Annotated in this window: 113 protein-coding genes and 4 pseudogenes (2 of these 117 running past the window's edge); 84 read left to right on the top strand and 33 right to left on the bottom strand. The window is 57.7% G+C overall.

What is annotated here, in order from left to right; translation table 11 throughout:
• From antC to AC07SU_RS10740, 19 genes are all read left to right on the top strand, one after another.
• On the top strand, positions 1–682 hold the 3' portion of the coding sequence (gene antC, locus AC07SU_RS10830) for an anthranilate 1,2-dioxygenase electron transfer component AntC (protein ID WP_101270282.1). The gene continues 341 nt to the left of window position 1, outside the view; the window shows 682 of its 1023 coding nt (coding positions 342–1023); its start codon lies beyond the left edge, outside the window; its stop codon occupies positions 680–682.
• A gap of 121 nt (positions 683–803) precedes the next feature.
• On the top strand, positions 804–1748 hold the full coding sequence (locus tag AC07SU_RS10825; RefSeq protein ID WP_101270279.1) for a PDR/VanB family oxidoreductase: 945 nt from the start codon (positions 804–806) through the stop codon (positions 1746–1748).
• A gap of 18 nt (positions 1749–1766) precedes the next feature.
• Positions 1767–3098: an aromatic ring-hydroxylating dioxygenase subunit alpha gene (locus AC07SU_RS10820; protein ID WP_101270277.1), complete on the top strand. Its 1332-nt coding sequence runs from the start codon at positions 1767–1769 to the stop codon at positions 3096–3098.
• Positions 3088–3621: an aromatic-ring-hydroxylating dioxygenase subunit beta gene (locus AC07SU_RS10815; RefSeq protein ID WP_101270274.1), complete on the top strand. Its 534-nt coding sequence runs from the start codon at positions 3088–3090 to the stop codon at positions 3619–3621. Before AC07SU_RS10820 ends, AC07SU_RS10815 begins: the two co-directional genes overlap by 11 nt.
• Positions 3622–3632: 11 nt before the next feature.
• A complete protein-coding gene (locus AC07SU_RS10810) occupies positions 3633–4214 on the top strand; it encodes a cysteine hydrolase family protein (protein WP_253397388.1) in 582 nt (193 codons plus the stop codon).
• Positions 4211–5005, top strand: coding sequence for an SDR family oxidoreductase (locus AC07SU_RS10805; RefSeq protein ID WP_101270269.1), 795 nt, complete (start codon positions 4211–4213; stop codon positions 5003–5005). The genes AC07SU_RS10810 and AC07SU_RS10805 overlap by 4 nt, the downstream gene beginning before the upstream one ends.
• 22 nt (positions 5006–5027) lie before the next feature.
• Entirely contained in the window at positions 5028–6263 is a 1236-nt protein-coding gene (locus AC07SU_RS10800; protein ID WP_101270267.1) for a dienelactone hydrolase family protein, read from the top strand.
• Between the two features lie 102 nt (positions 6264–6365).
• Positions 6366–7832, top strand: a complete 1467-nt coding sequence (locus tag AC07SU_RS10795) for an aldehyde dehydrogenase family protein (RefSeq protein WP_101270265.1) — start codon at positions 6366–6368, stop codon at positions 7830–7832.
• A gap of 268 nt (positions 7833–8100) precedes the next feature.
• On the top strand, positions 8101–8850 hold the full coding sequence (locus tag AC07SU_RS10790; protein WP_101270262.1) for a hypothetical protein: 750 nt from the start codon (positions 8101–8103) through the stop codon (positions 8848–8850).
• Positions 8851–8965: 115 nt separating this feature from the next.
• Entirely contained in the window at positions 8966–9190 is a 225-nt protein-coding gene (locus AC07SU_RS10785; RefSeq protein WP_101270259.1) for an AlpA family transcriptional regulator, read from the top strand.
• 4 nt (positions 9191–9194) lie between these two features.
• The gene (locus AC07SU_RS10780) at positions 9195–10040 is read left to right on the top strand and encodes a ParA family protein (RefSeq protein WP_101270257.1); all 846 of its coding nucleotides are present in this window, start codon (positions 9195–9197) and stop codon (positions 10038–10040) included.
• A gap of 80 nt (positions 10041–10120) precedes the next feature.
• Positions 10121–10330 (top strand): hypothetical protein, encoded by a 210-nt coding sequence (locus AC07SU_RS10775; protein ID WP_101270254.1) that lies wholly within the window; start codon positions 10121–10123, stop codon positions 10328–10330.
• A 14-nt stretch (positions 10331–10344) separates the two neighbouring features.
• Positions 10345–11931: a ParB family protein gene (locus tag AC07SU_RS10770; protein WP_101270252.1), complete on the top strand. Its 1587-nt coding sequence runs from the start codon at positions 10345–10347 to the stop codon at positions 11929–11931.
• On the top strand, positions 11928–12476 hold the full coding sequence (locus AC07SU_RS10765; protein WP_101270250.1) for a DUF2857 domain-containing protein: 549 nt from the start codon (positions 11928–11930) through the stop codon (positions 12474–12476). Before AC07SU_RS10770 ends, AC07SU_RS10765 begins: the two co-directional genes overlap by 4 nt.
• Positions 12473–13663 (top strand): STY4528 family pathogenicity island replication protein, encoded by a 1191-nt coding sequence (locus tag AC07SU_RS10760; protein ID WP_101270247.1) that lies wholly within the window; start codon positions 12473–12475, stop codon positions 13661–13663. The genes AC07SU_RS10765 and AC07SU_RS10760 overlap by 4 nt, the downstream gene beginning before the upstream one ends.
• Positions 13664–13900: 237 nt before the next feature.
• Positions 13901–14656, top strand: coding sequence for a PFL_4669 family integrating conjugative element protein (locus AC07SU_RS10755; protein WP_494996990.1), 756 nt, complete (start codon positions 13901–13903; stop codon positions 14654–14656).
• Positions 14653–15171, top strand: a complete 519-nt coding sequence (locus AC07SU_RS10750; protein WP_101270240.1) for a DUF3158 family protein — start codon at positions 14653–14655, stop codon at positions 15169–15171. The genes AC07SU_RS10755 and AC07SU_RS10750 overlap by 4 nt, the downstream gene beginning before the upstream one ends.
• The gene (locus AC07SU_RS10745; protein ID WP_101270238.1) at positions 15168–15623 is read left to right on the top strand and encodes a single-stranded DNA-binding protein; all 456 of its coding nucleotides are present in this window, start codon (positions 15168–15170) and stop codon (positions 15621–15623) included. The genes AC07SU_RS10750 and AC07SU_RS10745 overlap by 4 nt, the downstream gene beginning before the upstream one ends.
• A gap of 240 nt (positions 15624–15863) precedes the next feature.
• Positions 15864–17831 (top strand): DNA topoisomerase III, encoded by a 1968-nt coding sequence (locus AC07SU_RS10740; protein WP_101270234.1) that lies wholly within the window; start codon positions 15864–15866, stop codon positions 17829–17831.
• Between the two features lie 44 nt (positions 17832–17875).
• Here AC07SU_RS10740 and AC07SU_RS10735 read toward each other — a convergent pair whose 3' ends face one another.
• The gene (locus AC07SU_RS10735) at positions 17876–18133 is read right to left on the bottom strand and encodes a hypothetical protein (protein WP_101270232.1); all 258 of its coding nucleotides are present in this window, start codon (positions 18131–18133) and stop codon (positions 17876–17878) included.
• 209 nt (positions 18134–18342) lie between these two features.
• Between AC07SU_RS10735 and AC07SU_RS10730 the strand changes: the two genes are divergently transcribed.
• The 12 genes and pseudogenes from AC07SU_RS10730 to AC07SU_RS10675 all read left to right on the top strand — a co-directional run bounded on the left by AC07SU_RS10730 (position 18343) and on the right by AC07SU_RS10675 (position 27905).
• Positions 18343–18684, top strand: a complete 342-nt coding sequence (locus AC07SU_RS10730) for a helix-turn-helix domain-containing protein (protein ID WP_101270231.1) — start codon at positions 18343–18345, stop codon at positions 18682–18684.
• A gap of 899 nt (positions 18685–19583) precedes the next feature.
• The gene (locus tag AC07SU_RS10725; protein ID WP_101270228.1) at positions 19584–20165 is read left to right on the top strand and encodes an STY4534 family ICE replication protein; all 582 of its coding nucleotides are present in this window, start codon (positions 19584–19586) and stop codon (positions 20163–20165) included.
• 71 nt (positions 20166–20236) lie between these two features.
• A complete protein-coding gene (locus AC07SU_RS10720) occupies positions 20237–20494 on the top strand; it encodes a hypothetical protein (RefSeq protein ID WP_101270226.1) in 258 nt (85 codons plus the stop codon).
• 100 nt (positions 20495–20594) lie between these two features.
• Positions 20595–21089 carry a RadC family protein gene (gene radC / locus AC07SU_RS10715; protein ID WP_101270224.1) on the top strand — a complete coding sequence of 165 codons (495 nt, stop codon included), beginning with the start codon at positions 20595–20597 and terminating at the stop codon, positions 21087–21089.
• A 45-nt stretch (positions 21090–21134) separates the two neighbouring features.
• Positions 21135–21880, top strand: a pseudogene (locus AC07SU_RS10710) (DUF5983 family protein).
• A 106-nt stretch (positions 21881–21986) separates the two neighbouring features.
• Entirely contained in the window at positions 21987–22529 is a 543-nt protein-coding gene (pilL2, locus tag AC07SU_RS10705) for a PFGI-1 class ICE element type IV pilus protein PilL2 (RefSeq protein WP_101270222.1), read from the top strand.
• Complete coding sequence (locus AC07SU_RS10700) at positions 22526–23197, top strand: chemotaxis protein (RefSeq protein WP_101270220.1); 672 nt, start codon at positions 22526–22528, stop codon at positions 23195–23197. The genes pilL2 and AC07SU_RS10700 overlap by 4 nt, the downstream gene beginning before the upstream one ends.
• A gap of 9 nt (positions 23198–23206) precedes the next feature.
• Complete coding sequence (locus AC07SU_RS10695; protein ID WP_101270218.1) at positions 23207–23926, top strand: TIGR03759 family integrating conjugative element protein; 720 nt, start codon at positions 23207–23209, stop codon at positions 23924–23926.
• A complete protein-coding gene (locus AC07SU_RS10690; RefSeq protein WP_101270216.1) occupies positions 23908–24456 on the top strand; it encodes a lysozyme family protein in 549 nt (182 codons plus the stop codon). The genes AC07SU_RS10695 and AC07SU_RS10690 overlap by 19 nt, the downstream gene beginning before the upstream one ends.
• Positions 24453–24968: an integrating conjugative element protein gene (locus AC07SU_RS10685; protein WP_101270213.1), complete on the top strand. Its 516-nt coding sequence runs from the start codon at positions 24453–24455 to the stop codon at positions 24966–24968. Before AC07SU_RS10690 ends, AC07SU_RS10685 begins: the two co-directional genes overlap by 4 nt.
• A gap of 9 nt (positions 24969–24977) precedes the next feature.
• Positions 24978–27083, top strand: a complete 2106-nt coding sequence (traD, locus tag AC07SU_RS10680) for a type IV conjugative transfer system coupling protein TraD (protein ID WP_101270211.1) — start codon at positions 24978–24980, stop codon at positions 27081–27083.
• Positions 27084–27173: 90 nt separating this feature from the next.
• A complete protein-coding gene (locus AC07SU_RS10675; protein WP_101270209.1) occupies positions 27174–27905 on the top strand; it encodes a TIGR03747 family integrating conjugative element membrane protein in 732 nt (243 codons plus the stop codon).
• Positions 27906–27925: 20 nt separating this feature from the next.
• Here AC07SU_RS10675 and AC07SU_RS10670 read toward each other — a convergent pair whose 3' ends face one another.
• Complete coding sequence (locus AC07SU_RS10670) at positions 27926–28507, bottom strand: hypothetical protein (protein WP_101273797.1); 582 nt, start codon at positions 28505–28507, stop codon at positions 27926–27928.
• Positions 28508–28806: 299 nt separating this feature from the next.
• Here AC07SU_RS10670 and AC07SU_RS10665 point away from each other — a divergent pair, with 299 nt between their 5' ends.
• Genes AC07SU_RS10665 through AC07SU_RS10625 form a run of 9 tightly spaced genes read left to right on the top strand, consistent with a single transcriptional unit; the run spans position 28807 to position 36274 of the window.
• Positions 28807–29142 carry an integrative conjugative element protein, RAQPRD family gene (locus AC07SU_RS10665; protein WP_101273796.1) on the top strand — a complete coding sequence of 112 codons (336 nt, stop codon included), beginning with the start codon at positions 28807–28809 and terminating at the stop codon, positions 29140–29142.
• Positions 29139–29378 carry a TIGR03758 family integrating conjugative element protein gene (locus AC07SU_RS10660; RefSeq protein ID WP_101270207.1) on the top strand — a complete coding sequence of 80 codons (240 nt, stop codon included), beginning with the start codon at positions 29139–29141 and terminating at the stop codon, positions 29376–29378. Before AC07SU_RS10665 ends, AC07SU_RS10660 begins: the two co-directional genes overlap by 4 nt.
• A 17-nt stretch (positions 29379–29395) precedes the next feature.
• Entirely contained in the window at positions 29396–29767 is a 372-nt protein-coding gene (locus tag AC07SU_RS10655; protein ID WP_101270206.1) for a TIGR03745 family integrating conjugative element membrane protein, read from the top strand.
• 7 nt (positions 29768–29774) lie between these two features.
• Positions 29775–30188, top strand: coding sequence for a TIGR03750 family conjugal transfer protein (locus AC07SU_RS10650; RefSeq protein ID WP_101270204.1), 414 nt, complete (start codon positions 29775–29777; stop codon positions 30186–30188).
• Positions 30185–30826, top strand: coding sequence for a PFL_4703 family integrating conjugative element protein (locus AC07SU_RS10645; RefSeq protein WP_101270202.1), 642 nt, complete (start codon positions 30185–30187; stop codon positions 30824–30826). Before AC07SU_RS10650 ends, AC07SU_RS10645 begins: the two co-directional genes overlap by 4 nt.
• Entirely contained in the window at positions 30823–31635 is an 813-nt protein-coding gene (locus AC07SU_RS10640; protein WP_101270200.1) for a TIGR03749 family integrating conjugative element protein, read from the top strand. The genes AC07SU_RS10645 and AC07SU_RS10640 overlap by 4 nt, the downstream gene beginning before the upstream one ends.
• Positions 31625–33142: a TIGR03752 family integrating conjugative element protein gene (locus AC07SU_RS10635; protein WP_101270198.1), complete on the top strand. Its 1518-nt coding sequence runs from the start codon at positions 31625–31627 to the stop codon at positions 33140–33142. Before AC07SU_RS10640 ends, AC07SU_RS10635 begins: the two co-directional genes overlap by 11 nt.
• Positions 33105–33521, top strand: a complete 417-nt coding sequence (locus tag AC07SU_RS10630; RefSeq protein WP_101270194.1) for a TIGR03751 family conjugal transfer lipoprotein — start codon at positions 33105–33107, stop codon at positions 33519–33521. Before AC07SU_RS10635 ends, AC07SU_RS10630 begins: the two co-directional genes overlap by 38 nt.
• A complete protein-coding gene (locus AC07SU_RS10625; RefSeq protein WP_101270191.1) occupies positions 33521–36274 on the top strand; it encodes a conjugative transfer ATPase in 2754 nt (917 codons plus the stop codon). Before AC07SU_RS10630 ends, AC07SU_RS10625 begins: the two co-directional genes overlap by 1 nt.
• A gap of 40 nt (positions 36275–36314) precedes the next feature.
• Here AC07SU_RS10625 and AC07SU_RS10620 read toward each other — a convergent pair whose 3' ends face one another.
• Positions 36315–36572, bottom strand: a complete 258-nt coding sequence (locus AC07SU_RS10620) for a LasR-specific antiactivator QslA (protein WP_101270189.1) — start codon at positions 36570–36572, stop codon at positions 36315–36317.
• A gap of 169 nt (positions 36573–36741) precedes the next feature.
• Between AC07SU_RS10620 and AC07SU_RS10615 the strand changes: the two genes are divergently transcribed.
• A complete protein-coding gene (locus AC07SU_RS10615) occupies positions 36742–36996 on the top strand; it encodes a helix-turn-helix domain-containing protein (RefSeq protein ID WP_003174132.1) in 255 nt (84 codons plus the stop codon).
• A gap of 35 nt (positions 36997–37031) precedes the next feature.
• Here the strand turns inward: AC07SU_RS10615 and AC07SU_RS10610 are convergent, their stop codons facing one another.
• Positions 37032–37325 carry a hypothetical protein gene (locus tag AC07SU_RS10610; RefSeq protein WP_256581951.1) on the bottom strand — a complete coding sequence of 98 codons (294 nt, stop codon included), beginning with the start codon at positions 37323–37325 and terminating at the stop codon, positions 37032–37034.
• On the opposite strand from AC07SU_RS10610, the gene AC07SU_RS10605 reads away from it, so the two are divergent.
• The 4 genes from AC07SU_RS10605 to AC07SU_RS10590 are packed head-to-tail and all read left to right on the top strand — an operon-like array spanning position 37216 to position 41301.
• Entirely contained in the window at positions 37216–38058 is an 843-nt protein-coding gene (locus AC07SU_RS10605; RefSeq protein ID WP_494997002.1) for a TIGR03756 family integrating conjugative element protein, read from the top strand. The two genes, AC07SU_RS10610 and AC07SU_RS10605, sit on opposite strands and share 110 nt — an antisense overlap.
• On the top strand, positions 38055–39437 hold the full coding sequence (locus AC07SU_RS10600; protein ID WP_101270185.1) for an integrating conjugative element protein: 1383 nt from the start codon (positions 38055–38057) through the stop codon (positions 39435–39437). The genes AC07SU_RS10605 and AC07SU_RS10600 overlap by 4 nt, the downstream gene beginning before the upstream one ends.
• A gap of 3 nt (positions 39438–39440) precedes the next feature.
• Positions 39441–39749, top strand: coding sequence for a hypothetical protein (locus AC07SU_RS10595; RefSeq protein ID WP_101270183.1), 309 nt, complete (start codon positions 39441–39443; stop codon positions 39747–39749).
• 10 nt (positions 39750–39759) lie between these two features.
• On the top strand, positions 39760–41301 hold the full coding sequence (locus AC07SU_RS10590; protein WP_101270180.1) for a conjugal transfer protein TraG N-terminal domain-containing protein: 1542 nt from the start codon (positions 39760–39762) through the stop codon (positions 41299–41301).
• Here AC07SU_RS10590 and AC07SU_RS10585 read toward each other — a convergent pair.
• On the bottom strand, positions 41290–41688 hold the full coding sequence (locus AC07SU_RS10585) for a DUF3742 family protein (protein ID WP_101270178.1): 399 nt from the start codon (positions 41686–41688) through the stop codon (positions 41290–41292). The genes AC07SU_RS10590 and AC07SU_RS10585 overlap by 12 nt on opposite strands.
• A gap of 456 nt (positions 41689–42144) precedes the next feature.
• Here AC07SU_RS10585 and AC07SU_RS10580 point away from each other — a divergent pair.
• Positions 42145–42471: pseudogene (locus AC07SU_RS10580) on the top strand (hypothetical protein).
• A gap of 127 nt (positions 42472–42598) precedes the next feature.
• A complete protein-coding gene (locus AC07SU_RS10575) occupies positions 42599–43561 on the top strand; it encodes an ArdC family protein (RefSeq protein ID WP_101270175.1) in 963 nt (320 codons plus the stop codon).
• Positions 43562–43693: 132 nt separating this feature from the next.
• Here the strand turns inward: AC07SU_RS10575 and AC07SU_RS10570 are convergent, their stop codons facing one another.
• Positions 43694–43891 carry a DUF7740 domain-containing protein gene (locus AC07SU_RS10570; protein WP_101273795.1) on the bottom strand — a complete coding sequence of 66 codons (198 nt, stop codon included), beginning with the start codon at positions 43889–43891 and terminating at the stop codon, positions 43694–43696.
• A 222-nt stretch (positions 43892–44113) separates the two neighbouring features.
• Here AC07SU_RS10570 and mobH point away from each other — a divergent pair, with 222 nt between their 5' ends.
• Positions 44114–45838 carry a MobH family relaxase gene (gene mobH / locus AC07SU_RS10565; RefSeq protein ID WP_494996989.1) on the top strand — a complete coding sequence of 575 codons (1725 nt, stop codon included), beginning with the start codon at positions 44114–44116 and terminating at the stop codon, positions 45836–45838.
• Positions 45839–45978: 140 nt separating this feature from the next.
• Here the strand turns inward: mobH and AC07SU_RS10560 are convergent, their stop codons facing one another.
• Positions 45979–47049 (bottom strand): DUF3732 domain-containing protein, encoded by a 1071-nt coding sequence (locus AC07SU_RS10560; RefSeq protein WP_256581929.1) that lies wholly within the window; start codon positions 47047–47049, stop codon positions 45979–45981.
• On the opposite strand from AC07SU_RS10560, the gene AC07SU_RS10555 reads away from it, so the two are divergent.
• The 6 genes from AC07SU_RS10555 (at position 46936) to AC07SU_RS10530 (ending at position 54294) form a co-directional block, all read left to right on the top strand.
• Positions 46936–47646: a major royal jelly family protein gene (locus tag AC07SU_RS10555; protein WP_256581928.1), complete on the top strand. Its 711-nt coding sequence runs from the start codon at positions 46936–46938 to the stop codon at positions 47644–47646. The genes AC07SU_RS10560 and AC07SU_RS10555 overlap by 114 nt on opposite strands.
• 114 nt (positions 47647–47760) lie before the next feature.
• The gene (locus AC07SU_RS10550; protein WP_101270167.1) at positions 47761–48768 is read left to right on the top strand and encodes a LacI family DNA-binding transcriptional regulator; all 1008 of its coding nucleotides are present in this window, start codon (positions 47761–47763) and stop codon (positions 48766–48768) included.
• Positions 48769–49017: 249 nt separating this feature from the next.
• Positions 49018–49743, top strand: a complete 726-nt coding sequence (locus tag AC07SU_RS10545) for a gluconate 2-dehydrogenase subunit 3 family protein (RefSeq protein ID WP_101270165.1) — start codon at positions 49018–49020, stop codon at positions 49741–49743.
• Between the two features lie 56 nt (positions 49744–49799).
• Positions 49800–51572, top strand: coding sequence for a GMC family oxidoreductase (locus AC07SU_RS10540; protein WP_101270163.1), 1773 nt, complete (start codon positions 49800–49802; stop codon positions 51570–51572).
• 10 nt (positions 51573–51582) lie between these two features.
• Complete coding sequence (locus AC07SU_RS10535; RefSeq protein WP_101270161.1) at positions 51583–52875, top strand: c-type cytochrome; 1293 nt, start codon at positions 51583–51585, stop codon at positions 52873–52875.
• 72 nt (positions 52876–52947) lie between these two features.
• Positions 52948–54294, top strand: a complete 1347-nt coding sequence (locus AC07SU_RS10530) for a carbohydrate porin (RefSeq protein WP_494996988.1) — start codon at positions 52948–52950, stop codon at positions 54292–54294.
• A gap of 35 nt (positions 54295–54329) precedes the next feature.
• On the opposite strand, the gene AC07SU_RS10525 is transcribed toward AC07SU_RS10530, so the two are convergent.
• Positions 54330–55112 (bottom strand): NAD(P)H-dependent oxidoreductase, encoded by a 783-nt coding sequence (locus AC07SU_RS10525; protein WP_101270157.1) that lies wholly within the window; start codon positions 55110–55112, stop codon positions 54330–54332.
• Between the two features lie 99 nt (positions 55113–55211).
• Here AC07SU_RS10525 and AC07SU_RS10520 point away from each other — a divergent pair, with 99 nt between their 5' ends.
• Complete coding sequence (locus tag AC07SU_RS10520; RefSeq protein ID WP_256581927.1) at positions 55212–56102, top strand: LysR substrate-binding domain-containing protein; 891 nt, start codon at positions 55212–55214, stop codon at positions 56100–56102.
• Here the strand turns inward: AC07SU_RS10520 and AC07SU_RS10515 are convergent.
• On the bottom strand, positions 56080–56589 hold the full coding sequence (locus AC07SU_RS10515; RefSeq protein WP_101270152.1) for an SRPBCC family protein: 510 nt from the start codon (positions 56587–56589) through the stop codon (positions 56080–56082). The two genes, AC07SU_RS10520 and AC07SU_RS10515, sit on opposite strands and share 23 nt — an antisense overlap.
• A gap of 85 nt (positions 56590–56674) precedes the next feature.
• Here AC07SU_RS10515 and AC07SU_RS10510 point away from each other — a divergent pair, with 85 nt between their 5' ends.
• Both AC07SU_RS10510 and AC07SU_RS10505 read left to right on the top strand, forming a co-directional pair.
• Positions 56675–56851, top strand: a complete 177-nt coding sequence (locus AC07SU_RS10510) for a helix-turn-helix domain-containing protein (RefSeq protein ID WP_218274444.1) — start codon at positions 56675–56677, stop codon at positions 56849–56851.
• Positions 56852–56867: 16 nt separating this feature from the next.
• Entirely contained in the window at positions 56868–57485 is a 618-nt protein-coding gene (locus tag AC07SU_RS10505) for a LysR substrate-binding domain-containing protein (protein ID WP_218274443.1), read from the top strand.
• 6 nt (positions 57486–57491) lie between these two features.
• Here the strand turns inward: AC07SU_RS10505 and AC07SU_RS10500 are convergent.
• Together AC07SU_RS10500 and AC07SU_RS10495 are read right to left on the bottom strand one after the other, a co-directional pair.
• Positions 57492–57833, bottom strand: a pseudogene (locus AC07SU_RS10500) (L-2-hydroxyglutarate oxidase); the annotation flags it as partial.
• Between the two features lie 270 nt (positions 57834–58103).
• Positions 58104–58556, bottom strand: coding sequence for an Lrp/AsnC family transcriptional regulator (locus AC07SU_RS10495; protein WP_101273794.1), 453 nt, complete (start codon positions 58554–58556; stop codon positions 58104–58106).
• 148 nt (positions 58557–58704) lie between these two features.
• On the opposite strand from AC07SU_RS10495, the gene AC07SU_RS10490 reads away from it, so the two are divergent.
• A complete protein-coding gene (locus AC07SU_RS10490; protein WP_101270147.1) occupies positions 58705–59322 on the top strand; it encodes a LysE family translocator in 618 nt (205 codons plus the stop codon).
• Between the two features lie 23 nt (positions 59323–59345).
• Positions 59346–60179, top strand: a complete 834-nt coding sequence (panB, locus tag AC07SU_RS10485) for a 3-methyl-2-oxobutanoate hydroxymethyltransferase (protein WP_101270145.1) — start codon at positions 59346–59348, stop codon at positions 60177–60179.
• 59 nt (positions 60180–60238) lie between these two features.
• On the opposite strand, the gene AC07SU_RS10480 is transcribed toward panB, so the two are convergent.
• Positions 60239–61051 carry an HTD2 family dehydratase gene (locus AC07SU_RS10480; RefSeq protein WP_101270143.1) on the bottom strand — a complete coding sequence of 271 codons (813 nt, stop codon included), beginning with the start codon at positions 61049–61051 and terminating at the stop codon, positions 60239–60241.
• A 149-nt stretch (positions 61052–61200) separates the two neighbouring features.
• Here AC07SU_RS10480 and AC07SU_RS10475 point away from each other — a divergent pair, with 149 nt between their 5' ends.
• The 7 genes from AC07SU_RS10475 to AC07SU_RS10445 all read left to right on the top strand — a co-directional run bounded on the left by AC07SU_RS10475 (position 61201) and on the right by AC07SU_RS10445 (position 69632).
• A complete protein-coding gene (locus tag AC07SU_RS10475; protein WP_106803936.1) occupies positions 61201–62904 on the top strand; it encodes an AMP-binding protein in 1704 nt (567 codons plus the stop codon).
• 183 nt (positions 62905–63087) lie between these two features.
• Entirely contained in the window at positions 63088–63717 is a 630-nt protein-coding gene (locus tag AC07SU_RS10470) for a TetR/AcrR family transcriptional regulator (RefSeq protein ID WP_101270138.1), read from the top strand.
• A gap of 267 nt (positions 63718–63984) precedes the next feature.
• Entirely contained in the window at positions 63985–65472 is a 1488-nt protein-coding gene (locus AC07SU_RS10465) for an aldehyde dehydrogenase (protein ID WP_101270136.1), read from the top strand.
• Positions 65473–65481: 9 nt separating this feature from the next.
• Positions 65482–66279, top strand: a complete 798-nt coding sequence (locus tag AC07SU_RS10460) for an enoyl-CoA hydratase/isomerase family protein (protein ID WP_101270134.1) — start codon at positions 65482–65484, stop codon at positions 66277–66279.
• Between the two features lie 24 nt (positions 66280–66303).
• On the top strand, positions 66304–67077 hold the full coding sequence (locus AC07SU_RS10455) for an SDR family NAD(P)-dependent oxidoreductase (protein WP_200846324.1): 774 nt from the start codon (positions 66304–66306) through the stop codon (positions 67075–67077).
• Positions 67078–67195: 118 nt separating this feature from the next.
• Positions 67196–68779 (top strand): MFS transporter, encoded by a 1584-nt coding sequence (locus AC07SU_RS10450; RefSeq protein WP_218274442.1) that lies wholly within the window; start codon positions 67196–67198, stop codon positions 68777–68779.
• Positions 68780–68834: 55 nt separating this feature from the next.
• Entirely contained in the window at positions 68835–69632 is a 798-nt protein-coding gene (locus AC07SU_RS10445; protein ID WP_494996987.1) for an HpcH/HpaI aldolase/citrate lyase family protein, read from the top strand.
• Positions 69633–69644: 12 nt separating this feature from the next.
• On the opposite strand, the gene AC07SU_RS10440 is transcribed toward AC07SU_RS10445, so the two are convergent.
• The 7 genes from AC07SU_RS10440 to AC07SU_RS10410 form a co-directional block, all read right to left on the bottom strand.
• Positions 69645–70475, bottom strand: a complete 831-nt coding sequence (locus tag AC07SU_RS10440) for an amidohydrolase family protein (protein ID WP_101270129.1) — start codon at positions 70473–70475, stop codon at positions 69645–69647.
• A gap of 13 nt (positions 70476–70488) precedes the next feature.
• On the bottom strand, positions 70489–71259 hold the full coding sequence (locus AC07SU_RS10435) for an enoyl-CoA hydratase/isomerase family protein (RefSeq protein ID WP_101270126.1): 771 nt from the start codon (positions 71257–71259) through the stop codon (positions 70489–70491).
• Between the two features lie 59 nt (positions 71260–71318).
• Positions 71319–73004: an AMP-binding protein gene (locus tag AC07SU_RS10430; RefSeq protein ID WP_101270124.1), complete on the bottom strand. Its 1686-nt coding sequence runs from the start codon at positions 73002–73004 to the stop codon at positions 71319–71321.
• A gap of 155 nt (positions 73005–73159) precedes the next feature.
• Positions 73160–74401 (bottom strand): OprD family porin, encoded by a 1242-nt coding sequence (locus AC07SU_RS10425; RefSeq protein ID WP_256581938.1) that lies wholly within the window; start codon positions 74399–74401, stop codon positions 73160–73162.
• A gap of 177 nt (positions 74402–74578) precedes the next feature.
• Complete coding sequence (locus AC07SU_RS10420) at positions 74579–75346, bottom strand: SDR family NAD(P)-dependent oxidoreductase (RefSeq protein ID WP_101270120.1); 768 nt, start codon at positions 75344–75346, stop codon at positions 74579–74581.
• A gap of 18 nt (positions 75347–75364) precedes the next feature.
• Positions 75365–76180, bottom strand: coding sequence for an enoyl-CoA hydratase/isomerase family protein (locus tag AC07SU_RS10415; protein WP_101270117.1), 816 nt, complete (start codon positions 76178–76180; stop codon positions 75365–75367).
• 17 nt (positions 76181–76197) lie between these two features.
• Complete coding sequence (locus AC07SU_RS10410) at positions 76198–76914, bottom strand: NAD(P)H-dependent oxidoreductase (RefSeq protein ID WP_101270115.1); 717 nt, start codon at positions 76912–76914, stop codon at positions 76198–76200.
• A gap of 96 nt (positions 76915–77010) precedes the next feature.
• Between AC07SU_RS10410 and AC07SU_RS10405 the strand changes: the two genes are divergently transcribed.
• From AC07SU_RS10405 to AC07SU_RS10395, 3 genes are all read left to right on the top strand, one after another.
• A complete protein-coding gene (locus tag AC07SU_RS10405) occupies positions 77011–78036 on the top strand; it encodes a GlxA family transcriptional regulator (RefSeq protein WP_101270113.1) in 1026 nt (341 codons plus the stop codon).
• 87 nt (positions 78037–78123) lie between these two features.
• Positions 78124–78930, top strand: coding sequence for a helix-turn-helix transcriptional regulator (locus AC07SU_RS10400; protein ID WP_101270111.1), 807 nt, complete (start codon positions 78124–78126; stop codon positions 78928–78930).
• Between the two features lie 9 nt (positions 78931–78939).
• Positions 78940–79401, top strand: coding sequence for an Lrp/AsnC family transcriptional regulator (locus AC07SU_RS10395; protein WP_101270109.1), 462 nt, complete (start codon positions 78940–78942; stop codon positions 79399–79401).
• 50 nt (positions 79402–79451) lie between these two features.
• Here AC07SU_RS10395 and AC07SU_RS10390 read toward each other — a convergent pair whose 3' ends face one another.
• From AC07SU_RS10390 to AC07SU_RS10355, 8 genes and pseudogenes are all read right to left on the bottom strand, one after another.
• Positions 79452–80159 (bottom strand): RraA family protein, encoded by a 708-nt coding sequence (locus tag AC07SU_RS10390; protein ID WP_101270105.1) that lies wholly within the window; start codon positions 80157–80159, stop codon positions 79452–79454.
• 2 nt (positions 80160–80161) lie between these two features.
• Positions 80162–81013 (bottom strand): acetoacetate decarboxylase family protein, encoded by an 852-nt coding sequence (locus AC07SU_RS10385; RefSeq protein ID WP_101270102.1) that lies wholly within the window; start codon positions 81011–81013, stop codon positions 80162–80164.
• Between the two features lie 136 nt (positions 81014–81149).
• A complete protein-coding gene (locus AC07SU_RS10380; RefSeq protein WP_101270100.1) occupies positions 81150–82025 on the bottom strand; it encodes a 2OG-Fe(II) oxygenase in 876 nt (291 codons plus the stop codon).
• Positions 82007–83304: pseudogene (locus tag AC07SU_RS10375) on the bottom strand (MFS transporter). Before AC07SU_RS10375 ends, AC07SU_RS10380 begins: the two are co-directional and overlap by 19 nt.
• Before the next feature lie 155 nt (positions 83305–83459).
• Positions 83460–84653: a pyridoxal phosphate-dependent aminotransferase gene (locus tag AC07SU_RS10370; RefSeq protein WP_218274441.1), complete on the bottom strand. Its 1194-nt coding sequence runs from the start codon at positions 84651–84653 to the stop codon at positions 83460–83462.
• Positions 84654–84693: 40 nt separating this feature from the next.
• Entirely contained in the window at positions 84694–88176 is a 3483-nt protein-coding gene (locus tag AC07SU_RS10365) for an indolepyruvate ferredoxin oxidoreductase family protein (RefSeq protein ID WP_101270094.1), read from the bottom strand.
• A 131-nt stretch (positions 88177–88307) separates the two neighbouring features.
• Entirely contained in the window at positions 88308–88499 is a 192-nt protein-coding gene (locus AC07SU_RS10360) for a hypothetical protein (RefSeq protein WP_101270092.1), read from the bottom strand.
• A gap of 37 nt (positions 88500–88536) precedes the next feature.
• Positions 88537–89595: an AraC family transcriptional regulator gene (locus AC07SU_RS10355; RefSeq protein ID WP_256581926.1), complete on the bottom strand. Its 1059-nt coding sequence runs from the start codon at positions 89593–89595 to the stop codon at positions 88537–88539.
• A gap of 204 nt (positions 89596–89799) precedes the next feature.
• Here AC07SU_RS10355 and AC07SU_RS10350 point away from each other — a divergent pair, with 204 nt between their 5' ends.
• The 14 genes from AC07SU_RS10350 to AC07SU_RS10285 all read left to right on the top strand — a co-directional run bounded on the left by AC07SU_RS10350 (position 89800) and on the right by AC07SU_RS10285 (position 106597).
• Positions 89800–90573 carry an enoyl-CoA hydratase gene (locus AC07SU_RS10350; RefSeq protein ID WP_101270088.1) on the top strand — a complete coding sequence of 258 codons (774 nt, stop codon included), beginning with the start codon at positions 89800–89802 and terminating at the stop codon, positions 90571–90573.
• Between the two features lie 17 nt (positions 90574–90590).
• Positions 90591–91706: an enoyl-CoA hydratase/isomerase family protein gene (locus tag AC07SU_RS10345; RefSeq protein WP_101270086.1), complete on the top strand. Its 1116-nt coding sequence runs from the start codon at positions 90591–90593 to the stop codon at positions 91704–91706.
• Positions 91688–92839: an acyl-CoA dehydrogenase family protein gene (locus AC07SU_RS10340; protein WP_101270083.1), complete on the top strand. Its 1152-nt coding sequence runs from the start codon at positions 91688–91690 to the stop codon at positions 92837–92839. The genes AC07SU_RS10345 and AC07SU_RS10340 overlap by 19 nt, the downstream gene beginning before the upstream one ends.
• A 40-nt stretch (positions 92840–92879) precedes the next feature.
• Positions 92880–94064, top strand: coding sequence for an acetyl-CoA C-acyltransferase family protein (locus AC07SU_RS10335; RefSeq protein ID WP_101270081.1), 1185 nt, complete (start codon positions 92880–92882; stop codon positions 94062–94064).
• Positions 94065–94191: 127 nt separating this feature from the next.
• Positions 94192–95001: an AraC family transcriptional regulator gene (locus AC07SU_RS10330; protein WP_101270078.1), complete on the top strand. Its 810-nt coding sequence runs from the start codon at positions 94192–94194 to the stop codon at positions 94999–95001.
• Positions 95002–95265: 264 nt separating this feature from the next.
• A complete protein-coding gene (locus AC07SU_RS10325; protein WP_101270074.1) occupies positions 95266–95577 on the top strand; it encodes a DUF485 domain-containing protein in 312 nt (103 codons plus the stop codon).
• Positions 95574–97238, top strand: a complete 1665-nt coding sequence (gene actP / locus AC07SU_RS10320) for a cation/acetate symporter ActP (RefSeq protein ID WP_101270072.1) — start codon at positions 95574–95576, stop codon at positions 97236–97238. The genes AC07SU_RS10325 and actP overlap by 4 nt, the downstream gene beginning before the upstream one ends.
• A 68-nt stretch (positions 97239–97306) precedes the next feature.
• The gene (locus AC07SU_RS10315; protein ID WP_101270070.1) at positions 97307–97915 is read left to right on the top strand and encodes a TetR/AcrR family transcriptional regulator; all 609 of its coding nucleotides are present in this window, start codon (positions 97307–97309) and stop codon (positions 97913–97915) included.
• A 151-nt stretch (positions 97916–98066) separates the two neighbouring features.
• Complete coding sequence (locus tag AC07SU_RS10310) at positions 98067–99905, top strand: autotransporter domain-containing protein (RefSeq protein ID WP_101270068.1); 1839 nt, start codon at positions 98067–98069, stop codon at positions 99903–99905.
• A gap of 79 nt (positions 99906–99984) precedes the next feature.
• The gene (locus tag AC07SU_RS10305) at positions 99985–101001 is read left to right on the top strand and encodes an AraC family transcriptional regulator (protein WP_101270066.1); all 1017 of its coding nucleotides are present in this window, start codon (positions 99985–99987) and stop codon (positions 100999–101001) included.
• 153 nt (positions 101002–101154) lie between these two features.
• The gene (locus AC07SU_RS10300) at positions 101155–102501 is read left to right on the top strand and encodes an MFS transporter (RefSeq protein WP_106803958.1); all 1347 of its coding nucleotides are present in this window, start codon (positions 101155–101157) and stop codon (positions 102499–102501) included.
• 37 nt (positions 102502–102538) lie between these two features.
• Positions 102539–103279 (top strand): nitroreductase, encoded by a 741-nt coding sequence (locus tag AC07SU_RS10295; RefSeq protein WP_101270062.1) that lies wholly within the window; start codon positions 102539–102541, stop codon positions 103277–103279.
• Positions 103276–104913 carry an AMP-binding protein gene (locus AC07SU_RS10290; RefSeq protein ID WP_101270060.1) on the top strand — a complete coding sequence of 546 codons (1638 nt, stop codon included), beginning with the start codon at positions 103276–103278 and terminating at the stop codon, positions 104911–104913. The genes AC07SU_RS10295 and AC07SU_RS10290 overlap by 4 nt, the downstream gene beginning before the upstream one ends.
• 523 nt (positions 104914–105436) lie before the next feature.
• Entirely contained in the window at positions 105437–106597 is a 1161-nt protein-coding gene (locus AC07SU_RS10285) for a hypothetical protein (protein WP_157832159.1), read from the top strand.
• A gap of 1594 nt (positions 106598–108191) precedes the next feature.
• Here the strand turns inward: AC07SU_RS10285 and AC07SU_RS10280 are convergent.
• Genes AC07SU_RS10280 through galB form a run of 3 tightly spaced genes read right to left on the bottom strand, consistent with a single transcriptional unit; the run spans position 108192 to position 110730 of the window.
• The gene (locus tag AC07SU_RS10280; RefSeq protein ID WP_101270055.1) at positions 108192–109280 is read right to left on the bottom strand and encodes a 4-oxalomesaconate tautomerase; all 1089 of its coding nucleotides are present in this window, start codon (positions 109278–109280) and stop codon (positions 108192–108194) included.
• A 2-nt stretch (positions 109281–109282) separates the two neighbouring features.
• Positions 109283–109999, bottom strand: a complete 717-nt coding sequence (locus tag AC07SU_RS10275; RefSeq protein WP_041064221.1) for a 4-carboxy-4-hydroxy-2-oxoadipate aldolase/oxaloacetate decarboxylase — start codon at positions 109997–109999, stop codon at positions 109283–109285.
• Positions 109996–110730: a 4-oxalmesaconate hydratase gene (gene galB / locus AC07SU_RS10270; protein ID WP_041064224.1), complete on the bottom strand. Its 735-nt coding sequence runs from the start codon at positions 110728–110730 to the stop codon at positions 109996–109998. Before galB ends, AC07SU_RS10275 begins: the two co-directional genes overlap by 4 nt.
• 155 nt (positions 110731–110885) lie before the next feature.
• Between galB and AC07SU_RS10265 the strand changes: the two genes are divergently transcribed.
• Positions 110886–112121 carry a LysR family transcriptional regulator gene (locus tag AC07SU_RS10265; protein ID WP_041064227.1) on the top strand — a complete coding sequence of 412 codons (1236 nt, stop codon included), beginning with the start codon at positions 110886–110888 and terminating at the stop codon, positions 112119–112121.
• On the opposite strand, the gene AC07SU_RS10260 is transcribed toward AC07SU_RS10265, so the two are convergent.
• The 3 genes from AC07SU_RS10260 to AC07SU_RS10250 all read right to left on the bottom strand — a co-directional run.
• On the bottom strand, positions 112096–113343 hold the full coding sequence (locus AC07SU_RS10260; protein ID WP_101270053.1) for an OprD family porin: 1248 nt from the start codon (positions 113341–113343) through the stop codon (positions 112096–112098). The genes AC07SU_RS10265 and AC07SU_RS10260 overlap by 26 nt on opposite strands.
• A 123-nt stretch (positions 113344–113466) precedes the next feature.
• Positions 113467–114729 carry a gallate dioxygenase gene (locus AC07SU_RS10255; RefSeq protein ID WP_101270051.1) on the bottom strand — a complete coding sequence of 421 codons (1263 nt, stop codon included), beginning with the start codon at positions 114727–114729 and terminating at the stop codon, positions 113467–113469.
• Positions 114730–114752: 23 nt separating this feature from the next.
• A protein-coding gene (locus AC07SU_RS10250; protein ID WP_101270049.1) for an MFS transporter crosses the window boundary here: on the bottom strand, positions 114753–115020 show its final stretch. Its footprint extends 1070 nt past the window's final position; the window shows 268 of its 1338 coding nt (coding positions 1071–1338); its start codon lies beyond the right edge, outside the window — the gene reads right to left on this strand; its stop codon occupies positions 114753–114755.

Here is a 115020-nt window from a genome sequence, read left to right as displayed (position 1 = left end):
CATTCAAGTGTCTGATAGCACCGCAATATTGAAGGTAGAGTTGGCCTCCGGTGCTGCTCCACTCAATTATCTACCCGGCCAATATGCGCGCCTGCAAGTGCCGGGCACCGGTCACAGTCGCTCCTATTCGTTTGCCTGTGCACCCGGAAGTAGAACACTTGAATTTCTGGTTCGGCTTCTACCCAGCGGGGTCATGACCGACTACGTGCGCGATCGTTGCAAAGTAGGCGACATCATCAAGATGGAGGCGCCATTGGGAGCCTTCTACCTAAGACATATCGACCGTCCGGTGTTGATGGTCGCAGGCGGAACCGGACTGTCCGCCTTCCTCGGCATGCTCGACCAGTTGGCAGAGCAAGGTGGGGCCGGGTTCCCTGTCCATCTTTTCTATGGCGTCAGGACAGAACAGGACCTGTGCGAGATTCCGCGTATCGAGGCGTATAAATCAACGATTCAAGCCTTCGATTTCACACCGGTCCTCAGCAATGCCGCTGACGATTGGCAGGGTAAAAAGGGGTTTATTCCTGAACACCTCGCCCCCTTTGAGGATTCAGACAGCCCCTTTGACCTGTATATGTGCGGCCCTCCCCCAATGGTAGAGTCTGTAAAAACCTGGCACATGGAAAAAAAACTTACTTTCGTCAGAATGTATTTTGAAAAGTTTACGGAAAGCAATACCTAGGTTCATTCAAACACTGCCGATAACGCGGGGAAGACTTCCCTGATTTGCATTGTTTTAATGATTAGCGGCACCGCAAGCCCAGCTGATTTTATTGACTGCTAGTTATGTACGCAGGTTATTTATGTCCACTTTATCAGTAAAAATAGAAAGCATTGAGGCGCTTACTCCCCGCATTCGACGCTTGGTATTAGTTGCTCATGACGGTAGGCGGCTGCCTGAATTTACCCCAGGCGCCCACCTTGAGCTGCACATCCCAGGTGATAGAAAGCAAAAGCGTGCCTATTCAATCGTGAATGTGTCGGCAGGCGACCACTATGAAATAGCCGTGCAACTCGATGACAAAAGCACGGGAGGTTCGAAGTGGGTACATACACTTACTGAAGGTCAAGTCATTGAGGTAGAAACACCTCGCAATCATTTTCCACTGGTCGACGAGGCGAAACACATACTGTTGATAGCCGGTGGAATCGGTATTACACCGATGCTGAGCATGGGCCGCGCACTGCAAGCGTCCAAAAAGGCTTTCACCCTGCATTACGCTGGCCGCGATGCCACCCACATGGCGTACCTGGATGAAGTCCAGTGTTTGGGCAACAGCCAATGCTGGATAAGCGGCGGAGACGCCAGCAAACGTTTTGCCGCATCCACTGTATTGGCGACACCATCCGAAGGCACTCATCTGTATATATGTGGCCCCGTAGAGATGATCACCTCGGTCATACAAATCGCTCGGGAACTTGGCTGGCAGGAAGATCACATCCATTACGAACTGTTCGCCGGTGCCCTTGAAGAAGATGGCGACCAAGCGTTTGAAGTAGAACTTCGCGCCAGTGGAGTAACGCTTGCAGTGAACACAGGCCAGACCCTCTTGGACGTGATGATCGAGGCAGGCCTGGACCCGATGTTCGACTGCCGACGTGGTGATTGCGGAGTATGCGTAACTCAAGTCATTGAGGGTGAACCCGATCACCGTGATATCTGCCTGTCTGATCGCGAGCGCTCCGGCGGCGCCTTCTGCACCTGTGTTTCTCGTGCCAAGACTGCCAAGTTGGTACTTGACCTCTAATAAGTAAAGGAGCGAACAATGATTCCCAGCAATGAACAAATTGCCGATTTGATCCGGCCCGACAGCGTTCATAAAAGCGTGTACACCGACCCTGTTCTCTTTCAACTCGAAATGGAGCGAATTTATGGGCATGCCTGGATTTATGTGGGCCATGAGAGTCAAGTAAAGAACCCTGGCGATTACCACACAACCCGGATCGGCGACCAGGATGTGGTGATGGTTCGTGCGCCTGACGGCAAAGTAAACGTCCACTACAACCGCTGCCCTCACAAAGGCGCAAAGTTGGTGGCGGACGGTGACGGCAATGTCGGCAAATTCTTCCGCTGCCCCTACCACGCCTGGACATTCAAGTTGGACGGCACTCACCTGTCGGCGCCGCTGAAGAGCGGCTTCGAGGGCACATGCTATGACCCGAAACATCCGGATTTCTCCATGGCCAGTGTGGCCAGGGTCGATAGCTACCGCGGCTTCGTATTCGCCAGCCAGGCGTCCTACGGCGAAGACCTGAAGACGTTCCTTGGCGGCGTCGTCAGCTCCATCGACAACATGTGCGACAGATCTCCGGTGGGTGAGCTTGAAGTAGCGGGCGGTATTTTCCGCGTCCAACAACGTTCCAATTGGAAAGTTTTCTACGAAAACCTCCACGACACCATGCACGCACGTGTCACCCACGAGTCATCAGTCGATGCAGCTCGGGAACAGGCTGAAGCCATCGGCGAGATGCCGTTCGAACTGCTGATCATGGATGGCAATGGCGAGCCCTATGACTTCTGGGAAAAGCTGGAACTGCGCGCCTACCATAATGGCCATGGCTACATGGAGGCGATCTTCGATCCGGATGCCGCCGAGAAGGACGAAGTTTCCCGCGCGCACTTTGAATGTTTGAGCGAAGCCTACGGAGCGGACCGCGCCCGTGAAATCATGGGCATGAACCGCCATAACACCGTGATTTACGGCAGCGGATCGCCTCATACCGTCTTCATGCAATTTCGGGTTATCCGCCCGGTTGCTGTCGATAAAACCATGGTGGAGATCCAGACGTTCCGCTGTAAAGGTGCCCCAGATGTAGTGTTCGATCGGGCACTAACTTACGCCAACGTCATCAACTCCCCCTCTTCCAATGTCATGCCGGACGACGTTGAAGTGTATGCACGCTGCCAGGAGGGCAACATGACCCGAGGCGGCAACTGGATCAGCATGCACCGTTATGTCGGCACCGACACCCTTCTTGAAGACGGTGCAGTCTCTACCAATGGCACCAGCGAACTGCCCATGCGTAATCAGTTTGCAGCCTGGAAAAAGTTCATGACCGGAACAATTATCGCCAAGGAGAGCAATAATGTTGCTTGACCGCGCTTTCAACGTAAATACATCCGACCTCAAGCCTGCACTTGCCGAAGAAGCCACCCTTCGCTCGGTCGAGCAGTTTCTGTTTAAGGAAGCTCGTCTGCTGGATACATGGAAGTTCTGGGAGTGGGACAAACTCTTTACCGACGATGGCATGTATTGGGTGCCGCAAAAGCATAACCAGGTAAATCCTTTCGATCATATTTCCCTGTTCTGGGAAAACCGCATGCTGCGCGAGACGCGTATTCGTCGCGTGGAGAATGCGCGTAACTGGTCACAGCAACCACAAACTCAAACAGCGCACCTGGTTGGGAATGTGTGCATCGAAGGTCTGGACGAGGATGATTACCTTGTGGTCAGCGCGGTGTTCCAAGCCACGGAATGGCGCTTGGATCAACGTCAGCTCGCCGGGCGTTACACCTACAAACTTGCCGGCAATAAAGTGGAAGGTTGGAAGATCAAGCTCAAGCGTGTTGACCTGGTCAATTGCAATGATGTGTTTGCCAACCTGGAGGTATTTGTCTGATGGAGCGGCCCGTGGTTATCGCGCTCCACTATCAGAATGATGTCCTGCATCCGGAAGGACGTATCAAGGTAGGCATGGACGAAGATGGGGCCGTTCGCGCGAATCTGATTGCCTCTGCGACGGCATTACTTCGTGGCGCGCGATTAAACGGCTGGCCCATCCTCCATGCGCGTGTCGCGTATCGAGGTGATTACTCCGACTTGATTGCCAACGCGCCCATCTTGAAGAACGTAAAGAAGATAGGTGCCGTGATTGACGGCACGTGGGGCGCCGAATTCCTCGACGCGTTGAGCCCCCATGAAAACGGCAGGGAATTCATCATTACCCACAAGCGGATCAATGCGTTTTACGGGACGCATGGGGAAGCACTTCTAAACATGCTTAACGCGAGGACGCTGATCATTGCCGGCGTGGCAACTCATTCGGTAGTGGAAAGTACCGTAAGGCACGCCGTGGACTGCGGTTATCACGTAGTCGTCCCTGCAGATGCCTGCTCTGCCGCAGAACCGGCGGCGCATCAAGCGTCGATTAATAGCATGAGCTTAATCGCTGAAATTTCCAGCGTTGACCAATTGTTCAAGGTGCAATCATGAGCCTGACAGGAAAAGTCGCAATCATCACGGGAAGCACCCAGGGACTTGGTCTGGATATTGCTAAAGTCATGATAGCCCAAGGGGCGGAAGTCATGCTGGTTGGTCGCAACGCCAGTGCCGGAAGAACATTATGCGACGAGCTGGGTCCATGGGCTTCCTATACAGAGTGCGACGTGGAAAACGATCAAGATATTGATAAGTGCATTGACAATACAATCAATCAATTCGGGAAAATTGATATTCTGGTCAATAACGCATGTATCTACACTGATTTGGGCATCCAGTCTTCAAGGGAAGATTGGCACAAAAGCCTGAACGTCAACGTCATCTCTGCCGCCATCTTCGTGCAAAAAGTATCTCCGCTTCTAAAGCCTGGCAGCACGATAGTGAACATCACCAGCACGGGTGGGAAATTCGGTGCAGCAGGCCGCGCACTCTACCCTGCGTCTAAAGCCGCGATGCTTCAATTGACCAAGAATTTCGCCGTGAGCTTGGCACCCAGGGGCACGCGCGTGCTGAGCGTCTCACCGGCGTGGACCTGGTCCCCAACCGTAGCCAACCTGACCAATAACGATATTGCGCTCGCTGACCGCGTCGGCGCTGACTTCCACCCTCTAGGGCGTATCGGACGCGGTGAGGAAGTCGGGAATGTGGTCGCTTTTCTCTGCACACCCGGCGCCTCTTGGATGACCGGTGTGGATATACCTGTAGATGGAGGTTTTTCCATCCTGGGTCCAGACAGAGGTATATCACCTCGTGTGTGGTTCCAGCGTCATTCCGATTCTCAATAGTTTGATCGAGAGGAACATAAAAATGGGCGAATTCATCGGTATCCAGACCCTGGACAAAGCACAAACGTTTCGCGGCTATCTTGCTGTTCCCGCGAGCGGAAAAGGCCCGGGACTGGTTCTTGGTCAGGAAATTTTTGGCGTCAACGCAAATATGCGGGCCGTTGCAGACCTCTATGCTGAAGAGGGATATGTGGTACTGGTGCCCGACCTGTTCTGGAGAATGGAGCGGGACGTCGACCTCGGTTACACGGAACAGGATTTTGCAAAAGCGATCGATTTCTTCCAGCGCCTGGATTTGGATCTGGCTGTTGATGATATTTCTGCATGCTTTGCCAAGCTCAAGACCCTGGACCAGGTCGAAGGTGATGACTTGGGTTTCGTCGGTTTCTGCATGGGCGGCAAACTGGCGTATCTCACGGCCACACGCACCAAGGCTGCTTGCTCCGTCGGTTTCTATGGCATGGGTATCGAAAACTATCTCGACGAAGTGGATAACATCCAGGGGCGGCTGGTTCTTCATTTTGCCGAAAACGATGCTTACTGCGACGCCCGAGCCCGCGCCAAAATCAGCTCAGCATTAAAAGGCAGTAAAGGCTCGGAGATCTATGTCTATCCGAATGTCGACCATGCTTTTGCACGTGTAGGTAGTGACCACTTCGACAAACCCGCTGCCCTTATGGCCCACGAAAGAACCATCGCCGCGTTGAAGCGGGAGATTGGTCCAAACTTCAACCTTTCTGATTTGTGGGACGAGCATGTAAAGCATGAGTTCGATACTCGGGACGTTCCTGCAACGATGGCAACCATGGTCTCGGAACCCTACGTCAACCACATTCCGACGATGACTGGTGGGGTTGGCAGCAAGCAACTGAGTCGTTTTTATCAGCACCACTTTGTCCACGGAAACCCGCCGGACATGAAACTGATCCCCCTTTCCCGGACGGTCGGTGCGCTCCAGATCGTCGATGAATTCATCATGTGTTTTACCCACACGACGGAGATCGATTGGATGCTCCCGAACGTGGCGCCTACCGGAAAGTATGTCGAAATCCCCATGCTGGGGGTCGTCCGATTCAGGGGCGACAAGCTCTATCACGAGCATATTTACTGGGATCAAGCGAGTCTGCTGGTCCAGGTCGGTCTTCTTGACCCGAAAGGCTTGCCTGTCGCAGGCGTGATCACTGCGCAGAAGCTTCTGGATGAGGCACTGCCTTCGAATACGCTGATGAATAATTGGAAGAATAGCGAAGCCTTGTAATGCGCCGCTGGAGAGTCCTAAGGACAGGGACGCGCAGCCCATATCCAGTTCGTTACTTCAACAATAATTTACTGCGCAAACATGACCCATAGGTGTGCTGCAATGACCGACTTAGCCCTAAAAGACCTAAAAATCTACCACCCTTATATCAATGGTAAATCCTGGCAGAGCGAAGACCAGCCGGAACAGGTCGTGATTAACCCCTACACCCAAAAAGCTATTGCACGTGTGAAGCTTGCAACGGCAGCAGACATCGATAGCGCTATCGCGTCAGCCTTCGAGGCGCAAAAGGCCTGGGGGAAAACCCTCGCCAAGGAGCGCGAAGCCATTCTCTGCCGTGCTGCGGACATCATCGAACGTCGTCGAGGCGACATTGCGAAGATCCTCATCGAGGAAGGTGGCAATGTGTTCGGCAAAGCCATGTTCGAATGCGACTACATGGTCAGCACATTTCGTATAGCGGCAGGACAGGCGCGGGATATCCGTGGCGAAACCATGCCTGCCGATGGTGCGGGTCGTATCTCGATGTCCATAAGGCAGCCGCTGGGTGTCATTGCGGGCGTTGGTCCTTTTAACGCACCGCTGCTCTTGAACGGGAAAAAGCTTGCACCAGCCCTGGCCGCCGGGAACGCGTTCCTAATGAAGCCTGCCCCGCAAACCCCGCTGATTGGTTTGCTCTTCGCTGAGATTCTGGAAGAAGCCGGCGTCCCTCCAGGCGTGTTCAGCGTGCTGCCCACTACCAATGAAGCGTTAGGGGATAAGTTCTTCTCAGACAAACGCGTGAAAATGGTGACCTTCACGGGGTCGGCGAAAGTCGGTCGGTACCTGTCCGAGCTGGCAGGGAGGTTCCAGAAGCGAATTGTCCTGGAACTTGGCGGCAAGAGTCCCATCGTCATCCTCAATGATGCGAAGCTGGACTATGCCGTCAGCGCCGCTGCATTCGGAATTTTCTTCAACCAGGGCCAGGTGTGCATGGCCAACTCCCGGATCATTGTCGAAGACGGCATTTATGAGGCGTTTTGCACTGCGTTCGTTGAGAAAGTCCGCTCCATTCGGTGCGGTGATCCTACCGACCCCACCACGATAGTGGGTCCACTGATAAGCGCCAACCAGTGCGAATTTATCCGTGGTCAGATCGACGACGCCATTGCCAAAGGTGCAACTCTGCTGACGGGTGGTGAATATCTGGGAAACCTGTTCCAACCCGCCGTATTGACCGACGTCACGCCGTCGATGGCTGTCTATGATGAAGAGAGCTTCGGACCGTTGGTTTCCATCTACAAGGCCAAAGACTTCGAGCACGCCATTGAGCTGGCAAACGATACTTCCTACGGCCTTTCTTCAGGCATCGTGACAAACGATCTTCAGAAGGCATTCGATTTCGCACTTCGTATCGACGCGGGTTCGGTACATATCAATGATAATTCTTTTGACGACGACCCCAATGCGCCTTTCGGAGGTTTCAAGGATAGCGGTCACGGTAAGGAAAATGGTCGTTATTCAATTCACGACATGACCGAGCTTAAGTGGGTGACTTTACAACTGGGGGAGCGTGCCTTCCCTATCTGATGAGCAATGTATGGCCCCATCCTGTCGGATTGGGGCCATTGCACTAAACCACACAGTCGCTGGAGATGGGTTTCAGAAGACGGAAATAATGAGCACTGAGCGAGAACTACTATTTCCGAGAAATTTTACGCGTAAAAAATCGTTTAACTGGAAATGGAGTGACCTCACCGAGTTGGTCAACCGAGGAAAAGGCTAGCGTGAATAGCTAGTTTTGATTTTTTGATAGTCGGTGTGAGGCCTACCCATTAGGAATGGAAGTCCGCCGCAGATGAGCGTTTATGTTTTCAATCCACATAGCAAAAGCTTCTATCGCCCTGTAGACGCAGCATTGCGCTGGTGCAATCTCACTCGCTACGAATCCCAAATAGTTCAGGCGGATTGGTCTCAGCCCGAGAAGCTTGCAGTCCTATTTCCCCAATGGCCCAATCTTCACATGGCTTTCGAAAGGATTTTAGACGCCATACGCAATGGTGAGCTGCCGTATGGCTGTCTCGGCATTTCTGTTCCTTTGGGAAGCTATGTAGAGCCCTATCAACTGACCATACGCCATTCGGACTTACGCCGTTGGATGGAGATTCATTACCCCGACCACAAGCCCAGTTTCTTATTCGAGTCTGGTGAAGATGCGCCTTCAAAGGTCAGTCTAGGAACTTTTCTCTCCTTGAAAGCAGATCGAGATGAGTTATCGAGAGCGTTCAAAGCGCAACAGCATCGCATTCAAGAAATCTTGGGAGAGCTCCAGTCGATTGGACTTGAAAGAGATGATCTCAAAGCCTTGGCCAAAACGAATGGTCAACTCAGCGAGCGCAGCGAACTGACCTATCACAACATCATTGGGGCATTGGTCAGCCTTCTCTTGGACCGTTCGCCTGCCGGAAAACCTCTTTCGGTATTCACGAATCAAGCAGCCATCGTTGACGCCATTGTCGCCCGCCACAAAGATGTCCCCGGCCTCAGCAAGCGCACGCTGGATGAAAAGTTTGCCGTGGCCAATCGTAGCCTCAAGAAAAACAACTGATCCAGTCAATTGCGTTGCAATGGGCTTGATTGCAATGCAATGACTCATCCCGCCTTGTGCGATTCAATCCATGTCACTTCCCACCACGCGCCAATTGGCGCCAGGAGTGACTAACATGTCCAACCAACCTGTCACCTCAGTTGAAGCACCTCAACCCCAACGCCACATCATGCGACGTGACGAGGTTGAACAAAAAACCGGCTTCAAACGTGCGCACATTTACAACCTAATGAAGGAAGGCAAGTTTCCGCGGGCGAAGCGTATTGGACTGCGCGCAGTTGGCTGGGACTCACTGGAAATCGAGCACTGGATTGCAGAACGCCTTTCGCGACAGGAGTGAGGTGATGCACGTGGTCTCTGTGGTTTCCACCAAGGGTGGGGTAGGCAAAACTACAGTAGCGGCCAATCTTGGTGGTCTGTTGGCCGACGCTGGCCTGCGTGTTCTGCTCTTGGATCTGGATAGCCAACCCACCCTCTCCAGTTATTATTCATTGAGCCAGAAAGCTCAGGCAGGTGCGTACGAGCTCATTGCACTCAATCTAACAATACCTGAACGAATAATTTCTAGGACTGCAGTCGTCGGTCTCGACCTGATTTTCTCCAACGACGATCAAGGTCGACTGAGCACCTTGTTGCTGCATGCCCCTGACGGACGACTGCGCCTGCACAATTTGCTCAACGAGTTGTGTCTCAATTATGACCTGCTTTTGATCGATACTCAGGGAGTACGCAGTGTACTGGTGGAAATGGCAATCCTGGCCTCCGATCTCGCCCTCTCTCCCATCACGCCGGAAATGCTCGCTGCCCGCGAAATGCGCCGGGGCACCTTGACGCTACTGAGTGAGCTCGAACCGTTTCGCCATCTAGGTATAGACCCGCCGCCGTTACGGCTCTTACTAAACCAAGTGAACGTCAATCGACTGGACACCCAGATGATCATCCGGAGCCTGCGGGCGACTTTCGCAGAGGCTACCAATATCTCGGTGCTAGACACTGTAATCCCGGACAGGGTGGCGTATCTCAATGCCGCCTCCCTCGGCTTACCGGTCCACCGAATAGACGCTCGCCCGTCGAGTAAACGCCGACGCTCGCAATCTGCGCTAGAAGTCATGCAGGCGCTGGCCATCGAATTATTCCCTGAATGGCGTGAAGCGATCTCTTCGGTAATGAGGTGTGCGGAGCCTCGATAAAAAATCACCCAATCAGCATTTCACCGATTTTTTTGTTTGATCGACCTTGAAGCAAATAGAGCTTGGTAAGGAGTTTTCTAATGTTGGATCAGTTTCCTATCGTTGTTCAGCCTTCCATTCGACCACGCGACGCGGCTTGCGAGGAATACTGCACCGTGGTTTTTCGTTTGCAAGGTGGGCGCTCGGCAATGGTGTGGTTCCTCGCAGAACTCTCCGAACATTTCGAAGGTTCAGGGACTGCCGAAATCGTGAAATTCGAGGTCGGTGACCATTTACATAGCCGACGTTAACCGAGGCGGTTGAGATGAAGAAGCTCAGTCAGGAGGAAATCACCGACAAGCTGCACCAGGACCACTTCACTCGAGGTCCAGAACTGGAACGCCTGTCCGATCCCGTCATAGACACTCCCATGCTGGTCACTCTGGAACAGTTACGTCCCTACGAACACAACCCACGCTTCATTCGTAACCCGCTTTATGACGATATCAAGGCATCGATCCGTGAACGCGGGCTGGATCAACCGCCACCGATTACCCGTCGCCCGGGTGAAACCTCTTTCATCATCCGCAACGGCGGTAATACGCGCTTAGCAATTCTCGGCGAGCTGTGGCAGGAAACTCGCGACGAGCGTTTCTTTCGGATTCACTGCCTGTTCCGACCTTGGAGCAATGAAACCAACACCCTACTCGGCCATCTGGCGGAAAGCGACCTGCACGGCCAACTCACGTTCATCGAAAGGGCCCTGGCAGTAGCCAAACTCAAAACCATGCTTGAGTCGGATGGCCCAGAGCTCTCACAACGGGAGCTGGCTCGACGTCTTGCCGCTGGAGGCTATCCGGTTTCGCAGTCGCATATCAGCCGGATGCTGGATACCCTCGAACACTTATTACCTGCCATTCCACAAACTCTGTATGCCGGCTTGGGTAAGCCTCAGATAGAACGTCTGATCGGTCTACGTAGTCAGGCTGAGCGAACCTGGAACCGCTATCCAACCGCCACAGTCGCGTTTGCAGAGTTCTGGCTGGAGACAATGGGCTACTTCGATAGCGATCCTGAATCTTTTGATCTTGAGCAGATCCAGGACGAATTGCTCGAACGCATGAGCCACTTTCTCGGACAGTCCTACCGTATGCTGGCCCTGGAGCTGAGCGATACCCAACGGGGCGTCTCTACGCCTTGGGCTGTCCCCACCACGCCCTCAGAAAGCAGCCATCGGCCAAGCGTGCATGAAACTGCGGCAGAGTTGCCCTACTCCGATACAAAACCCGAATCAACTGATGCCAAGAGCAAGATAGAGCCAATTTCAAAGGAACGGCTCAACGAACCCGAAACAAATACTTTACCTGCGGTCAGTCACCTATCACGCGTTCAACAGATTCGTGAGCAAATCGATCGCGAGATCATTACCGAAGCGGAGTCTTCATTCGAAACTTGCACAATCGACGACCTCTGGACCATCGCACCAACGCTGGATACGCCCGAACAACTGCGTTTAAGCATTGCAGGACTGGCTCGGGAAATGGCGGCCTATGCCGGAGATGCCGAGTGCATCATAGATCAAAAGCATGGCTTGGGCTTCGCGTTGGACATTGAGCGACTCGATCTTTCAGCACCTCGCTCGACCGGCGTTCACCTAATGCTCCTGGCCCTGCTACGCGCTCAAGACGAGGTGAACTGGGAAGATCGCAAGCAAATACCTTCCGCACTATTCGGGCAACTGTTGTTAGGGGTCTATCAACTCTATCTGCCAGATCGACCAGTCACGGACGTGGGGCTGGAGCGACTGCCTGACAGTCTGTTGATTAAGCTGTTTCGCCTGATACGCCTGGCCCGACGTCTAATCGACTTAACGCTTCCCCCTGAAGCGGAGTCACCGGAGAAGTTGCTATGAGCTTGTCTTTCAATGTGCTCAACCAAGCCATGCTGACTCAGGTGCTGCATGAGCTGCGCCTGGGTAATCTGCAACGCTGCAAAGCACTCGGACTGGGTGAGGACGACATCTATCTGTTGCAATCCTTACCGCCCACCACGCTGTCGCGCCTGGCCCATGCCACAGTGTCATGGGTCGAGGTCAAGATCGACTCGTCGTTGCTGCATCGGTTGATCGAGCAAGCCGAACGCGACGAGCAGAACGAGCGCTTGATCAATCGCGCGCTCAAGCTAGGCGCCAGCAGCACTATCATGTACCAATGCTTCGGCTTGGCGCATTCGGAAACCGCCCTGCGCCGAAGACTACTCAAGATAGAAACCCGTAAGGGCCGCCCTCAGCATTTGAGCGAAGCGCAGGAACATGCGCTTTGGCAGCGTTGGTGCCAGCTACGCGCTCAAGACGGTACCGGGGATCAGCTCGACGCCATGATGATGCTGGCGGAAGAGCAACAAATCAGCTTGACTATCGTTTGGCAGCAGATCAACCAATACAGCAACGGAACATGAACACCGCACTTTCCAGTCGCTGGCAGCGTGTCCTGCAGCAATGCACCCAGCAGCTGAGTGACCGCAGGCCCGCACGCGCTACCACTGAACAACCATCCAACCAGGCTCTGCAGACTGGCTTTCTGTTCAGTGGCCAATCACATGAAGTCGTGCCGCGTCGCCTGCTGTTGGATCATCGGCTGACACCATTGGAACGTAATGCCTGGCAGGTATTTCGACTCATGCTCCAAGGCCAGGGCGTGATCACACCGCGCTATGAGGATTTGCAGCCTTACCTCTCTAGCGTGCCCTACAGCGCGTCAACCTCACGTGAAACCATCGCTCGCGTCTTGACGATGCTCAGGCTGACGCGCTGGCTCAGCTTGGTGAGTCGCGGGCGCGATCAGCTCAGCGGACGCCTGCAAGGTTCTCTGTACGTCCTGCACGATGAGCCGTTAACCCCCGCCGAAGCCATGGAACTGGATCAGGAGTACCTCGAGCTGGTCGGACATGCCCTCGGTCATGCGACCAAGGCTGTACGCATTGTCGCTCAGCATGTTCTGGAAGAAGTTCGCCAGGACACTCGTATCGATTTAGGTCAGCTACCCACACGGCTCGATAGTTGGGGCGAACACTGGATGCAGCAAGGATTGGATCAGGCAATCGACGCCAGCATGCGCGATTCCGAACTGGGGGAAGATCACCTTGTTCGGAATCGTGTGGTACCTCGTTCGGATTCCGAACCGAGCCTGAACACCAATGTTTCCGGCGCTGTTCGGAATCCGAACGCCGCCTGTACCGTATTAAAAGAAAGTACTTGTACTGTACCGCGCGCGACCCCGGCGGTGGATAACCTGCACTGGCCCGATTCGCTGCACATGAGTCCAAGCGAGCGTCAGGCCGTTGCCGTGGCGCTGAACAAGCTCAAACCCGCGGATCGTCAGGCGGTGCTCAATGAAGCGGGGGCACGCTGTACGGCTGGAGGTATCCGCAAGCCAGCGGCGTATCTGATGGGTCTGATCCAGCGCGCACTGAACGGCGATTTTCGGCCTTGGGCAGGTCAGATAGCGCCCTCACCCGTTACCGAACCGCCCCCCAATGCACCATTACGCCCACCCCGAAAGCAGGGTCAACCCGCCTCCGCCCTCGCCCAAGCGTGTCTGAATGAGCTGCGGCAACTGCGCGGAAAACGCCCTGGACCTCAGTAGATTTGATGCCAGTGGCATCAAATCTACTGAGGTCTAATGGGAGTTCGCAAAGGATCGAATCTGCGCAGTCCGGCCGTTACAGCCATCGCCATCCCTGGAAATGATGCCACCGACGTCACTCACGAACGTCTCCGAAAATAACCCGATCAAACCGAACAGACCGCATTCAGCTTTTTGGCTGCCCTTGACCCTCATCTGTTGCAACGTTTCCGTCCAAGCCAACGCGAGGACAACATTGTGGCCGACCACTATCAACTCAATCTGGGTTCATTGCGCAGCAGCATCACCCTGACCCTGCACACTCACCACGCCGCCCGTATCTGGCAAGGTCGAAACGCACGTGAAGGCGTCCACTCGATCATGGGCATGGCCGGCTACATCAGTATCACCAACCTGATCAAACAAACCGCGGCCCAGGACGATCCCTATGCCGACTGGGCCATGGTGCAACTCGAAGAAAAACTGATGCAGGCCAAGGCTGGGATGCTGGAACTGACCCAACAGCTGGATCGGATCAGGCAGGACCTACCGACACAGATCGACATGGGCGACAACCTCAACATCCACCCCGTCACCTTGCCGTTGTACATCGGCAGCCAGCTGGGTTTTCTGGCGGTCTACTTGCTGACCGACTACGACACCCTGGTACGTCGTACCCTATTGGCCCATCACACAGCCCTGATTGGCCGCGTCGACATGGAAGCCTGGATCGACGACGGTGCCCATCTGCTGCGTAGTCTGTTCGGTCAGGCACAGCGCTATCGGCATGCCGGCGTCACGCGTGATGACATGGCGGCGAACAACGCCCGTGCCCTGGCGGCCATCGAGAAGTTGGGTTTGCCCCCGATGGACATTCTTGAGGGGCATCGCCGCTCCCAGTTCGCGCCACCGATCATTCGTCGTGGTGCTGTGCCAGTGAATGACAATGACGCGCTGGCAGAGGAAGCAGAAACCCCATCTGCGACAGTGGATGAGTCGGAGGACGAAGGATGAATCCCATGATCCCGGCTCAACCAATGCCCTTCGAAGCATTGACACCGGATGCCTATCGACAGCTCGAACACGCCGCCTCCCTAAAAGGCCTTTTAAAGCCCTTTAAGGGTAAGGGGGAGTTGGAGCACCTGGCGCAGGTGGCGAGGGAAATAGAGGCGCAGTTATGTCACCTGATGGAGGCAGTGGTGCAGCAGACCGGACAGCCCCCTTACTCACTGCTGGAAATTCGATTAGTGCTGCAGAGCACCAGTGCGGGCAGCTCCTTTTTGCGTTGGCGCACCCGTGACTTCGCCCGCATGGGGGTTGCGGTCTGGGAACACCAGGTCTGCAACAAAGCCCTGCCGCAGGTCGTACGCGAGGGATTGCACCGTTTCGAATGCGATCGCATTGCACTGAACCTACAGATGAGTGTGGTCCATTCGCTCTACCGCCAGGCCTCGACCTGTGCGATCAAAATAGACAGCGCCGAACGGCTGCTGCGCCAGTTCACAACCGCAGTGGAGGTATCACGATGAGTACTTTTTTCGTCGGCGAAGGCAATATCGGCAGTGCGCCAGAGTTCCAAGAATTTCCATCAGGCAATGACGAGCCACGGCGCTTGCTGCGGCTGAATGTCTACTTCGACAACCCCGTGCCACGCGAGGGCGGCTATGAAGATCGAGGCGGTTATTGGGCGCCGGTTGAGCTCTGGCACCGCGAGGCTGAACACTGGAGCACGCTGTACCAGAAAGGCATGCGCGTGCTGGTTGAAGGCCGCTCCGTGCGCGATGAGTGGGAGGACAGCGAAGACAACGCACGGGTCACCTTCAAGATCGAGGCCCGCCGCGTCGGTATCCTGCCTCATCGCGTGCTCAGCATGGTCATGCGGGACCGCTCCAGTGAACCGTCGTCATCTGCCTCACCCGCCGGGCAAAATACAGAGCAGGCCAGTTCACCTGCGTCGAAACCCAAAAAGCGCAGAGGATAGCCACCTACGGGCTGACAGACTTCAGACATAAAAATTGCGCCTTTGCGCGAAGTTGCTGGCCTATTATTACTCGCTGCTCGTGAAGACCCACACTGTCGTCCATGCTAAAATGGAGGAGCAGTCTCGGATCTTCAAGGCTGCCCTCGCCGACTAATATGAGGAACCTGCCATTCAGGTTTCTCATATCTCGCCACCGCTGTTTTCAACAACGCTGCTCCGAACTCAATCCGGAGCAGTTCTATGCGTCTCTTCCTCTGCGAGAAACCTTCCCAAGGTCGTGACATCGCCAAGGTTCTCGGAGCCAGCCGGCGCAGCAATGGCTGCCTGATCGGACCCGAGACTATCGTCACCTGGTGTTTCGGCCACCTGCTGGAGACAGCACCGCCTGAAGCTTATGGTGAACAATTCAAGAGTTGGTCGCTGGATCATCTACCGATCACTCCCGCGCAGTGGCAGGTCGAGGTCAAACCCAAGACTGCGGCACAGTTCAAAATCATCAAGCGCCTGCTCAGTGAAGCGACTACCGTCGTCATCGCCACCGACGCCGATCGCGAAGGTGAAATGATTGCCCGCGAATTGCTGGAGCTCTGCAAGTATCGGGGCCCTGTTCAGCGCCTCTGGCTGTCCGCACTCAACGAGACGTCAATTCGCAGGGCACTGTCCGCGCTGAAGTCTGGTCAGGAGACCTTCCCGCTCTACCACTCCGCCCTCGCCCGTAGCCGCGCCGACTGGCTGATCGGCATGAACCTGAGTCGTTTGTTTACCCTTCTTGGTCGGCAGGCGGGCTACGACGGTGTACTGTCGGTTGGGCGCGTCCAGACACCCACTTTACGTCTGGTGGTCGATCGGGATCGTGCGATTGCCAGCTTCGTCTCGGTGCCCTACTGGGAAGTGGAGGTGCACCTGTCCTCCATGGGGCAACCATTTATCGCGTCGTGGTTACCACCCAGCTTAGGACAAGATGAAGCCGGTCGTTGCCTGCATCAGACGCTTGCCCGTCAGGCAGTCCAAACAATTATTGACGGTTGCGCCGCCACAGTTCTCTCATTGCAGACTGAGCATTTCCGCGAAGCGCCGCCCCTTCCCTTCGACCTGAGCACCCTCCAGGAGATCTGCTCGCGCAAGCTGGGACTCGGCGTTCAGGAAACCCTAAACATCGCCCAAGCCCTGTATGAAACCCACAAAGCCACCACCTACCCGCGCAGCGATTGCCGCTATTTGCCAGCAAGTATGTTCGACGAGGTACCCGCGGTATTCGATGCTCTGCTCAAAACGGATCCCGTACTGCGGCACGCACTCGCAAGCCTCGATCGATCATTGCGGTCACGGGCGTGGAACGATGCCAAGGTCACTGCGCACCACGGCATCATCCCCACCACTGAGTCGGCCAACCTTGCGCGGATGTCTGAACTAGAGCGCCAAGTCTACGAACTGATCCGTAGCCACTACCTCGCGCAATTTCTCCCGCACCATGAGTTTGATCGGACCCAGGTCGAACTGGAGTGTGGCGCAGAGCGATTGACCGCTGTTGGCAAACAGATCCTGGTTCCGGGCTGGAAAGGCTTGCTCTACGAAAACACCGAGGAGGATGAGCCCAATTACAAGTCCCAAGTCTTACCCGTCTTGCAACAGGGTACGCAGTGCGCAGTGGACGACGTCGAACTCAAGTCCATGCGCACCGCCGCCCCCAAACCTCTCACTGAGGGCGATCTGATCAAGGCGATGAAAAATGTGGCCAAGCTGGTCAACGATCCACGCCTGAAACAGAAACTTCGGGACACCACCGGTATCGGTACCGAAGCCACGCGTGCCAGCATCATCAAGGGATTGATTGATCGCGGTTATTTGCTGAAGAAAAAACGCGCCTTAATGGCCTCGGCGGCTGCCCATACCCTGATCGAAGTGGTACCAATAGCGGTTGCAGATCCGGGTATGACCGCGATCTGGGAGCAGGCGCTGGACGAAATCGAAGCGGGACGTCTGACCCTGGATGCATTCGTCGCCAAGCAGGCAAACTGGATTACGCAATTGGTCGAACACTATGGATCGCTCACCTTGTCGATACCGATCAAAGCCGGGCCGACCTGCCCCATGTGCAATGCATCAATGATCAAGCGAAAGGGGAAATCAGGGCCGTTCTGGTCATGCTCCCGCTACCCAGACTGCAAGGGCACTGCCCCGATCAAAAAAGATACGCCTCGCCCATAACGCGCCATTGGAGGTCAACATAAGCATTGGGGTCAATGTAGTGGTCAGTGCATCATCAACGGTGACTGATCCCTCTCTAAGTCGATTAAGGGTTGTCCGATTTCACGGGCCAGGGCGATGCCTGTCGAAATCCATATCTGCCCCAGTTCGTTGAACGCTTTCAGGTGATCAGGATTTTCGTTGAGCCAATGAACAAGGCTGTCGAAGTGTTCGGGGTTCTCCGGGCAATCATGGATCTTGATGAACAGCTCCAGTGTTCGATCCCAGATCTGATCCATGACGTTCTCGCTCTTCTCTTCCATGCTCAACCGTTCCTCAGTTTGGCCCTTTCAGACCGCTCATTCTCACTGACCACCTCGGACTCTGATTCCTGGAGGAATAGAAGCCACGTCGCCTTACACAGCGATTTCAGCCAATATAACAACCCTATAAGTCGATACTCAACCGATAAGGATGTTCATGTCAACGGGTCTTTGCTCAACCATTCGGGTTGAACTGGAGAACTCATCACTTGGCACATAAACATCCAACCCAAGCCCAAATCGGGCGCATGATCGCGAAGCACCGCAGCGAGCGTAATCTGACTCAGGAAGAGGTGGCTGAACGCTTGGGGATCGGCAGCGAAGCTGTATCGCGTTTAGAGCGAGGTGTGGTGGAGCTTTCCGTGGTCAAGCTGATGCAACTGGCGGATATCTTCGACTGTCGGATGGATGAACTGCTGACGGCGTCGAGCAATCGCCCCAATGACCAGGGCCAGATGATCGCGAGTCTGCTGAACGGTCTGAAAGAAAGCGACCGTGCCTTTATCTTGTCAACCGTCGAACAATTAGTCGCTCATCTTGCCAACAAGTGAGTTCATTCACTCGCATCCGATACCGGGGTCTTTGAGGCGGCGCACTCTGCCTTGACGTCGTCCCACCCTCTCTGCTGTAGTGCCTAAGGATCATCGCCAACCGCGACCCAAGACCGATTCGCTCCGGGCAGCTCGGTCAGACTCTTAGAGTTCGGAGCCTTCTCCTCTGCGGGATTTCGTTCCCGTTTTGTGCTCGACCTGATCGTCGTGGCGGATGACCACTGTTGCCTCTACAAGGCAACAGCGGTCATCCGCCTCGGCGATCGTATTCAGTCCCGGAGCCCACCGGGGAAACACTGGGCACCCTTTGTGCGCGGATGCGTGCCAACAGGTTCCGACCCAGGCCACGACAAGGGTCGGTTGGCGAATCATGGCGCAGTTAAACCAGGTTTTGCGAGAAGCTTGTCGACTGCGTAGGACCGCCAAAGGTGGCTTTTCTCTTCCTCGCCTGGCACCCCGCCAGGCCAGCTCTTCACTTTCTTCAGTCCAGTGACTACCACTATATTCCAGGCATAAAAAATCGGGTTGCAGCGTCTTGACGCTCCCCTGTGACAAGCTTATACAAAGGGCGTGGTTCGCTGTCGTTGACAGCCCAGCCCAGGTAGCTTGAACCTACAAGGCTACGCCACGTTCGTGGTGGTTTACCCAAGTGCGATCAGCGTTCGGAAGCTCGCGCGGTTACCGCTTCAGCGGTGATGAATGCCCACTACCCCCTGCCAGCGGATCACCACCGCGGACGTTTCTCTGCTGCACCGCTATTCCCCCAGACGCATCGTTCTGATCGTCATCGGCTTGCCGGTGGCGAGTCGTTCATTGCTCACCTTACCCACCCTGACGGGGGCTCACTTCCCCGTCAGGGATTGTGCGCCGCCGTTTTCCCTAGAAACAGGAGAACCACCATGGCCCATGCCAACCAATCCCAAGAAGCGACCACTTACTTCAACCTCCACACCGTCGGTATCGGCTACCTCAACCGTGTCCGTGAAGTACAAGTCCGTCGCGGTCAGCCATTCATGGCCTGCGATATCGCAGCCCTGCACGGTGCCACCGATGCGGTGGAGTACACCCGCTTCGACTGCAAAGTCGCTGGGGGCGAAGCTGAACGCTTGATTCGTCTCTATATGGACGCCGTCAAAGCCGAGAAAAAGGTCTTGCTGTCGTTCCGTATCGGCGACCTGTGGATCGATCCGTTTCTCTACGAGAAAGGCGATAAACAAGGCCAACCGGGCGCCAGCCTGAAAGGTCGTTTGCTGTTTATTGACTGGATCAAGGTCAACGGCACGTTCGCATACAAAGCGCCCGCCAGGCAGGAAGCAACAGCACCTGCTGAGCAAGCGCCAAACAGTGAGCAATCCCCACCATCGGCTGATGCCGAAGCTGAGGAGACCGAAAACCCAACAGAGGCTCGGGTCAAACCTGAATCTCCACCCACTCCCCTCACGGCCCGCCGTGATGCCACCCGTACTGTTCAGTCCGCCTGAACAGTCCACGATGTTTCTCATCAAGGCGCTCCGTCGAGCGCCTTTTCTTCTATACACACGGGGGAACCCCCATGGAATCCTTCTGGCTTTGCGACGACTGCCTGTTCGCTGCGGCTTACGAGGACTACAGCACGCTATCGCTCTACTATACGACGAATGAAATCGAGAAACGCATCGCCGCGATGCAACATGGGTTAGTTCGGCTGATGCCCTTCAGCGCCGACTTCGATCCCGACGCCGGCTGGGGAATAAAAGCCTTTTCCTCGTTGCCCTGCGACAGCTGTGGTGCACACCTACACGGTCAACGCCACCGGTTTACTCGGCTGTAAATAGCACACCACCTGTTAACGCCCGCGACTCCACATCCACCTCGGGGATACCACTCCCCTCGGGCGTGTACCCCTGATTGTTCCCTTCGGAGGTACCGCCATGAACACCCAACTCACATTGATTGAGACCTCGGATTTCGAGGCTGTTCGCATTATCCAAGAAAACCAGCTGATCGACGAAGCGCTGCATATTCTGGATCGTCGGCTGTTCGCCCGCGGCCCTATCCTGACGTCGCCTGACACTGTGGCCTCATACCTAAAACTGCACCTTGCGCAACAAGAGCATGAAGTCTTCGGTGTGATCTTTCTCGATGCCAGGCACCGGGTGCTGGCATTCGAAGTCCTCTTTCACGGCAGCATTGATGGCGCCAGCGTTTACCCCAGACAGGTCGTTAAACGCTCATTGGCGCATAACGCTGCGGCCGCCATTTTTGTTCACAACCACCCCTCAGGGTGTACGGAACCCAGCCAGGCAGATCGCGTCTTGACTGCACGGCTGAAGGAGGCCTTGGCCTTGATCGAAGTGCGTGTACTGGATCACTTCATCGTGGGTGAAGGTCGTCCTCTCTCCCTTGCCGAACATGGCTGGCTTTAACCCTCACAGGCGTCTTCGGGCGCCTTTTCATTCTGGAGAGCCCTCATGAACCTCACACACCAGGCCCCAGCCCTACTGGTGGCCTCAAATCCATTTGCTCGCGGTTACGACAACCTGCATATCGAACGGCTGCTACTGATCACCTACGAAAACGACTGCCCCCCTGCTTTCGACCCGTGCACGACTCACAGGCCCATCTGCCCGACGATGAACTGCAACTGTTCCCCTGCCTGTTAAATGACGATTTCGCCTTGATCAGCGAAGGTCAATCCATTCCTGAAGAGTTGGATGAACGCTGCCAGTCCACCGGACTGGTGCGCCAAGTGATCTACGCCGTGATGGGCGAGATGTTCAACGAGCAGCATCACGTCGGCGATCTGTACTCCCTGGAAGAAGCCCAAGCCATGGTCCATCGCTTGCGCTTCGAAACGGGACACTACAGTCGAGCCTGGGAGATCAGTACCGCACACCTTCCTGAAGAAGCGATGTTCTATCTGGAAGGGTGGGTAAGTCACTCCGCTCCGAGGCAAATCGGTCTTTTGTTCGAACTTTTCGCGTTGCCGGATTGCTGCGGCATCGGTTGCAAGTTGATCGGCACACCATGGACGGACGAGAACTTGCTGAACATTGAGGACAAACGTTATTCAAGCTTGAGACAAAAGCAATTTGACGCCGGCACACCGGAAGCCCTAGTCACGGTGTTATACCTGGCGGCATTGGCGGATGTGCGATTGTTGATCTTCGACCCCAACGCCACCGTCTTGGATGGACTCGCCATTTTTGATGAGTAACAACGCGTTCTGCTTTAACACGACCCGCTTTGAATCAACTTTCTCACTGAATCGCTCCTTCACCTCATGTCAGGTTCTGCACTGAGTCTGACATGAGGTTTTTTCCATGGAGCGTTTTTTCACCCCTGTCTGCCTACTGGGTTTGTTGAGCGCCTGCACCGCGCAAATTCCCACCCCATTGCCGCCCCATCCAGAAATCGGCAGCGGCTCCAATCAGGCCCCGCACTCGAGGGGTACAGCCGAAGAAAGCCATCCGGCGGAACTTCGCTATGGCCGCTACACGCTGGTCAGCACCGAGCCCACCACGGAACAACGCAATCTTCTTGCCCAAATCATTGACGTGAGCATCCCGTCCAGCCTGAGTCCTTCGGTGCAGGATGCGTTGCAGTACGTATTGCGACGCTCGGGCTATTCGCTCTGCCCCGCTACTGCGTCGGTGAGGGTGCTCTTTACTCGGCCCCTGCCCGCGGCTCATTTCCGGCTCGGCCCGCTCTCTTTGCGCAACGCGCTACAAGTGCTAGCTGGGCCCGCCTGGCAACTCACGACCGATGAAGTCAGCCGTTCGGTCTGCTTCGAACAGCAGAAAACGGAGGCTGGCGTCGTGCGGGCCACACCAAGCTCATCCCATCAGGCGGAGGCACATCCATGAAAGCCTCGACGTTTCAAACCCTCATTATTGGATTGCTTTGCCTGGCGGCCTCCGGGCTGAGTGGTGGATTGTATAACCAGTATCAGCGCGTGGCGGAACTACAGAGCACGAACACGCAATACCGACAAACCCTGGATACCCTGCAACGTGATTCAAGCGCCCTCAAGGACACCCAGGAGAAGCTGCAGTACGCGCTGAAAGACCTGAAACAGATGGTCGATACCGGCGAGCAACAGGCCAATACCCTCGATCCGATGTTGGATCAGTGGGCGCAAGAGATACAGGAACTGCGCGATGGCCTCGCAGCCCGCGCCACCTTGGCAGACCTGACAGCGCTGCGCGCACGCCTTGAGCACGTCGAGCAGCAGCTCCTGGACCTCAAGGCTCAGCCTTCCCCCCCACCGTCGACGCCTTCCGCAACCAAACCGAAAAAGACCGCTCGCCCCAAACCTGCCCGACTGTCGCCACCGTTCTCGGTGTTGAGTGTCGAGTCCCGTGGTGGTGAGCATTTTCTGGCGGTCGCACCTCATGACAGTCGCTCTCTCACGGATGTCCGGCTGCTGCATAGCGGTGAGCAACTGGGGGCTTGGCACCTAAAAGTACTGGAACCGAACTCAGCCGTCTTCGCGGTGGCCACTCAGCCAGACCAGACCGTGCAAGTCCCTTGAGAAGCGATCATGAACAAAGCGTCACTACTCCCCGTCGCCTGCCTGGTTTCGCTACTGACCACAGGTGCTGCGATGGGTAACCCCGTCACGACACAGTCACGGTTCCAGGACACACAATCCGCTCCGCTGGGACGCTCTGACTCTGTACAGGCGGCGAGCTGGGGTCTGACGGAGCAGGAGTGGACGCGCTTCGAACAGATCCAAGCCGGCCCGCGCGGTTTCTGGAGCCCGAACCTCGATCCGTTGACCGCACTCGGGGTCGAGGCCCAGACCGAGCAAGAGCGCCAGCGCTATGCCGAATTACAGGTAGCGCTGGAAGCCAAACGCGCCGAGCGCGAGTTGGCCTACCAAAATGCTTACACCGCGGCCTGGGCCAAGCTGTTTCCCGGGCTGCTGCCGATCCAGCGCATGGCATCCCCGTCCCCTGCCAGCTCAGCGGTCATGCCGCGTCAAGCCTTGTTTGTGGAGGACCACTGCCCAGCGTGCACCGCCGAAGCGCAGCGTCTGCAAAGCAGTGACATGGCGTTCGATATCTACCTGGTGGGCAGCCAAGGCGAGGATGAACGCGTCCGTAACTGGGCTCGGCAAGCAGACGTCGATCCGGCCAAGGTCCAACGCCAGCAGATCACCCTGAACCATGACCGTGGTCGCTGGTTCAGCCTGGGAGCCCCGGGGCCATTGCCTGCCACATTTCAAGAGGTGAATGGACAATGGCAACGCCTCGACTGAGTGGTATTGCGATCCTGCTGATGGTGCTCGCCGTCCAGGCTGACGAACTTCCGCCTCCGGCCTACCAATTGGCGGCGCATGACGCCGACATTCCTTCTACGGTGCTATTCGCGATCGCCCTGCAGGAGAGTGGTATCCACGTCCGTGGTCGACTGTTGCCCTGGCCCTGGACACTGAACATCGCTGGAACACCCTACCGCTTCGCCACTCGCCACGCCGCCTGTCACGCTTTGCTTCAGGCCCTCGCCCGACATGACGCCAAGCGGGTCGATGCCGGACTCGGCCAAATAAACCTGGGTTACCACGGACAACGTTATTCCACCCCCTGCGAAGCCCTTGATCCCTACCGAAATCTGGCCGTGACCGCCGCGCTGTTGCAGGAGCATCACGCCGCCACCGGTGATTGGGTGTCAGCTGCCGGACGCTATCACCGCCCGGCAGGAGGAGCGCCGGCCGCACGTTACCGCGCAGGTTTTTCCCGGCAACTCGAACGACTGCTGATTGCCTTCAAACAGGACACACCACCATGAAGCGAATGCCCCTTACCTGCTACTTCATCCTGCTATTGGCACCTTTCGCCCAGCCGGAGCTGACCGTAGCCGGGGATCAGCCTAGCGACTTCAGTCGACCCCATTTTCAGGTTGCCAGGCCGCTAATAAACAACAAGATCCAGCCTGATCGGGCCATGCATGCGGACCTGTCCACGTTTGCCGATGAAGCTTGGATACTACCCGTCCGCAGTTCTCGCTTGAGCCCCGGCCAAATCACGTCTCGCGCCCTGAACATGCCAGGCTTACGGCCATTTTTCCTGGTGGGTGAGGATCCCCAGTCGCTGGCTTGGTTGCGTCAACGCGCGACTGAACTGCAGGAAATGGGTGCGGCCGGCCTCGCCGTCGAAGTGGCCGACACCGAAGCGTTGGACCGAATTCGAGCAGCGGCTCCCGGCATCACCATCCTGCCGGTCAACGGTAACGACATCGCCACTCGCCTGCAGATCGAGCATTACCCCGTCTTGATCACTGCCACCTCACTGGAACAGTGAGTCCAGGTCATGGCCGAGCATGCGATGGAGTCCAAGCTCCGGCCAGCAGTGGAGCTGTACACCGTAGCGATCTGCATCACCGCCGCGGTGTTGTGCGTGTACTCGCCCTGGGCTGTGGCCCTCTCACCCGAGATTGGGCGGGCTGCGGCGCTGGCCTATACCCTGTTCGGCCTTATCCGCCTGCGACAAGCCTGGGATGTGCTGCGCTATCGGCGCAATATCCGCCGACTGCCCCGCTACGAACTGACCAGTCGGCAGATTCCGGTCAGCCGTAAGCGTTTGTTTATGGGGCGCGGCTTTCGCTGGACCCGCCTGCACACCCAGCGCTTGGTCGAGGCCCAGGATCCGGCAGTCGCCCAATATGTCGACCAACCGACCAGCTATCGCCTAGCCCGAGAACTCGAACGACGCCTGGAATATGCACCGTTTCCGCTCTCGATATTGGCCCTAGTCACGGCTTGGGACAGTGCCTTCAATCCGTTGCGCCCTTTGCCCCCAGTCGGTGGCTCGTCACTTCTGCACGGGGTTGAGCCCGACGAAACGGAAGTCAGTCTGCCGCTGGGCGAACGGGTCGGACACACACTGGTGCTGGGCACTACCCGCGTCGGCAAGACGCGGCTCGCCGAGGTGTACATCACCCAGGACATTCACCGCGTCGAGCATGAGGTGGTGATCGTCTTCGATCCGAAGGGTGATGCCGACCTGCTCAAACGCATGTACGTCGAAGCTATACGCGCCGGGAGGGAGAAGGAGTTTTATGTCTTCCATCTGGGCTGGCCAGAAATCTCGGCCCGCTACAATGCCGTCGGACGTTTCGGTCGTATCTCGGAAGTGGCGTCACGCATCGCCGGACAGCTTAGCGGCGAAGGTAACTCTGCGGCCTTCCGTGAGTTCGCGTGGCGCTTCGTCAACATCGTTGCCCGCGCATTGATCGAGTTGGGCCGGCGTCCGGACTACCTGCAAATCCAACGGCATGTGGTCAACATCGACGCACTGTTCATCGAGTACGCCCAGCAGTTTTTCGCCAAGACCGACCCGAAGGCGTGGGAGGTGATCGTTCAGCTTGAAGGCAAGCTCACCGAGAAGAACATCCCCCGGCATATGATCGGGCGCGAAAAGCGTGTTGTGGCCATCGAGCAGTACCTGGCGGTGAAGCGGGTATTTGATCCGGTACTGGACGGACTGCGTTCGGCGGTGCGTTACGACCGTACCTATTTCGACAAGATTGTCGCCTCGCTGCTACCTCTGCTGGAAAAACTCACCACCGGCAAGACCGCCCAGTTACTGGCTCCAAACTACACCGATTTAGATGACCCGCGGCCAATCTTCGACTGGATGCAGATCATCCGAAAACGCGGCATCGTCTACGTCGGTCTGGATGCACTGACCGACGCCGAGGTGGCCGCCGCGGTGGGCAACTCCATGTTCGCCGACTTGGTCTCGGTCGCCGGACACATCTACAAACACGGCATCGACCATGGCCTGCCCCAATCGGGTAACAACAGTGACAAGTTGCCGATCAACCTCCACGCCGATGAGTTCAACGAGTTGATGGGTGATGAATTCATCCCGCTGATCAACAAGGGTGGCGGCGCCGGTATCCAGGTAACCGCCTACACCCAGACCCTCAGCGATATCGAAGCACGTATCGGCAACCGCGCCAAAGCTGGCCAGGTGATTGGCAACTTCAACACCCTGCAGATGCTGCGGGTGCGCGAAACCGCCACCGCTGAACTGCTCACCCAGCAGTTACCCAAGGTTAACGTGCTGACCAAGACCCTGGTGTCGGGTGCGACTGACACCTCCGATCCGGAGGCCAACACGGACTTCACCTCGTCCTCACAGGACCGTGTCAGCAGCACCAGTGTGCCGTTGATCGAGCCTGCTCACATCGTCAGTTTGCCCAAGGGACAAATGTTTTCCTTCCAGGCCGGTGGGCAGCTCTGGAAGGTTCGCATGCCTTTGCCAAGACCCTCCAACGACGATGCCATGCCCAAGGACCTGCAGGAGCTCACTCAGCGGATGCGGGCCGCCTACAATGAGCAGGCGGGACAATGGTGGAGCGCCAGCGGTGGCGGCCCAACCACCAACTTCGATCTGGATCAGGTGGGGTAGCCCGGACCCGCCACAGGTTTCGATTCAGCAGAAAACGATCCAAAAGGCGTCGCGACGACACCAACACTGCAAAGCGCAATGGAGTGAACGATGGCGAGTTCCGTCCGACACACGCAGCCACAACCGATCCAGCGTCCGGGATTGATCATCTCGGCGATTGGCTTAGTTTTACGCATCTTCGGTTTGCTGATCGCCTCATTGCTGTTTTCGATACTCATCGAGTTCGCCGGCTTGCTGCTGTTCTGGGGCGATCAGGGTTGGCGGCACAGCCAAGCCATGTTCGCGAACGAACTAGGCTGGCTGAGTGAGCACTTCAAATCTTCTCTCATCCTCCAACAACCTGGACAGACGATTGTTCAATGGCTGGATTCTCTCAATCAATGGCTATTGATTAAGACTGGCTTTGCGGATTTTGCCCGGCAGGCGCGGATGTCGAGCCAGGGCAACGGCTTCTGGGGCTGGATCAACCAGCCCTACGTGAGCATTGAGGATTTCGTAGTGGCCGCAGTGTATGTGACCTTTACCTTCGTGGTGCGCCTGACGATTCTAGTCCTGGCTACACCACTATTTTTGTTGGCCACGCTTACCGGTTTTGTTGATGGTTTGATGCGCCGCGACCTGCGCAAGTTTGGAGCCGGGCGAGAAAGCAGTTTTGTCTATCACCGCGCTAAACGAGCAGTGCTACCGCTGCTGATCGTGCCCTGGATCATTTACCTGTCATTGCCCTTTTCGCTCAATCCCATGGCCATTTTTTTGCCTTGCGCAGTGATGCTCGGAGCAACGACAGCTATCACCGCGGCGACGTTTAAAAAATACATTTAATAAAATGTAACGCTGACGTGTTAAACCATTCCGGTGAATTTGGCCAAAATCGCGACGACATAACCGCCAATAATAGACAAACCAACAATACCCAATGGCCGCTGCCACCAATCACCGCTAGGGGACGGCGGCATAGACTGCTGATAAAAATTGATCTGCCCGATCTGATTTGCGTTGACTTCGGTGGCTGCTCTATTTTGCATCGAGTTGCGCCACTGAGCTTCCTCAAGACGTTCGAGTTGAACCTGAACACGTCTCTTGAGTTGGCTAGCGGAAAGGAAAATTTGCTTTCCAATAATCATCACACCCAGCAAACCGAAAAACAGCAAATTTCCATAGCTGAGCGGGTTTTCCTGGCTGAGGGTAGGCGCGTGCTCCCATACAAAACCGATGTAGGGTGATGTGGTCTGGTAAACATCGGCTACTAAATTTTGCACAACCCCTCCCAAATGCCCAAAAATTTTTGTGCTCGCGAGAATCTCTGCTTGATGGTGCAGAAAAATCAACGATGAAACCAAATAAAATAGAGCCCCGAAGACCATCAAGGAGAAGCCCACGGCCTGTCGAATACGGTACCGCCGAATTGCTTGTTGGATGTTCACTCTCTGCAATCACTCTTCGTTAACTGATTTCGTCCGCGCTTATCTGCGCCCCGCTAACAATGTTGTTAGCGGAATCAAACGTTAACGGCTACTAATCGTTTTTCATGAGTAACCAATGCTGTACTCGCGGTCCAATCGTGTCATTTTTCCGCGTTTCGTAGCTCTCGACACGGTGTTCGAACTCGCTACACGATCAAAGACTGTATCGAAATAAAATGACGCAGCGTGTTTCGTGTTTCTTACTGCTGAGTCCTGGACGTTAGTTGAATGCTGGCCCCATCTCCAAATGGGCTATCCACATGCCGACTACATTTTTCCGAGTCTGCTCACTGTTCATATTGATGACGTTCCATAGCGGCGGCTATGCCGCATCTGCTCATGAGCGCGAACAGCTCAGCCTAGTTCAGCAGCAGCTCGACACTATTGAGCGCCTTGCGGCGCGAGCTAAGGTAGCCAGGACCTCTGAACCAAACGAACGCTATCGCTTCGACTATCCCCGCCTGTCTCAGGACATCCAACGCATTCGCCAAGGAGTGCAGAACTATCTGTCGCCCTCCCGTGCTCAACCTCACGATCCTGGTGAGCTGGTGGGCGATTACCGCCTCGGCACCCCGTCCGTGGAACCGTCGCCATGAGCATGACTGATGCCCAGATCGCCGCGTTCCAAAACGCTTCTGGCTTCTCACAGCAGAGCAGCTCGACGCTCTGGCTGTCTCTGGTTCTCGTTCTGGCTTTGCTTTGGTGTGCCTGGGTGATGTGGACGGCATACCGGGGATGGGCAACAGGCAGTGTGCGCTTCGGCGCGTTTGGCGGCAGCGCCGCGCGCGTCCTGCTCACCTTGCTGGTTCTGATGTTCTTCACCCTGCCCTAACACCGGAGATCACCATCATGCTCAAGTACCTTGTCCCCCTAAAAAACAACCTGCGTGATCGCGCCAGTCAGCGCCTGATCGGTCTGTTGTTGGTGCTCGGTCCAAGCCTTGCTTTTGCCGAACTCCCCACCATGGAGGCACCTTCACGCGGTGAGGGTTCCGGGTTGATCGAAACGATTAAAAACTACGCTTACGACGGCGGCATCCTGCTCGGTCTGCTGATCGCCCTACTCGCTTTTTTAGGGGTGGCCTGGCATTCGCTGACCGTCTATGCCGACGTACAGAACCAGCGCAAGACCTGGAAGGATCTCGGCGCCGTGGTCGGTATCGGTGCCCTGTTGGTGGTGATCATCATCTGGTTCCTGACCAAGGCTGCCGCGATTCTGTGAGGTCGATATGAACGACACTATCGAACGCCTTGTCGACGGCACCTTGGTCTTTCTGCCGGAGCGACTCAATCGTGATCCCGCCGTACTGCGCGGGTTGACCAATGATGAGATGTGGATGGCCCTCGGTGCCGGCGCAATCATTGGCCTACTGCTGGGCGTTCCTCTAGCGATCGCCACCGCCTCCATTGCCGTGGCACCGACCAGCATGATCGCAAGTATGGCGCTGGTGTTATTTGCCGGTGGTACGCTTTTACGTCGGGCCAAACGGGCTCGCCCCGAGACCTGGTTTTACCGCAAACTCGAATGGATACTCGCCAGCCGTTGGCGCCTGGGGCGCGGAAGTTTGATCCTACACTCCGGCGCCTGGACGATTCGCCGTTCGCGTCGACTGCGCCCTGCCCTGTCCCGGTGGCAACCATGAGTCGTTTTCGGAACAAGGTGGATGCCCAACAGGCACATATCTTCAGCCTGCGTCTAGCGGTAACGATCCTCGCCCTGGTCTGTGCCGGTCTCTGGTATGGCTGGCGCTCGGCACCGACCGATCTGACCGTGCATGTCCCCCCCGATCTGCGCTCGGGCAGCACTCGTAAGTGGTGGGATATTCCCTCAGAGAATGTGTATGCCTTTGCCCTGTACATCTTTGGTCAGCTCAACCGCTGGCCCTCGGATGGCGAGCAGGACTACCGCCGCGCCATCTATGGCTTGCAGCCCTACCTGACACCCGCCTGCAAGGCCTTCCTCGATGGCGACTACGAGTACCGCAAGGCCGCCGGCGAACTGCGCCATCGGGTGCGTGGCGTCTACGAAATTCTGGGCCGAGGTTACAGCGAAGATCCGGAACTCAGGGTCAAACAACTCGATCGCGACAGCTGGCTGGTCAGGCTCGACCTCAATGCCGATGAGTATTACGCCGCCGAACCGGTGAAGCGGGTGGTGGTGCGTTATCCATTGCGCGTGGTGCGGTTTGATCTTGATCCCGAACGCAATAAGTGGGGGCTGGCCCTGGATTGTTATCAGGGCACGCCGCAAAAACTCGCCTTGCCTGGAGGCCCGTCATGAAGCGGATTTTTGTTATCGGGACAGCCGTTGCGTTGACACTCTTCGGGATTCTGGCTCAGGCCGTCGAGTTGATACACTGGGAACGCCTACCCCTCACGGTCCCACTGGTGATCGGTCAGGAACGAGTGATCTTTGTCGATGAGGATGTTCGAGTCGGTGTGCCCTCAACCCTGACGGGCAAGCTGCGCGTGCAATCAACCGGCGGCACGCTGTATCTGCGCGCATCGGAAGCCATTGCACCGACCCGACTGCAACTGCAATCGGGCGCGACCGGCGAGATCATCCTCCTGGATATCGCAGCCACGCCTGGTGATCAACCGCTGGAGCCCGTGCGTATCCTCAAGAATGCTCAGGTGCAAGCTACCGAGGCTGAATCTAGCACCGTCCCTGCTCCAGAACGTATACCGATCCCGGTCGCTTTGACGCGCTACGCCGCGCAAAGCCTGTACGCGTCTCTGCGCACCGTGGAGTCCCTGCCCGGTGTACGCCGCATCCCGCTCAAGCTGCGCACCGAACTGCCAACCCTGCTGCCGACCGAAAACGTGTCAAGCAGACCGATCGCCGCCTGGCGACTCGGTAATTACTGGGTGACGGCGGTGAAGTTGCGCAATCGTGGTTCAGAGACTCTGCAACTCGACCCGCGTCGGCTTCAGGCCAAGCTGTTTGCCGCGGCCTTCCAGCATGCTTTCCTCGGGCGTGTCGGCAGCGCTGAAGACACCACGATTGCCTACCTCATCACCCGCGGTGCTGGCCTCGAACAAGCCATGATGCTCCCGCCCGTTGCGCGAGGTCCTGGCGATGAAGGCTAATGCATTGCTCAAATGGCTGGTACCGACTGCGCTGCTGGCCGTGGTGGTGATCATCCTGAAAACCTGGGTAGCGGGTGGCAGCACGCCCTCTCCAGAGCACCCAGTTGATCAGGGCAATATTCAGTTATCCACCCAGCAAGCCCAGGCGCTCGGCATTGCCGGCGATACCCCACGCGACACGGTCGCCACCCTGGTCGGGCAGGTGAAGGCCATGCGCAGCGACATGCTCAGTTTGAAGAAACACAACGAGTCGCTGCAGACGGAGAACAACCGCCTGCGCGAGCGCGAAAACAGCGTCGATTCGCGTATCCAGACGGCGCTTGGAAGCGTGACCCAGCAGGTCGACGAAGGCCGCCGCCAAGCCAACGAGGCCCGACTCAAAGCGGAACAAGACAGTCGTCAGGCCCATGGGCTGCTGACAAAGTTGCAGGATCAGTTGTCCGGACTGACCGGCAAGGGTCAGGATCTGCCGGTCGGACTGGGGCTTCAGCCAGGCGATGGCGCTCAGTTCGAGGGAGGCCATCCTGCCGGTGACACGATGCAGTGGATTGAACCCTCGGATACTCTGCCCACCGACACCCGAGAAAAAACCAAGACCTCCTCCGCACTCAGTCTGCCTACCGCCTTCAACTCATTGGAGGGTTTGAAAGATAACGCTATTGATCGCAGCCAGAAACAGCTACGAGCAGTCAGCAAGGGTGAGCGTGACCTGACGCGATCCGCTGATCGTACCGAAGGCGCGAAGCCGGTCTACACCATTCCCGAAAACGCCACACTGATGGGCTCGGTCGCGATGACCGCGCTGATCGGCCGAGTACCGGTGGACGGCACGGTGAATGATCCCTACCCCTTCAAGGTGCTGGTCGGCCCCGAGAACCTGACTGCCAACGGTATCGAGCTACCGGACGTCGCGGGGGCCGTGATGAGCGGCACAGCCTCCGGTGACTGGACCCTGTCTTGTGTACGCGGACAGGTCGAGTCGATCACCTTTGTGTTTACCGATGGCACCATCCGCACGGTGCCTCAGCCGAAGGCGGTCGCCAGCCGCAATGCCTCCACCACCCAGAGCTCAAACACCGGCAAGATCCGTGGTGGACTCGGTTACCTGTCCGATCCGTATGGCATTCCTTGCATTGCCGGCGAGCGCCGCTCGAACGCCCAGCAGTACCTCAGCAGCCAGAGCCTGATCACTGCGGCCGGCGCGGGTGTCGGTGCCTTGCTCGGGAACCAGCAAAACAACAGCAGCTTGATCAGTTCGGGCGGCAGTGCGTTCGGGGTCACCAGCAGCAGTGGCAATAGCGCACTGAATTCAATTCTCAGTGGTGGGGTCAGCGACATCCGCGAGTGGGTCAACAAACTGTATGGCGAAGCCTTCGCCGCTGTTTACGTGCCGCCCGCAGCACAGGTCGCTCTGCACCTCGACCATGAGATCACCATCGACTACGAGCCCAAGGGCCGGAGCGTTCGCCATGAAAAAGACCATGCTTCTTTGCCTGACCTGGATTAGCGCGCTCTGCTGGGTCCTGACGGGGTGTTCCACCGACAAAGACACGCTTTTGCCCCATGGCGAGCAAACCATGCTGGACATCTGGAACGGTGCCGGTTCGCAAGGCACTCAGCAGCAACTGCTGGATGCTCGGCAGCAGTTACGCCGTCCGCTGGCCCAGGCGAATTTCTCCGCCGCTCTCCAGGAACCATACACTCGCACAGCGGCGAACGAGATCCGTAACCTGTTCCCTCGCTTGCCCAATCCCGATCTAGTGCTGTACGTGTATCCGCATCTGAGCGGCACCGAGCAGGCACCGGTCCCGGGTTACTCGACCGTCTTTCCGTTCTACCAACGGGTGCAGTACGCATTGCCGGGCGAACGTCAGGAAGACTTGTAGTGCGTACCGGCGATTTGGGCAACCACACTGCCGCGTGGAAAGCCTGGCGCAATCCATTGCGCCCGCGCGCCACCTTGGCCGATGAAGCCGCACTGTATGCGCGCAACCCCAGCTTCACCGATCACCTGCCGTGGGTCGAGTACCTCGACACCAAGCAGTGTTTTCTGCTCGATGACAATCGCTCGGTGGGTGCGGTGTTCGAGTTGCTGTCCATCAGCACTGAAGGGCGCGAACCCGATTGGTTGATGGCGGCCCGCGATGCCCTTGAGGATGCCCTGCAGGATAGCTTTGACGAGCTGGATCAAGCGCCTTGGGTGGCGCAGTTTTTCTGCCAGGACGACAACGACTTCACCCCCTACCTGACCCGGCTCACCGATTATATTCAGGACAGCGCGCGAGGCACGGTCTTCACCGAGACGTATTTGGAACTCAGCCGCCGTCATCTGAAGGCCATCGCCAAGCCGGGAGGTCTGTTCGAGGACAAGGCCGTCACGCGCCTGCCCTGGCGTGGCAACAACCGACGGGTGCGTCTGGTGGTCTATCGCTGGCTTGAGTCTGACGGCGAGGAGACAGGACTCACCCCGGCGCAATCCCTGCATCAGGCTTGCGAACGGGTCGCGGCTTCGTTGCAGGCGTGCGGGGTGCAATCGACGCGAGTCGATGGCCGCGGTCTGTATGCCTGGCTGCTGCCCTGGTTCAATCCAGCCCCCAGGCTCACCGATGAAGCGCCCGAGGAGTTCTACCAACTCGCAGCCTATCCGGAGTCAGGTGATGGCGAGTCGCTGGAACTGCCCTTCGATCATGACTTTGCCGAACGGCTGTTCTTCAACGAACCGCGTTCGGATGTAGAGCACGGACTCTGGTTTTTCGACCATCAGCCCCATCGGGTCATGGTGGTGGACAAGCTGCGCCGGCCGCCGTTGATTGGTCAACTCACCGGAGAAACCCGTAAGGGCGACGCAGTGAACGCGTTATTCGACCAGTTACCCGAAGGTACGGTGATGAGCCTGACCCTGGTGGTCAAACCACAGGATGTACTCGAGGACCAGTTAAACCGCCTGGCGCGCAAAGCCATCGGTGAAAATCTGGCCTCGACCCAGACCCGTCAAGATGTTGAAGAGGCCCGCGCGATCATCGGTCGTCAGCACAAGCTGTACCGGGGAGCGCTGGCGTTCTACGTGCGCGGTCGTGATGAACAGCAGTTGCACCAGCGTTCGGTCAGCCTTGCTAATGCACTGTTAGGTGCGGGTCTGCAGCCCGTACGGGAAGGCGATGAAGTCGCCGCCTGCAATAGCTACCTGCGGTGGTTGCCGATGGTTTACAACCCGGCCCGCGACACGCACAACTGGTACACCCGCCTGATGTTTGCCCAGCACCTGGCGAATCTGGTTCCGGTCTGGGGTCGCAGCACGGGCACCGGCCACCCGGGCATCACCCTGTTTAACCGTGGCGGCTCGGCGTTGAGTTTTGATCCGTTGTCACGCCTGGACCGGGCCATGAATGGTCATCTGTTGTTGTTTGGCCCCACCGGCGCCGGCAAATCGGCGACCCTGGTCACCTTACTGATGCAGGTCATGGCCGTGTACCGCCCTCGCCTATTTATCGTCGAGGCCGGCAACTCATTCGGGTTGCAGGGCGACTACTTCGCGACACAAGGCCTGTCGGTCAACAAGGTCCAATTGAAACCTGGCGCCTCGGTCAGTCTCGCCCCGTTCGCCGATGCCTGGCGCCTGGTCGAGCAACCGGATCAAGTGGCGAGTCTGTCGATCGATGAGTGGGACGAGGATGCGGTAGCCAGTCGCGAGGACCAGCGCGATGTTCTCGGTGAACTGGAAATCACCGCCCGGCTGATGATCACTGGCGGCGAGGCCAAGGAAGAAGCCCGCCTGAGCCGGGCCGATCGCAGTCTGATCCGCGAGTGCATCCTCGATGCGGCACAGACCTGTGTCGCGGCGGGTCGCCAGGTCCTGACCCGCGACGTGCGCGACGCCTTGCTGCGCGTCGCCGCTGACACGCACTTGCCGGAGAAACGCCGCGAGCGTGCCCAGGAAATGGGTGAGTCCATCGACCTGTTTTGCCAGGGTTTCGAGGGCGAACTGTTCGATCGCGAGGGTACGCCTTGGCCCGAGAGCGATGTGACCATTGTCGATCTCGCCACTTACGCTCGCGAAGGCTACGAGGCCCAGATGTCCATCAGCTACATCAGCCTGATGAACACCGTGAACAACCTCGCCGAGCGCGACCAATATCTGGGGAGGCCGATCATCATGGTCACCGACGAGGGCCATATCATCACCAAAAACCCACTGCTGGCGCCATTCGTGGTCAAGGGGACGAAGATGTGGCGCAAGCTTGGTGCTTGGTTCTGGCTCGCCACGCAAAACCTTGCCGATTTTCCCACGGCTGCGCAGACCATGCTCAACATGATCGAATGGTGGATTTGTTTGAACATGCCGCCCGCGGAAATCGAAGAGATCGCACGGTTCAAGAAACTCACGCCGGCGCAGAAAGCCTTGTTGCTCTCCGCCAGTAAGGAGCCGGGGAAGTACACTGAGGGGGTCGTGCTGTCGAAGAAGCTCGAGACACTGTTTCGAGCCGTGCCACCCAGCCTTTACCTCGCCCTGGCCATGACCGAGCCCGAGGAAAAAGCCGAGCGTTGGACGCTGATGCAGGAGAACGGCTGCTCAGAACTCGAAGCGGCGTATAGGGTAGCTGAACGGATCGATAGAGCGCGAGAAATAGAACCCGCATAGGGGAATCTATTGAGGCTCTCGCTCTAAAGCGAGTGACCGGTTATTGCGGTACGCCCCGGAGCCGCTGCTGAATCCTCAACAGGAATCCGGCTTCGAAGGCATCCTGGCAGTCACCGACAGGAAAGGTCTTGCGGGTTTGCGCCAGCGCCCACCACAGGGGAACCTCGCCGGGCGTATCAAGCCAAGCCTGAGCACATTGCACGCCACGTTCGATCATCGAGGCAAACTCGTTGCCCCAAGGTGTCAGAAGACTTGGGCAACCATCCACCGCAGGAATTGAAATGTAGTTTTCGTCCATACACACCCTAGATTTCTGAATTATTGTTAGACAAGGAGTACAGCTTCGAAAAGCTTAACGAAGCCAAATGAACGCTCGATAACAGGCATGAGCATCAAATGGCCTAGATCAATGCCAATGTAGACTATATCCCGTGGATTGAGAGTCCCTCAAGGCGCAATTTGCGCGCATGACTCAAGACTACGAACAGCTTCGTCTGCAGCTGGCGGAAAACATCCGCTTGATGCGACGCGTGAAAAACCTTACCCAAGAGCAGCTGGCGCTCATGGCCGAGGTGGATCGCACCTACGTCAGTCAAATCGAACGATGCACGGGCAACCCGTCGCTATTGGTCCTGTGCAAGCTCGCCAATATTTTCGAAATTACCGCAGATCAGTTACTTGTGGAACCCGATATCCTGCGCAGCGCCCTTCACGTCAAATAATAGTCTCACATTTCACAAACCCGATAGATCCGCCTTCATAATCTCCACTGACAGTCTTCAATCCCTAACCGAACCTGACCAGGCCATACACCAAGAGCCTGGATCATGCCTGCTGCCTGCTCGTCAATCCCACCCACAAAGCTAAGGCCCTTGGCGCTGAGCCTCCTGCTGGCGTGCGGCCCTAGCATGGCGCTGGACACCGGCAGCATCACGTCTTCTGTGTTGTCGCCGAATTGCCTTGCATACAGGGTCGTCGGTATTTGTTTCTGGCTCCTGTGCACACCCTTAGGCTGCAAGGTCAAAACCTCGACCAAGGTACGCCATTTCATTCCTGAACTCGTGGTCTCGAGCTACGCCACCACCGGCAATAATCCCTGGACCGAGATGACCACCCTTTCCTCTCCCATCAGCGGTGCGGAAGGTGGCGGCAACCTGATCACCCCGAACACCCACCGCGACAACCTACCCCGCTTCAAGAACGTCGATGGCATCGGCCATCCCGGTGGCTGGGTCGCAACGCAACTGGCTTCGCAATCCGGCTATGCCTGCGCCAGCGGTGCAACGGCATTCATGCCCTACTACTTGAGCACCCTGGACTCACTGGCCTGGCGCCATGGCATCCCGGAAAGTCTTTACCCCGAGTCGCTCATGCCGGGGATCCGTGAAATCGGACGTCAGGCTTCGGGAAACATGTGGGGCAACGTCTATCCCCGGCAGGGCTTTCTGGTACAGCCCGACGACTTCAAGGCCGCCGCAGTCATGGCGCAACGGGCCGGCGATGTGACTACCAGCAACTGGCAACCGCATGTGTATGTACCGCTCACGCCCGCCAAACGCGACGGCTACTGGCCGCCTGGCCCGATCGTTGAAAACGACGCTTCAACCCACAAATGGCAATTGCTCTACCCTCAGGTTCAGCCCACGTGCGCCATCTTCCCCAGTGATCCGGTACAGAGCTCGGATGGCGGCTACGCCTGGTCGTTGTGGCGTCCCTACAGCTGCTGCAAGCGCGAGGGGCAGACCTTTCTGTTCAGCATCGACTTCGAAGGCGGTGCTTCATGAGTCGGCTTCTCGGACGACCATGGTTGGGCGTGACGAGTCTGTTGCTCTGCGGGCTGCTCACCATGGCCACGCATGCCGACGCCGCCGAAGGTGACTACCGCCTGGGCACTCAAGGCGAAGTACTCGACGACCGAGTGATGTACACCATTGGTGGCGGCTCGGCGGTCGGCTCACCGAGTTCGCTCTACCGACCCAGTGGTCTTGGTGTCGGCGGGTCATGGCGAGCGAACATGATGTGCGGAAACATGAGCCTCACCAACACCCTGCAAAACCAACTGAATGGCGTGACCGAAGGTTTCCAGCAGATCATGGGCAGCATCGTGCAGAACGCGACCCAAGCGGTAATGTCGCTGCCGGCGTTAATCATCCAGCGTGCCAATCCTGGCCTCTATGAGTTGCTGAGTAACGGGGTGATGCAAGGTCGTATCGACTTCGACCGCTCCAAGCTGACCTGCCAAGCCATGGCCGAAAAGATGGCGGACAAGGTCGGTCAGGCCGGCTGGGGCTCGCTGGCCAAGAACCAAGAAATGCAGGGCAATCTGGAGCAAACCGGCGGCGATGCGGTGGCCGCGGTGAAAAACACCGAGGCCCATAACGGCAACAATGGGGTGTCCTGGGTCGGCGGCTCAAAGGCCGGAGGTAATGGGCAGACGCCCATTCGGGTGACCTCCGACGTAGTGCGCGCGGGCTACAACTTGCTGCATAACCGGACGGTGGATGACAGTGCGTCAATCAGTAGCAGCGACTGTTTGGGTGGGGCCATTTGCCAGACCTGGGCTTCGCCCCAGGAGGAGTCCGAATGGGCCGTTCGCGTGCTGGGTGAGAGCGAAGTCGCGACTTGCGACACCTGCGAAACCCTGCGTGCGACCGCTGGCAGCGGATTGACGCCGCTGATCCAGGAGGCCTACAGCGAACGTCTAAAGGCCCTGCAAGGGCTGCTGTCCGGCTCACTGTCGCCTACCCCCGACAACCTGGCTAAAGCCTCCAGCCCAATGCTGCCGGTGACCCGTGCTGTGATCGAAGCCTTGCGCGACGATCCCGACCAGGATCTGTTGGCACGGCGCCTGGCCAGTGAGACGGCCTTGTCCAGCGTACTCGACAAGGCACTGCTGCTACTGCGCACCCTGCTGGCGGGTAGTCACGAGCCGAACATCGCCGCCGTCGAGCCGGCCCAAACCGCCTTGACGAAAAATATCGACGCCCTGGAGCGCGAAATCCGCCTGCTGCAGACGGAACTGCAGGTCCGGCAGATGCTCGCCACCAATACCGCCAGCCTGGTACTCGACCGGCATGCCGGTGGCGCCGATGCTTCGCGCACCGTCGAGCAAGGCGACCCTGAGCCCGGTCGACTTAATGATGCTGACGCCAGGCACAAGTGAGCCATGAAACGCTCACCGCTATTCACTCTGCTTTCAGGTCTGGGGATTGCCGCGGTGATGATCCTCACCGCCGCACTGGTCGCCTGGATCGGCCGCACTGCGCTGGGTAGTTTCGAGGTCTGGCAGCAGGCATTCGAATCCGCACGACCCAATCTGCGGTGGTGGCGCGCCCTGCTCTACGCCGCCCTCTTTGCGCTCTGGTGGGATCTGCTTCGGCGCTACCGCCATCGACCACAGGATCGACTGCGCGTGAAACGCATCGGAGCATTAGGGCTCGTGCTCTTTACCTGCGTCGAACTCACCCGACTGTGAGGTCACCACCATGCTCATGAGCACCAACAGCTACCTGGAGTTTTACCTCTCTCTGCTGGCCTGGATCATCAACAACGGCCTTTGGAGTGTCCTGTCCGACACTGGGCTATTCGCGGCGCCGTTCGGTGCGATTATCCTCCAGGAATGGCTGTCAGCCTGTCAGCAAGGCGCGGATGAAGGCAACAAGGGACTGCTCTCGGTACCGCGGATCGAGAACCGGTTGTGGCTGGCCTACATCGTCGTCTTGTTCGGCTGCGCGCCGATCTTTCCGTTGAGCCTCTCGTCAATGGCGTTCGATGATGCGGCGAGCCAGCGCTGCGGCGTGAGTGTGGCCAAGCCAGCGGAAACCGCCTGGGGGACGACCTTCAATACCATTGGCGAACGCTCCGCCAACGTACCTATCTGGTGGTTTCTGGTGCATGCCTTGAGCAAAGGCGTGACCGCAGCGGCCACCGCCTCCATTCCCTGCGCACCGGACATCCGGCAGATGCGCATGGAGATCGACAGCTCGCGCATCGACAGTCAGGTACTGCTGCAGGAAGTTGCCGACTTCACTCGCGATTGCTATGGCTACTCCCGTTCTCGGTTGTTTACCAATCGCCCGCAGTTAGACAAGGCACAAAGTCACGACGCGTCCTGGATCGGCTCAAGCTATCTTCTCGACACACCCGGCTACTACGATATGGATCGCTCACGCACACCGAGAGTCAACTGGCCGTATGACGACAACCGCGACGTTTCCTTGCCGCGGCTGGAGAATGGCGCGGGCTACCCCACCTGCAAGCAGTGGTGGAGCGACAGTGGTGTCGGGCTACGCGAGCGCTTGATCGAGCAGGTCGATCCTTCGCTGCTGACTCAGCTGAAAGGTTGGTTGACTGGGCGTTCGAGCAACGAGATCGAAGACGCCACCCTGCGCGAGCTGGTCAGCCCGCGCCAGCAATCGATGTCCATGTCGCCCGGACAGGTGTATCAGGACTACGGCTCCAGCGCTCGTGGCGGTTCGATCAATCAGGGGCTCAATAACCTAGCCACCAATACCGGGTTGGCCCTAGGTTCCTTCAGCAACTTCCCGGCAATGAATGCATTACGCGCCGCCTTGCCGATGGTGCAGGCGTTCCTGATCATGGGCGTCATCATCAGCTTGCCGTTGATCTTGCTGGTCAGTACCTACCAGCTAAAGACCGTCATGACGGTGACGTTCGCGCTGTTCACACTGCACATGCTGAGTTTCTGGTGGGAGTTGGCCCGCTGGGTCGACTCCAGCATGCTCGAGACCTTGTACAACCAGGTTTCGGCTTCCAATCAGGCGCTGTTGTCGCTGCCCACTTCCGGGTTTATGGATGGGACTGTCACCGCGCAGGTGATCGAGTACGTGATGGGGTCGATGTTCATCGTGCTACCGATGCTGTTTCTAGGGGCCATGAGTTGGGCAGGATATTCAGTCGGCACCGGGATTCAAGGTATGTTGGCGAACGGTAGCAAAGCCGCAAGTGATTCAGCGAGCAAAGGCACAGATCAAATATTGGGTGCTGCTAAGCGCTCAATTAGATGATTTGCTGTCGCCTATATAATGCCCATTGTCGTCGAAGTCACCAATGTAGAGATCAGCACCTAGGTAGTCTGGCCCTGGACTTTCCTCTTGATGATCGGAACCAACAAAAGCCCTGAACCAAAGCAAAGTGATGACAGCCAGCATCATCACAAAAAAAGTAACCAGCCAAACACTGACAAAGAGCAATCCTCCGATCAATGCCAGTTTGGCAGCCAGAAAACTCCCGCGAACAAGTAATTTACCTGCGGGCATACCTACCGTCTCCGCACGCTCAACCACGCGGAATTCAAAGGTTTTCAACCTACGGTAACCACGCTTCACCGACATACCACAGACGTACGCCCAGCGGTGGGCACGTGAACTCTGAACAGGTTGCTGAATCGGCATGGTCTCGCCCTCTTCCGAGCGTTTTCATGGTTGAGACAGGAGTAATAGCGTACTACTTAAATTGGCCCGTGCCTGACCGTTTATCAGTTTGCCCCAGCCGAAAAATCTTCGCTGGAAGACAGAAGACAATCTCCGTGAAACAGCGTCTCTACAGTCATTGACACATACAAATCGTCCGGTTAAATACAAGGTACGGATCGCTGTTATCGACAGCACTTTCCCAGGTAGCCAGAACCTTCAAGGCTACGTCACTTCAATGATGGTTCTCCCCAAGTGCGATTAGCGTTCGGTGGCTCGCACAGTGACCGTTGGTACGGTGATGAACGCCTACTGCTCTCCTGAACGCCTTTCGAGCGCTGCTCGTGAGATAAGCCCTCTTGTTTTTCTTTAACCCACGGCGGGGGAATCTTTCCCCGCACGGGACAGGTTTCTTCGCGTTTTCAACGGAGACATACCATGCCCGACTCACTGACACCGAAAACACTGAACGCCCTTCGGCTGCCCATTGTGTTCACCCCTCGCGCGTGGCAACGCGCAGTACTGCTCGATCACTCAGATTACGCTGAGAAGCTGCAGGTCGATCGGCTGAGCCACGTATGACGCGCTCACCTGTCCTCTCCACACGAGCCCTATGTGCTGTTCGAGGTAGTCCACATTCAATCAACAGATCACTTAGACCACGACCCGTCGCTGCAATTGAGTCTCACCCTACTCCAAGAATTGGGTCAACCTGGCGCCTTGCTGATAGCGCTTGCAGAAGAGGCCAACGCTAAACGCAGATAACCCTATCTCGGCTCTCAAATCCACATTCGGACAACATGCAGGACCTGAATCAATCCAACCTATCACCCACCGGGGAACCCTCCCCGACGGGCAAGGCGTTCCTCCGTTTTCTCTCGAGGAAAATGCCATGCGCGATATCTACCAAGACGTGACTGACAAGATCGTTGCCGCTTTGGACCAAGGCGTTGCCCCCTGGATCAAACCCTGGTCCTCAAGTGGCTCAACTGACGTCGGTCATCATCAACCCTACCCCATCAACGCCATCACGCGTCGTCCGTATTCGGGCATCAACTTACCGTTGCTCTGGGCCGAGGCCAGGTTGCAGGGGTTCACTCAAGATCGTTGGCTGACCTTCAACCAAGCTAAAAAGGCCAGTGGGCACATCCGTAAGGGTGAGCACAGCACTCTGGCGGTGCTCTATAAGCCGATGGAGCGCGAGGAACAGACAGAGTCAGGCCAACCCGTACTCAATGAAAACGGTCAGCCCAAGGTCGCTCACTTCGGCATTGTCAGGACGCATTTTCTGTTCAACATCGAGCAAACGGAGGGGCTCGAAGCGCTCAATGAAACCCTGTTCGAGACGGAACCGAGTGATCCCTTCCAGGCCAACAGCTCTGCGGAAAATCTACTGTTACGTTCGGGTGCACAAATCGTTCATCGGCCTACCGACGAAGCCTTTTACCTTCCGGTTGGGGATCTCATCCAACTGCCGACAAAAGCGCAATTTCACGATGAAGGTGGGTACTACGCCACCGCACTGCACGAGCTGACGCACTGGACCGGGCATCACACTCGGTTGCAGCGCGAAGGCGTGACGTCATCCTGTCCGTTCGGCTCGCCAGGCTACGCGTTTGAGGAGTTGATCGCCGAAATGGGCGCGGCGTTTTTATGTGCCTACACCGGTATACAGGGAGAGCTGAGGCACGAGGGCTACATCGAGTACTGGCTCAGCCTGCTCAAGGCTGACAAGCGCGCAATCTTTCGTGCCAGTGGCCACGCCCGAAGCGCCTCGGAATATGTACTCAACTTGGAGCAGCAACTGAAACAGACGGTAATGGATGACTCGCAATGCATGAGCGATGGAGCTTAATCGTTACCTCTCCGCTGTAAACGCTTCACAGGGCCCAACGCGAGTTGAGCCCTTTTTTCTGCGCCCAGAAAAAGCCCCATCCCGCGGGGCTCTGAGGCAAAGAATCAGAGATGGGTAAACACCCGCAACCTGTCATGACGCATCCAGGTTCTGCGCCAGAAAATCCACTAGTTCAAGCGGACTCCGGCTGTCGATCACCTTGTAGATCAGATCGCGTTTACTGCGCGGCAACTTCTTGACCACGCTCTTCGCCGAAGCCCTGACAGCTTCGTCTGTCCCATGGATACGTGCCGCAAGCAGCAGCACGAGCGTGGCGTCAGTGAGGTTCATTGCAAGACCCAAAAAATATGCACCGCAGTGTACCGACTCTTTTCTTTTCCGTACTAGCCCCCAACAAAACGATGTCTAGAAGAATCAATATTTCCATTGCCGCACAAAGGGACACGAGCCAAAAGGACGGGAAAGGGTTGGAAGGGAATGGGGACTCAAGGGTAAGAGCTCTATCCGAAAAGGCTAAAAAGCCACTGACCCAGCCACTTCCCGGAGGTCGCGATGCTCAGTCTGTTTCGCCATAAAAGGCAGAAGCTCCCTCCGCCACCGACTGTGAACGTCGCCGAAGGTTACCTGCCCATCGAGTCAGCCCGCAGCTTGTTAGCCGCGGAGCACCGCCGCCAGTTGCTCGATCGCATCTGGCAGTACACCGCCCTCTCCCACGCGCAGTTCATCCAGCTCTATTTAAATCCGATCCATCGCTACGCCGAACAGGTCCAGCAACTCCCGGCCAGCGAGTCGCACCACCATGCGTATCTCGGCGGCATGCTCGACCATGGGCTGGAACTGGTCGCCTGTGGTTTGAAACTGCGTCAGTCGTATCTGCTTCCCACCGGCGCCGCGCCCGAAGATCAAGCCGCCCAGATTGATGCCTGGTCCGCCGGAATCGCTTATGGTGCCCTGCTGCATGACATCGGCAAAATCGCCGTGGACCTGCTGGTTGAACGCCAAGATGGCCGTCGTTGGCATCCTTGGCAGGGCCCGCTGGATCAGCCCTACCGTTTTCGTTACATCAAGGGGCGCGACTATCACTTGCACGGCGCCGCTGCAGGTTTGCTCTACACCCAGATTCTCGACCGGCCCATCCTCGATTGGCTCAGTGGATTTCCGTCGCTGTGGGCCAGCCTGCTGTATGTCCTGGCGGGCCAGTACGAACGTGCCGGCGTGCTCGGTGAGTTGGTGATGCAGGCCGACCGGGTCTCCACCGCACAGAACATTGGCGGTAACCCTAGCAAGGCGCTCCTAGCGCCGATTCATTCCCTGCAACATCACTTGATCAGCGGACTGCGTCATCTGGTTCAACACGAGCTGAAACTCAACCAGCCAGGTGCCGCGGGATGGTTGACCCAGGACGCGCTCTGGCTGGTCAGCAAGACCGTCACCGACAAATTGCGAGCCTATTTGCTGTCGCAATCGATTGAGGGCATTCCCTCGTCCAACATCGCGGTGTTCGACGAGCTGCAGTCGCATGGGCTGGCCGAGTCGACCCCGGAAGGCAAAGCCATTTGGACCGCTCTGGTTGCGCAGGGAAACTGGCAGCAGACCTTTACCTTTCTGCGCCTTCAACCGGCGTTGATCTGGGGGAACGAAGACAGGCCTGAGGCTTTCAGCGGAACGGTGAGTGTTGCAATCGATGCACCCCCGACTGATGCTCCTGTATCACTGCGAGCGTCCAAGTCAGTCAGTACGAGATCAACTCAAAGCCCATTGCAGCCCGAGCCACCGGAGATGGAGGATACCGACTACCTCGGAACGTTGCTGGATATGTTCGAATTGGCAGAACCCGAGGTCAGTGATGCGCCGTCAGAAAGCATTCTCGAAATCCCAACGCCCCTTTCGAGTAACCCTGGTCAGGTTTTTGTGAATTGGGTCAAGGAAGGCATCCAGAGCCACAAGTTGATCATCAACGACAGCAAGGCCAAGGTGCACACGGTGCGCGGTTCGGTGTTTCTAGTAACACCTGGTCTCTTCCAACGCTACGTTCAGGAGTTTCCTGGTATCTCACAGGGTGCCAATCAAGAAACTGAAGAGTGGCGCTGGGTGCAGAAGGAGTTCGAGAAACTGAAGATGCACAGGAAGCGAGGCAACGGCTTGAATATCTGGGCGTGCAAAGTGCAAGGTCCCAGGAAGAAAACGACCTTGAAGGGCTATCTGATTTCGGAGCCGACGTCACTTTTAGAATCGCTGCCGCCAGATAACCCTTTTCTCGTGCTTGATGATGGCTAACGACGCTAATCACATCCTTCAGACGTTTGTTGTACTCGCGCCGCAATCCTTGCTTCCTATTTGCCTCCCTGTTCGAGGCCTGTGTCACCGAATCTTGACGTTATCTGGGCTCACTCCAGACTGGAGCGAGCCCAGTGTGATCATGCAGGCACTTCCGCGGGACGGTCAGCGATGAACCCACGCTTGCGCCAAGTGACCCTAACGAATGATTGGAAATCAGCTTCACCACTCAGCTCAAGTTCATCGGCGTGATCGGTGACGATTATCTGGGGCATGATCCCAGTCGCTTCTTTCGTTTCCTGGCAAAACTCTACGAGCTTGTCGAACATATTGGTGACAGACCCGATGTCCTCATCAACCTTTTCCACCCGATCGGTGAGCTTCGCCAAGGCCAGGGCGTTAAAGCCCTGCTGCCCGTGGTCGATCTTAGCCGGAAAATAGACCTGCGTTGGTTGATCCAGAAATAGTATTGGGGGGATCTTGCACCCATCCTTGTGCTTAAGTGCAAATACCGAATGCAAAGCCAGGAATAGCGTCAGGTGCGAATACAGCCAATTCGCACCACTGCCCATAGAGCGAAGGTACAGGTTGCCCATCTCGACGCTTTCATGCCACAAGTCGAAATTTTCGAGATCAAATTTCAGGTTTATTGGCATATAAGCAGGCTCGAAATCAAAGCCAGCACCAATTCGCGCCATTTCATTATTAATTAAGTCGCTCAGGTCGCGCATTTTCCCGGGCACGTCATATCCATCCAAGATGGGTTTAAGCTCAGCCATCTTGGCTTCAATTGTTTTCCGCGTGCCTTCAAACTCTGACTTCGGTTTATTGGAGTAGTTTTCAATCTCCAATTCCAAGCGATGTTTCACTCGCAGCGCAATCTCATCGACCGTTTTACTCTTCTTAAGATCTTCAACCTGCTTCTCCAAGCGAGTAATTCTCGACTGGATACTAGACATAGTTTCTTTTTGGTCTGTGAGCTTCTTAGCTATCTTACCCTCCTCATCGCGCAAGCTCTCACGCGCATAGGAAGAAATTTCCTGCCCGGCGCGGCCAAAGTCGCGCAATTCGACAGCAAGACCGGCAAGGCACTGCGGGTGCTGCGCTTCGATAAGGACATCCTGCCGCCCGGCACGGTCATGAATGACCTGCGGGTGTTTGATCATCGCGTCTATATCACCGACGCCGACATTGGCGGCCTGATCATCCATAACCTGGACACCGGCAAAACCGTGCGCCGCTTGAGCAACCGCCCGATGCTGCGTCAGCCCGTGGACAGCCCCTTGCTGGCAACCCATGGCCGCCTGTATGAGGACGAGCACGGCAAACGCCCGCAGGTGCACGCCAACATGCTGGAAATCACCCCGGATGGTCAGTGGCTGCTGTTCTCCACCCCCAGCAGCCCGATGTGGAAGATTCCACGCAAGCTGCTGGATGACCCGTCCGTCAGCGATGCCGAACTGGAACGGCATATTGTGAAGGCTTTCGACAAAGGCACTATCAACGGTACTTGCATCGACTCGCTCGGCAATCTGTACCTGGGCCTGGTCGAGTCGCGCAGCATCGGCATCGTTGCACCCGATGGTCGTACCGCAACGTTGATCCAGGATGACCGGCTGATCGGCCCGGATGCGCTGTTTATCGACGCCAACCGCCGCCTGCTGATCCCGGCCACGCAGGGCGAACTGCTGGCTAACTTCAACCGTGGCGTGAATGCGACTTCAGGCACCTTCAGTGTCTATTCAATGGCACTGCCGACGTTGGTGGAGGGCATCCCGCTAGGGCACTCAATGTCGTTCCAAAAGTAAATCCAAACTAACGCAGGCGCCTCTGACATAACCCGTCAAGGGCGTTCGGCTGAACGCATTTCATGGATCATGCGATACTCTGCGCCTCTTTCTTCAGAGCGCCTGACCTCGCCCATGAAAAAACCCTTCACGACCCTGGAAGATGTGGCCCTGGCGGCCAATATGTCCCGTGCGCAAACCTCCCGCGCCCTGCGTGGCGACCCCGGTGTGCGCGCCGAGACGCGTGAGCGCATTGCCGCGATTGCCGCCGAGCTCAACTATCGGCCAAACCTGGCCGCACGCAGCCTGGTATCCGCGCACTCCTCCATCGTCGGGTTGATCATTGGCGACCCGAGCAACCCTTTCCATATCCAGTTGGCCCAAGCCGTGGATCGCGCCCTGCTGGACCGTGGCTTCGAGCCCGTGACCACCCTGCGCTCGGCCGAGGACGGCTCGGCAGTGAACGAGACCGAGCGGCTGCTGCGCTTTCGGGCGGCAGGCGTGATCCTGATCGCGCCGCTGATCACGTCCAAAGCCATCAGCACCATCGCCGATAGCCTGCCGTGTGTGTACCTGGGCAGTCAGCGCGTGAACCATCCGCGAGTCACAGTGATTACCGTCGACGACAATGGAGGCGTCAGAACGGCCATGGAGCACCTGCTCTCCTTAGGCCACCGGCGTATCGCTCACCTGGGCGGTGGCAATGAAGCGTCTGCGCGGGAACGCACCAAGGCCTATTGCGAGGTGATGGAGGAAGCCGGGCTCGAACCGTTTTTCCTGCGCGGCACCCATGATGCGGCCTCGGGCCGACGCGGCGTCGACGCACTGTTCAGCGACGCCAACCCGCCGACGGCGATCTTCGCCTCCAATGACTTTCTCGCCCTGGGCGTACTTGATCGCCTCAAGGGCATGGGTTTGTCTGTGCCGGAGGATGTCTCCGTGGTAGGTTTTGACGATATTCCCAGCGCCGCGAACTCGGTGTTTTCCCTGTCGACCCTGCGCCAGGATATCCACGCCCAGGCGCAAACAGCCGTTGATTCCCTTGAGGCAATGATTGCCAACGGCGCCAAGCGCATACGTCGCCACGTGATGCCGGTGGAGCTGGTTCTGCGCCATTCCTGCGGCCCCGCAAAAGCGTCCTGACCTGCACACCCGGGGCGTTTCGCGCTCGGGGCGGATTGACGCGACATTGTGTCGCGGCCTAGAATCGCCGCCTGCCAGCACACGGAGCAGTCTTCTGCCCAGCGGTTGCTGGTTTTTTTTCGTCACAAAATGAGAACGCTCTCTTTTTCAGGTAGCGTTTATTTTTTCATAGAAAATGAGAGCGCTCTCTAAGCGTGCCATGTTGCACGCAAACCCAGCGCCGATCGCCGTACCTGAGAAGGAGTAAAGATGGATCGTCGAAGTGTGTTGAAAGCCGGCATGGTGCTGATCAGCACCAGTGTGGCTGCCTCGATTTTTCGACCTGCCGGTGCAGCGCTGCGGGTCCTCAACGGTGGCACCAAGTGGCTGGCAAAAGAAACCTTGCCGCCCTCCCCGGTTGACCCGACAAAACGCATGTTCCTGACCGACAAAGAATTCGCCCAGGTCACGGCCATTTTCGACCGCCTGATCCCGGCGGATGACATCAGCGTCAGTGCTTCGCAAGCTGGCTGTGTGGTGTTTATCGATCACCAACTGGTCACGCCCTGGGCCGCCGGTGCGTTGCGTTACCTGAGTGGCCCGGAAGAAAAAGGCAGCGACACCCAGGGCAACCAGTCGCTGAGAACCCCGGCGTATCTCTACCGCAAGGGCCTGGCCGAGCTGGACGCGTACTGCCACGCCCACCTGGGCAACAGCTTCGAGGCCCTGAGCGCCGAACAGCAGGATGAGCTGCTTGAACATATGGAAAGCGGCGACGTGCAGCTGGCGTCCATACCCTCGAACGCGTTGTTCACGCAATTGCTGAGCAACGTGCAGGAAGGTTTCTTCGCCGACCCGATCTACGGCGGCAACAAGGACATGGCCGGTTGGAAAATGGTCGGTTTCCCTGGCGCCCGTTACGACTACCGCGACTACGTCAACCTTAAAGGCCAGAAGCTGGACATTATCCCGGTCAGCCTCATCGGCCGCATCTGAATCGAACTTCATCCCAATGACGCCGTATAGGCGCATGCCTGATCTGGAAAGCATTCATGAATTACACACGACCTAAAGCCGATGCAGTGATCGTCGGCCTGGGCTGGGCCGGCGCGTTGATGGCCGAAGAACTGACTCGCGCCGGCCTGAATGTGGTGGTGATCGAGCGTGGCCCGTGGGAGCAAACCCACCGCAATATGCCGCCTAGCATTGCCGCCGACGAATTGCGCTATGGCGCACGACGCGAGGCCTTGCGCCCGCCCAGCGTCGAAACCCTGACCTTTCGCAACAACCGCCATGAAAAAGCCCTGCCCGGCCGCGACATGAATAACTGGGTGGTCGGCTACAGCGTGGGCGGTGCCGGCAAGCACTGGTCGGCCAACGCCTGGCGCTTCACCCCGGCGGACTTCACCATGGCCACGCGGGTCAAGGAACGCTACCCGCACATGAAGCTGCCTGAAGGTCTGATCGTGCAGGATTGGGGTGTGACCTACGAAGAGCTGGAACCGCACTACGATCGCTGGGAAAAAATCTCCGGCATCTCCGGCAAAGCCGGCGTATTGAATGGCCAGGTGCAACCCGGCGGCAACCCGTTTGAAGGTTCGCGCAGCTCGCAATACCCGACCCCGCCACTGGTGCGTTCGCGCTGGAATGACATCTTCCACCAGACTACCGAAAAAATGGGCCTGCACCCGTTTCCGATCCCCGCCGGCACCATCGGCGCAGCGTACACCAACCCGCTGGGGATCAATCTCGCGCCCTGCACCTACTGCGGTTTCTGCGGGTTCTACGGCTGCGGTAATTGGTCCAAGTCATCGCCCAATGCCTGCGTGATCCCGGCGCTGATGACTCGGCCGAACTTCACCCTGCTCACCGAATGCACCGCGCTCAAGGCTGAGAAAGCTGCCGACGGCAAGACCGTTACCGGCGTGACCTTTCTTGATTCGGACAAGAACATCGGCTTCCAACCGGCCGATATCGTGGTGTTTGCCGCCTTCCAGTTCGACAACGTGCGCCTGATGCTGCTGTCCGAAGTCGGCACCCCGTATGATCCGCAAACACGCAAGGGCACCATCGGCCGAGCGTATAACTTCCAGACCATGTCCTATGGCTTCCTGTATTTCGAAAACGAATACATGAACCCCTTCATCTCCACCGGCGCCCTATCGACCCAGATCGATGACTACAACGGCGACAACTTCGACCACACCAACCTGGGTTTTCTGGGCGGCGCGGGCATCCAGGCACTGAGCGACCAGGCCACGCCCATGGGCATGACCGACCGCGTGCCGGCCGGCACAAAAATGTGGGGCTCGCAGTGGAAAAAAGCCTTCCAGCACAGCTACCAGAACTACGCCAAGATCCAGGGCCAGGGCACCTCTTACGCCCACGTCGAAAGCTACCTTTCGCTGGACCCGAACTACTCGGACGCTAACGGTCAGCCCTTGCTGCGCATGACCTTCGAGTACAACGAAAACGACCGCAAAATGGCGCGCTTCGTACGCGACCGGATTGCCGATATTTGCCGTGTAAGCGGGGCCAAGACCTGGGATGCGCAGGCGTTCCCGGATCAACCGTTCTCACCGTCACGCGCGTACGACAGCGGCCATACCATCGGCGGCGCGGCCATGGGCCTCGACCCGGCCACCTCGGCCCTCAACCGTTACCAGCAGAGCTGGGACGCCCACAACCTGTTCGTGATCGGAGCATCGTCGTTCCCGAACAATGCCGGCTACAACCCCACCGGCACCCTGAGCGCGCTGACCTTGTGGACCGCTCAAGCCATCATTAACGACTACCTGCGCCAACCTGGCCCGCTGACCCGCTGAGGAACACACCGTGAAAAAGCTCACCAAGCTCGCTGCGGTCGTTGCAGGCTGCGGCATCCTCGGCGCGGCCGGGTTTATCGGGTTTGCCATCTACGGCGAACACCGCACCTTTGCCCCCGTGCAGGCCGACAACAGCGGCCCTCTGCAAGGGCAGATAAAACGCGGTGAATATGTCGCCGCCATGGGCGACTGCATGGCCTGCCACACCGTACCGGGCGAGCCGCCGTACGCGGGTGGGTACGCGCTGGAAACGCCCTTCGGCATAATCAAGGCATCCAACATCACCAGCGACACCGAAACCGGCATCGGCCACTGGGACCTGGAGCGCTTCGACAAAGCGGTGCGCCACGGCATCGGTAGTCACGGTTATCTGTACCCGGCCATGCCGTACACCGCTTACGCCAAGATGACCGACCAGGACATCGCCGATCTGTGGGCGTACATGGGTACCGTCGCGCCGGTGAAGCAGAAGGTGGTGGAGAACGAACTGCCCTTTCCTTATAACCAGCGCGTGTTGCTGGCGGGATGGAACCTGCTGTTCTTTCGTGATCAGCCCTTTACGCCGGTGCCCGGGGTGACCGCCATCATCAACCGCGGCGACTACCTGGTCAACGGTCCCGGGCACTGCGCTGCCTGCCACACCGCCAAAAATGTCCTCGGTGGCGATGTCAGCGACGCGCTGCACGGCGGGACTTTGCAGGGCTGGCATGCGCCTGACCTGACCGGTAACCACAAGGTCGGCCTAGACCAGTGGACCACTGACGACATCGTCAGCTACCTGAAAACCGGCGCCAGCCGCCAGGGCGTGGCCTCCGGCCCAATGCAGGAAGCCGTGGAATATTCCACCCAACACCTGACCGATCCGGACCTCAAGGCCATTGCCGCCTACCTGCAGCAGTTGCCAGCCAGCCCAGCGCGCAACACAGCGGCTATCGCCGCAAGCGACCCGCAAATGGTTACCGGCAAGCGCGTGATGGAAAGCCAGTGCAACGCCTGCCACAACACCGATGGTTCAGGCGTGCGCCACATGATCCCCGCGCTGAGCGCCAGCGCCCAGGTAAACGCAGAAGACCCGGCCAACCTGCTGCACGTAGTTCTCAAGGGGGCCGAAGGCCCGGTCACCACAGGCAATCCGACTGGAGCCGGCATGCCGCGTTTCGACTGGCGCTTGCCGGACGACAACATCGCGGCGGTACTCACCTACATCCGCAACAGCTGGGGCAACAGCGCACCGCGCGTAACCCCGGACGATGTGAAACACGCGCGCACTCAACTCGATGCGCAGCCATGGTTGAACCATTAATAACAATAATTGCCGGCAGTAAGCGCTGCGCCCTGCCCGGCACCACCCTTGACCCAGGAAGACCCACCTATCATGGAATTCAAGCCTCTCCGCGCACTGCCACACGGATCTGCCACCGCCCTGCTGCTCTGCCTCTGTGCCACCAGTGGCACAGCCAGCGCCGACGCCTTTGGCGCCGAATCCCCCTGGATGACCGGCGACTGGGGCGGCCTGCGTACCGACCTGCTCAAGCTGGGCGTCGATATCAAGATGGGCTACCTCGGTGAAACCGCCACCAGCCTGCTCGGCGGCTACAGCCGCCACGAACACCCGACACGCTATTCGGACCAGTTCAACCTTGGCGCCGATATCGACCTGCAAAAGTTCATGGGTTGGGAAGACGCGCTCTTCAGCGTGGCGGTCTCCAACCGCAACGGGAAGGAACTCGGTGAAAAGACCGACGACCCGAGGGCGCGCGGCATGGGGTCAACCCAGGAAATCAATGGTCGCGGCAGCGTCACACGCTTGGGTGAACTGTGGCTGAGCAAAGGTTGGCTCAACGATCGTATCAACCTCAAGGCCGGCCGCTTTGCGGTGAGCGACGAGTTTGCCGCCGAAGATTGCGTGTTCCAGAACCTGGCCTTCTGCGGTTCGCAGCCGGGCAACTACGTCGACAGCATCTACAACGGTCCCATCAGCCAATGGGCGGCACGCCTGCGCTATCGCTTGAGCGATGAGGTATATGCACAGGTCGGCGCGTTCAACGTCAACCCGTCCAACCTGGAAAACGGCAACGGATTCAAGCTCAACACCGCCGGTACCAGGGGCACGCTGGTGCCGGTGGAGTTGGTGTGGACACCCCGCGTCAACGACCTGCCGGGCGAATACCGCATCGGTTACTTTCGCAGCACGGCAGATGGCACAGACCTCTACAAAGATGACGCCAGCCAGCCCGCCGCGCTGACCGGCAACGACTACCGCAGCGTTTCAAGCCGCCACGGTTACTGGTGGGTGGGCAAGCAGCAGGTCACCTCGGTGGACGGCGACCCGTCGCGCGGCCTGACCCTGACTGCCAGCGTATCGTTCTACGACCGCGCGACCACTCCCGTCGACAGCTACCAGAAAATCAGCGCACTCTACAAAGGCCCGTTTGATGCACGCCCCAAGGATGCCCTGGGTTTCGGCGTGGCCCGCGTGCATGCCAGCTCACACCTGCTGCGCAATGCGCAAACGGCCAATCAAGCCAGTGGCTTGGGCTATGACGCGACTGGCTACGTGCCAGAGCAACACAGCATGTACGTCGCAGAACTCAACTACCGCGTGCAAGCCACCCGCTGGCTGAGTGCGATGCCAAACCTGCAGTACATCAAGCACCCTGACGGCGTGCGCGAAGTGCCGAATTCGCTGGTGTTTGGCATGGAAGTGCAAACCCTGTTCTGACCTCGTGCAGGGCGCGATCAACCGCGCCCTTACGATCAGGTGAAGTCATCCGCGGCCTTGTCGTGACCTTGCCCAGCGCGTGGATTCCATTGGAACCCCGACCGGGCCACCACTCCCGCCTTCAGGCGTTGATCGTCGCCATAGTCTTCACGCGGGTGAAAAAACAGCGGTTCAACCTCATCAATAACCTCGAGCACCTGCTTGTACCTCTGCAGGTAAATAATGCGTTGTTCCTCAGACACATTGCCCGGCATCCAGGCAACGTAGGGTGGCAACACGTCAAACCCCAGGTAGCGAAATATCCCGTTGTGGATCGGCCAGAGAATATGGGTCATGCAGCCATCGATCCCATCGGGCTGATATAGGCTTTCGGCGGTGCCGGTGGTGACGCAGACCATGGCTTTGCGGCCGTTGAACTTGCCGTTGTCGTATTTCTCACCGGACGCGTACGCAAAGCCACGGGTCATGGTGCGGTCGACCCAGCCTTTGAGCACGGCTGGCATTGAGAACCACCAGATCGGGAACTGGAAAATCAATAGATCACACCAAAGCACCTTTGCCTGCTCCTGTTCCACATCAAAGGTCGGGCGGCCTTGGATGAACATGTGCTCCTGTTCAGCAGGGAGATTCAGAAACTCTGTGTTCACCCGCGGCGTGGTGATATCGGCGCCGTCGAGGGGCGCCTTCCATTCCAGTGCGTAAAGATCACTCACTTGAACCTTGTGTCCCTGGGCCGTCAGGGTTTCACTCGCCAGGTCTTTCAGTGCACCATTGAAGGAACGAGGTTCCGGGTGGGCATACACAATCAGGACATTCATCTGCATTTCCTCAAGACCAATGATGCCTGTGATTCTTACGCCTGACCCCGAGCACGACAAATCATCATTTTTAGCCGTATGAAAGAGAAAAACTGCGCCATGAAACCTGAAGTCCCCCTCAAGGCCATCGCCTGCTTCGACGCAGTCATGCGCACCGGCAGTGCAGCCCTGGCTGCCGAGCAGATGTTTGTCACCCCGGGTGCCGTGGCGCAGCAGATCCGTAAGCTTGAGGGTTGGCTGGGCGTGTCGTTGTTCACTCGCACCGTGCGCAAGCTGAATCCTACTCAGGAAGCGTTGGCCTACTGGAAACAGGTGCAGCCCGCACTTCAGACGCTGGAGAACACCAGCCTTGCGCTGCGTCACCGGCAGGGCCAGGAAGTGCGCCTTAGCCTGCCACCCGCCTTTGCCAATTCGTGGTTCGCTCGGCGCATGCCGACACTCACTCGCCAGCACACTCAACTCAAGCTGCACCTGAGTGCGAGCACCGATCTGGTTGACGTCAACCACGATGGAGTTGACCTTGCCGTACGCCATTGCGATGGGAAGGTTCAAGGGTTGGTGGCCGAGTTGTTGCTGGCGGATGAGGTCCGGGTGTATTGCAGCCCGCTGTATCGCGAGCGCCTGCAGTTACGCTCGCTCGCCGACCTCACGCGCACGACGCTGCTGTACACCACGTCGCATGCGCACTGGCCCGCGTGGCTCGCACAGCTCGGTATGGCCGATGCACAAATGGCATCCGGCCTGCGTTTCGACCAGCCCGAACTCGCCATCGATGCGGCGCGGCGGGGTCAGGGAGTGGTGCTGACCAGTCCCTGGCTGGTCGAAGAGGCCGTGGAGCAGGGGCAACTGGAGCAGGTGTTCGAAGCAACCCTGTCCGTCGGCAAGGGTTACTATCTGGTTCACCGCGCTAGCGCGCCCTTGCGTGCACCCGTCGAGCAACTCCGGCAGTGGTTATTGCAATCGGCACTTAGTTGCTCGCCTCACGTGTAGCCCGGACCAACCCATTCAACCAGTCCTGATGGCCATTGATCATCGGGTTGGGCCTAGCCATGGCCAGTTCTACTGCCGGCTTACCCTTTTGGGTTTCCTGGGTGAGGACGCGTACGCGCCCCTGCGACAGGTCCTCGATGAGCCACGCATGATGAACATCCAGGCGGGTATCGCCCTCGCCCGCCCAACCATGCCAGGCAATCCGACCTGGCTGGCCGTCCGCCGGGGGGACGAATTCATTACACTGCGCTTCGACCGGGAACCCGAAGGTTTCAAAGTAGAAGCGCATACCGTCTTCTAGCTCAGGACCCACGCCGTCATGCAAGCGCACATTCGCCGAGTTGGCGTAGTAGCTCGGCCATTGCGACGCATGGCTCAACAACGGCCAGATATCCGCGGCGGCGAGGCCGGCGACGATGATTTCATTGGAGACAAAATTCTCGGTGAAGCCTGGCAGGTAGTCTTGCGGCCAGATGATCTCGTTCATGCTCAGTACTCAGTGGTAATGGACTGGCGCCATCGTCGGTATTATCGTGAAATAAAACCAATCGTCATCTTTTATGCAGAGCATCATGAATTCTGATATCAGACACCTCGACCTCAACCTGCTCAAAGCCCTCGATGCCTTGTTGGATGAGCGCAGCGTCACCCGCGCCGCCGAGCGCTTGTCGCTGACCCAGCCCGCCGTCAGCGGAATGCTCACTCGTTTGCGCGAAAGTTTCGGCGACCCTGCAACCCCAGGCATTTGACCCGCTCACGGCGACGATGACGGTTGCGCTGGCGTCCACCGACTACGCGTTGCGGGCGGTGGTGGTGCCTTTCCTGAGCGCACTGCGCGTACAGGCGCCGAATATCCGCATCGCGGTGCAACCCGTCGACCCGCAACAGCTGCCTGGCCAGTTGGACAGTGGGGCCATCGACTTGGCGCTGGTGACACCCGACAGCACCCCGCCCGGCCTGCATTCGGCGGCGCTGTTCGATGAGCGTTATGTGTGTGTGATGCGCGCCGATCACCCTGAATTACGGCATGAGGTACTGACCCTGGAGCGCTTTTGTGCGCTGGATCATGCGCTGGTCTCCCCCGCCGGTGGCGCCTTCGAAGGGGTAACCGATCACGCGCTCGCCCGTATCGGCCGATCACGGCGCGTGACGGTTTCGGTGACCAGCTTTCTGGTGCTACCGGAGATCCTGCGCACCAGCGACCTGATCGCCGTGGTACCCCGGCGCCTGGCGTTGCACGCCGATGGGCTGGTGTTGCGCGAACCGCCGCTGGACATTCCAGGTTTCAGCAAGACTGTGGCCTGGCATGAGCGCACCCATCACGACCCCGTTCACACTTGGTTACGCAGCCTGTTGGTGGACACCTGCCTGGCACTCGACTGAACGCCTTCAAGCGCTAAGCTGCGCCTTGACCTTACTGACGATAAACGCCCCGATAGGAATTGCCGACGTAGCCGCCGGCGACGGCGCGTTACACACGTTCACGCTCAGTTTGGTGTTCACAAACAGGAAGTCGTCAATCAACTTGCCGTTGTTCGACACAGCCTGGGCGCGGACACCAGCAGGATAGGGTTTCAAATCATCCTGGTTGATAGAAGGGAAGTATTTTTGCACCTGCTTGAGATAGCCGCGCTTGAAGATCGAGTTTCTCATCTCAATCAACCCAGGCTTAAAGTTGGCCTTGAGCACTTTCAACACACCGGGCGAGGTGAATATCTCGAACAAGACGCTACAGCCTTCGCAGGCATCCAAAACCGCGATATACGATACGAAATCCCGTATTTAGCGATCGGCACCCTGTACTATCATGGCGTGCCGTTTCGCTAATAACCCATCGAGCGTTCAAGAAGGGTTATATCCAATAAAAACAATAGGAGCCCACCATGACTACCCGCGCTGTTGCTCAAGCGTATCGGGCATACAGCCTCCGAGCTCTCGACAGCGGAACAGGCAGATGCGGATGAGCTGGCCGGTGAAGCTGTTACTGCATCGACGCAACAGTCACACGGGCAGCGGCCGATCCTGAATGACGCGCTTCATGACGAGCGTCGAGGTCAGCCGTTGCACATTGGGCAAGGCTGAGAGGCTCTCGTCGTACAGCCGCTGAAAAGCCGGCAGATCCTGGGTAATGACGTGAAGCAGATAGTCCGGCTCGCCGAACAACCGCTGAGCATCGATTACCTGAGGGATCTGCATCAGCGCTGCTTCAAACGCATGCACAGCAGATTTGTCGCCCTCGCGCAGGGTGACAAACACCATCGCAGAGAAATTGAGCCCCAGCGCTCCAGGGTCCAATTGAGCGCGATAGCCCATCAACACCCCGGATTCTTCCAACGCTCGCACGCGACGATGGCACGGCGACAGGCTAAGCCCTATCCGTTCAGCCAATTCCGTGACCGAGAGACGACCGTTTTTTTGCAACTCAGAAATAATCTTGCGATCAATCTCATCCATCTGGAAGATTCTCCCAATCCAGAGCGCTAACTTGACTATCTTTAGAAGCACATTCTAATCACATTTCATTATTCTTCCTCGCGTTCATTTATGCGTGAGGCAACGAGATGCAAAGAAGTAGATGTCATCAACGGAGAGGGCCAGCGGCATGACCTTGAGTATCTTCGTTGCATTCTGGGCCGTGTCGATTCTGTTTGTAATAACCCCTGGCGCGGATTGGGCCTATGCCATTTCGGCAGGGTTGAAAGGCCGCGTGGTACTGCCTGCCGTTGGTGGACTTCTGTCAGGGCATATCATCGCCACGCTGATCGTCGCCGGCGGCGTTGGTACGCTGGTGGCCAACCATCCTTTGGCGTTATCTGTGCTGACCGTTGCCGGTGCCGGCTACCTGCTGTGGCTGGGGATCAACATGCTTGCCCACCCTGCCACGCCCCACGCGGATCAGATCCAGGTATCGGATTCGTGGCAACGCTGGGCAATCAAGGGCCTATGTGTCAGTGGCTTGAACCCCAAAGTGTTCCTGCTATTCCTCGCACTGCTGCCGCAATTTACCGATAGCACGGCAACCTGGCCGGTGCCGATGCAGATGGTGGCGCTGGGGCTTGTGCATACGCTGAGCTGCGCAGTGATCTATCTGTTGGTCGGCTATGGCTCCCAAACCGTGCTGCGTGCCCGGCCCGTAGCGGCCCGGCGTGTCAGCCGTTTCTCCGGCGCGGCCATGATCCTAATCGCGATCGTGTTGTTCATCGAGCAAGTACTGGGTTAATCCCTTTTCAGCGAGGCAACAAAATGACTGATCAGCCTGCACCCTACGGCAACGCCCAATCGGCGCCGCGCATTCGTATCCCGCACTTGAAGCAGATGAAGGTCGAGGGTCGCAAATGGGCGATGCTCACCGCCTACGATATGTACAGCGCAGCGATTTTCGAGGAGGCCGGTATCCCGGTGCTGCTGGTGGGCGATTCAGCGGCCAATAATGTCTATGGCTACGAATCCACGCTCTCGGTGACCGTGGACGAACTGATTCCGCTGGTGCGCGCGGTCAGCCGCTCAACCCAGCGGGCGCTGGTGATTGCCGATCTGCCCTTCGGCGCCTACCAGGCGTCGGCCGAGCAATGTTTTCACACCGCCGTGCGCTTTATGAAAGAGGCCGGCGCGCATGCGGTCAAATTGGAGGGGGGAATCGAGATGCTGCCCCAGGTGGAGAAACTCGCACAGTCCGGTATTCCCGTCATGGCGCACATTGGTTTCACGCCCCAGATGGAGCATCAACTGGGTGGTTACCGGGTTCAGGGGCGCGGCGACGATGCGCAACGCCTGATCGACAGCGCCAAGGCATTCGAGGCGGCCGGGGCGTTTGCGTTATTGATCGAGATGGTGCCGGGAGAAGTGGGCCGTGCGATCACCGAAGCGGTGTCGATCCCCACTGTGGGCATTGGAGCGGGTAACCAATGCGACGCCCAGGTACTGGTGTGGCAGGACATGGCGGGGCTGCGCAACGGCCGCCTGCCGCGCTTTGTCAAACAATATGCGGACCTACGATCGGTACTCCGTACCGCCGCCAGTGACTTTGCGCGGGAGGTGCAGACCGGTGAGTTTCCGGGGCCTGAACATACGTTCTGAGCCCTGAAATACTTGTCGCAACGCCCGCTCAGGGCGTTGCGCCCATCCGCTATCCCTCGTCAAAACCTAACTTCACCCACTTGACCGACCCCTTGGGTATTGCCAGACCAGAGTGCGGCAACACCTGGCGATGTCAGCCGCCCGTGAACAATCAGGTCCTCCCCGGCAATTAATGGGCGGACGCCCTTGAAACTGAAGCTGCGTGGAACGATCCCCGAATGCGCTTCAAGCAGGCTTTGCAAGGCAAGCGTTGCCACAAGCGGACCATGCATGACCAGCCCAGGATAGCCTTCAACCTCAGTCACGTAGTGCAGGTCGTAATGGATGCGGTGGGCATTGAAAGTAATTGCGGAATAACGAAACAGCAGGGCTGGGTGCACACGCGTAGATCGTTGCCAATCACCTTCCGGCAGGGGCTCCCCTCCAACTACGGTGCCGTTTGCCGCCTTGTAGACAATGTCTTGCTCCTCGTAGACCTTAAGGTCGCCATCCTGACTATATTCGTGTCCAACGGTGACAAATAGCAGGCTGCCGCTACGCCCAGCCTTCTCCTCAATGGAGAGGATCGAGGACCTGCGCAGTGCCGCCACACCTATTTTCAAAGGACGATGAAACGTCAGCCGACTGCCTGCCCACATCCGCTTGCGGCCGTGTGTCTCGGGAAGAAAGTCCCCCGTCAGCGGGTGGCCATCGACGCCCAGCTCCTGGCTGTCGACGGACTCGTGAAAAAAGGCCCAGTGCCAGAGCAACGGCAGGTCCGCGCTATCGGACGGGGCCGCCCGACCAAGGGTCCAACCGACGCGTTTTACATGGGAGTGATTCAGCGAGTCATGACTCACCTGAACTTTTCCAATCCAAGCTGCGTAATCCATCTGCACTCCTAAACTTAAACAGACATGGTCCGGGCGACACGCTCCCAATTCAGGCAGGCAAACGACCGGTAGAAAGCATTTGCAGGCTAACGATAACAGTGTTATCTGTAAAGAACACAATTATAATCACGCACCGTTTGGAGGCCGTCATGTGTTCAGCCGCATCTGCAATCGATGTTCCTGTCGCTCACAGCTATGTCAGTGGCACCCCTACCTATCCCCTCTTGGGAATGACCATTGGCGAAAGCTTTGACCAAGCTGTCAGAAAAAATCCGGATGGCTTGGCGTTGGTCATGCGCTCCCAGGGCATCCGCTGGACCTACGCTCAGCTTGCCGAGCAGGTCGATCGGTTTGCCTGTGGCCTGGTCTCGCTGGGGCTCAATGCGGGAGACCGGGTCGGGATCTGGTCGCCAAACAACGTCGAGTGGGTCATCACTCAATTTGCCACGGCCAAATTAGGGTTGATATTGGTTTGTATCAATCCAGCCTATCGGCCTGAAGAGCTTAAATATGCATTAAAGAAAGTGGGCTGTAGTGCGTTAGTCACCGCAACTCAATTCAAGAGTAGCCATTATATTGAAATGCTGTATCAGATGGCGCCGGCCATAAGTACGCAAACACCAGGAGATTTGAAGCTAAAAGACCTGCCGGACCTGCACACCATCATTCAAATTAACCAGCTGGCCTCGCCAGGTTTTATAAGTTTTGACAGTGTCAGTGAGCGAGGTCAGTTTTTCTCAATTCCGACTGTAAAACTCAAGTTTGATGACGCGATCAATATCCAGTTCACCAGCGGCACTACCGGCTCACCAAAAGGGGCCACGTTGTCCCACCATAACATTCTTAATAACGGTTACTTCTGCGGCCAGGGAATGGGGCTCACGGCCCAAGACAAACTGTGCATTCCCGTACCGTTTTATCACTGCTTCGGCTTGGTACTGTCCAACCTGGCCTGCATCAGTCACGGTGCGGCGATGATTATACCGAGCGAATCATTTGATGCTCTTTCAGTCCTTGAGGCTATTCAAGCAGAACATTGCACAGCGTTACATGGTGTACCCACCATGTTCATCTCAATTCTGGAACATCCCGACTTCCATACATTCGACCTCAGTTCTCTGCGAACCGGGATGATGGCAGGCGCACCCTGCCCTATGGACGTAATGCGCAGAATCATTTCAGATCTAGGCATGACCGAAATCACCTTCGCCTATGGAATGACCGAAACCAGCCCGATAAGCTTCCAGACCAGCCGCGACGATGTTCTTGAGCGCCGCGTCTCCACGGTCGGCTCGGCATTACCACATATTGAGGCAAAGGTCGTCGATGACGTTGGTAACATCGTTCCCCGAGGCGTTCCCGGGCAGATCTGCATCCGAGGCTACTCAGTCATGTTGGGCTACTGGGGCGATGCCGAGAAGACGTCTGAAGTACTCGACGCCAATGGCTGGATGCACACCGGCGATATTGCTACGTTGGACAGTAACGGTTACTGCAACATCACGGGCCGAATCAAGGACATGGTGATACGCGGCGGAGAAAACATTTACCCCAAGGAAATTGAAGAGTTTCTATCCGGTCACCCAGCAATCGGTGAGGTTCAGGTATTTGGTGTGCCTGACTCTAAATTTGGTGAGGAGATATGTGCCTGGGTTCGCCTTAAAGAGGACTACACGCTGGATGAGGAGGCGGTCAAAATTTTTTGCCGTGGATCAATCGCACACTATAAGATCCCGCGGTACATTCGTTTTGTGTCTGCGTTCCCCATGACAGTAAGCGGCAAAGTTCAAAAGTTCAGCATGCGCGAGGTGATGATTAATGAACTGGGACTTAGCGAAATAAAAACCGCTTGATAGCGCGCGACGGTAGTTAGTGGCTGCCGTTGTACAATCAGGGACTCTACAGGTCTTCACCTCGACAGGCACTACGTGCGAAGGTATGATTGAAAATTCCTATCTTCGCAGCCCGAGTCATTCATTTCAACGATACGAGCTTGTTTGAAGATGAACATAATTAGATAGCCCAGCGAGCCAACTATGAACGAAGAGGTAAAGCCACCCGTCGTTAAGCGTAAAGCAGCACTGAGTGCCTTTCGCCGTGAACTGATCAGGGACGCAGCCAAACAAATATTTGTCGAGGTCGGTTTGCATGGTGCGTCGCTGCGTGAAATTGCCAAAATCGCAGGGTGCACCACCGGGGCGATTTACGCGCAGTACACAAACAAGGAGGAGGTGTACGCAGATATCCTCCGTGAGTCTCTGGTCAACATGGCAGAAGCCGTCAAGGACGGTGCCGATCAAGGGCCTAAAGGCAAACAGAGCCTCGCCGCATTACGTGCCTGGTTTGAATACTTCGATGCCAGGCCTGCAGAGTTCGATTTGGGCTTTTACCTCTACGGCGGCGCGCATCCCGTCGGGGTTGGCAGTGAGTTGAACCGTGAGCTGAACGTAAAGCTCAAGGTTGTGTATGAAACGGTCGCCAACGCCATGGAAAACGACGCGATTGCGACAGCCGACAACAAGCATCATCTTGCGGTCGCAGGCGCATCGTGGATGTTTGGCATCCTGTTAATGAAAGGCACCGGGCGCCTGAAAATCCTGGAGATCGATGTGGACAAACTACTGGATGACAGCCTTAGAACACTCCAGCACGCCCACAGCGCATAACCCAGTTTAAACCGCCTCCTTCGGATACCGTGCCACTAAGGCTCGGTAGACCATCCTGCAAACTCGCCCCGTAATCGCTCGCCCTCCCCCAGCGTTTCAACTCTTCGTACCGCGATCGCCCACCCAATCCAGGCGTTTCTTAGCCTGCTTACGCTTGCTCTTTTCCCAGCGGAAAATTCATATCGGGCATCTTTAAAAATCACGCTTGCTATCTTTCCGTAACAGCGTTATTTTTTCGTCGACCTTCACAGAATGACGAGACATACGATGAATAAGAATGTTGACGTGAATTGGCATGAACGGGCTGCAGCGCTGGTGCTACCAACGGATGCCGTTATCGGAACGCAGCACGTGCGTGCGGAAAAAACCTCGCTCTGTATCAACCCGGCCAATGGCCAAGCACTGGTGGAAGTCTCCGCCTGCGGCGAACGGGAAGTGGATGCAGCCGTCAAGGCGGCGCGTCATGCCTATGAAGCAGGCACCTGGCGTCGGATGGCGCCGACCCAACGCAAGCGTCGTCTACTGGCGCTGGCTGAATTGATGCGCAAACATTCCGATGAACTGGCACTGCTAGAGTCCTTGGCGGTTGGCAAGCCCATTCGTGACACCACAACCGTTGATATTCCGGCATCAATCGCCTGCTTCGTCTGGAACGCGGAAGCAGTCGACAAGCTTTACGACCAGGTTGCGCCTACCGCTCAGGACGTCGTTGCAACCATTACTCGCGAACCTCTGGGCGTCGTGGGTGTGGTCACCCCATGGAACTACCCCCTGCTGCTTGCGGTATGGCGCATCGCCCCGGCCCTGGCCACCGGCAACTCAGTGGTGTTGAAGCCTTCTGAAGAAGCTCCGTTTACCGCTCTACGCCTCGCAGCGCTTGCCTTGGAAGCAGGTATTCCGGAAGGCGTATTCAACGTCATTCCTGGCGGCGCCGAAGCAGGCCAGGCCCTTGGTCTGCACCCAGATGTAGACTTCATCTCCTTCACGGGTTCTGCCGACGTCGGCAAAAAATTTCTGCAGTACGCAGGCCAGTCCAACATGAAGCGACTGAGCTTGGAGTGTGGCGGCAAAAGCCCTCAAGTCGTGCTGTCCGACTTCACCAATCTGGATGAGGTGGCCAAAGCCGTTACATTCGGTATCTACACCAACCAAGGCCAGGTCTGTTACGCAGGCTCACGGCTAATCGTTGATCGAAAAATCAAGGATGAGCTGGTGGACAAGATCATTGCGTCCGCCAGCCGCCTGGTCCCTGGTGACCCTTTGGATCCGCAGACCCGTCTGGGCGCCATCGTCAGCCAAAAACAACTTTCACGCGTGTGTGGCTATATCGAAGGCGCTCAACGCGACGGCGCCACCCTGCGTTGTGGCGGCGAACGCAGCCTTGTTGATAGCGGTGGCTACTACCTGAGGCCAACGTTGTTCGACGATGTACTGCCGTCCATGACGATTGCCCAGGAAGAGGTCTTTGGCCCTGTCCTGTCGGTCATTTCGTTCGACGAAGAAAGCGAAATTCTGCCGCTGGCCAACGACACCCCTTACGGCCTGGCCGCCTCTGTCTGGACTAACGACATCAACAAGGCACACCGAGTGTCCCGAGGAGTCAAGGCAGGCACTGTCTGGATCAATTGCTTCAACGAAATCGACTTCGGTGTTCCGTTTGGTGGGTTCAAACAATCTGGATTTGGTCGCGACAAAGGTATCCAGGGTCTGGAGAAATTTACCGACCTCAAAACCACTTGGGCGCGTATTCGCTAGGAGCGGACCATGATTCAGCCAAATGAACTGCCGGCAGCTGTCCGGTACGAAAAACAAGCCGGCGGCGTCGTGCTAATCACGATTAATAACGCCAACCGCGAAAATTGCATCGATGAAGCGGTCCACGAAGGGTTGTGTGAAGCCTGGGTGAAATTTCGTAAGGACCCGGAGCTGAACGTAGCGGTGCTGACAGGGGCTGGCGAGAAGTCTTTTTGTTCGGGTTGGGACATCAAAGGTTACGCGAAACGTACCTCCACCCTGAGTTTGAACGACCTGCGTGAACGCGCCGCCTATGAGCCAGGGCTCGGCGGTCTGACCCGTGGCGTCGAGGTGTACAAGCCCATCATCGCCGCGATCAACGGGTATTGCCTCGCAGGCGGAATGGAACTGGCCATGGCCTGCGACATTCGATTTTCAGTGCCCGAAGCCCAGTTTGGTGTGCTGAACAGGCGCTGGGATATCGGTTGCGAGTCGGGCCTGACTCAACGTCTGCCGCATATCGTCGGCCTGGGCAATGCGCTGGACTTGATTCTCAGCGGTCGGCAATTCACCGCTGAAGAAGCCCTGCGCATCAACTTCCTAAATCAGGTTGTCCCCCGTGAAGCCTTGTTGGACAAGGCCCTGGAATACGCCAGGCAAATTGCCGCACTCCCGCAAGCCTCGCTGCGCACTGATAAAGAGTCGGTACTGCGCGGCCTGGGTCGACCGCTGCAGGACGGGCTATGGATGGAAAACACCCTCTGGAACAGCACGGTTCACTCAGAAGAACTTGAAAACGGCATCTCCCGTTTCGGCGCGCGTCAATAACTCATCCAATAAGAGGTAATTATCATGACTAAAAACACCAACAACATGACCGGTAAAACCATCATCATCACTGGCGCTGCCCGTGGGCTAGGTCAAACCTATGCGCTGGAACTGGGCCGCTTGGGCGCCAACATTGTCCTGGCAGACTTCAATGACTGTGTAGAGTCCGAAAATCTTCTGGCCAAGGAAAATATTCCCTTTCTGACGGTAAAAGTAGACGTCGCAGACGCGACCAGCACTCAGAAGATGGCAGAGGCTGCCGTTGAACGCTTCGGCAAGATCGACGTCTTGGTCAACAATGCAGCCTTGTGGGCCGACCTCAAAAATACGCCGTTCACGGACATCGATCCGGACATCTGGGACCGCTGCATGAATGTCAACGTAAAGGGTGTCTGGAATTGCTCCAAAGCCGTATTCCCTTCGATGAAAGCGGCCGGCGGCGGCAGTATCATCAACATCGCGTCACTGGCCGCGGTCTACGGCATGCCCTATGCCCTGCACTACACCGCTTCCAAAGCAGCCGTCATTGGTATTACCCGTGGTTTGGCCCGTGAAGTCGGCCGCCACTGGATCCGTGTAAACAGCATCGCGCCGAGCCTGGTACTGACCGAGGCCACCAGCCAGTTCTTCGACGACAAGCTGGACAAAGCTACAGACGCTATCAAGTCGGGTCAGAGCCTCAAGGGCAACCTGACACCGGATGACGTCGTCGGTGCGGTCATCTTCCTCGCCAGCGAAGGCAGCGGTTTCGTTACTGGTCAGACGTTGATGGTGGATGGTGGCACTACCCTCCTCTAACACTTCTGCTCGTCACTAGCCTAAACAATAAAAAACTTCTCAGGCTCGCTACAGCCGTCTCGGTCAACGCACACGTTAGCCAGGAGGGCTGTGGGAGCTCATCCGTAAAACACGGTGAATGACAATGGCTACTGCAATCGATACAGACTCTCACACAACGCACACCACCACCCCCAAAGAAGAACGGCGAGTGATACTAGGCTCGTCACTGGGGACTGTATTCGAATGGTATGACTTCTACTTGTACGGAAGCCTCGCCGTGTTCTTCGGCTCGTTATTCTTTCCGAAAGGCAACGAAACAGCAGCCCTGTTGGCCAGCCTGGCTACTTTTGGCGCCGGGTTTGCCATCAGGCCTGTAGGCGCAATCATATTCGGGCGCCTTGGCGACCTGTTCGGCCGCAAAAAAACCTTCCTCGCCACCATTGTAATCATGGGCTTGTCTACCGCCTTGGTGGGTGTCCTGCCGACCTACGAACAAGTCGGTATTCTCGCGCCGATCCTGTTAGTGCTCCTTCGACTGATCCAGGGCCTGGCCATGGGCGGCGAATATGGCGGTGCCGCCATTTACGTCGCCGAACACGCACCTGCGAAGAAGCGTGGCTTTCGCACCAGTTGGATCCAGACCACAGGAACCATCGGGTTCTTGCTGTCACTTGGCGTCATTCTTACCTGTCGGTCACTGCTGGGTGAGGAGGAATTCCGTGCGTGGGGGTGGCGTATTCCATTCCTGCTGTCGCTGGTGCTGCTGATGGTCTCGGTCTATATCCGCATGACACTCAGCGAATCCCCGGTTTTTCTCAAGATGAAGGCCGAGCACAAGTTATCGGCCAACCCGGTGAAGGAAAGCTTTGGCGACTCGAAAAACCTGCGCCTGGTGTTCATTGCATTGTTGGGCGCCATTGCCGGACAAGCGGTCGTTTGGTACACCGGGCAGTTTTACGCCCTGTTCTTTCTGCAAAGTATCCTGAAGATCGAGTTTGGCCTGTCCACCATGCTGGTCGCGTTGGCATTGGTCATCGGAACCCCGCTCTTCGTGTTCTTCGGATACCTATCGGATAAGGTCGGTAGAAAGCCGATTATTCTTGCCGGCTGCCTCTTGGGGGCACTGACCTTCATGCCTATCTACAAGGGGCTGATGCACTACGGCAACCCCGCCTTGGAAGCGGCTATTGCTACCACCCCTGTAATCCTTACCGCCCCAGAAAACTGCAATAACTGCGATGCCATCCGCAATGAACTGTCGGCGCGTGGTGTGCCCTATCGTACGGTGATAGAGGCAAACAACAGTGTCGCTATTTCCATCGGCGACCTTAATTTGACCGCGCCCGACAAGCCGACACTGACAGCGGCGTTAGCCAGTGCCGGTTACCCGGGCGCTGCGGACCCGGCCCAGGTCAACAAGCCGATGATGTTGCTGCTGCTGGTGCTGTTGATGACGTACGTCACCATGGTGTATGGCCCCATGGCCGCCTTCCTGGTCGAGTTGTTCCCTGCACGCATTCGCTACACCTCCATGTCATTGCCCTATCACTTGGGGAATGGCTGCTTCGGTGGCTTCCTGCCGCTGATCTCATCTTGGCTGGTGCTGTGGACAGGCAATGTTTATGCGGGGCTTTACTACCCCATCGGCGTAGCGGCGCTCACCTGCATCGTTGGTTTTATCTACATACGTGAAACCAAGAATCTCGATCTGAATCGTTAATCACTACCTGCAGGTGTTGCACTTTTCAGTGCAATGCCTGCCGCGGGAGCCCCCTATGATTAGGACTGTGTTATTTGTGCCTGGGGACAGGCCGGAACGCTTCGAAAAAGCTATAGCGACAGGCGCAGGCCGCGTCGTCATCGACCTGGAAGATGCCGTTGAGCCACAGCATAAGGACCAGGCGCGCGAAAATGCTGATCGGTATTTGGCGCAGACGCGTCATCAAAATGTGATGGTCAGGATCAACTCAAATGGCGATGAGGCTTATAAACAGGACCTGGCGTTGTGCCGGGCTCACCCCCACCTGGCTGGTGTCATGGTGCCAAAGGCCGAAAGCCTTAAACAGCTGGAAGAAGTCGCTGATACCTGCCGCAAAATCTGGCCACTGATAGAAACACCTCAAGGCCTTTCGACACTCCCCGAGTCAGCGACCTGCAAAGGCATCGAGCGCTTGGTGTTTGGCGTATTGGATCTGGCTATCCAGCTCGGTATCAATGCCTACTCGCCCAGCAGTCACAGGATCTTCGACCAGGTTCGTTATGCGCTGCTATTGCACAGCGCACTCAATGGCCTGGAACCGCCCGTCGACACGGTTTACCCCGTGCTAAGTGATATGGAGGGCCTTAGCGCCTTTGCGACCGCCTCAAAGGATCTGGGCTTCGCCGGCATGCTCTGCCTGCACCCTAAACAGGTCGAGCAGGTTGACAGTATCTTCATACCCTCAGCACACGAGCAAGCCTGGGCAGAGCGCGTGCTCGAGGCGGCAAAGCAGCACGGCGGGGCGTTTTCCTTTGAAGGGAGAATGATCGATGCACCCGTACTGACCTCGGCAAGGCGCATGCTGGGTAAATGACTGTTTGACTCTTTAGCCGGGCAACTTGAACGCCCGGCGCGCATTGTTTGCCAGGAAACAGCGCTGTACATCTTCCTCCAGGTTCAACGCTTGCAGCCCTTGTAAACAATCAGCGGCAGTCAGCATCGGGTAATTGGTGCCAAACAAGACCTTTCTCTTCCCCGCTCCACGCATATACGCCACCAGCTCCGCAGGAAACCGCGAAGCCTTGTAGGCTGATGTATCCACGTAGACATTCGGATGCTTCATCATCAAGGAAATCATTTCGGCCACCCACGGAAAGCCGATATGCCCGCCGACGATGCGCAGCTCAGGAAACTCATGCGCCACGTTATCCAGATAAGGCATCGGGCGCCCTGGCTCCGACGGGCGCATAGGGCCCGCGTGGCCTACTTGCAGACAGAAGGTGATATCCAGCTCGATGCACTCGGCATACAGCGGGTAGTAACGGCGGTCATCAGGCGGCAGGCCCCAAAGCCATGGCAATACGCGCAACGCCTTGAAACCATACTGGCGGGCGCAACGGCGCAGTTCCCTGACCGCCTCCATCGGCCGGCTCAGGTCTACCGATGCCACGCCAATGACTCGCTCAGGCTGCGCCGTGACGGCCGCCGCCACTTCTTCGTTAGTGATCATCGGCCCCGCAGGTCCCCACCAGGCACTGGCGAAGACCTTCGATACGCCCTCTTTCTGGAGCGTTTCAAGCACTTGCGCCGAGGTAATGTCAGGACTGTTCTCGGCTAGCACCTTCCACGCCGTGGGCCAGCGCCGCAGAGAATCAAACATCGGGTCCTGCAAAAAGCGCTTGTTGGGAAACTGCATCCAGGCGTCGATAATTTCCACGATGTTCTTTCTCTTATTCGCCCATGATTTCCCGGCGACGCTTGTCCTGGGCCCGGCGATTACCTGCATCGCTCATGCCGGTGGGCAGTTCCTGGTCGAGCAGCGTAGTACGCAGGTCAATCTGCTGCATGACCGAATCCTGCAAGGCTTTCTTGGACATCGCATACGCCACGTTGCAATCGGGCGTGATGCATCGCGCATAGGCAATCGCGGTGGCCAGCAGTTGCGATTCCTCCACTACCTCATGGAAGAACCCGAGCTTCTCGGCCTGCTCCAGCGAATAGAGCTCACCCTTGAGGGTGGTCAGCGCGCCGACCTGATTGCCCAGCGCATACTTGATGATTTCCACATACGCGGCAGGCATCGGAATGCCGATAGGCACTTCGTTCAAGCCGAACTTGGCGTCTTTGCGAGCGGCGATACGAAAGTCGCAATCCAAGGCCGTGATCAGGCCACCGGCAATAGCATGCCCGTTGATCGCTGCCACGGTGGGGCGCGGGTACTGGAAAATACGCAGGTTGGTCGCGCGGTATTCGGCGTACCACTGGCGGATCCGCTCTTTGTTCTGGCTGCCAAATACATCAAAGCTGTACTTGAAGTCGATACCGGCTGAAAAGGCATTGCCCTGCCCGGTCAGAATCACCGGCAACTCGCTGAACTCGGTTTCGAGCCGATCAAACGCGTCATGCAGGTCCTTGAAGAAGGTGTCGTTCTGCACATTGACCTTGTTGGTATTCATGCGCACAACCGCACACCCTTCAATCACTTCAATCTGCCATGCCATGGTTCATTCCTTATCGGTGGCGCCTATGAAGCGGCGCATGAGTAAATGTGGGCGGCGCTCTAGCACACCGCCAGGGTAAGCTCTTCTTCCATGATTTCGCGCATCCTGAACTTCTGTACCTTGCCGGAGAGCGTCATTGGGAAGCCGTCGACGAAGCGTATATAGCGCGGGATCTTGTAACGGGCGATCTGGCTGCTGCAGAACTCGCGTATCTCGTCTTCGCTGATCGCCAGGCCCGGGCGCACGATCACCCAAACGCAGAGCTCCTCGCCGTATTTCTCATCTGCCACGCCGATCACCTGCGCATCCTGAATCGCCGGGTGTTGATACAGGAACTCCTCGATCTCGCGCGGGGAAATATTTTCGCCGCCGCGTATCACCATATCCTTGATACGCCCGGTGATGCTGACGTAGCCCTCGGCATCCATCGTGGCCAAGTCTCCGCTGTGTATCCAGCCGTCGCTGTCGATGGTCTGCACAGTCTTTTCCGGGTCGTTCCAGTAGCCTTGCATCAGCGAATAACCACGGATACACAACTCCCCCACGACGCCGATCGGCAAGGTGTCTCCCGACTCCGGGTGGACCACCTTGGCTTCCAGGTGGGGGTGGACTTTGCCGATGGTCGACACGCGTTTTTCCAGCGGCGTTTCACAGGTGCTTTGGTAGCTGGCCGGGCTGGTTTCGGTCATGCCGTAGGCAATAGTGACATCGCGCATATGCATGTCGCGCTGAACCCGGCGCATCACCTCAATCGGGCAAGCCGTGCCGGCCATGATGCCGGTGCGCAAGGTGGACAGGTCGAATTCGTGAAAGCGGGGATGGTCGAGTTCGGTGATGAACATCGTCGGCACACCGTGCAGGGCGGTGCAGCGCTCACTCTGTACGGCCTCAAGGGTACGCACCGGGTCAAACGCATCGTTGGGATAGACGATGGTGCTGGCATGGGTCAATGCCGCCAGGTTGCCAACCACCATGCCAAAGCAATGAAACAAAGGCACCGGAATGCACAGGCGATCGGTGGCAGTCAGGCTCATGCCTTCGCCGAGAAAAAAGCCATTGTTGAGAATGCCGCGATGGGTCAGCGCTGCGCCCTTTGGAGAGCCCGTGGTGCCGCTGGTGAATTGGATGTTGATCGCATCAGTGTTCTTCAGCGTCGCGGCGACACGCGGGACATGTTCATCCAAGGCATTTCCCAGACTCATCAGATCGCGAAAACGCATAAACCCGGGCACGTGTTCTTCGCCCAGGTGAATGACCGCATGCAGTGCGGGCAACCTCGCAGCACTGAGCTGTCCAGGTGTAGATGTGTGGATTTCCGGCGCAATGGTTCTGATCACTTGCAGGTAATCAGTAGTCTTGAACGCGGCCATAGTGATCAATGCCTTGCAGCCCGCCTTATTCAGCGCGTACTCAAGCTCGATGGTTTTATAGGCCGGGTTGAAGTTGACCAGGATGATACCGACCTTGGCTGTCGCCAGTTGGGTTATCAGCCATTCGGCGCTGTTGTTGGCCCAGATAGCCACACGATCACCCGGCACAAGTGACAACGCAAGCAGCGCACTCGCCAGTTGGTTTACTTCGGCTTGAAGTTGCGAATAGCTGAGCCGGATACTCTGATGACACGAAACAAGCGCCTCATTATCGGGAAATCGTGCGACCACCTCGTCAAAGAAATCCCCCAGGGTTTTCTCAATCAACGGAGTGTGAATCGCGCCACGCGAATAACTTCTTTTTATTGTGTTCATCGTGTCTTTCTCAACATTGATGTGCCGCTGTGCCCTTTTGCACAGTACGAGAGTCGGCAGCGCTGGCACATTGGCAATACTGACGTTTTTTATGCCAATTTCGCCAAGCCAGCCATTCCCTGCTGGCCATGCGCCAGGCTGCGATGATTCAGGACTTACCAGAGTGGCAAGCTGTAGCCGACGATCAGGCGGTTTTCATCCAGATCATTCAGGAAGTTGCTGCGGGTGGTGGCGTTACGCAGCTTCAACGCCAGGTTTTTCAGCGGCCCGCTTTGAATGACGTACCCCAGGTCGGTGTTGCGCTCCCAGGTTTTGCCTTCGCTCAGCCCGGCCCCTCGGTCCACGTTGTCACCCGACAGATAGCGGGTCATCAGGGTTAGCCCTGGAAAGCCCAACGCGGCGAAGTCATAGTCGTAACGCACCTGCCACGAGTGCTCATCGCGGTTGCCGAAGTCATTGATCTGCACCTGATTGAGCAAGGCATCGTCCGCGCCATTGACGTAGGCGAAACCGGTGCGACCGCTGAGGTGCTGGTAGCCGGCGCTGAAGCTATGCCCAAGCATTTTGTAGGTAAACAAGGCGCCCAAAGCATCGTTGTCCACGTTACTTCCGCCGTCGGCACCAGAGTGTGCAAATCGGATATCGGACTTAAGACTTTGCCCGCCCGCCAACGGTAATTGATGCACAAGATTGATCAAGTGTTGTATGTAGATGCCATCAAGGCCGCCGTAGTAATAACTGGTGGAAAGTGTCGGATTCCATTGATAGCGACCCCCACCAAACAGAAATTCATCACTGGTTTTGGCACTTCCGAGCACTATATTGCGCTTGCCGCCATTGAAGACTGTCATCACTTCGTTGTCCGAAGAGTCGCGCTGATTGACCCGATCAAGGCGGCCCAGATCAAGATTTAAACCCTCGATCTCGTTACTGGCCAACCAGGCCCCGCGAAAGGTCTGCGGCATAAGACGTGAGTCATTGCGCATCAAAGGCGGCAACACCGGCTGGAGAGTGCCGAGCTTCAAGGTGCTCTTGGAGATACGTACCTTGGCAGTAAAGCCTGACTCGCCATATTCATCCTTGGCCCGCTTGGGCCCGACCGCATTGGTCTTGAGCAGGCCGGTGCCAACCCGATCTGGGCTGGAGTCGAGTTTCAGCCCCAGCATCCCGATGGCATCAATACCGAAACCTACCGGCCCCTCGGTGTAACCGGATTCAAGGCGCAACATGAATCCCTGAGCCCATTCCTCCGCTTTATTCTGCGCCGCGCCGGCCTGGCGGAAGTCACGGTTCATATAGAAGTTACGCAGTTCCAGGGTGGATTTGCTGTCCCCCAGGAAGTCTGCACGTGCCGATCCGACCATACCCAGGACTGCGCTGGCGCACAGGACGGGCATAACTGTACCGAAGTTGAATTGCATGGTTAGTCTACCTTTCGCTATTGTTATTGTTATTGCTGTTTTTTATTTTTTTCGACTGTGACGCACACTTCAGCGCCGCCGGGATAACGCCCAACGCCACCAAATTCATTCAAACTTTCTGTTCAGAATTTCAATTGAAACGTGAGTAACTCCTTATTGGGCCGCCATGCGTAATGCACCATCCAGACGTATCACCTCGCCGTTGAGCATCGGGTTCAGTACGATCGACTCCACCAATTGCGCGTACTCGCAACCGCGCCCCAGGCGTGGGGGGAATGGCACTGTTTTACCCAGCGAGTCTTGAACGGCCTGAGGCAGTCCAAGCAGCATTGGCGTTTCGAAGATGCCGGGCGCAATGGTCACCACCCGAATGCCAAACCGGGCAAGTTCACGAGCAATCGGCAGTGTCATACCCACTACACCGGCTTTAGACGCCGCATAGGCCGCCTGGCCGATTTGGCCATCAAAGGCCGCGACGGACGCGGTGGTGATGATCACGCCGCGCTCGCCATCGCCATTGGGCGCATTGTTACTCATGGCCGCTACGACCAATCGTATGGCGTTGAACGTCCCCACCAGGTTGATCGTGATTGCGCGCGCAAAGGTATCCAGGTCATGCGGCCCCGCCTTACTCTGCACCTTCTGCCCAGGTGCGACGCCGGCACAGCAGATCAGCCCGTCTACACGGCCGAACCGGCTGAGTGAAAGGTCGATGGCCGCTTGCATGGATTGCTCTTGCACCGTGTCCGTGCGCACGAATAGCGCATCGGGCCCCAACTCATTCGCCAATGCTTCACCTGCCACCTCGTTGAGGTCAGCCAGCACCACCTGGGCGCCCGATCCCACCAGCCACTTGGCGGTGGCAGCCCCTAGCCCCGAAGCACCACCGGTGATGAAGAAAACAGAACCTTCGATTCTCATGAAAGACCTCGTGGGGGATTAAAGGGACGAACCAAATTGAGCCTTGCGGCGCTGGCAAAACGCGGCAACGCCTTCTGCAAAGTCAGCGCTGGCGGATACCGCCACGAACGTGGCCTTTTCGGCTGCCAAGGCCGTTTCCAGGTTTGCGTCCAGGCCGCTACGCAGCAAGCGTTTGATCCCAGCCTGCGCCGCGGCGGGACCGTCGGCCAAGCGTTGGGCGATGGCCAGGCCGGCTGCCGCCAGCTCTTCGCCAGGCACCACCTCGATCACCAGGCCTGCGACCTTCGCGTCAACGGCGCTCAGTTTCGGATTCAACAACGCGATGGCCATGGCTCGATGCAACCCCACCTGCCGTGGCAGATGCCAGGTGCCGCCGCCGTCCGGCGTTGCACCGATTGCGCTGTACGCCATCAGGAAACTTGCATCGTCGGCCGCGACCAGGATGTCGCACGCCAAGGCCAGCGACAGTCCGAAGCCGGCAGCGGCGCCGTTGATCAAACCCAGCACCGGACAGGGCAATTGCGTCAGTCCGGTTACCGCTTCGTTGACGGCACTGATCAGGGTTTCCAACTCATCGGCGCAGGCCTCGCTGGAGACCCTCAATAAGGTCTCGAAGCGGCGCACATCGCCCCCCACCATGAAGTGCGCGCCGCTGCTGCGCAGAACCACAACACGTGGCGGGTTCACAACCAGCGAGCGCACCGCATCTCTCAACGCCAGCCCTATGCCCAGATCCACACTGTTGCCCGTCTCGGGACGATCCAGCGTAATGAAACAGATAAGCCCGAGGCGCTCGACTTGAACGCCTGAACGGTTGTTAAAGGGAGTCGTCATACCGACCTCACCAACCGTCATGCGTGAGCCGTCGAATGTTTAGGGCGCAGAATTTCGTCGTAGTCATCCAGCGACGGAAACTCGAGCGGCGCGCGCTGATCCAGGGTCAACAGATGCTCGCGGTACTGCGCCAGGTAGTCCTCACGCGCCGCTTGGCTGATATAGGGCACATGGAAGGCTACGAATGGCGGCAAGACAGTAAGGCCGACATACCCCAACACGCCGCGCTGGATAGGCTGCAACAAAGTTTCCAGTTCACCGTGCACAGCGCCCGGACCAAACATGTGGTCCTGGCCGCCGAGCGAAAACGCAAGCATGGCTTTTTTGTCTTTCAAGCCGCCGCGGTCATAAATGCGCGCACCGCCATAGCAGTACCCCGAAATGAACACGCGGTCGAACCAGCCCTTCATGATCGCCGGCATGCTGAACCAGTAGATCGGGAAGTTGAAGATGATCAGGTCGGCGCGCTTGATCTTCTCCAGTTCAGCGAGGATGTCCGGCGCGAGGGTGCCAGTGGTGTAACCGTTGCGCTGCTCCAGGGCGTAGACCAGGTGCTCGCTGTTGGCGCGCTGGCCAAAGTCGCTGGCGCTGGCGACAGGGTTGAAGTTCATCGCGTATAAATCAGACACGTCCACCTCATGCCCCTGCCCGCTCAGCACCTCCACAGCGAGGTTGAACATGGCCGTGTTGAATGACTGCGGTTCGTTGTGCGCGTGGACAATCAGTACGTTCATGAAAGCTCCGGTCAATGGCTGATGAGCTCACTGTACGGAAGCGGATCGCGGTGCTAAATTGGCATTAATGACTATTTTTATGCGTAATTTGCCATTATGAAAATCGCCCCGCTACGTGTCGCCATTTTGGCTCTCGATGGCTGTTATGCCTCGAGCCTCGCCGGCATCGCCGACGTGTTCCATGTCACCAATGCGCACCTCAGTCGCCAGCAACACAAGACCGGTAAAGCCATTGCCCGGCCTTTTTCCTGGCAGTTCGTGTCGAACAAGGGTAAGCCCGTCACGGCATGCAATGGATTGGCGTTGAACATCGCCACCCCGCTACCGCAAGAGAAGGTCGACATGATCTTTATTCCGGGGCTGTACTACGCGGGGCATGACGCTTTCGAACAGATGCTCGAAAGCGCTGTACCGCAGTTGGAGTGGCTCAAGGCGCAATGGCGCGAGGGCGCGGTGCTGGCCGCCAATTGCACAGGCACCTTCCTGCTCGCCGAGACCGGCTTGTTGCAGGGTCGTCAGGCCACAACTACCTGGTGGCTGGAGCGGCTGTTTCGCGAGCGCCACCCTGCGGTGAACCTGCAATTGCGCTCGATGGTGACCGAGGAGGACCGCCTGTGGTGCGCTGGCGCCAATGCTTCGTATCTGCTGCAAGGGGTACGGATGGTCGAGCATTTCTGCGGCGCGAATACCGCAACCCTGACCGCCAAAACGATGCTTATCGACACCAGCCAGACCACTCAACTGCCTTATCTGCCCCTGCAGATGGAAACCGTGCACAGCGACACCATGGTTGCCAAGGCACAGCACTGGCTGCTCAAGCATTTTGCCGAGGACATCAGCTTGCCCGAGCTTGCTTCGGCGTTGTCGGTCAGCGTACGTACGCTGATACGCCACTTCAACAGCGTGCTGGGCACAACACCCCTAGCCTATTTGCAAAACCTGCGTCTCGAGATCTCCATGACCCTGCTCGAAAGCAGCGATTTGAGCATCGAGGAGATCGCCAATCAGGTCGGTTATCAGAACGCTAGTTCCTTCACGCGTCTCTTTCGCCAGCAGGTGGGTTCGACACCAGCGGCCTACCGCAGTCGATTCGCTACAACGACAGGCAATCGACAACGCTAGCCGGCCTGCCACACCACCCACAAACGTCCAAGCCATGACCCGATGCACTGGCGTAAAATTCGAAAAATCACTGAGTAGTGCGCCATCATGCACGATCAACGCTCGACAACAGATTGGGTTAAACATGCTCCTCAGACCTCATCGCTGGAGCGGTTCGAGGCGTTTTTCGTGGCTCATGCGTTCGACGCGCACCAGCACGACACCTATGCGATCGGCATGACGCTGGACGGCGCGCACCGCTTCCAGTACCGCGGCGAGTCCAACGTTTGCGTCCCCGGCGAGGCAATGATTCTGCACCCGGACGAAATGCACGATGGCTGCGCTGGAACGGACACGGGTTTGCGCTACCAAGGCCTTTACGTGCCGCCGTCGCTGGTTCAGCACATCGTCAAGGGCAAGCCGTTGCCATTCTTGAAAAGCGGGGTGTCCCGTGACCAACGCCTGGTTTCAGCGGTATTCGAACTCCTGCATGCCCATGAACTCGCCCCCCTGGCAGAAGACGATGCGCTGTTCAACTTCGTGATGACCCTCGCCGCCGTCACCGGTCAGCGTCCGGCACGCCCTGCCCACCATTTCGCCGCTGCACTGCGGGCACGCGAATACATCCACGACAACCTGGACCGACCGATCACCCTCGACCAACTCGCGGATTGCGCCGGCCGAGACCGTTGGAGCCTGTCCAAAGATTTTCGGGTGTTCTTTGGCACCAGCCCCCACCGTTACATCACCGCGCGCCGACTCAGCCAGGTCAAACAACTGGTGCAGGCCGGCCAGACGCTGTCCAAGGCGGCCATAGATTCGGGCTTTTTTGACCAGAGCCATATGTCCAGGCACTTCAAGAGAAGTTTCGGTATTGCCCCTTCACGCTGGTACTTTCCACAGTGTGACGGGTGAGTTGAAGAGATGAAAAACCTGGACGAAATTGACCGCAGAATCCTGCGCGCGTTGCAGGCCGACGGGCGTATGCAGAATATCGAGCTGGCGGACCACGTAGGGCTCTCCACGTCGCCCTGCCTGCGCCGCGTGAAGTGGCTGGAGGACAATGGCATCATTGAGCGCTACGTCGCACTGCTCAACGCCCAAAAACTGGATGTTGGCCTGACGGTGTTTGTACGGATCTGGCTGAATGGCCAGGACGCAGAAACCGTCGATCACTTTACCCAAGAGGTGTTGAAACTCCCTCAGGTGGTGGAGTGCCACCTCATGGCGGGCGACTGTGATTTCCTGCTCAGGGTAGTGGCCGGTGACCTGACCGGCTATCGCAAATTCCAGGGTGACTACCTGGCCACGATCAAAGGCGTCAAGAGTGTCAAAACTGAAGTGCCCATGCAGACGATCAAGCTGACCTCGGCATTGCCCATCTGATACTGCTGATGGCCTGCCCCCTTCCTTTGAGCAGGCTACCCGCAGTTTTTCTACTCTTCGATTTCACCGCCAAAGGCGCGCAAATGCTGGCGGAATGTCTGTTCAGGATCAGTCAACCGCGATTGCAGGTAAGTGTCGAAGCGGGCCTGTTCTCGAAACGACTTGCCCAAGCGCATTCGCGCTGCCTGGTAGCGCTCGGTGTCACGGATCGCCGTGGCCACTTCTGCCACTTCTGCTGCACGCTTCAAGGGAATAAACAGCACACCGTCATCGTCGCCCAGGGCGAAGTCTTCAGCAGTCACCAACGTAGCGCCGCACGTTGCAGACACCAACGCCTCGGTTTCACGCGGATCCAGACGCTGCGGGCCTACGGGCAACGTCCCCAAGCTGAACATGGGCAGACGAATGGCCTTGAGTTCAACCGTGTCACGGTGCAACCCCCAGATGACTACACCGGCCATGCCGGCGAGGCTTGCTTCCAGAGTCACCAGATCCCCGACACAGGCTTCGTCCATGCGCCCGCCGTTATCCACCACCAGCACATCGCCCCGTTCAGCCGTATCAATGGCCTCTAAAAACACATCGACACTTCCATAATGCCGCGCCGGACATACACGGCCCACAAAATGCGTGCCACTCCACACTGGGCGTACTGCCGAGGGTGCGAGACGCACTGCGATCCCCAAACGCATGCACGCATCGGCAACATGCGGGGTCGTCAAATCCAGGTAAGTACGCTGAAGTACCAAGGCGTCCATGTTCAAGCGCCCTCTTCGCAAATATCCAGTCCAACGGTGCGCAGGTCGCGCAGCAGGGTGTTGGTGCGGTTGGACATTGCCAGCGAATAGCGCCAACCGCGTCCCACGCGGACCGGGTCCAACGCACCCAGCAGCTCCGTGGCCGAATCAAAAATCGTTAGCTTGGCTTCGCCTTCAAGTACCTCACCCGCCTGCACGTTCTCGGCCTGAAGCCTCACAAGCTCGAACACCGCCGGCCGATCTTCTTCACCCTCGAACATCGAAGGAAAATGGCGCAGGGCAACAATGGGGCGACTGCCAAATGTGACGGCCGTTCCGTCGGCAGGCCCCGTCAGCCGGACATGACCTTCGGCAAGGCGCCGGTCCTTGACCGCCACGGTGCCGGCAAACACGCTGCCTGTCTCCTCGCCAGGTGACGCGATGGATTTAACCCCCATCGAACGAGTGGTCCAGACCGAACCGATTTTTTTCGGGTACCCCAGGGCCCAGCCGCGCGCCAGGGACGTGTCCTGGTCGACGATGATATAGGGGCAGTACTGCATCAGTTGCCCCTCATACTGGACACTGGCCAACACGATGCATTCCTTGTATTGGGCGCGAACCGGGTCCAATAACTCTTCTGCACCATTGGTACACGCCTGCCAGTCGACGAACGAGACCGTTACCAGTCCGGGTTCGTCAGGATGCAAGCTCAGGCCCGGTGGCAATAAGCGCTCGATGAATTCAGGCTCAACCCAATACTCAATGGTGATGAAGTCAGCCGCATAGTGCCAAGGTGGCGTGGGTGCGATGCTTGACTTACCGTCGGGAGAAAATGGCCCCATAAAGCCATGGGAAGAACGAAGACGAGTCATTTCATAATCCTGAGATGGTTGATGAAAAGGGTATGGTGGCGCAGACAGAACGCCCGAACGCATGGGAAGGCAGGTTACCCGTTAGCCTTTGGCAGGCGATTGCGTTTACGCCGGTGGGACCGCTGCCAGATGGCATTCACTCATGCGAAACGCCGATGTCTTGGCTTGCAATGCCAGGACCGAAATCCGCAAGCGATACACCAGGACCGGCACGCACGTAGCGCTCGGGTGACGAAAAATCCTCGTCCGAACCGTTGCCTCGATGAAACACAAGATTCAGTGCTTTGCGTTGCCCTGAGCGCACCGGCTGGACGCCGTGGCGCAAGGTCGACCAGACCAGGTCCCCCGCTTCACGGCGCGGTTTGCGTTTGACCGCCAACAGCACCACGTCGCCCTGCTGTGCCTGAACGTTGAAGGTGGCCGTAGGTGCCCGTTCATCCTGGCGCGCGATTAACAATTCACCACCCAAAAAGTCATGCTCCGTGCTGGACAGCAGCACGACCGCCTGAAAGGGGAACACTCTCTGCTCCCCCCTGACACAGTGATGCAGCCGCTCGCAGTCATCTACGCCGTAGCAAGATAGATAGCTCAGAGTGCGGTGTTGCCCCCACTCGGCACATTCCGTCACCAGGGCCTGCGGCGATGCCGGGAAGCGATAGCTGGAACCGGAGCGCTCGCTCCAGACATTGGCGAGCAAGTTCAGCGGTGGATATAACAACGCCTCTAAATAACCCACGACAGAACAAGGGTTCACCAACATGCAGACAGAACCCTGGCAAAAACCCGCCCCCACTCCACTCAACGTTTCCAGGGTGGTGACCTCCGTGGCCTCAGCTGCAGCCAGTTCCAGGCATTGAGCTTCGCTGATCAACCCTGGGAGCGTTGCATAACCGTGGATATCCAGGGCGCGCAGGGTCACCATCCAATCAATACGCTGCAATGAAAACTGAGTGGGCATCGCGGTGCCCTCCATTTTGGTAGGCATCGGAAACTCTATCGATTTTTTGACCATAGATAACCGCCGACCACTATCCCAATCGCACAGATAATCGACACGTAATACGCCGGCCCCAAAGGACTTTCCTTGAGCATCAACGTAACAACCATAGGGGTCAGGCCGCCGAAAATGGCGTAGGCCAAGTTGTATGAAAATGACAACCCGCTAAAGCGCACTACCGGTGGGAATGCCTTGACCATCACGTAGGGCACCGCACCGATGGTGCCGACCAACAGGCCTGTTACGGCATACATCGGGAACAGCCAGTTGGGATTGGCGAAGAGGCTGTGATAAAAGGTCCACGAACTGATCATCAATGCCGCACAGCCCAGCACAAACACGCGCCCGGCGCCGAACCGGTCTGCAAGCGAGCCGGCCAACACGCAGCCCAGGCTCAGAAAGACAATGGCCAGGCTGTTAGCCTGTAAGGCCGTGGTGGCGGAAAAATGGTAGACCGTCTGCAACACCGTCGGCGTCATCAAAATAACCACGATGATGCCGGCTGAGAGGAACCAGGTCAGCGCCATGGAAATCAGAATGGCACCACGATGGTCACGCAAAACCGCGCGTAACGGCACCTCGGCAGCCAGGGTTTTTCTCAGCTGCATCTCAGCAAACACGGGCGTTTCGTGGAGCCAGCGGCGCAAGTAGACCGAGAGCAAACCAAACACGCCTCCTAGCAAAAAGGGGATTCGCCAAGCGTAGTCGGCAACTTCTGCTGGCGAGTAAACGCTGTTGATCGCAGTAGCCACCAGAGAGCCCAACAGGATGCCAGCCGTCAGGCCACAGGTCAGCGTGCCGCAGGCGTACCCAACATGGTGTTGAGGCACGTGTTCGGAAACAAAAACCCAGGCCCCGGCACTTCACCGCCAATGGCAGCGCCTTGAATCACACGCATCAACAGCAATAACAGGGGCGCTGCAATACCGATCTGCGCATAGGTGGGGAGCAGCCCCATGATCAAGGTCGGCACAGCCATCATGAAAATGCTCAAGGTGAACATTTTTTTGCGCCCCAGCAGGTCGCCGAAGTGCGCCATGACAACGCCGCCCAGCGGTCTTGCCAGATAGCCCGCTGCAAAAATGCCAAATGTTTGCATCAGGCGTAGCCATTCGGGCATGTCACTGGGGAAAAACAGCTTCCCCACCACGGTGGCGAAAAACACGAAGATGATGAAGTCGTAAAACTCCAACGCACCGCCCAGCGCAGACAGCGACAGCGTTTTGTAATCGCTGCGTGTCAGCCGGCGTGCAACGGGAAGTGAGGGTGCAGCACTTGAGGGGACTGAACTCATGGCAATGGTTTCTCTTATTGTTATATCTGCGCCCCTTTTCAGGACGAAAGGGGCTGGCAGATGGTGCGGGTGCAGAACCTCCTGTCCGTAACTTTCTCCTTAGTGGCGACTGTATCCCTTGCGTCCTCGCGCAGCCTTGTACGTTTGCAGGCGATTTATGAACGTTTGTCCTGCGCCTGCAAAAATCGCTCGATGCGACTAACGGCTTCCTGGAGCCGCTCGATACTCGTCGTGTAGGAAAAACGGATATAGCGCTCCGGTTGATTGATCCCAAAATCCAAACCTGGCCCTGTTGCCACCCCAGCCTCTTCGAGCAGCGTCATGGCGAATGCAAAGCTGTCGGTGGTGAATGCTGAACAATCGGCATAGATGTAAAACGCGCCTTCAGGCTTGGCCACCACACGAAAGCCCAACCTTGCCAACTCCGCAGACAGGAAGTCGCGACGGCACTGGAACTCCATGCGACGCGTCTCCAGCAAGTCGAGGGTTTCGGGTTTAAAGGCTGCCAGCGCCGCGTACTGGGCTGGTGCCGACGGCGACAGGAACAGGTTTTGCGCAAGCTTTTCGATGTGCCGCGTATAGCCTTCTGGCACCACCAGCCAGCCCAGGCGCCAGCCGGTCATCTGGAAGTATTTGGAGAAACTTTGAACGATCCAGACGCCCTCGCAGCACTGCAGTGCGGTGGTGGACTCCTGGTCGTAGGTGAGGCCCTGGTAGATCTCATCGAGAATAAAATGCCCGCCCTTGGCGCGGATAAATTCTGCGAACGTGCGGACCTGTTCGAGGCTGAGCATGGTGCCTGTAGGGTTGGCCGGTGAGGCAAACAGCGCGCCGGCGGTCGAATCATTCCAATGGGCTTCAAGGTCAGCCAGGGTGGGCTGGAAGTTATGCGCTTCGCCCACCGGAATCGAGGTAGGCACGCCCTCAAAGATTCGCACGAAATTGCGGTTGCACGGGTATCCAGGATCGGTCAGCAACCATTCCTTGCCCGGCTCGGCCAGGCAGGCCAGTGCGAGTAACAGCCCACCCGAAGCACCCGCCGTCACCACGATGCGTGCCGCCGGCACCGTGACGCCATAGCGCTGCAAGTAGTAATCGGCGATTGCCTGGCGCAGTTCGGGAATTCCCAGCGCCGGGGTGTAGGTGGTCTTGCCGTTGGCCAGGGCCGCCTGGCCGGCAGCAATGATGGCGGGGGGTGTCGGGAAGTCGGGCTCGCCGACCTCCATGTGCACAATGTCGCGCCCTTCCGCCTCCAGCCGCTTGGCGCGGGTCAGGATATCAATCACATGAAACGGCGCCACATCGTCCATACGGGCGGCGATAACGGGCGGTTTGATCAGTGAGTTCATGGTTTTATCCTCCATTGATAATCGGTGCGACCTGGGTGACTCAAGCCACTTTTTTCAGCGCGATCACACGACCGCGCAACACATCCAGCAAAACGCTTTCGCGCTGCCTGGCCAACGCCATGGCTTTGGCGCGAACGTGCCCATAACCGCGGATCTGCTCGGGTAGCGAAACCAGCTCCAGCAGCGTGTCGTAATGCGCGCCACCGTCCTCCAGCAGCGGCAATACCTCAGCAATCACCGCCTCATAACGTTGGATCAGCGCGCGCTCCTGACGGCGCTCGACCGAGTAGCCGAACACATCCAGCGCGGTACCGCGCAGCCCACGCAGCTTGGCGAGCAGGCGGAACACCGGCACGATCCAGGGGCCAAATTCGCTTTTTTTCGGCAGCCCTGTGTGCGGGTCGCGTTTGGCAAACAGCGGTGGGGCCAGGTTGAACACCAGTTTGTAATCGCCTTCGAACTGCTGGGAGATGCGGTCAAGAAAACCACTTTCTACATGCAGGCGCGCGACTTCGTATTCGTCCTTGATCGCCAGCAATTTGAAGTAGTACTTGGCCACGCCCTGGGTCAGTTCGCTACGTCCGTTGCCGAGCCGTTGTTCTGCGTTACGCACCTGTTCGACCAAAGCACTGTAGCGTTGCGCATAGGCGCTGCTCTGGTACGCGGTAAGGAACTGATGACGGACAGCGATCACCTCATCCAGGGTCTTCACGGGCTCCGGTGAAATACGCATACCCTGGCCAGCAGCCTTGGCCGCCAGCAATTGCTCGACAGCTTGCGGGTTGACCGCTGCCTGACGCCCCCAACGGAAGGCTTCGGTGTTCATCTTTTTGGCCGCACCATTGAGTTCGATGGCCGATTCGATCGAGGTCGCAGAGAGCGGAATCAGCCCGCGCTGGTAAGCAAACCCGAGCATGAACATGTTGGCGGCGATGCTGTCGCCCAACAACGCCGTTGCGATGCGCCCGGAATCTACAAACTCAGCACGCTCCTGACCCACCGCCTCGACGATATTGCGGCGCAGCGCTTGGGTGGGGTATTGCATGTCGGCATTGCGGGTAAAGGCACCCGGCATGGTTTCCTGGGTGTTGGCCAGGACGTAGGTGCTGCCATGGCGCGTTGCCGCTAGGGTCTTGGTGTTGCCCGCCACAATGAGGTCGCAGCCCAGCACCAGGTCGGCGCCACCGGCGGCGATACGGATGGTCTTGATCGACTGCGGGTCGGGGCCGAAGCGCAGATGGCTCCACACCGATCCCCCCTTCTGGGCCAGGCCCGCCATATCGAGCAAGCCACAGCCGCGCCCTTCAAGGTGCGCAGCCATGCCCAAAATGGCGCCAATGGTGACGACCCCAGTGCCGCCCATGCCCGCGACTAAAATGCTGTAGACCCGATCATCGATACTCGGCCGCATCGGTTCCGGCAGCAACGGTACCGCCTGCCCTTGCACGGCCGCCTCCGGCTTGCGCAGGCTGCCGCCGACAACGGTGACAAAGCTTGGGCAGAAGCCGTTGACGCAGGAATAATCTTTGTTGCAGGACGACTGATCAATTGCACGCTTGCGACCAAACTCGGTTTCCACCGGCTGCACTGACACGCAGTTGGACTTCACGCCGCAGTCACCACAGCCTTCACACACCAGGTCGTTGATCACGATGCGTTTGGCCGGGTCGGGGAAAGTACCGCGCTTGCGGCGCCGACGCTTTTCCGCTGCGCAGGTCTGGTCGTAGATCAGCACCGACGTGCCTTGCACCTCGCGGATCTCGCGCTGGACGTTGTCGAGTTCGTCACGGTGATGGAAGGTCACGCCGGCGGGCCAGGCGGTCTCCAGCGGGTATTTGTGGGGCTCATCGCTGACCACCACGATGCGCTTGACCCCTTCGGCACTGACTTGATGAGCGATGGCCGGCACGGTCAATGCGCCATCGTGTTTCTGCCCGCCGGTCATGGCCACGGCGTCGTTGAACAGAATCTTGAAGGTGATGTTGGTGCCGGCGGAAACGGCGGCGCGTATGCCCAGATACCCGGAGTGAAAATAGGTGCCATCTCCGATGTTCTGGAACATGTGCTTGCGCTTGGAAAACGGCGCTTCGCCAACCCACACCATGCCTTCGCCGCCCATGTGAGTGTAGCCCAGGGTGGAGCGGTCCATGGACTGCGCCATCCAATGGCAGCCAATGCCGGCGTAGCCTTTGCTGCCTTCCGGCAGCACCGTAGACGAGCTGTGCGGGCAGCCGCTGCAGAAGTAGTAACTGCGCGCCAGCAGCTCGGTGTCGCCCTTGACCATTTGGTAGGCACGCAGCTCTTCAATGCGCAGACGCAGGCTGGGGCTGCTACCCAATTCGAGCAGGCGTTCACCCAGGGCGATAGCGATCTGGTTGGAATCGAGGGCCATTTCCGACTGGAACAACGTCTGGCCCGCCTCATCCTGTTTGCCGATAATGACCGGGGCGCCGGCACGGCCGTAGAACTGCTCTTTGAGCTGGAATTCGAGCAGGCTGCGCTTCTCTTCCACCACCAGGATTTTGTTCAGGCCCTCGGCAAATCGTAGCGCGCCTTCGGGTTCCAGAGGCCAGACCATCCCGACCTTGTAAATGCGCAAGCCCATCACAGCGGCGGCCTGTTCGCTGAGGTTCAGATCGTCAAGTGCTTGCAGTACATCCAAATAGCTCTTGCCGTGGGTAATCACGCCAAGCGTAGCGCCAGGGGCGCCAATGACTATGCGGTCCAGCGCGTTGTCACGGGCAAAGGCGCGCGCCGCATTCAGCTTGTAGCGGTGCAGCCGCGCTTCCTGGGCGTGGGGGGTGTCGGGTTGGCGGATATTGAGGCCGTCCGGCGGCAGGGCAAAGTCCTGGGGGATTTGGATTTTCACGCGGTTGATGTCGACGTCGATGGTCGCTGTGGCTTCGACGGTGTCCTTGACGCATTTGATGCCGACCCAGCACCCGCTGTAACGCGACAACGCCCAACCGATCAGACCGAAGTCGAGGATTTCCTGGACGCCGGATGGGCTGAGTACCGGAATCATGGCGTCGACCATGGCAAATTCGCTTTGGTGGCAGGTACTGGACGATTCGCAGGTATGGTCATCGCCCATCAGCACCAGCACCCCGCCCAACTGCGCCGTGCCCGCGAGGTTCGCATGCCGGAACGCATCACCCGTGCGGTCAACGCCGGGGCCCTTGCCGTACCACATACCGAACACGCCGTCGTACTTGCCCTCACCGCTCAGGTGAGCCTGTTGCGCCCCCCAGATGGTGGTGGCTGCCAGATCTTCGTTGATGCCCGGGACAAACAGAGTGTGGTGCTGCTCAAGGTACTTTTTCGCCTTGCCCAACTGATCATCCAGACCGCCCAACGGCGAGCCCCGATAGCCGGAGATGTAGCCGGCCGTGTGATGGCCCTCTTGCTGATCACGCTGACGCTGGGTCATCGACAAACGAACCAGGGCTTGGGTGCCGGTGATGAAAATACGCCCTTGGGTAAGCGTGTATTTATCGTCAAGCTGGACGGTCTTCAGGGTCATCATTCAACTCCACCCCTTGGTGGGGTATTTATTGTTTTTAGTGAAGAGCAGGCGCGAGTTGACCTCGCGCGGCTGCAAGGGGCGGCCGCGCGTATTTCGTCTGTCTTAGGGTTAAGCGCTATGAGGGTCAGTCAGCCCGGCGTGCGCCACATCGTGTAGAGCACCAGCGTGGAGAACACCCCGATCGCCAGCCCTGCCGCGAGTGAAATCTTGAGCCCCATGACGCCACCGAAGAAGCCTCCTGTCAGGAGCGCCAGCAGCAGGTAAACGCTGTCGCTGCGTTTGCGGTGAGGGCGAATGATCAAACTCAGAAAGGGGGTCATAACCTTGCTCCGTAGCAATGACAGCCTGGATCAGCCGTCATGTGGAGCTGACTTTATCGGCTGGCGCCGCAATTGGATTGTACGTTTGTAGGTCCACACCTGGGCGTCGATACGCGCCTGGTGTACTGCCGGTCCAGCCGCGAAAAGCACGGTGAAACACCGCCGTGGAATCAAACCCCAAGCCCAGGGCAATCTGCGTGATGGACAGGTCTGTGTGGATCAACTGCTGCACGGCTATGTCTCGGCGTAGTGCGTCCTTGACCATCTGGTAACTGGTGCCCTCCTCCTTGAGCCGGCGCGTCAACGTACGGGTGGACAGCAGCAGCGCGGTTGCCGCGCCCTGGATAGTGTCAGCCTGCTTGAGATGGACCAGCAGGTATTGACGCACCTGTTGCGCCACCAGGCGCTCCTTGAGCGTGGTGAACAGCCAGTAGCGCGGGGCTTCGCGCAGGAACGGCAGCAACTCGGCCTTGCTGCGACGAAACTGCAGTGCACCCCACACGGCGTCGAACGATAACGCCGTGCACGGCTGCTCGAAACGGATGGGGCCAGGGAACATATGCATGTATTCCGACGCATATACCGGCGTCGCGAAAGAAAACGCCACGCTGTGCAGCGGGATCTCCTGGCCGGCCAACCACGACGCTACGCCGTGCACAAGTTTCATCATCAGTTCGTGACCCCAGCGCTGGGCGTTGGCGCCAGGGTCACGTGCCTCCAGCGAGATAACAAGTTGGCCGTCGTGCTCGCTGTAGCCAAAAAGATAGTCGTCCAACAACAGGTTCCAGAACCGTGTGAAGCGGTACATCGCGTTGCCCAGCGAACGAGCATCAAGCAGGCTCGAACACAAATACTTGAGCGTGCCGCTGCGCATGCGCCTGGAAAACTGCCCCATCACTTCATCATCGGTGCCCAACGCAACCTGCTGGTACAAACGCACAAACTGGTCGTAGGTGACCCGCGCGCCCGGCGCCTCCAGCAAGTGCCCGGCTATGCCTGCGGCGCCGACGAAAGCCCGGATATCGGCCTCGCTGCAGATGTTCAGAGCCCCTTGCAGCAGGCCTTGAACGAAGGTCATGGGTAAGGTGTTATCCACGGGATGCTCCACCTGCTGCACTCCTCTGCTGACGGCTGACATGGCGCGATATGCAAACTATTCGGCGGATCGGGTTATTTCAAGGCACCGGGCACGCTGGCTAAGCTAGGCCAAAGTCCATATCCAACGCAACCTAACTCGAATGACCACCTTGAAAGGGTCGCCATTGCCTGGCCGTTAATGCAAATCTACGGAGTCTGAACCATGCCGTTTGAAACCCTGCTGCTGGAAGTCCATGAGCGTGTGGGCCTGATCACACTGAACCGCCCTAAATCACTCAATGCCATCAACACCCAAGTGATCACCGAGCTGAATCTGGCCCTGGATCAGTTGGAAAAAGACCCGGCGATCGGCTGCATGGTCATCACCGGCTCCACCAAGGCATTTGCCGCCGGTGCCGATATCAAGGAAATGGCCGAGTTCACCTACCCCCAGGTGTTTCTCGATGATTTCTTCTCGGCCGCCGACCGCATTGCCAGTCGCCGCAAGCCACTGATTGCCGCAGTGGCCGGCTATGCCCTGGGCGGTGGCTGCGAACTCGCCTTGATGTGTGACTTCATCTACGCGGCCGACAATGTGCGCTTCGGCTTGCCGGAGATCACCCTGGGGGTGTTGCCGGGCGTGGGTGGTACACAGCGCCTGACCCGTGCGATTGGCAAAGCCAAGGCCATGGAAATGTGCCTGTCGGGGCGCCATATGGGCGCAGAAGAAGCCGAACGCGCCGGCGTCGTCGCGCGCGTTTTTCCGACTGAAACGCTGCTGGAGGAAACCCTCAAGGTCGCCAGCGCCATCGCCGAAAAATCCCTGCCATCCACCATGTTGGTCAAGGAAAGTATCAACCGCGCCTTCGAGTCAAGCCTCAGTGAAGGCGTGCGTTTCGAGCGCCGTATGTTCCATTCGTTGTTTGCCACTGCAGATCAGAAGGAAGGCATGGCCGCCTTCGTCGAAAAACGTGCGCCGCAGTTCAAACACTTCTGATAGGCCGAGGACTCAGCATGAGCAGCACAGAAATTGAACCCTCGATTCTGGCAACCGTACGTAATCGCATAGGCCACCTGACCCTAAACCGCCCGCAGAGCCTCAATGCGCTGACACTCACCATGGTGCGCCTGCTCCAGCAACACCTGCACGCCTGGGAGCAGGACTCGGACGTGGTGGCAGTGGTCTTGCGCGCGGCTGGCGAGAAGGCCTTCTGCGCCGGCGGCGATATCCGCATGTTGTACGAAAGCCAACAAGTAGCTGATGGCGTGCACCAGGTGTTCTTCGCCGAGGAATACGCGCTGGATGAATACATTCATACCTATCCAAAGCCAGTGCTGGCGCTGATCGACGGCCTGGTACTAGGGGGAGGCATGGGACTGGTCCAAGGCGCGAGCCTGCGCGTGATCACCGAGCGCACCCGAATGGGCATGCCTGAAGTTGCGATCGGTTTTTTCCCCGATGTCGGCGGCAGTTATTTCTTGTCGCGCCTGCCGGGCGTTTTGGGCGACTACCTCGGCGTAACGGGTGTTCAGGTGCGCGCTGCCGACGCCCTGTATGCCGGGCTCGCAGACTGGTGCATCAGCAGCACGCAGATCGCGGAGCTGGATCACTGCCTGAACAACATGAGTTGGCCCCAGCAACCCGGACAAGCGTTGCGGTCGCTGATCGCCACACTGGGTGTCAATAAATTCCCTGGGTCGGAGCTTAAGGCAATGCAGCCCGCCATTGATCAGCACTTCTCGCACCCAGACGTGCAGTCGATTCACGCAGCACTCCAGGCAGAAACGACGCCGGAGTTTCAGGACTGGGCCGAAGAAACGGTCGATGTCCTAAATAGCCGGTCGCCTATGGCGATGGCCATCACCCTTGAGCTGCTGCGCCGTGGCCGCGAACTGTCTCTAAGCGATTGTTTTGCCCAGGAGCTGCAACTCAACCTTCGGTGGTTCGCGGCGGGAGACCTGATGGAAGGCGTTCGCGCACTGCTCATCGATAAGGACAAAACCCCTGTCTGGCGTCCGGCGACCCTGGCCCAGCTTGAGCCTGCACAGGTGCAGGATTTTTTCTGCGACTTCGCCCCCGGCGCTGCTCGCCGCTACCCAGGAGCACTGGCATGCACGATCTCGAACTGAGCGACGAACAACGCATGATCCGCGACATGGCCCGCGATTTCGCTCGTGGCGAGATTGCCCCCCAGGCCGAAGCCATGGAGAAAGCCGGCTGGATCACAGATGACCTGGTAGCTCAAATGGGCGAATTGGGTCTGCTCGGGATGGTCGTGCCCGAGGAATGGGGCGGCACCTACATCGACTACGTGGCCTATGCCCTGGCCGTGGAAGAAATATCCGCAGGCGATGGTGCAGTGGGGGCACTGATGAGCATCCACAACTCGGTGGGCTGCGGCCCGGTCCTGAACTACGGCAGCCAGGTCCAAAAGGATCATTGGCTGGTGGATCTGGCCAGCGGCAAAACCATCGGCTGCTTTTGCCTGACCGAACCCCAGGCCGGCTCAGAGGCGCATAACCTGCGGACCCGCGCAGAACTGCATGAGGGGCACTGGGTGCTCAATGGCGCGAAGCAGTTTGTCAGTAACGGCAAGCGGGCCAAGCTGGCGATTGTGTTTGCGGTCACGGACCCTGCGCTGGGCAAGAAAGGCCTGTCGGCGTTTCTGGTACCCACTGACACCCCAGGTTTCAGCGTTGAGCGCAGTGAGAAAAAGATGGGCATTCGCGCCTCCGATACCTGCGCCGTCACCCTGAACGATTGCCGTATACCCGAAGCCAACCTGCTCGGCGCACGGGGCAAGGGCTTGTCGATTGCCCTGTCCAACCTGGAAGGCGGGCGCATCGGCATCGCCGCCCAAGCGCTGGGCATCGCCCGCGCGGCGTTTGAGGCGGCACTGGTGTATGCCCGCGACCGCGTGCAGTTCGGCAAGCCGATCAACGAGCACCAGAGCATTGCCAACTTGCTGGCCGACATGCACACACAACTCAATGCCGCACGCTTGTTGATCCTGCACGCTGCACGCCTGAAAAGCGCGGGCCTTCCCTGCCTGTCCGAGGCCTCCCAGGCCAAGCTGTTTGCCTCGGAGATGGCAGAGCGCGTGTGCTCCAAAGCCCTCCAGATTCATGGCGGTTATGGCTACTTAGAGGATTACCCGGTGGAGCGCTATTACCGCGATGCCCGTATTACTCAGATCTACGAAGGTTCCAGCGAAATCCAGCGGTTGCTGATTGCCCGCGAGCTGGCGAACTACTCGATCTGACTACCCCTCGAACCTTTACTTCTCAAAACGGGAGCCTTCCATGGCCCACAAAGATGTGTTCTTCGTTGGCACGGCGCGTACCGCCATCGGCAGTTTTGGCGCCAGCCTGAAAGATGTGCCACTGGTTGACCTGGCCACCGTCGCCGTCAAAGGCGCCTTGATCCATGCCGGGATCGGTGGCGAGCCTATCGGCCACGTTGTCATGGGCAATGTGGTGCCCACCGAGCCCCGGGATGCCTACCTCTCCAGAGTCGCGGCGATGGGTGCCGGGATACCCCAGGAAACCCCGGCCTTTAACGTCAATCGCCTGTGTGGCTCCGGGCTGCAAGCCATCCTGAGTGCAACGCAGGGCATTCTGCTGGGGGATTATTCAGTGGCCGTAGCCGGTGGCGCGGAGTCCATGAGCCGTGGCCCCTACTTGCTGCCCGGCCTGCGCTGGGGCAGCCGCCTGGGTGATAGCCAGGCCGTGGATTACATGAATGGCATCCTGCATGACCCGTGGAAGCGCACGCACATGGGCGTGACCGCCGAAAATATTGCCGAGCGCTATGGCATTACCCGTGACATGCAGGACTGTCTGGCCCTGCAGAGCCAGGAACGCGCTGCTCGCGCGGTAAGCGAAGGCCGATTCAAGGAGCAGATCGTCCCGGTTGAGGTGCAAGTCAAACGCCAGACGGTGCTGTTCGATACCGATGAAAACGTGCGCGCCAATCTCGACCTCGCACAACTGGGCCGAATGCATGCGGCGTTTCAGAAAGGCGGAACGGTCACCGCCGGCAATGCCTCAAGCCTCAACGACGGCGCGGCTGCTGTGGTGCTGGCAGACGCCACTGCGATCCAACAGCACAACCTGCAGCCCCTCGCGCGCCTAGTCGCGTATGCCCATGCCGGTGTCGATCCGGATTACATGGGTATAGGCCCGGTTCCGGCCACCCGCCTGGCCCTCAAGCGCGCCGGCTTGAGCATCCAGGACATTGATGTGATTGAGTCGAATGAGGCCTTTGCGGCCCAGGCCTGTGCCGTGGCGCAGCAACTGGAGTTTGACCCGGACAAGGTCAATATCAATGGTTCGGGCATCTCCCTCGGGCACCCGGTGGGCGCGACCGGTGCAGTGATTGCAATCAAGGCGATCCATGAGCTGCAACGCAGTGGCGGGCGCTATGCCCTGGTCACCATGTGCATTGGCGGTGGCCAAGGGATTGCCGCCATTCTTGAGCGGATGTAACCCACCGGTCGGCTTTTGCCCCGCAAAAACCGCCAGGCCAGGTTAAACCCACAAACGTCCAAGCCAAACGGCGATGCCTCTGTTTATGCTCTGCCAGAGAACAGCGGTATTGCCTCGGTGCGCCACTATGCAAAACGACCAACCGCAACAAGACTGGGTGAGACACGCAGCGCCAACCTCCAAAGTGGAGCGTTTTGAAGCCTACTTCGGTTCGCACGCGTTTGATCCGCACCGACACGATACCTACGCCATCGGGCGCACGCTATCCGGCGTACATCGCTTTCACTATCGGGGTGAATCCAAGCTGTGCCTGCCCGGCGAAACCATGATCATTCACCCGGATGAATCACACGATGGTTGCGCCGGCTCCGACGCGGGTTTCCACTATCGCGGCGTGTATGTGTCGCCTTCGCAGGTTCAAGACATCATCAAGGGCAGCGCCCTGCCCTTTTTCGGCGCCTGTATCACGCAGAATAAGCAATTGGCGGTGGCCGCCGACGCACTGCTCAACACACTGGATGCCGACCTGGACTCCATGGCCGAGGATGACGCGCTCTACACGTTTGTCATCACCCTCGCCAGCGTCGCCAACAGCGGCCTTGTCAGCGCTTCCCATCACTTTGCGGCTGCTGCCATCGCACGCGAATACATCGACGACAACCTCGACCAGGCGATCACCCTCGATGACCTCGCTCACTGCGCCGGGCGCGACCGTTGGAGCCTGTCGAGTGACTTTCGCGAGTTTTTCGGAACCAGCCCCCATCGCTACCTGACGCTGCGTCGCCTCGACCGGGTCAAGGCGCTGGTCCAGGCCGGGCAAGGGTTGTCGGATGCGTCGATCGAAGCCGGCTTCTTCGACCAGAGTCATATGACCCGACACTTCAAGAAGGCCTTCGGCCTTTCCCCCACGCGCTGGTGCAGCCCGCGAAAAACCTGAGGGGCAGGCGCCGCGATGAACTGGCGGATTATGCAAGTTAATCGGCGCATCGGGTTATTTAAATGCCAGTGAGGCACTGGATAAGCTAACGCCACCTACACCGGACATGACGTCCTCATCACACCTGCAAGGCTGATTCCGGCACGCACTCCACGCGTTATGGAAACGCGGCGGGGCGTAGTGCAGCACCCGCGGTGCGCAAGCACGGCAACCCCATAACAAAAAACTCCAGCCAATAACAATCAAGGTATCAAGGAGCTCAACATGTCATTGCACCCTGCCTATCAGGCGTTGCGCAGCAGCCCGCGTTATCGCGAACTGGTCCGGCGTCGCACTCGCCTGACCTTCACCCTCAGTGCCATTGTATTAGGGCTTTATTCGCTGTTTGTCGCGGCGGTGTCCTGGTTCCCCCATGTCCTGTTGCATGTGCCTGTGGGCGGTGGCATCACGGTGGGGATCTGGTCGGCACTCATCCTGATTGTCGGCTCCTGGCTCTTGACCGGGCTGTATGTGTTTCGCGCCAACCACGTGTTCGACAAGCTGAACCGGGCGCTGCTGTCGGAGGTGCAACCATGAAGGCCTCTAGCCTGTTATTCGCCACGGCGGTGCTGTGCCTGTGCAGCTTTGCGGTCCTGGCACAAACAAGCCAAGCCGTGGCGCGCCAGCCCAACATGACTGCCATTGCGATTTTCCTGGCCTTCGTCGTGACTACTGTCGGCATCACCTACTGGGCAGCGGGCCGAACGCGCTCAGCGGCGGATTTCTATACCGCCGGCGGCGGCATCAGCGGGGTACAAAACGGTTTTGCGATTGCCGGCGACTACATGTCCGCCGCCGTGCTGCTGGGTGTTTCGAGCATGGTGTTTTCAACCGGTTTTGACGGCATGATTTACTCGGTCAGCGCGATTCTTGGCTGGCCCTTGATTATGTTTCTGATGGCCGAGCGTCTGCGCAACCTGGGGCGCTACACCCTGGCCGACATCATCGCCTATCGCCTCGACCCGGTTACCACTCGCTTGTTTTCGGCGTTCAGCTCGTTCGTCATCGTATGCTTCTACCTGATTGTGCAGATGGTCGGCGCCGGGCAATTGATCAACTTGCTGTTCGGCCTCGACTACGAAGTTGCAGTGGTCTGCGTCGGTGTGCTGATGGTGGTGTACGTCACTTTCGGCGGCATGGTGGCGACCACCTGGGTGCAGATCATCAAGGCCGGGCTGTTGCTCAGTGGCGGCATCCTGCTGACCGGGCTGGCATTCCAGCACTTTGGCTTCAGCATGGAGCGCATGATTGACAGCGCCGTCGCGACACACCAGAGCGGACAGCTGATTCTCGGGCCGTTGAAGATCGCCACGGACCCGGTGTCGATGATTTCCCTGTCCCTGGGGCTGGTGTTCGGCATCGCCGGTTTGCCGCATATCATGATGCGTTTTTTCACCGTTCCGGACGCCAAGGCGGCGCGCAAATCGGTGTTGGTGGCCTATGGCTTGATCGGTCTGTTTTTTATCCTGGTGTGCATCCTCGGCACCGCTGCCATCAGCATCGTCGGCACCGACCCCAGCTACTTCGACCAAGGCGTGATCGGCGGGCCACTGGTGGGCGGCGTAAACATGGCAATCATGCATCTGGCGCAAGCCTTGGGCGGTGATTTGATGTTCGGCTTCCTCGCCGCCGTCGCCTTCGCGACGATCCTGGCCGTGGTGTCGGGCCTGGCGCTTGCCGGCGCGTCCGCCATCTCCCATGACCTCTACGCCAACGTGTTGTGCAAGGGCAAACCCGACAGCGGCAAGGAAATGCGTGTCAGCCGTTGGGCCACCGTGATCCTGGGTGTGCTGGCAGTTGCGTTGGGTATTCTGTTCAAGGGGCAGAACGTGGCGTTCCTGGTGGCGCTGGCCTTTGGTATTGCGGCCTCGTCAAACTTTCCCATTCTGCTGCTGGCCATGTACTGGAAAGGCCTGACCAGCCGTGGCGCACTGTGGGGCGGGCTGAGCGGTTTGGTCAGTTCCCTGGCGCTGGTGCTGCTGTCGCCGGGGGTATGGGTCAAGGTACTGCATCACCCCGAGGCCTTGTTCCCGTACGACTACCCCGCCCTGTTCTCGATGCCGTTGGCCTTCGCCGTCGCGTGGGGCGTTTCCTGCCTGGATCGCAGCCCGAGCACAACTACCGAGCGGGATGCCTACGAGCAGCAAAGCGTGCGCGCCGAAACCGGCTGGGGGGCGGAGAAAGCCGCACAACACTGAAAACTCTTTCCGGGAGCGTGGCGCCATCGCGTCACGCTCCTTTTTTTGCGTTATCGGGAGGCCCGACGATGCCTGTTTCTGAACGACGTTCGCATTTCATCCAGTACCGTCCTCAGGTGCTGGAACTGCTGGCCAGCAAAGGTTTCAGTCAGGTCGGCATGCGTGAACTTGCCTCCTCCCTGGGCCTGTCACCGGGTGCGCTTTATCACCATTACCCCAGTAAGCAGGAGCTGTTGTTCGACCTGATTGAAGAGCTGTATGAGGAGTTGCTTGCCGGCGTCGCTAGCGTGAGGCGCGCAGCGGTAAAAAAGCCGGAAAAACTCAACCTGTTGATCCAGGTACACCTGCGCCTGCATGCAGAAATGCCGTGGCACTTGCGCCTCGCGGAGCGCGCCATTAGGTGCTTGACCGAAGAACAACAGCAGCGCTTGTACAGGCTGCGTGAAGACTACGAAGGCGGTCTTCATATGACCTTGGGCGCACCTGCCCAGATCGTTGATCCTCAAGCAGTACCGATTGCCAAAATGATCGCCAACTTGCTGCAGTGCGCGCCCGCCTGGCTGACGGGTTTAGCGCTGGATCAGCACCAACAGCATGAATTCCTACAAGATTTCCTCACCACGGCAATAAACAAGTTGCTAACACATAAACGTACAACTCTCAGTCGTTTAGTTTAGAAAACACATAAGTGATTTTTTGAGTTCTGACATTTGTATCACGCCTTGCCCTGCGCATAATCCTCGCTGACATAAACATGTGACTGCATAACCAACACACTTTTCCGCATTGTCGGAAACGCTGCCAAAACAATAAAAACAGGTAGAGACAGTGAACATCACAGACACGCGAGTCCGCAGTATCCTGATCGCCGGCGTATTGTCGCTATCGTCTTACTCCGCCCAGGGCAATTCTTTCTATTCCTTTGGCGACAGCCTCACCGACAACGGCATTTCTGTGCGTGAATTTGGCGCAGCCATCGGCAACGCGCCTGGTCGCTACCCGGGCGCGGATGGGAAATTCACCAATGGCAGCACATGGGCCGAGGTCCTACCGGGCCTGTCCGGGCTGGCCTTCAGCGATACCAACGGTTATGCAATCGGCGGCGCAAAGAGCGGATATACCGGTTTTGACGACGCCTTGGTGGGGGCGCCCACCGGTTTTCTGACCCAAATAGAAAAGTTCAGCAGTGACGTGGTCAGTGGAAAAAAATCCTTGAGCAAAAATGACCTGATTGGCATCTGGATTGGCACCAACGATATTTTCGATGATGCGTCCCTCGCCGCATTGGATACCTACGTCAGCAATATAGAAACCGGCATCCGAACACTTCAGGCACTGGGCGCACATAACTTTGTGCTGATCGGTTCTGATGACGTCTCGTTATTGACAGACCCTTCGCTCGCGGCAGACCCGGCCCTTGAAGCGCTTTCAATTAGTGCCAAGACCTTCAACCAGCAATTGCTGGCGCTTAATATTTCCAACGTTAACATCTACTATTTCGATGTACTGAATTTACTAAAAAACACGGTAAGTGACCCCGCGAAATATGGTTTCACTCATATCACCAGCCTGGATAACTGCGAGGCCAACCAATGCGACACACTGTCCCTTGCGCAACAGAACACCTATTTAATGAAGGACAGCATTCATTACACCGATCGCTTTGAAAGGCTGATTGCGAGTTATATCGCCAATATCATCAATGCTCGAAACACCCTCAGCGTGCAATCGACCATGGTCGGTTCAGCAGGCAACCACTTTCTTCAGCCGCTGATCAGTCGATATGACCTGCGGGGTATCGATATTGAGGCGCGTAATCAGGCTTCACCCTGGACAGTTTTTATCAACGGTGGCGTCGCTAATGGGGCCGACCATTCGCAGATGCCCGGGCCTGGGCTCGACCCTGGAAAAGACACCTTCAAGAACAACGCCATCAGTATCGGAGTCGACTACCGACTCTCAAGTGAATGGACGCTCGGCGCGGCTCTTAACTACTCAGATATTGAATCGAGGCAAGCAAGCAAAGGTGGCAGCAACACCGCATTGCAGATGGGCCAAGCCGCGGTCATGGCGAGCTTTGCCGCACAAGGGACATTTATCAACATGGGGTTGGCCTATGGCGCCGGCCAGTTCGATATCTCACGGGCAGGCGTGTTCGACAACTTGGCTGCCTCACCCGATGCCAATGTGCTGAGTGCCGCAGTACGTGCCGGACAATGGTTTCGCTTTGAGTCCGTTGAGTTGGCCCCGGTGGTCGGCTTGGATTACTGGCGTAGCAGGATCAGTGGCTACACTGAGCAAGGCGATTCGCTGCTGCGCATGGGCGTGCGCGGCCAGCAATACGAACAGCTGAACGCCAGCCTTGGGGGGCAGATCGGCAAGCGCGTCAACAGCCACGGGGTATCCGTTGAGTCACTGCTGCGCCTTACCGCAGAGCAGGCCCTTACCGACAGTCATCGAACCCTTGAAAGCTATCAGCGCAACGCGCCTAATTTCAACATCAAAACACCTGTCAACGGGGCGAACGAAAGACCGTTCGGGCGGCTGAGCGCGCAAGTCGATATCCATCTGCCATCAGGATGGGGCTTGAACTTGAATGCGATGGGTACCTTCGGCAACCAGCAGGATGATCGCTCGATAATGGCTGGCTTTAGCTACGATCTCTGACGCAGGCAATGGACTTTCCGACTGGCGATCAGTGTGCATTAGCCCTACATTAGGGCCGATTACAGCCCGAGGAGCCTTCATGACACCCCCACAGGACAAAGGCACCACCTCCATTGCCCTGGTGCATGAAGCGTTGCATAGCGCCCGACACAGGTGTCTTGACCTGTCCGTGGCCCTGGCCAACGCAGAGATAGACCCCCTGTTGCTCGACGCGCCAAAAGCCCGGGTGTCGGCGACCGCCTTCGCCCGTCTGTGGGTGGAGTTGGCCGACCTGCTGGACGACGAATTCTTCGGCATCGACAGTCATCCCATGCGCCGCGGCAGCTTCAAGCTGATGTGCCAGGCGCTGCTCGACTGCACCACTCTAGGCCATGCTTTGCACAGAATGCTGGCGTTTCTGAGGCTGGTCCTGGATGACGTGCATGGCGAACTCGTGGTCAAGGACGAGAAGGCGTTTATCGTTTTGCATGACAAGGGCGTACTACGCCGCCTATTTGCCTACGGCACCTGGTTTATCCTCGTACATGGGCTTTCCTGCTGGCTGGTCAACCAGCGTATTCCCGTGCACAAATTGAGCTTTCGCGCGCCCAAGCCCGCGGATCAAAGCGATTACCGCATGCGCTTCTGCGAAGACATCGACTACGACGCCTCTACAACCTGGATCAGCTTCGACAAAAAATGCCTGGATATGAAAATCAGCCAGTCGGGCGCCACCTTGGGCCCGTTTCTCAAGGAAACGCCTGCCAGCCTGCTGGTCAGATACCGCAACGACGACAGTCTCAGCGCACAGATACGACGTTACCTCCGGGGTTTGGCCCCGGAGTGCTGGCCCGAACGCGATGACCTCGCCGGGGTGCTGCATATGTCCAACTCCACATTGCAGCGCCGCTTACAAGCCGAAGGCACGCATTACCAAAACCTCAAGGACGACCTGCGCCGCGACATGGCGATTGACCTGCTCTCCCGTGGCGAAATGACGGTCACACAGGTCGCGACCGCCACCGGTTTCCAGGAAACCAGCGCTTTTCACCGCGCGTTCAAGAAGTGGACCGGTGTGAGCCCCGGGGCGTATCGACGCGGTCAGCTCGACGAATAGCCCCCCTTTCACATTCCCCCCCTTTATCACCCCTTGAATGCCCAAACAGCTCACGCACATTGATGCGCCCAGGCATGGGCGACACGCGGACGCCTTCCTAGAATGTGGCGAAGTGGACTTCACCAACAACAATAAAATTGAAGGAGACACGCCATGCCACCAGTGAACGTCTATACGCTCGCAGGCGAATCAACATTCAACGGGTTCCACCGGCTTATTCTGTTCTGGTGTGTGCTGATCCTGATAATCGATGGGTATGACCTCGCCGTGGTCGGTGCCGCATTGCCCGCCATCATGCAGGACATGGGCATTGACGCAACCAGTGCAGGGGTCATGGCCGGTTCGGCGCTGCTGGGTACGATGCTCGGCGCAATCTTCCTGGGCACCTTGGCAGACCGCATCGGCCGACCGAAGATGATCGCCATCTGCGTCGCGCTGTTTAGCCTGTTTACCGCTGCAGCGGGGCTGACCAGCGACCCCTTCAGCTTCAGTGTTTCGCGCTTCATTGCCGGCCTCGGCATTGGCGGCGTACTACCGATTGTCACCGCACAGATGGGCGAGTTTTCGCCGGCCAGGCTGCGCACGCGCCTTGTCACCCTGGTGTTTGCCGGATACTCAGTGGGCGGCATTCTGGTTGCACTCACCGGTAAGCACCTGATCGAGAGCCATGGCTGGCAGTCGGTGTTCTTTGTGGCAGGGCTGCCGGTACTGCTGATTCCGCTGATTTTGAAGATGATGCCGGAGTCCATGGCGTACCTGCTCAAACAAGGCCGCCAGGCTGAGCTGCGCGGTATTGTGCTGCGAATCAACCCCACGCTTGAGCTGAGCGATGAGACGCTGCTGGCCGGTCATCCGGCAGAGGCCAAGGCCGCCCTCGATAGCCCGATCAAAGGCCTGTTCAGCGAAGGGCGCGGTTTCAGTACCCTGATGATATGGGCGGCGTTCATGACCGGACTCTTCATGGTCTACGCGCTCAACTCCTGGCTGACCAAATTGATGGCGATGTCCGGCCACAGTCTTGGCTCGGCATTGAACTTCGTCATTGTGTTCAACGTTGGGGCGATTGTGGGTGCGATCGGCGGCGGTTGGCTGAGCGACAAGCTCAATATCAAGCATGTGCTGATTGCGTTTTATGTCGTCGGTGCACTGGCGCTCACTGCGATGGCCTTTACTCGCTCCACCGAATTGCTGTTTGTGGTGGTGTTCATTGTCGGCGCCTCGACGCTGGGTACGCAGTTGATTGCCTACGCCTATGCCGGGGATTTCTACCCAACTCCAATCCGTTCAACAGGCGTAGGGTTCGCATCGGGGGTTGGCCGAGTCGGCGCAATCATCGCCCCGGTGCTGATCGGCTGGCTGGTGTCACTGGCCCTGCCCCTTGAGCAAAATTTCATGGTGATCGCGTTGGCGGGTCTGCTTGGCGCGCTGGCGGTTACCTTTGTCAATCAGTCACGGGCCGACTCACAAAGGGTCAGCAAGTTAACGGCACTCACGCGCTGAACCCCGTCCGAACTGAGCCATGTAAAGGAGGTACACCTTGGACCGCTTGTCACCACCGCCGCTGTCTGCGCTGCAACTGCAGCGCACTGTTGACTGGACTATCAGCTCACGTCGCAGTGTCAGGGCGTTTCTTCCGACGGCCGTGGCCCATGAGGAAATCGAGGCCATTCTGGATATCGCACGCTTCAGTGCCTCAGGCGTGAATATGCAACCGTGGCGGGTGCACGTGGTGACCGGTGACGCCAAGGAGCAGCTGTCGCAGGCCATCGCCGCTGTCGATAACGACCCGCAACTCAGTCGCGACATGCAGGACCCCTACGAATACTACCCGCGCGAATGGACCACGCCTTATCTGGATCGCCGACGCAAGGTGGGTTGGGACCTCTACGGGTTGCTGGGGATTGCCAAGCACGAAAAGCAGCGTATGCACCAACAGCACGGGCGCAACTACCGTTTCTTCGATGCCCCGGTTGGCCTGCTGTTTACCGTCGACAAGGTATTGGAGCAAGGCAGCTTGCTGGACTATGGCATGTTTTTGCAAAGCGTCATGCTGGCCGCGCTCGGGCGCGGTTTGCACACCTGCCCGCAGGCGGCGTTTCTCAAGTACCACCCGGTTATCGCGCAGACGCTGAACATTCCCGCCGACCAGATGCTGGTGTGTGGCATGAGCCTGGGCTATGCCGACCCCCAGGCGATTGAAAACACGCTGGTCACCGCACGGGAACCGGTCAGCGCTTTCGCTGTTTTTCACAATAATAATAAGGAGACCTGCCCATGATCAGTGGACTTGAGCACAACCCGGCCAACCATGTGCCCTTGACCCCCGTGGGGTTCCTGGACCGTGCTGCGCTGGTTCATCCGGAACGTATTGCGATCATTCACGGCGACGTGCGGCGCACGTGGGCACACACGCGAGAACGCTGTTATCGCCTCGCTTCAGCGCTAGTCAGCCGGGGCGTACAACCGGGTGAGACAGTGTCAATCCTCTCGCCGAATACCCCGGCAATGATCGAGGCCCACTTCGGCATTCCGCTGAGCGGTGCCATTCTCAATACCATCAACCATCGCTTGGACGCTGACGGCATTGCGTTCATCTTGCAGCACAGCGAGTGCAGGTTGTTATTGGTCGATTGCGAGTTCATGGCCGTGGCAGGCGCGGCACTGTCCAAGCTTGAGCGGCCGCCGGCCATCGTGATGATTCGCGATCACCTGGCCACCCCCTGGACAGGCGCGCAGGCACCGGACTATGAAAGCCTGCTCACGCAAGGCGACCCGCAGTTTGAAGGCGTAAGGCCCGCAACCGAGTGGCAGCCCATCGCGCTAAACTACACCTCAGGCACCACCGGCGATCCCAAAGGCGTGGTGGTCAGCCACCGTGGCACGTACCTGATGAGCCTGCTGCAAATGACCAACTGGCCGCTGCCGCAAACACCACGGTATTTGTGGACGCTGCCGATGTTCCATGCCAACGGCTGGTGCTTCACCTGGGCGATTACCGCTGCGGCAGGCACTCATATTTGCCTGCGCAAAGTCACCGCCGAGGCGGTGCTGGACGCCATCGCCGAGCACCACGCCGACCATTTCTGCGCGGCACCAACGGTGATGGCGATGATTGCCAATACGCCAGCGCCGCCGCCATTACCGCACCCGGTTCGGGTGTTGACCGCCGGCTCGCCGCCTCCGGCCTCCGTGCTGGACGCGGTAGTGGCCATGGGTTTCCAGGTGGATCACGTGTACGGCATCACGGAAGTGGCGGGCACGCCCATCAGTTGCGTCTGGCAAGACGGTTGGGACCAACTCGACGCGACCGACAAAGCCCGGCTGCGCGTCAGGCAAGGCGCTCGGGCGGCGGCATTCGAGGGTTTGATGGTGGCCGACGGCGAAACCCTTGAACCTGTCCCCCACGATGGCCAGACCACCGGTGAGCTGTTGCTGCGTGGCAACACCGTGATGATGGGCTACCTGAAAAACCCCTCAGCTACGCAAAAAGCTTTTGAAGGCGGGTGGTTTCACACGGGAGATGTCGCCGTGGTACATCCCGACGGCTACCTGCAGATCACCGACCGCTGCAAAGACGTGATTATCTCTGGGGGCGAAAATATTTCTTCAGTGGAAATCGAAGACATCCTCCACGGCCACGCATCGGTGCTGCACGCCGCCGTAGTGGCGCAGCCGGATAACAAATGGGGCGAAGTACCCTGCGCCTTCATCGAGTTGAAAAGCCAGGCACCGGTGCCGAGCGAAGCGGAACTGATCGCTTATTGCCAGGCACGACTGGCGCGCTACAAGTGCCCTAGCCGGGTGATATTTGGGGAAGTGCCCAAAACGGCAACTGGAAAAATCCAGAAGTTCATCCTACGCCAACTGGCCGGTAGCCAAGAGGCGATCACCCGCTTGGCTTCCGCCGGCTGACCCCGCCTCAGCTTCCAAACACTGTCCATATTGCGCAGCGCGCGCCGGATGCGCCTTGGGGGAGCCGTGCGCGCTGAAAACACCAAAAACAACAACAAAAGGTGCATAAGACATGCTTATGGACTCATGGAGCTGCAGACTGTAGTGATCCGAGTATCACTGGTGAGAACGTGAAGCTCAGGAACCTGAATACCCTCTCTCTGCAGTTCGTCCATTGCCCTCAGCGCGAGCGCCACAGTGACCGAACTGTCCTTGCCGAAACTGCAGGCGATCACGCAACGCCTCCCGTCCAAGATCTGCTGCTTGATAACCGCGATAGCATCATCAACTTTTCGTCAAATGGAAGCTCCGCGGTAGGCGCTTTGACCGGTGCAGCATCATGGAAGAGGGTGGCGGGGATCAATTGCATGGTGGCGGCTCAGTGATGAAAGTACACTTTAAACATATCGGCAAATCCTAATTCGCAACGACTAGGTGATGCCCTCACTGAGTCGTTCCACCACTCATGTTCAAAAGGTGCTTTTTGACAACCATTACCTGGGATAAGAAGATTCTCTGCGCAGATACGCTTGTAAGTTTCGACACTGCTGCCTTGACTGCAATGTCGAACGCCCGCGGTTGGGAGATAAAGAGCAAGCTGTTTACGCCAGGCAAAGTAGTCATGTTTGAGGGGGCGCCAATTATAGCCGTGGGAGCCGCCGGCAACGGGGCCGCAGGAAACAGTCTCAGAGATTGGCTGTTTGACCAGAATCTGAAACCCGGTTATTACCCCAGACCTTCCGCCCCTCTACGCAACGACCTCATACGGCAAGCACAAATATCTCAAGTGCTTGTGGCAGAGGATTCTTGGCTGTTTGTTCTCACTGAAACCCACTGTTGGCATGTGACCTCTGTCATTGGCATTCAGCCGAGCGTTGATGACGTAACGACGAACTCAACAGCGATCGGCCTCGGTGCAAAATATGCTCGACCCTGCCTGGCCAAAGGACTGGATGGCGTTAACGCTATCATTGAAGCCGCTAAGCACACCGACTCAGAAACTAACTTCAAAATCGAAAGCGTTCAGCACAAGCCCGGTTCGCAGATCAAACTTGAGCTCCGATCGCTAACCACCTTGAAGGATCCAGTGCGCAAAAATCGAGTACTGGCATGCGTCTTGGGAACCGCTGGCCATCTCCTAACTGCCATTTGCGGGGTCTCCCTACTGGCGGGCGGATTTGAGGGACTGACCCGCTTACTGTGGGTTGCCGCCTTAATGCTTGGGGTGATGGTGTCGGGTTGGTCGATGTTGACCTCTTTTAGATCGAAGCGAGCCCCTTTCTACACCTTGGGTGCTCTGATTTTGATGCTGGCGCCTTTGGCGATCCCAGAAACAGAAGCCTTCATCGTTGCCAACAACCTCGAATCGTTGATTGTCCTTCCGTGGTTAGCATTTGCGGTGCTATACCTTCCCACGCAAAGATTTCCGGCATTAATGAATCCCTTGATTGCTTCCTACATTGTTTCTGTACTATCTGTGATTGCAGTGTTGGTAGCCGTGGTGGGGTTCAACGACCCTCCCTACAATTGGGCCGAGGCATTTGTGGGTTTCCTGGGCGTCGGGGTTGGATTCTCTATTGTCTGGCTTTGCGCCAGGCATATCGAAAGCAACGAAAGGCGGTTTTGGCATCTATTTGATCTGTGACCTTGCCGAGGGTATCCCTCGGCTTAACACGAGCTGCATAGCTGCTCGACACGTAATCGCACCCTGAGTACGGTACGTGCGCAGCAACTCCTCCCTAAACCGGCTACCACCGTTATCATCACAGCAGATGACGTCACCATTTTGCGGGAGAAATAACAGTGCCAACCGATCTGGAGGGGCGCGTAGCGCTCAAAGAACTGATTGAGAAATACCTCCAGGGAAGAGATCCCGATTGCGACGGTCTGATCGAAGTTGTTCAGGATCCCTCGCGGCAAGTTCCGATTAGGAGTGTGCTTGAAGGACATTAGACGGTACAACAAGGCCCAGTACACGCAGCAGGAGCTAGATCTGATCGACGACCTTTTGTACATGTATGGGTGATACAGAACGTGCTGGTAGAGGGCAAATGGTTGGATAAGAACTGAATCGCGTTTGGTTTCGTAGACACTTCCAAGCCCAGCAAACCAATTACGTGGATACAAATATTAGGTCGAACACAGCCGATCGGAGTTGCTGTTCTCGACCGAGAGCGGACTAGCTGGTCCTTGATGAGCCTTGCCCTCTCCCACCCAGATCCGATGAGGAGTAACACTGAAAGCCATCGACGACCACCCTAGCCCGCCTCAGAGATCGCCAATCTCGATCGCCCACGTATCCCGCTCTAGTGGGGGCCAAACTGGGGGCACATTTGAATTTTATCCGACTGAAAACACCGTCCTAGAGCCAAGTCCAAATGTTTTTTGGCTTGCCTGAAAGTCTGTAAGCCTCTTAGGACAGGCAGTTCTTCTGATCATTTTTGCCTTTCCACAAACCATGGAGCTCCATTCACCTCCATGCGATCGCTATAATGGGGGCATATCTGAGGGCATGCTTTGGATGGTTTGAAATGGATGCCCCCAACCTAAGGTTCGACAGCCCCTTCTCGGAAAAGTCATACGCTACTGCTCGCAACCACCATCGCACGAACTGTTTTGATCAGTAGCAATAGAGTGTAGGCTCTACTCTACTAGTCTCGATGTCTGTTCTAAATCGATTGTCGTAAGCAGTGATGGCAGCTTTGGGTCGACATGAGTCAGTCGCCGTAGATGGCAGTCTAGCGATGCCGTTCAGTCGGCACAGGCAATGAGCGCGGAAATAATCCAGAGCTAAGTTAGACCTGCTTCCAGAGCATACTGATCCACGATGTCGCCAGACTCGAAAATTCCTGTCTCTACGATTTTTTCTAGAGCATTTTCGATGTCCTGAAAACCCAATCTGACATTTTTACACACTCTGGCCCGTTAGCGACCGTACCGAGTGACATTTGCACACGATCAAAGCGGAATACTTTGGGCCATAACCCATTGAAACTACTTGTTATAGTCATGGAATTGAAACAGTCAACTGTAACAAGTCCATGAGTTCGAATCCCACCGCCTCATCCGTATTTGATACGACAAAGCCATGATTATTCAGGGCTTTGTCGTTTGTGAGGTACGCGATTGTAATCGCGGATTTCGTAAATCCTTTCCGCATGATTTGTTCGGTTTCCGCAACCAAAACTAACAACCGTGTCTACAGGATCGCTCGGTTGATCTTAATTGGAGGGTCGAATTTAACCGATTGGCATATCACGCCATAGACCTGACGGAACGAATACGATGCCGCTGATTAAAAGTCTGGCGGTGCGCATCAACCCGCAGCCCGCTATTTTCCCATCCTTTAACCGTACTTCAACAGTAAACTCGCCCGTCGGGTGTTCGATCGACAAGCGCTTCATATCACCTTCCTCCACAACTGCCATGCCCTCCGCAACACTGCCTTCAATTAGGCTGGCAGCAGCTACACTGACGGCGCCAAACACACCAATGCTGGTGTGGCATCGATGGGGAATGAAACTGCGTGTGCTGATGGCCCCACCTATTTGCGGTGGTGCAATCAAGCACATCTTCGGCACGTTGCGCTGGCTCACATCTCCCAGGTTCATACGTCGCCCCGCTTGCAGTCGAATGGACTCCAGACGCTGTTTCAGTGAAGCATTGACGTCGAGTTGCGCAGGACTCTCATAGCCACTGCAACCAAGCTCTTGCGCGTTGATCAGCACTACGGGCATGCCGTTATCGATGCAGGTCACTTCAACGCCGTCGATCACGTCCCGGGCGCTGCCGGTCGGCAACAGGGCGCCGCAACTGGCGCCAGCGATATCCTTGAATTCGACAATCAATGGTGCGGCCTGTCCTGGCACGCCGTCGATACGCGCGTCGCCGTCATAGCGCACCTCACCATCAGAGGTTGGTACATGGGCGATGGCGATCTGTCCGGTGTTTTCCATGTAGATCCGCACTGGGGTGACGTCGGCTATCGCCGCCACCAACCCGCGCTCGATGGCGAACGGGCCGACACCGGCGAGGATGTTTCCGCAGTTCTGACCGTAATCGATGCGCGGCTCATCCACCAGCACCTGGGCGAAAAGGTAATCGACATCTGCACCCGCGCGGCTTGACGGTCTGATGATCGCCACTTTGCTGGTCAGTGAATCACCACCGCCAATGCCGTCGATCTGCCGCGCATCCGGCGAGCCCATCACCGCCAGCAACACGCGGTCTCGCAGCGCAGGCTCTTGCGGTAAATCGTCGGCCAGAAAGTAAGCGCCTTTCGACGTACCGCCGCGCATCAACAGACAGGGAATGCGGGTCTGCGCCATGCTCAGTCTCCCAGCTCTTCAAGATTGTCGACGTAACGCAAACCCTTTTCCGCCAAGCGCGCGCGCATGTTGTAGATGTCCAGACCCAGTTCGCCCTTGGCCAAGCGCAAGGCCTTCTGTTCCTCCAGGTCGGCCCGGGCGCGACTGGCTTCGACGACTTGCTGCACCTCGGTACGTCGCACGATCACAACACCATCGTCATCCGCAACCACCACATCACCCGGGTGCACCAGTTGCCCGCCGCACACCAGCGGCAGGTTGACCGAGCCCAGGGTTTCTTTGATTGTGCCTTGGGGGCTGATGGCGCGGGACCAGACCGGGAAGCCCATTTCGCGCAGGGTGTGGGTGTCGCGCACGCCCGCATCAATTACCAGCGCCCGAACGCCGTGAGCCTTGAGCGAGGTGGCCAAAAGGTCGCCGAAGTAGCCGTCTGTGCAAGGTGAACTCGGCGCAACCACCAGAATATCACCGGGCCGGCATTGTTCGACGGCCACATGGAACATCCAGTTGTCGCCCGGAGCGACGAGTACCGTGATGGCTGAACCACTGATTACCGAGCCTTGTTGAATTGGTCTGATCGAAGCCGCGAACAGTCCTTTGCGGCCTTGTGCTTCATGAATAGTCGCCACCCCGAAGCGATTCAATTCATCGACCAGCGCCGCTTCGGCCCGCTGAATATTGCGCACGACAACGCCAGTCTTGCCGATATGTTCGCTCATCCCAGATTCTCCGTGACACGCGGGAAAATACTCTGATAACCCTCGCCATAGACGATGTTGCGGGTTGAGGTGATCCCGACATTACGTTTGGCTTGCACACCGCGCTGCAGGGCAACGCGCGTGTAGTACTCCCACAAATGTTCCTGACCGGCCATGCACTGGATGGCCGCGTACTTCTTGTCCCAGACCTCCGTGATGTCGAGCAATACATCGGGGCGCCATTCGCATTGCTCGGGCTGGTGCGGCTCGAAACTGTAGACCGGCGGTGCGCCGACGATTTTCTCACCCGGTTTATAGCCTTCGGCCTGGGCGATGATGCGCGCCTCCTGCGTCAGGTTCATGGCCAGCGGGTGATCGTAGTTGTACGGGTCCTTGAGCGAGTGACTGAGGACGAACTCCGGTTGCACCCGGCGGAACACATCGGCAAGGCGGAACAAGGTTTCCTTGTCGGCGCGCATCGGGTAATCGCCGATATCGAAGAACTCGACACTGGCCCCGAGAATATCGGCGGCGGCCTGAGCCTCTTCGCGACGTGCGGCTTTGACCTTGTCTTCGCTCATCTCGCCCTTGCGCCACAGCTTGGCGGATTCGCCGCGCTCACCGAACGACAGGCAGACAATGTGAACGTGGTAACCCTGCTGGGCATGCAGAGCGATGGCGCCACCGGCACGCCAGACAAAATCGGCTGAGTGGGCGCTGACGACCAGCGCGTTTTTGGTTGAATCGATCATTGCGGATTCTCCTTTAGCGTTGCGAAAGAGCATCGCATCGCACCCCGCCGACGGAGTAATGCGTTCGAGTGTTCGAGGTATGCGTTTTTTTTATTGCCACTCGAAAATATCGGCGGCATAGTCGTCGAATTCGCCGACCCGCAGAGCCCTTGTCCATGGAAAACCTTGAACTGCCGAGCCTGATGCACGTGCGCGCCTTCGTCCGCGTGGCTGATCACGGCAGCGTCTCCAAGGCTTCAGTCGCGCTGTACCGGGCGCAATCGGTGGTCACCCGCTCCATTTCCGAATTCGAAGAACGGCTGGGCGTAATGCTGTTCGAGCGCCATGCCAACGGTATGCGTCTGACCAATTTCGGAGAGCGTTTGCTGCCCCGAGCGCGACGGGTGCTGGCGGAGCTTGGGAGCGTGCCTACATTGCTCGGCCTAGGCGAAAAAGCCGCGATTGAACCGCTTTATCTGTTCCAGGCGCGACGCCTGCAAGTGTTCATCAAACTCTGTGAAACCCACCATATGCAGACCGTGGCCAGTCTGCTGGGCCTGAGCCAACCGGCCGTCAGTTCGACGCTGAAAGTGCTGGAAAACGGCTGCGGCCAATCGCTGTTCGAGCGCACGCCACGCGGCTTGCAGCCGACCCGCGCCAGTCATGACATCCTGTTTGCAATCCGCCGTGCGCTGAACGAGTTGCGCCATATCGACACCGACATCACCGCCCTTCGCGGCGCCTTGCACGGTGTTGTGCACGTCGGTGCCCTGCCCCTCGGCCGCACGCGCATTCTGCCCGAGGCCATCGTGCGCCTGATGGCAGAGCATCCCGGCATTCAAGTGATCACCAATGAAAGTCCCTTCGACCTGCTGGCGACCGAGTTGCGTGCCGGCGATGTGGATTTCATTTTGGGTGCGCTGCGTTCATCGACCTATGCCAGCGACCTGGTCGGCGAGTCACTGCTGACGGAAGAAATGGTCGTGCTTGCGCGGCGTGATCATCCGCTCTGCGGCAACGGCGATTTGCAGAATCATCTGGGCAACGCGCGCTGGGTATTGCCTCGTGCTGGCTCACCGGCGCGGACGATGCTCGAGGAATGCTTCGCCGGTTTCGGCATTCCGGCGCCTTCCCCGGTGGTGGAAAGCGCCGACATGGCGATCATTCGCGGTCTGTTGTTACGCTCGGACATGCTCGCGGCCGTTTCAGCGCATCAACTGGAACAGGAAATCACTAGCGGCGAGTTGTGCATTTTGCCGCTGGAGTTGAAACAGACCGCCAGAGCCATTGGTCTGACCTACCGCAGCGGCTGCCTGCACTCACCGGTGGCGCAGGCGTTGATGGAAATGATCCGCCAGGTGATCCAGGCACAGGCCGCTGAGGCGCTTAAAGCAGGTTCAACGGATAGCTGATGATCAAGCGATTCTCGTCGAACTCATTGCTGCTGTAATCGCGGCGAATGCTCGAGTTGCGCCAGCGCAGGTTGAGGTTCTTCAACGCACCGCTTTGCAGTGTGTAGCCCAACTCGGATTCGCGCCCCCATTCCTTACCGTCGGTGACGGCCCCGCTGTGCACGTCGTCGCCGCTGATGTAACGGTTCATCAGGGTCAGACCGGGCACGCCGAGTACGGCGAAATTGTAGTCATGGCGTAGTTGCCAGGATTTCTCCCGCGCATTGTCGTAGCTGTTGTTGTAGCTGTCGTTGGCCAAGGTTCCGCCGCTGGTGCCGTTGACTCTCATCCAGGCATCATCGCCGCTGAGCTTTTGCAAACCGACGTAAAACGTGTTGCCGCCGTAGCGTGCCGACAGCAATGCCGAGAACGTGCGGTTGTCCAGATCGCCTGCGCGGGCACTGCCATCCTCGCGACCCCAGAAGTAGCCAAGATTGGCGCCCAGCGTCCAGTCACCCAGTGGTTGGCTATGAACCAGTTGCAGATACTGTTGCTGATAGATGTCCTTTAGCTGAGCATTCCACACGCCGATCATCGTGCGCTTTTCGTTGAACGCGTATTCGCCGCCGACGAAGTTGAAACGGTCAGAGGCAAACGCGGTTTTGCCCTGCATGAACATGTTTTCCATGCTTGAATCGTTGCGCGGACTGTTCTGCCGGAACTGACCGCCATACAAGGTCAACCCGGCGATATCCTGTGAAGTGACCTGACCGCCACGAAAGGTTTGTGGCAATGAGCGACCGTCGTCGGAACGCAATATCGGCAACACTGGCATCCACTCGCCGAGCTTGATTTCGGTCTTGCCGATTTTCATTTTCCCGGCGACAGCCAGGCGCCCAAATTGATCGGCAGGTCGGCCATCACTGTCCAGCGGCAGCAATTGCGTGCCTCCCGTGCCTTGCCCGCCGTCAAGCTTCAGCGAATACAGGCCCAGCACATCCACACCAAATCCGACTGCACCTTGGGTGAATCCAGAGCGGAAATCGAGAATGAAATTCTGCGTCCATTCCTCGGCTTTGCCCTGCGCATTGGCCGGGTTGGTGAAGTTGCGATTGATGTAGAAGTTGCGCAGGTTGAGATTGGCCCTGGCGTCTTCCACAAAGCCTGCAGCGCTCGCCTCGACAGGCAGAGCACAAACGGCGGACAGCGTGAAGACTACGCGTGTATTGGCGGTGATTTTCATTGTTATTGTTATCCATTTTTTTGGGATGAAGCAGTCCGCTACGCCCGCATGAGCCGGGCGCAGTGAAGTCATTCAAGGGTGTTGCGAAGCGGCCCGGAGCGAGCCGCCGATGACGCCGTGTCGTTAGCGTGGGGCCTTGCCCGCTACCGAATAGAGCACCTGCTGATTACGGGTTTTCATGAATTCCTCGAGGCTTTGTCCGCGCATTGCCGCGTATATCTGCAGATTCGGCACCCCGACCACGGCAGCGAGTTTTTCCAGCACGAAAAAAATCGCCCCGTAGTAAATCAATCCGCGCCAGTCGCGGCGTCGCAGCAGATCCCGCTCTTCATCGCTCAGCCCTGCTTGATCGAACAGCGCTTCGGGTTGGTCGAGGAAACGCTGACGCCAGTGCGGCTCGATCATGCGATGCAAAAACTTGTTCAACCGATAGCCCTTGGCGCTGCGTTCCAGGGTGAACGGATAGGTGCCTGCGAGCCTCTCGATACCCGCCAACTGATGCTGCATGTGCAGCAAGTGCCGCGCGTTGACGTCGACGGGAACGGGCCGATCCTGATTTTCCAGCAGCAGTGTGGCAATGCCGGTCATCGACGGCAGGTAGTAATCCTGGTGCAGGTTTTTCACCGTGGCCGACAGCGCGCCGCGCATGATCAGCCAGGTGATCACTTCCGAACCTTCCATGCCCCCCAGCGCGGCGTACTCGGCGTGGGTCATTTCGGTCAGCCGCTCGGGATCATTGACCAACAGATCAATGAACTGCTGGTCCCACTCCGGGTTGTTGAAACCACAGCGCTCGCCGTGCACCTGGTGGGAAACACCGCCGGTCGCGACGATGGCCACTTTCAGATCCTCGGGGTAGCTTTCAATCGCCCGGCGCAGCGCCTGGCCCAACTTGTAGCAACGCCGCGCACTCGGCACCGGGAACTGCAACACGCCAACCTGCAGCGGCACGATCTCCACCGGCCAGTCCGGCTCGCACGGCAACAGCGCCGACATCGGCGAGAAGAAGCCATGGTCGAGCGGTTTGTCGCGGAAGAAACTCATGTCGAATTCATCCGCCACCAGGCTCTCGCCGATGTGCCGCGACAGCGCCGCATGACCAGCGATCCCCGGTAACTCACGTGGATTGCCGCCCTCATCGGCGACTTCGTAGCGATCATCGACACCGAGGGAAAAGGCACCATAGTGATCAAAGAAAAACGACGTCACGTGGTCATTGAAGATATAGAAAAGCACATCCGGTTGCTGCTCCTTCAGCCACACCTTGATCGGCTCAAAGCCACGGAAGATCGGCGCCCAGGCGGCCTCATGCTGCTTATCGTGATCGACTGCAAAGCCGATGGTCGGGGTGTGAGATACAGCGAGGCCACCAATGATGCGTGCCATAACGAGTTCCTTTATTGAAAAGATTAATGCGCCAGCAAGGCCCGACTGACTCGGCGCCGTGCATGACCGTTGGCCAGGATCGCAAGTGCAGCGATAAAGGCAGGCACGCTCAACAGGGCAAACAGCAGCGGCAACCCCAACCCGAGGCTGAGCACCGCGCCACCGATGAGCGAACCAAAGATAGCCCCGAAGCGGCCGATACCCAGCATCCAGCTGACGCCCGTGGCGCGGCAGTCCGTCGAGTAGTAACCGGGTGCGAAAGCATTGAGGCCGGTTTGCGCGCCGCTCATA

Source organism: Pseudomonas sp. GW821-FHT05H12 (assembly GCF_059419385.1).
The sequence above is the reverse complement of the archived record's forward strand: the minus strand, read 5'-3'. Positions and strand labels throughout refer to the sequence as shown.

Coding starts and splice junctions, on each gene's coding strand:
- panB (WP_101270145.1), top strand. CDS start 59,346: ATGACTGATCAGCCTGCACCCTACGGCAACGCCCAATCGGCGCCGCGC.
- AC07SU_RS10275 (WP_041064221.1), bottom strand. CDS start 109,999: ATGAGCGAACATATCGGCAAGACTGGCGTTGTCGTGCGCAATATTCAG.
- AC07SU_RS10335 (WP_101270081.1), top strand. CDS start 92,880: ATGGCCCACAAAGATGTGTTCTTCGTTGGCACGGCGCGTACCGCCATC.
- AC07SU_RS10520 (WP_256581927.1), top strand. CDS start 55,212: ATGAAACCTGAAGTCCCCCTCAAGGCCATCGCCTGCTTCGACGCAGTC.
- AC07SU_RS10545 (WP_101270165.1), top strand. CDS start 49,018: ATGGATCGTCGAAGTGTGTTGAAAGCCGGCATGGTGCTGATCAGCACC.
- AC07SU_RS10740 (WP_101270234.1), top strand. CDS start 15,864: ATGCGTCTCTTCCTCTGCGAGAAACCTTCCCAAGGTCGTGACATCGCC.
- AC07SU_RS10675 (WP_101270209.1), top strand. CDS start 27,174: ATGGCGAGTTCCGTCCGACACACGCAGCCACAACCGATCCAGCGTCCG.
- traD (WP_101270211.1), top strand. CDS start 24,978: ATGGCCGAGCATGCGATGGAGTCCAAGCTCCGGCCAGCAGTGGAGCTG.
- AC07SU_RS10785 (WP_101270259.1), top strand. CDS start 8,966: ATGTCCAACCAACCTGTCACCTCAGTTGAAGCACCTCAACCCCAACGC.
- AC07SU_RS10360 (WP_101270092.1), bottom strand. CDS start 88,499: ATGACCCCCTTTCTGAGTTTGATCATTCGCCCTCACCGCAAACGCAGC.
- radC (WP_101270224.1), top strand. CDS start 20,595: ATGAACACCCAACTCACATTGATTGAGACCTCGGATTTCGAGGCTGTT.
- AC07SU_RS10690 (WP_101270216.1), top strand. CDS start 23,908: ATGGCAACGCCTCGACTGAGTGGTATTGCGATCCTGCTGATGGTGCTC.
- AC07SU_RS10805 (WP_101270269.1), top strand. CDS start 4,211: ATGAGCCTGACAGGAAAAGTCGCAATCATCACGGGAAGCACCCAGGGA.
- AC07SU_RS10635 (WP_101270198.1), top strand. CDS start 31,625: ATGAAGGCTAATGCATTGCTCAAATGGCTGGTACCGACTGCGCTGCTG.
- AC07SU_RS10620 (WP_101270189.1), bottom strand. CDS start 36,572: ATGGACGAAAACTACATTTCAATTCCTGCGGTGGATGGTTGCCCAAGT.
- AC07SU_RS10415 (WP_101270117.1), bottom strand. CDS start 76,180: ATGACGACTCCCTTTAACAACCGTTCAGGCGTTCAAGTCGAGCGCCTC.
- AC07SU_RS10510 (WP_218274444.1), top strand. CDS start 56,675: ATGAATTCTGATATCAGACACCTCGACCTCAACCTGCTCAAAGCCCTC.
- AC07SU_RS10660 (WP_101270207.1), top strand. CDS start 29,139: ATGAGCATGACTGATGCCCAGATCGCCGCGTTCCAAAACGCTTCTGGC.
- AC07SU_RS10265 (WP_041064227.1), top strand. CDS start 110,886: ATGGAAAACCTTGAACTGCCGAGCCTGATGCACGTGCGCGCCTTCGTC.
- AC07SU_RS10745 (WP_101270238.1), top strand. CDS start 15,168: ATGAGTACTTTTTTCGTCGGCGAAGGCAATATCGGCAGTGCGCCAGAG.
- AC07SU_RS10405 (WP_101270113.1), top strand. CDS start 77,011: ATGAAAATCGCCCCGCTACGTGTCGCCATTTTGGCTCTCGATGGCTGT.
- AC07SU_RS10435 (WP_101270126.1), bottom strand. CDS start 71,259: ATGGCATGGCAGATTGAAGTGATTGAAGGGTGTGCGGTTGTGCGCATG.
- AC07SU_RS10560 (WP_256581929.1), bottom strand. CDS start 47,049: ATGGATGATCAGGCCGCCAATGTCGGCGTCGGTGATATAGACGCGATG.
- AC07SU_RS10325 (WP_101270074.1), top strand. CDS start 95,266: ATGTCATTGCACCCTGCCTATCAGGCGTTGCGCAGCAGCCCGCGTTAT.
- AC07SU_RS10695 (WP_101270218.1), top strand. CDS start 23,207: ATGAACAAAGCGTCACTACTCCCCGTCGCCTGCCTGGTTTCGCTACTG.
- AC07SU_RS10720 (WP_101270226.1), top strand. CDS start 20,237: ATGGAATCCTTCTGGCTTTGCGACGACTGCCTGTTCGCTGCGGCTTAC.
- AC07SU_RS10525 (WP_101270157.1), bottom strand. CDS start 55,112: ATGAATGTCCTGATTGTGTATGCCCACCCGGAACCTCGTTCCTTCAAT.
- AC07SU_RS10815 (WP_101270274.1), top strand. CDS start 3,088: ATGTTGCTTGACCGCGCTTTCAACGTAAATACATCCGACCTCAAGCCT.
- AC07SU_RS10400 (WP_101270111.1), top strand. CDS start 78,124: ATGCACGATCAACGCTCGACAACAGATTGGGTTAAACATGCTCCTCAG.
- AC07SU_RS10585 (WP_101270178.1), bottom strand. CDS start 41,688: ATGCCGATTCAGCAACCTGTTCAGAGTTCACGTGCCCACCGCTGGGCG.
- AC07SU_RS10390 (WP_101270105.1), bottom strand. CDS start 80,159: ATGGACGCCTTGGTACTTCAGCGTACTTACCTGGATTTGACGACCCCG.
- AC07SU_RS10655 (WP_101270206.1), top strand. CDS start 29,396: ATGCTCAAGTACCTTGTCCCCCTAAAAAACAACCTGCGTGATCGCGCC.
- AC07SU_RS10590 (WP_101270180.1), top strand. CDS start 39,760: ATGCTCATGAGCACCAACAGCTACCTGGAGTTTTACCTCTCTCTGCTG.
- AC07SU_RS10395 (WP_101270109.1), top strand. CDS start 78,940: ATGAAAAACCTGGACGAAATTGACCGCAGAATCCTGCGCGCGTTGCAG.
- AC07SU_RS10460 (WP_101270134.1), top strand. CDS start 65,482: ATGATTCAGCCAAATGAACTGCCGGCAGCTGTCCGGTACGAAAAACAA.
- AC07SU_RS10650 (WP_101270204.1), top strand. CDS start 29,775: ATGAACGACACTATCGAACGCCTTGTCGACGGCACCTTGGTCTTTCTG.
- AC07SU_RS10280 (WP_101270055.1), bottom strand. CDS start 109,280: ATGGCGCAGACCCGCATTCCCTGTCTGTTGATGCGCGGCGGTACGTCG.
- AC07SU_RS10800 (WP_101270267.1), top strand. CDS start 5,028: ATGGGCGAATTCATCGGTATCCAGACCCTGGACAAAGCACAAACGTTT.
- AC07SU_RS10640 (WP_101270200.1), top strand. CDS start 30,823: ATGAAGCGGATTTTTGTTATCGGGACAGCCGTTGCGTTGACACTCTTC.
- AC07SU_RS10760 (WP_101270247.1), top strand. CDS start 12,473: ATGAACACCGCACTTTCCAGTCGCTGGCAGCGTGTCCTGCAGCAATGC.
- AC07SU_RS10465 (WP_101270136.1), top strand. CDS start 63,985: ATGAATAAGAATGTTGACGTGAATTGGCATGAACGGGCTGCAGCGCTG.
- AC07SU_RS10735 (WP_101270232.1), bottom strand. CDS start 18,133: ATGGAAGAGAAGAGCGAGAACGTCATGGATCAGATCTGGGATCGAACA.
- AC07SU_RS10645 (WP_101270202.1), top strand. CDS start 30,185: ATGAGTCGTTTTCGGAACAAGGTGGATGCCCAACAGGCACATATCTTC.
- AC07SU_RS10595 (WP_101270183.1), top strand. CDS start 39,441: ATGAAACGCTCACCGCTATTCACTCTGCTTTCAGGTCTGGGGATTGCC.
- AC07SU_RS10330 (WP_101270078.1), top strand. CDS start 94,192: ATGCAAAACGACCAACCGCAACAAGACTGGGTGAGACACGCAGCGCCA.
- AC07SU_RS10305 (WP_101270066.1), top strand. CDS start 99,985: ATGACACCCCCACAGGACAAAGGCACCACCTCCATTGCCCTGGTGCAT.
- AC07SU_RS10700 (WP_101270220.1), top strand. CDS start 22,526: ATGAAAGCCTCGACGTTTCAAACCCTCATTATTGGATTGCTTTGCCTG.
- AC07SU_RS10480 (WP_101270143.1), bottom strand. CDS start 61,051: ATGGATTACGCAGCTTGGATTGGAAAAGTTCAGGTGAGTCATGACTCG.
- AC07SU_RS10495 (WP_101273794.1), bottom strand. CDS start 58,556: ATGGATGAGATTGATCGCAAGATTATTTCTGAGTTGCAAAAAAACGGT.
- AC07SU_RS10765 (WP_101270250.1), top strand. CDS start 11,928: ATGAGCTTGTCTTTCAATGTGCTCAACCAAGCCATGCTGACTCAGGTG.
- AC07SU_RS10260 (WP_101270053.1), bottom strand. CDS start 113,343: ATGAAAATCACCGCCAATACACGCGTAGTCTTCACGCTGTCCGCCGTT.
- AC07SU_RS10630 (WP_101270194.1), top strand. CDS start 33,105: ATGAAAAAGACCATGCTTCTTTGCCTGACCTGGATTAGCGCGCTCTGC.
- AC07SU_RS10365 (WP_101270094.1), bottom strand. CDS start 88,176: ATGACCCTGAAGACCGTCCAGCTTGACGATAAATACACGCTTACCCAA.
- galB (WP_041064224.1), bottom strand. CDS start 110,730: ATGATCGATTCAACCAAAAACGCGCTGGTCGTCAGCGCCCACTCAGCC.
- AC07SU_RS10775 (WP_101270254.1), top strand. CDS start 10,121: ATGTTGGATCAGTTTCCTATCGTTGTTCAGCCTTCCATTCGACCACGC.
- AC07SU_RS10725 (WP_101270228.1), top strand. CDS start 19,584: ATGGCCCATGCCAACCAATCCCAAGAAGCGACCACTTACTTCAACCTC.
- AC07SU_RS10315 (WP_101270070.1), top strand. CDS start 97,307: ATGCCTGTTTCTGAACGACGTTCGCATTTCATCCAGTACCGTCCTCAG.
- AC07SU_RS10515 (WP_101270152.1), bottom strand. CDS start 56,589: ATGAACGAGATCATCTGGCCGCAAGACTACCTGCCAGGCTTCACCGAG.
- AC07SU_RS10410 (WP_101270115.1), bottom strand. CDS start 76,914: ATGAACGTACTGATTGTCCACGCGCACAACGAACCGCAGTCATTCAAC.
- AC07SU_RS10615 (WP_003174132.1), top strand. CDS start 36,742: ATGACTCAAGACTACGAACAGCTTCGTCTGCAGCTGGCGGAAAACATC.
- AC07SU_RS10470 (WP_101270138.1), top strand. CDS start 63,088: ATGAACGAAGAGGTAAAGCCACCCGTCGTTAAGCGTAAAGCAGCACTG.
- AC07SU_RS10610 (WP_256581951.1), bottom strand. CDS start 37,325: ATGAAATGGCGTACCTTGGTCGAGGTTTTGACCTTGCAGCCTAAGGGT.
- AC07SU_RS10340 (WP_101270083.1), top strand. CDS start 91,688: ATGCACGATCTCGAACTGAGCGACGAACAACGCATGATCCGCGACATG.
- actP (WP_101270072.1), top strand. CDS start 95,574: ATGAAGGCCTCTAGCCTGTTATTCGCCACGGCGGTGCTGTGCCTGTGC.
- AC07SU_RS10290 (WP_101270060.1), top strand. CDS start 103,276: ATGATCAGTGGACTTGAGCACAACCCGGCCAACCATGTGCCCTTGACC.
- AC07SU_RS10420 (WP_101270120.1), bottom strand. CDS start 75,346: ATGAGAATCGAAGGTTCTGTTTTCTTCATCACCGGTGGTGCTTCGGGG.
- AC07SU_RS10665 (WP_101273796.1), top strand. CDS start 28,807: ATGCCGACTACATTTTTCCGAGTCTGCTCACTGTTCATATTGATGACG.
- AC07SU_RS10790 (WP_101270262.1), top strand. CDS start 8,101: ATGAGCGTTTATGTTTTCAATCCACATAGCAAAAGCTTCTATCGCCCT.
- AC07SU_RS10430 (WP_101270124.1), bottom strand. CDS start 73,004: ATGAACACAATAAAAAGAAGTTATTCGCGTGGCGCGATTCACACTCCG.
- AC07SU_RS10350 (WP_101270088.1), top strand. CDS start 89,800: ATGCCGTTTGAAACCCTGCTGCTGGAAGTCCATGAGCGTGTGGGCCTG.
- AC07SU_RS10455 (WP_200846324.1), top strand. CDS start 66,304: ATGACTAAAAACACCAACAACATGACCGGTAAAACCATCATCATCACT.
- AC07SU_RS10425 (WP_256581938.1), bottom strand. CDS start 74,401: ATGCCCGTCCTGTGCGCCAGCGCAGTCCTGGGTATGGTCGGATCGGCA.
- AC07SU_RS10530 (WP_494996988.1), top strand. CDS start 52,948: ATGGAATTCAAGCCTCTCCGCGCACTGCCACACGGATCTGCCACCGCC.
- AC07SU_RS10795 (WP_101270265.1), top strand. CDS start 6,366: ATGACCGACTTAGCCCTAAAAGACCTAAAAATCTACCACCCTTATATC.
- AC07SU_RS10550 (WP_101270167.1), top strand. CDS start 47,761: ATGAAAAAACCCTTCACGACCCTGGAAGATGTGGCCCTGGCGGCCAAT.
- AC07SU_RS10385 (WP_101270102.1), bottom strand. CDS start 81,013: ATGACTCGTCTTCGTTCTTCCCATGGCTTTATGGGGCCATTTTCTCCC.
- AC07SU_RS10505 (WP_218274443.1), top strand. CDS start 56,868: ATGACGGTTGCGCTGGCGTCCACCGACTACGCGTTGCGGGCGGTGGTG.
- AC07SU_RS10490 (WP_101270147.1), top strand. CDS start 58,705: ATGACCTTGAGTATCTTCGTTGCATTCTGGGCCGTGTCGATTCTGTTT.
- AC07SU_RS10450 (WP_218274442.1), top strand. CDS start 67,196: ATGACAATGGCTACTGCAATCGATACAGACTCTCACACAACGCACACC.
- AC07SU_RS10825 (WP_101270279.1), top strand. CDS start 804: ATGTCCACTTTATCAGTAAAAATAGAAAGCATTGAGGCGCTTACTCCC.
- AC07SU_RS10685 (WP_101270213.1), top strand. CDS start 24,453: ATGAAGCGAATGCCCCTTACCTGCTACTTCATCCTGCTATTGGCACCT.
- AC07SU_RS10300 (WP_106803958.1), top strand. CDS start 101,155: ATGCCACCAGTGAACGTCTATACGCTCGCAGGCGAATCAACATTCAAC.
- AC07SU_RS10345 (WP_101270086.1), top strand. CDS start 90,591: ATGAGCAGCACAGAAATTGAACCCTCGATTCTGGCAACCGTACGTAAT.
- AC07SU_RS10380 (WP_101270100.1), bottom strand. CDS start 82,025: ATGGTCAAAAAATCGATAGAGTTTCCGATGCCTACCAAAATGGAGGGC.
- AC07SU_RS10255 (WP_101270051.1), bottom strand. CDS start 114,729: ATGGCACGCATCATTGGTGGCCTCGCTGTATCTCACACCCCGACCATC.
- AC07SU_RS10370 (WP_218274441.1), bottom strand. CDS start 84,653: ATGAACTCACTGATCAAACCGCCCGTTATCGCCGCCCGTATGGACGAT.
- mobH (WP_494996989.1), top strand. CDS start 44,114: ATGCTCAGTCTGTTTCGCCATAAAAGGCAGAAGCTCCCTCCGCCACCG.
- AC07SU_RS10570 (WP_101273795.1), bottom strand. CDS start 43,891: ATGAACCTCACTGACGCCACGCTCGTGCTGCTGCTTGCGGCACGTATC.
- AC07SU_RS10770 (WP_101270252.1), top strand. CDS start 10,345: ATGAAGAAGCTCAGTCAGGAGGAAATCACCGACAAGCTGCACCAGGAC.
- AC07SU_RS10540 (WP_101270163.1), top strand. CDS start 49,800: ATGAATTACACACGACCTAAAGCCGATGCAGTGATCGTCGGCCTGGGC.
- AC07SU_RS10780 (WP_101270257.1), top strand. CDS start 9,195: ATGCACGTGGTCTCTGTGGTTTCCACCAAGGGTGGGGTAGGCAAAACT.
- AC07SU_RS10445 (WP_494996987.1), top strand. CDS start 68,835: ATGATTAGGACTGTGTTATTTGTGCCTGGGGACAGGCCGGAACGCTTC.
- AC07SU_RS10820 (WP_101270277.1), top strand. CDS start 1,767: ATGATTCCCAGCAATGAACAAATTGCCGATTTGATCCGGCCCGACAGC.
- AC07SU_RS10750 (WP_101270240.1), top strand. CDS start 14,653: ATGAATCCCATGATCCCGGCTCAACCAATGCCCTTCGAAGCATTGACA.
- pilL2 (WP_101270222.1), top strand. CDS start 21,987: ATGGAGCGTTTTTTCACCCCTGTCTGCCTACTGGGTTTGTTGAGCGCC.
- AC07SU_RS10575 (WP_101270175.1), top strand. CDS start 42,599: ATGCGCGATATCTACCAAGACGTGACTGACAAGATCGTTGCCGCTTTG.
- AC07SU_RS10600 (WP_101270185.1), top strand. CDS start 38,055: ATGAGTCGGCTTCTCGGACGACCATGGTTGGGCGTGACGAGTCTGTTG.
- AC07SU_RS10475 (WP_106803936.1), top strand. CDS start 61,201: ATGTGTTCAGCCGCATCTGCAATCGATGTTCCTGTCGCTCACAGCTAT.